Raw genomic sequence first — 112,222 nt, forward strand, 5'->3', positions numbered from 1 at the left:
CCACAACCCACACTGGATGTGGCCGAAGATGGCTTGGTAGAGTCGGGACGCGTCCCCGGTGGCATTTTCGGTTGTCACAAACGGAAAGTGTCCCCTACCGGGGACGCTTTCTCATACTTTGTGTCAGGCCGTCAGGTTCCGACCCTCATTTCCTTTACATCTCCATCTCGGAGTTTCAGATCCCTCCTCAGGACCCGCTGACAGAATGGGGCCTTTGGATATTGATGTCAAGACTTAATACATTAGAAATGAAGCTCTTGCCACTTGAAGGGGACAAAAATCAAATCTTGCAAGCAAGCTTGCATGCTTGCAAGCAAGCGAAGAAAGAAAACAACGAGGAGCTGATTTAAATCAGCTCCTTTTTCATTATATATCCCTCTCTATTCTTTGATAAGCTCTGTCACGACCAGGGGACAGAATTGGAATCAAGCCAGCTGCTCTCCGACCGGCCTGAGCAGCGGAAAGGCGGCAACCGTGTCCTGATCCAGATCACAGGCGGCTTCCAGCGCGGTCACGGTACGGTCCAGTTCGGCAATCAGGGCCAGCAGCCGAGGTTGCCCTGCCGCGCCAGGGGCCAGGCGGTAGGCGCGCACCAGCAGCCGGTAGTACTGCAGGGTCCCATGCTGGCCCTGGTTGAACCGGTCGAAGAAGGCGGCCCGTGTCTCGGCCGTGTCGCCCGCCGTGAGCACGTCGGTCAGGATGCTGCGGGCATTGTGCAGCTTGTCGGCGGCGCTGACGAGCAGGGCCGAGGCGTCCTTGACGTGTTCGCGGCTTACCAGCTTGTGGAGGTACTCTCCCTTGCGCTGCTCCCAGGGGGCTTTCCTGCCGTTCACCAGCGGCGTTTCCTCGGTGGCCCCCAACACCAGCCGGGCCACTTCGGTGTCGAATTCGCGGCGAATATGGTCTTCCAGCTCCTGACGCTTTTTAGCCCGCATCGTTTCCTCAGGCTCCAGGTTTTCCGGACCGTCTTCCAGGGCGTCATGCAGCAGGGCGGCGATGGCCTCATCCTCGGACGCGCCGAACTCCAACGCCACAGAGGCCACGCCCATCAGGTGGGAGATGTAGGGAATGCGCGTGCCCTTGCGGTACTGCCCGGTGTGCCACTTGTGGGCCAGGGTGAGCGCTTTGATAAACCGGTCGGTGAGGGGAAAGGCGGTTGCTGGAGTCTCCATGCCCCGATGTTATGTGGCCTGCCAGCGCCGACTTGCCTCATTTGTGCCTTGCGGCGGTTACTCCTCGAACAACCCGACCTGCCGCGCCCCCTGCGCCCGCTGAAGCTTCTGCTCCTCCAGCTTCTTCAAGGCGTCCTCGAAACTGCTGGCCTGCGGAATCCCGTCCTCTGGCGGACGGCCCCGTCCCCTGGGGGTAACGTCGGCCGCAACGCTGACTGGCTCTGAAACTGGCACGGTGTCCGTTTCCGGTTGCACCTTGCGGGGCCGTCCACGCCGCTTCGGTTCACTGCCGTCCGCCGCAGCTTTCGGAGTAGTCTCCGCGCTGCTGGCCCTAACTGCTTTCGGCTTCCGTCTGGCCCCCGTGCCTTCTGCGACTCGCGCCGCCCGGATGCGTTCCAGCAGCAAGAATCTCTCCGGGGCCGTGTCACGGACGGGCAGCCGTCTGAACTGGGGCATCTCCGGCAGTATGACGGCCGCGCGGGGACGACGTGACCGCAGGTGCGCCGTCCCCGCGCGGCATGTGAGCGTGCCTCCAGGCCCGTCCAGGGGCAGAATGCGGGCACTGTGCCCCCACTCACTCTGGATGATCTCTTCGCGGAGGCGAACTTCACGCCCAACGCCCCGCAGCGCGCCGCGATCCTGCACACCGACGGACCGCTCTTCCTCGTGGCCGGGCCAGGGTCGGGGAAGACCCGCGTGCTGCTGTGGCGCACCGTGAACCTGATGGTCTTCCACGGCGTTCAGCCGGAGGAGATCTTCCTGGCGACCTTCACCGAGAAGGCCGCCAAGCAGCTCCGGGACGGCCTACTCTCCCTGCTCGGCCTCGTCACGAACCGCACGGGGCAACCTTTCGATCTCTCCCAGATGTACATCGGGACCGTGCACTCCCTGTGCAACCGGTTGCTCACCGACCGGGCCTTTTCCCCGGGACGGCAGCGGTCACAGTCCCCGGTCGTGATGGACGCCCTGGAGCAGTACTTCCACCTGTACCGCAAGCGGTTCTGGCGGGACGCCCTGAGTCACCTCGGCATCGAGGACGACCTGGAAGTCGTGCAGGAACGCCTGAACCTCGTGTTCGGCAACCGGGGCGCGTCACGGCACAAGGCCGTCGTGGCCCTGCAGAGTCTCTTCAACCGCTTCAGTGAGGAGAACCTGGCCCCGGATGACCTCCTCACGCAGAACACCAACCCCGACCTAGACCTCCCCCTGAGGCTGTACGCGTACTACCTGTCCACGCTCGGGCAGTCCGTGGATCTCTCATTGCTGCAGCAGGCGGCTTATAAGGTCGTGGCGGCGAACCCGCAGGCGAGCAGCCTCTTCAAGTACGTCACGGTGGACGAGTACCAGGACACGAACGCGATTCAGGAGAAGCTGTACTTCGCGCTGGCCAGGTGCGGCAATATCTGCGTGGTGGGAGACGACGAGCAGGCGCTGTACCGCTTCCGGGGCGCGACCGTGGAGAACTTCGTACAGTTCCCGGACCGCTGCCAGCAGCACCTGAGCCGCACGCCGACCCGCATCGCCCTGAACACGAACTACCGGTCCAGGAAGGGCGTGGTGGACTTCTACACGGGCTACATGGACGGTGGGCACTGGGCGAGGCCGGGTGGCGGCGCGTACCGCATCGAAGGGAAAGGCATCCAGGCGCACAGCGCTGACGCCAGGCCCTCCGTGGCGGTGAGCAGCTCGGCGGGACCGGAGAGCGTCTGCATCGAAATCGCGGCGCTGATCCGGTCCCTGATCGACTCCGGCAAGGTGCAGGACGCCAACCAGATCGCGTGTCTCTTCCCGTCCGTGAAATCGTCCGCCGCGCAGCGCCTGACCAAGGCGCTCGCGGACGTGGACCTGAAGGTCTACTCCCCCCGGGCCGGGCGGTTCATCGAGACGGACGAGGCGACCCTGATGCTCGGTCTGATGATCCAGGTGCTGGGCCGCACGCCCCGCGAGATCGAATTCAACGGGGGGGACTACAAGCTCTACCACGACTGGCTCGACGCCGCTGAGAAGGAAGCCAGGGACGTCATCCGGGCCGACCCCCGCCTGGCCAGTTTCGTGCAGGACCGCAAGGCCGAGATCGCCGGGGTCCGCCGGGACTACCAGGCGTTCATGACCGTCCTGGAGAAGCAGGGCTGGGCGGCCATCAGCCCGTACGACCCGGCGAAGCACAAGCGGGCCCTAATGGACGCCCCCGGCCTGAGCAACCGGGCCAGGACCGGCATCGGGAACCAGCACTTCGACCGGGTGGCGCGTGAACGGCAGGCGGAAGGGAAACCGGTCACGCTGAGTTACGCCGTCAACCGGGCCACGTCGCTCGACTGGACGGTCCTCGATCTCTTCTACCGACTCACGGCCTTCCAGCCGTTCAAGGGCATGTTCGACCTCGCCGAGCAGGGCCGGGACGAGGGGCCGGTCACGACCCTCAGCCTGGTGTCGCAACTCGTCTCCCGCTTCATGGAGGAGACGCAGACGATCCTTACGGCGCACTCCTTCGAGAACGACCTGCTGCGCAACCAGTTCGTCGGGTCGTACCTCTTCGCGCTCTTCCGCCTCGGCGAAGGCGAGTACGAGGACGAGGAAGTGCCCTTCCCGAAGGGCCGCATTCCGTTCCTGACCGTCCACCAGAGCAAGGGCCTGGAATTCCCGGTGGTGGTGCTGGGCAGCGTCATGAAGAAGGACATGGGACCGCAGACGGTCGAGGTGCTCATCCGGCCCTTCCTGAGCGGCGACAACGAACCCCTGGAGAAGGTCAGTCAGTTCGACACCATGCGGATGTTCTACGTGGCCCTCAGCCGCGCGCAGAACCTCCTCGTCGTCGGGCACATCAAGGGCCGGGGGTACTCCACTCACGACTCGTTCAAAACGCTCCTGGACGGGAACGTCACCCGCATCCCCGATCTGGACCTCAGCACCGTGCCGGCCGCAGGGGCCGAGTCGGACGACACCATGCGCAGCTACTCGTACACGGCCGACTACCTGCGGTACCTCGAGTGCCCCAGGTCGTACATGATCTTCCGGAAGTACGACTTCGCGGATTCCCGCACCGGGGGCATGTTCTTCGGGAACCTCGTGCACCAGACGATCGAGGACCTGCACAACCGCGTGATCGCCCTGCGCGAAGGAGTGACCGCATGACACAGAGCATGGAGGACTTCATCACGGACGCGTTCGAGCAGAACTACGAACGCATCCGCCTCGAAACCGGCCGGGCCGTGACGCCCAACATCAAGGAAGCCGCCAGGGAACAGGTGCTGCTGTACTACCGGCGCATGCGGGACGTGGCAGACGGCGTCACCGACACCGAGGTGAAACTCACCCTCCCCGAACAGCGCACGCCGCAGCAGCGCAAGTTCACGCTCGAAGGCGTCGTCGACATCGTCCGCGAAGGCGACCGGACCACCATGTACGACGTCAAGACGCACCTGGACGCCGACGCTGCCGCCGGGCAACTCGATCAATACGTGCAGCAACTGAACCTCTACGCCCACATCTGGCAGGGCCTGCGTGGGGAAGCGCTGGACGAGACTGCTATCATCGCGACCCGTCCCACGCGGGAACTCCGCCAGGCGCTCCGCAGCGGGGACGACCGGGTGATCGACGCGGCCATTCTGAAGTGGCGACCTTGTCTGAACATTCCCCTGGACGAACACGCCGTTGAGGACACCGTCCAGCGGTTCGGCACTGTGGTGGACCGCATTGAGGAACGCCACTTCATGCCCCCGGCCGTGGAGAAACTGAAAGCCCCGATCCGCCCCGGTGCGCGGCAGCCCTTCGGGACGGCCGTGTGCGCCAACTGCGACGTGCGCTTTACCTGCGACAGTTACCGCCAGTTCCGGTTGCAGACCACACCGGGAATGAACCCGGAACGGGTGCTGCAGGACGCCATGAACGAGTACGCGGCCAGTAGCGAGCAGGGGCAGTGGGTGGATGCGAACATGGAAACCCTAAACCGCGACAGGCTGCCCGACGCTGAAGACATTGACCGGGGTGACGTATGAACGGACAGGCATTCAAAGATTTTCTCAATCAGCAAAAGCAGATTCGGACTGCTCACCGGTCCGCTATCGAGAAGTACATCCAGGCCATCACGAAGACCCTGTCGGACGAACAGAGCAAAAGCGGCGCGTACTACTCTTCCAGTTCTATAGACGTGATCCAGCCGCCAGAGCTGGACGAGGGGTACATCAGCTTTACGCTGAAAGTCCTGTCGAGCTCACTGCCGATGGGATTGAAGCTGACGTCAGAGGGCGTGTTCGTCCTGCGGTGCCTAGGCAAAGAGGTCGAGACGACCACGCCGCCCGACACCATTCAATTCATCTACCAGTGTCTCTGCGAGTTGGAATCAACAGCCACCGCACTCCAGAGAGGCTGGGCGGACGACCCTGCAGCCAACTCCTCGCAGCGAACTGAAACGCCCCCGTTGGCACAGCCTGCCCCTAACGCCGTCACGTAAGGAAAACTCCATGATTGAAGAATTGAAACGCCCAGATCGACTGGACGAGGACCGCATCGAGGCCATCAAAGCCCTGTTCCCTGAGGCCTTCCCTGATGGACGATTCAACCCGCAGGCCCTCAAAGAATTGCTTGAAGATCCGAACGAAGCGGTCGGGCAGGATGCAGACTTCTATGGGCTGAGCTGGCCTGGCAAGAAGCAGGCGCGCAAGCGAGCCGCATCTGCACCGACCGTAACGCTTGCCCCAAAACCCGGCGAGGGAGAAAACGAGCAGTCCACCAGAAATGTGATCATCGAAGGGGACAACCTGGAAGTGATGCAGGCGCTTCTTAGGGCATACGCGGGGAAGGTGAAACTGATTTACATCGATCCGCCCTATAACACTGGCAACGACTTCGTGTACCGCGACGATTTCAAGTCGTCTACGGAAGCGTACCTGGAGGAGACAGGGCAGCGTGACGTTGAGGGCTTACTCGTCAGCAATCCGCGCACCGGCGGACGCTTTCATGCCAACTGGCTCAACATGATTTATCCGCGTCTTAAGATGGCTCACTCGCTGCTTATGGACGATGGTTTAATTTTCATATCTATTGACGACAATGAGTTAAACAATCTTCGACTTGTCTGCGGTGAAGTATTTGGTGATGAAAATTTCATTGGCAATATTGTATGGCAAAAGAAGTATGCTCCTGCGAACGATACCGTGAATCTATCATATATGCACGAATATATTATGGTATATGCTAAGCAAAAAAAGTATAGCGACGCTGGAAGGCAGATCGCGTTGATTAGTAAGATGGCGCGTAGCGAAGCGCAAAATGCACTTTACAAAAATCCCGACGGAGATCCTCGAGGGGACTGGGCATCAGACAACTATACTTGTAATAAAACGGCCGAAGAGAGGCCGAACTTATTTTATCCCATCATACAACCTAAAACTGGTAAGGAGATTTGGCCGAGCAGATCAAGGGTCTGGGCATATTCACAGATTGAGCACCAAAAACATATTGAAGAGGGGAGGCTTTGGTGGGGAATAAATAAGGAAAACGAAACTCCACGGTATAAAAGATACCTTTCTGACGTAGGAGGAGTCGTTAGCGATACGTGGTGGTCTCATGACAAAGTCGGCCATAGCGATGAAGCAAAGAAGGAATTCAAAGCATTGTTCTCTGAGGCGACCGATGCCTTTGACACGCCAAAGCCCACGCGAATGATCAAGCGCATCGTAGAACTAGCAACTACTGGCGTTGATGGACATATCGTGCTGGATTTCTTTGCTGGCTCGGGTACGACTGGACAGGCTGTGATGGAAGTCAACGATGCAGACGATGGAGATAGACGCTTCATTCTAGTCCAAGCACCAGAAGCCAGCAAACCCGGCTCAGAAGCCATGAAGGCTGGGTTGTCCACTATTAGCAAAGTGACCGCCGAGCGTGTGCGTCGGGCTGCCAAAAAAATTAAAGCAGAGAGCAAGGCGGACCGGGGCTTCCGGGTCTACCAGACCACACCTTCAAATTTACGGAAGTACCGACCAATTACGGTTCAAAACGTTGCCGAGCTTGGCGGCCTGGACTTCAAGGGCTCGGGAGCTCTCGTGCCTGACTTCAACTCCCAGAACGTCATCACGGAGATGATGTTGCTGGAAGGTTTCCCGCTGGACAGCAGGATCGAGCAGGCGCCCGAGTTCAGCGACCAAGTGTATGTCGTGTCGCACCCGGAGCGCAGCCACCGCCTGCTGATTTCCCTGACGGCCGACAAGCTGCTCGATGAAACGGTCGAGCAGGCCAGCCAGTACCCGAAGGACACGTTCATCTGCCTGGAATCGAGCCTGACGGATCAGAGCAAGATCCGCCTGGCGGACGCCGTGGCAAAAGTGAAAACCCTGTAATGCCCTCACTCAACGGAATGAATATGCTGAACATCACGTCACGACGCGCGTCCCTGCTGGTCACCCTCGCCCTGTCCACCCTGGTCTCCTGCGCTCCGAAAGACTTCCGTCCTCAAGTTGCCCAGAAGGTCGTCATCAAGCAGGGGGGAGCCGTCACCCTGCAGGTGTCCGTCGAGCGTGACGAGGGTCTGAAAGGACCCGTGACCGTGTCCCTGCGGAACCTGCCGGAGGGCGTGACGGGTTCGACCACCACGCTGGCAGAGACGCAGACGAGTGGTCAGATTGCGCTGAAGGCCACCGCCAGCGCCCCGTTGAAGCAGGCCGCGAGCGCGGCTCCTGCCGCTGAGGGTGCCGCGACTGCGGTGGACGGCCAGCCTGCCGTGGTGTTCTCCGCGGACGGCAAGACCCACGAGCTGCCGCTGGCCTTCGCGGTGCAGGCGCTCTCCGGGTCGTCCGACAAGACGTTCGGGTCGGGTGGGGTCATGCAGATGAAGCTGGGCGTCTTCCTCAAGCGCGATCATGCCAACGCGCTGGCGGCCACGGCGGACGAGAAGATCCTCGTGGGGGGCCAGAAAGACGAACGGTTCGCGGTGTACCGCCTCAACCGAAATGGCACCGTCGATAAGGGCTTCGGGAAGGAAGGCCTTGCCGTGGGCACCGGCGCGAAGGGCACTGTCTACAAACTGCTGGTGCTGCCGGATGGCGGTGTCATCGCGGTCGGAAGTGACCAGTACGAATCGGCCGGGCTCGTGCTGGCGAAGTTCACGAAAGACGGGAAGCTCGACACGACGTTCGGGAAGGGGGGCGTGGTCAACTACGCCGTCAATGGTCTGGAGTACCACGGCCTGAGAGACGCGGCTGTGCAGTCTGACGGCAAGGTTGTGGCTGTCGGGAGCGCTGGAACAGAAATGGGCGGGTCTGGTGGCCTCACGAACGGGAAGTCACTTGTCGTGCGGTTCAATCCGGACGGCAGTGTGGACCGGACGTTCGGGAGCGGTGGGCGCATCGTCGGGGGGATCCAGGAATACGGATCTGCAAATGACGTCGAACTAGGAGACGCAGACACGCTTCTTGTCGTGGGAACGGCCTACACCCAGTACGGCGACTGGGAGACCAGAAATCCAAATATCTTCTACCTGGCCAGGTACCTGAGTGACGGGTCGCCAGATACCTCGTTCGGGAACAATGGGTTCGTGACCTTCTCCGCACGGGATGAGGACACGGACGTGTACGGCACGGGCGTCAGCCTCCTGCCCGACGGCAAGATGCTGACGATCGCCAACGTCACCAGGATGGATATGAACACGTTCGACTCCATGAACCAGATTCGCGTGGCCCAGTACCTCCCAGACGGCGCGCGGGACACTGAGTTCGGTGAAGAAGGTGCGGTGACGTACGACTTCGGTCACTCCGCTTACGGCATCGATCTCGCGGCCACCAAGGACGGCTTCGTCCTGACCGCTACAGTGCAACCTGAGAAGTCGGCAGAAAGTGCTCCATCCCTGGTGAAGCTCAGCAAGGCGGGCCTGGTGGACGAGTCGTTCAACTTCGACGGCCGGGTCGGCATCGGGACACTCGACGATCCGCTGAATCCAGTCGTCCTGAACAGCGGCCAGATCGTGGCGGGCACCAGCCTTAGCCCCTTTTTCCAGGATTACGACGACAACGACGACGCGGCCAAAGTGAACGTGGAACTCGTCAGGATCAACCCATGAGCGCCTGGATCACCGCTGGAGGCCACGGCAATGGCTTTTGAGTTCAAATTCAGTGCCGATCAGCCGCACCAGAAAGCGGCGCTGGACGGCGTGCTCGAACTGTTTGAGGGCTTCTCGGCCTCCCACACTGAAGGCACAATCCTCGATGAGGTCTTCCCGAACCTGCCGGACGCGGAGATGCTGGACGAGGAGTGGCTGGCCGAGAACCTGGGATTCGTTCAGGGGCAGCACAACACGCAGTACCCGGCGGCACCCGTCCCGATGCGGGGTCTGGAGATGGGAGCCGAGGCGGACGGCATGATGCTCGACGGGGTCAGCAACGATTCCCACCGGGCGCCGCACTTCACGGTGGAGATGGAGACCGGCACCGGGAAGACGTATGTGTATTTCCGGTCGATGCACGAGCTGTACCGCCGGCATGGGTTCCGGAAGTTCATCATTGTGGTGCCGAGCGTGGCGATCCTGGAAGGGGTCAAGAAATCCTTCGAGATCACCCGGAAGCATTTCGAGCAACTGTACGGCGTGACGAACTTCCGCCTGATCGAGTACGACGGGGCGAGGCTGGGGCAGCTGCGGAACTTCGCGCAGAGTCAGACGCCGGTGGTCATGGTGATGACCATGCAGAGCTTCAACACGGCCGGCCGCAACTTCTACAAGCCGACCGAGAAGCTCGCCGGGGCCCGCCTGCCCTACCAGTGGGTGCAGGAGACGCGCCCGGTGGTGATTCTGGACGAACCGCAGAACATGGGCAGCGATAAGGCCAAGGAGGCCATCCGGACCCTCAAGCCGCTGTTCGTGCTGCGCTACTCGGCCACGCACCGTCCGGGGGAGACGCCCAACACCGTCTACCGCCTCACGCCGCTGGAGGCGTTCCGGCAGGGACTCGTCAAGCAGATCGAGGTGGTGGGCATCAGTGACCTCTCCGGGCTGAACGTGCCGCAGTTCCGCATCGAGGAGATCACCCGCAACCCGATCACCGCGAAGGTCAAGACGGTGGTCATGCAGGACGGCGTGGGCAGTGAGCAGGTCGTCACCCTGAAATCCGGCGATGACCTCTTCAAGAAGACAAAGAACCCCGACCATCAGGGGTTCGTCGTAGAGAGCATCGGCGTGGCGAAAGACGACCTGCCGGGGTTCGTGCGGTTCGAGAACGGTGAGGAGTTCGGCACCGGGGACGAGGTGATCGGGTCCCGGACGGAGATCTGGCGAGCGCAGATCCGCGAGACCATCCAGACGCACTTCGAGCGGCAGCGACAGCTCCGAGGCAAGGGCGTCAAGGTGCTGTCGCTGTTCTTCATCGACCGGGTCGCGAACTACCAGGGGCAGCCCGGCACCATCCGCAAGCTGTTCGAGGAGGAGTACGCGAAACTCCAGCCGATGTACGCGGACGGGCCGGTGCTGGACGCCAGGGACGTTCACCGGGGGTACTTCGCCTCGAAGAGGGTCAAGGACCGGGAAGTGGTGAGTGACGAGCTGCAGAAGGCCGATAGTGACGAGGCGAAGGAGACCTTCAAACTCATCATGCGGGAGAAGGAGCGCCTGCTGTCGTTCGAGGAACCGGTCTCGTTCATCTTCGCGCACAGCGCCCTGAAAGAAGGCTGGGACAACCCGAACGTCTTCCAGATCTGCACGCTGAACCAGACGGTGAGCAGCACCAAGAAACGCCAGGAGATCGGGCGTGGCCTGCGCCTGTGCGTGGACCAGGACGGGAACCGCCCCGAGGGGTTCAACCTGAACATCCTGACGGTGATCGCCAACGAGAGTTACGAGTCGTACGTGGCGAACCTGCAGCAGAACTATGCGGATGACGGGGAGGGAGCGCCCCCGCCGCCGAAGAAACCGTCGCAGGCGGTCGCCAGGCGCCGGGACGAGCTGTTCCAGGGTGAGGCGTTTCAGGCGTTCTGGCAGAAGCTCTGCAAGCGGCTCGCGTACCGCATCGAGGTGGACACGGACGTGCTGGTGGACGAGGCCGTGGCCGCGCTGAAGACGGCAAAGTTCCCGCAACCGGTGATGACGGTCAGCCGGGGGCAGTTCATCGTCCGGCAGTACGAAGTGCGACTCGAGAAGGTGATCGGTGAGGCCGCTGTACTGCAGATTCACACCCGCGATTCCCGGGCCGAATCACAACCGTCACTAGGGTTGACGTCCGCGTCGACCTCGCAGCAGCAGGTGGTCCTCCACGAGAAGCAGGACCTCAGCACGAAGTTCCCGGTGGGCGACGCACGCCGTCAGCACTTCCGCAAGTGGAAATTGCAGCGCGTCTGGGAGCAGTACGGTGAGGCCCGCATCAAGTTCGACAACGAGGTGGAGGTCAGCCCGAGCGAACCGTACCGCTTCGAAGTGCAGGTGACGCTGCCCAGGGAGACAGTCACCGTGCAGGCCGAAGCGCACGCGCAGCCCATCCCGGACTTCATCGGCCGGGCCGCCGGGGAGACGGATCTCACGCGGGCGACGCTCATCCACATCTTCCAGAGTCTCCCGGACGACGTGAAGGAGAAACTGCTGATCAACCCGGAAGGCTGGACGAACGTCTTCGTCGCGACGCTCCAGGACGTGCTGGCCGACCACGTGGCACGCCGCGTGGAGTACTTCGGCGAGACGTCCGACATCGGCCCGGCCGAGGAGTTCTTTGGTGCGGAAGTGAAGCAGCCGCAGCGGGAACTGATCGAGGATCAGACCGGGAAGGCCCTGTACGACCGGGTGCAGATCGACTCGGACGTCGAGCGGACCTTCGTGGAGCAGTCCCTCCGGAGCGACGGGGATCACATCGCGGTGTACTTCAAGTTCCCCCCGAAGTTCAAACTGGGCCTGCCCCGCGTGATCGGGAACTACAACCCGGACTGGGGCGTCGTGCGGCTCGCGGGTGAGCACACCCGCGTGGAACTCGTCCGCGAAACGAAGGGATCGGAGAACGAGGCGACGCTGCGGTTCGAGAGCGAGAAACGGAAGATCCGGGCCGCGAGGCGGTACTTTGCGGCGCTGGGCATCGACTACCGGGTGGTGACCGGTGAGACAGGACGCTACTGGGACGCAGAAGGTACGCCGGCCGCTGGGGCTCCTGGTCTGTTCGGCGGTGTCGGTGGGTGAATGACCCCGCTGGCGGTCGAGTCCGCTGGTCGAAGTCGATATGGTTACGGTGGCGTCACCTCGAGGGCTTCTGCTTCAGGTGGTGACGCCCGGCCCCTTCCTGGCTTGGCATGTTCTAAACGGCGTAGGATATTTAGCGTGTCTAGCCCTCTAATTTTAAGTTGCTCCAATATTTCACTACATGATCAGCATTTGTTACGGTCATCTGGGACAATTGGGGAGCGTGCTCAGGAGGCCAGATGTGCGATGGCCAGCCGCGCACTTTCGTCGGCCATGTGGATAACATATCGGGATTTTGCAATGTCAGCAGATCACGCCATATGCACAGGCGCCGTAGGTGCATTGGAGAGGGCACATGAAGAGAGCGCCAAAGCCAAGGTGAAGCAAGCTCTGAGGATATGTGACTGCTTAATGCACTGACAAAGTTTGGATATAACTGTAGTCGGTTTAGGATGTCTGTTGGATTTAAATTTCCTGTGCGCATTAAGTCGGTGGACCCAAGTACCAATTGCGGCGTCAGTCGTTTTGGTTCTTGAAGTAGTGTCAAAAATATATTGGCCAGTGCGGGACGCAGCGTAGGTGCTGCTTGCACTGCCCAGAATAGGGTCGGCCCACCTTCCATCACCAGAAGTTTGAGCCAATCGCCTGGTTCAACCTTGACTGATCCAATCAACACCTGTGTAACTAGAATCGCTGCCCCTTGTTGATGTCCTTCATTGACAGCGGCCATTACTGCGGTAAGTGCCCCCATACCTTGTGTTTTGATGAGCTGAGTCAGATGTGTAGACAGTATGGGCGACATGCCTCGACCTTCCGTAGAGGGCTTCAGTAATAAATCGAATGCAGCACGCACAACATACCAGGGCACTGTCGGGTTTTGCGCAGATGTAGTCTCTACTATCGGATCAATGAGTTGCTCAACGACTTGTTGGGAACTTTGGTTGAGCGCCTCCAAAACAACCTCATGCACCTTCATTTGGAAAAACTCACGACTTCGTTCAATCCGTCGGGACGCGAAGGTTTGATGCAAATGCATTTCTAATCCTGCAGGATCTGGGCTCCATAGGCAAAATTCGACTCTGAATGGTGTGGGAACACCAGTGGTACGCAACGATTGAGCACGGCTAAAGGGATCTTGGCGGGTACGCCCAATTTTCAAAAGCCCCGGCATGCTGGCATTGCTCAGGACGTAAACGTAGCCACTCACGTTATTAGCCTGTGACGAGTAGGCCGCCTCGCGGCATTCCGCTTGAACTTAGAGTTGTGGATTGTAAGGATGGTCGTTCCCACCTTGGAGATGTAAAATCCTGTGCTCACCTTTCCGTCTCCCGCATATCATCTGCATTCATCTGTCACATCACTTTGACTCTTTGCTCGGTTGACTGCCAAGCATAGTCTGATTCAGTACCTATCTTCACCCAGCCCTGAACGGGGACGGGATGGAGGAAAGGTCATGAGTCATCCCCATGGGGATAAGGATGGGGTCATCCCCCGAACATCGCCGCGTCTCTGAATGCTCTCCTGGACGGCCTCAATCAAGGGGATGAGGAAAACTCCCTGGGGATGACCTCGGGGCTGTGCTCAAAGAGTTGGTGGCCATGAAGGGGGTCGTCTTCCCGGGGTTGTATCGCGCTCGGCGGGGCCACTTCTATGCGGATCTGCCGGTCTCAGGTTCTGGCTTTGAAGGGCTTTCCTCGGGTTGTTGATCACCCATTGGGGGTGCGCCTACGCATGGTCAACTTCGCTTGCCGGAGCACAGAGGGGCGGGCATCATGACCGCATGACACGCATGAGCCTCCGGGCCCGCGGACTGGCCCTGCTCGCCGCCCTCGCCGCAGGCAGCGTCCACGCCATTGACCGGGTCCCCGGCACGCAGACCTACTACTCCAGCCGCACCGACCCGATCACCGACGTGAACACCAGCTTCGTGATCATCTACGAGGTCAATGACTTGGCTGAGCAGACCTACCTCACCTTCCGTTGTGCCGACGATGGAAGGCCAGAGCTGTGGGCAGCCCTCAACTCCAAGAACGATCTGCTGAGCGAGCAGGACGCTGCCCTCGGCCTGATGCCCGCCGTCACCATGCGCTTGGGCAGCGACGCGCCCATCGTGCTGTCCAGCCGGGACTTGAGCAGCGTGGTGAACCAGAACGACGAGGTGAAGACCACTGCCTTGGCGATCAACTCTACGGCGGTGCGCCAGGTGGTCAACGGTCTGGTCAGCGGAAAACGACTCGTGGTCCGGGTCAATCGGTCCTCGGGCGGACAGGCGCTGACCTACACCTTCCCGGCGGGCGGCTTCGCGACTGCCTGGGGACAGGTGAACGGCTGCGCGATGGGTCCGGCGAGGACGTCCGCTTCAGCTCAGCCGCAGTCCAACGTGGTGCTCACGCCTCCGAGTGGAACGGCTGCCCCTAAGTTCACCCGCTGGTACTTCACGACCTGCCGTGACACCGGGATTGGGGCGGTGCGCACGGGTCTGGTCGCCGGCCGCGCCCACCTGTGTGACTTGGTGATCGAGACAGTGCCCAACGGAGCCCAGCCGGTGGGCGCGACCTTCCGTTATGAGCTGGAGTACCGCGAGGGAGGACGCACCGGGAAGCTGATGCTGGAGACGACCGACGTCTGGCCCTCGAGTGGGGGAGCGGTGATAGCCTTCCGGCAGAACGGCAACAACCTGATCTTCACGCTGCCGCTGAACGTGCGGGCGCGGGCCGATCGGGTCTACACCAGCATCAATGTCACGGCGAACGTGACCTTCAGCAACGGGAGCAGCAAGAAGGTGTACGAGCCGCTGCCGGTCAAGCCCGCCAATTGATGGGTGTGGGATATGGCTGGAGGTGGCGCAGGCAGCGTGAGGTTCTGTTGCTCGGCATGCTCAGCGTGACCCAGGCGCAGAGCGCACCGACCAGCGCTGTAGCGGACGCGATGGCGCGGTCCCTGAGCTCAGCCTTCGCCGCCTGTGGTGCGACGCCCGCCCTGAACGTGCCCCTCAGCCTCGCGGCGGCGGACCTGCTGAACGGCTATGAACTCGACGCGGCCCTCAAGAGGCAGAAGTTCCGGCCTCACGACTTCTCCTCGTTCAGCATGACGTACCACGGTGATGTGGCGTGGGTCAAAGCGCAGATCCGGGGACAGTGCGGCAAGATGGTGGGCTTCAAGGCCTTCGGGCTGGCGCTGGACGGCACACGCCTACAGGTGATCCTGGCCACCGAGGCGCGGGTGGACCTGAGCCAGTCGCAGCGCTGGATGACGGCCTTCCTGGATGCGACCAACCGGGCCCGCTTCCAGGGTCAGAAGTGCGGCGGGAAGTTGATGAACGCCGTGCCGCCCCTGAAATGGGACCCCCGGCTGGCCGGCGCCGCGGCGCGGCACGCCGGGGACATGGTGCAGCTGAACTTCCGGGGCCACGTGAACCCCACCGACAGCAGCACACCGCAGCGGCGGGCGGCGGCGCTGGGCTTTGTGGGGGCGGTGGGCGAGAACATCGCGTATGGGCCGATCACGGCGCAGGAGGCCGTGCAGGAGCTTCTGACCAGCCCAGGGCACTGCGAGAACCTGATGGACCCGGACTGGACATTGTTCGGTGGATCGGTGAACAACGGGAAGCCGGACACCCTGTTCTCGACGTACTGGGTGCAGGTCTTCGGGATGGAGCGGCGCTGAGCGGGAGACGAGCAAAGAAGAAGGCGACCCGGAGGTCGCCTTGATTTCTCGAAGATAGCGTGGAATGCAGAGGAGGTCAAGGTATGCATTTGAGCCCTGATTCCAACAGGAGTTTCGCAGCAGCGAACATGCTCTCTACTGATTCCCAGTACCCGCTGCCCAATGCCTGTGCGTAGTGGGAAGCGATGGAACACGCCTTCTGCCCGTGCCACACGGGGTTTTAAAGCCATGTTTTCAGTGTAGTAGCAGTGTAGTAGCAAGCCAAAACGGGTCATTCCTGCTTATTCCTGCTCACTCCTAACCGTTCATAGAATGCTGTCCCAGACGCATATAATGCTTAGGCGCTAGGCTCTCTCAGAGGTCCTTAGGAATTGTGATGCGTCCTTACAAGCGAGTGGTCGTAGGTTCAAATCCTATACCGCCCACCAAGAGAAATCCCCGCCAGGCGCGGGGTTTTTCATTTGGGTGTGGTCGGGAAATCTGACTGGGGCTGTTTAAAAGGGGAAAGGTGGGACGGATGATAGCGAGGAGAAGTCCAAGTCAGTCTCTCTACTCCCCAGAAGCCTTGCAAAAGGCCCCGGCAGCTTCACGCAGGCAAAACACCTAAACCGCTTGTGGGCCTAAATCTGATGGATATGTTGCCGACTGCCACAGCAAAAATATGGGCGTAACGGATAGGAAGATCTTGAAGGTGCGGCTTCCTCTGACCTTCCGGAGGATGGATATGAGACCTAACTTTCCCTGCTACTCTTAGTCTTTGTGCTGGGAATGAGGCGGGCCTTGACGTAGGCCGTGAAGATCAGGTGGCCCCGGCTCTGGATGTTCGAGTTCTCGATGACCACCGGCTGGGCGGTCTTGATGGTCACGGCGGGCCGGGCGGGGTCCAGGCTGCGCCAGTTGCCCCGGTACACGCTCCCGCGCGTGATGGTGATGGGGCCGCTGTACCGGAGGTCGGTCTGGGCCTGCGTGAGATTAAGGACCACGCTGCCGAAGACCGCCAGGAACGCCACAGGTCGCATGATCTAAGGTACACAACCGACCGCCCACATTTGTGGAACTGTGTGGGGTATGACCTGGGTCAGGAACCGGGCAGTGGTGTCAGGGCTCCGGGCATCTCGGGCGTGGTCGCAATCAGCCGCGAGTCCTGCAGGGCCGCGCTACGATGTACGGTGATGGCCTGGTAGTCCGGAGAGGTCACCATGCCGATAAATGCCCCGATGGAGGGGTAGCGGACGAGCAGCACCTCGTCCCACTCCTCACCCGCCGGAGCGATGAAGGCGCTTCTGGCCTGAGCCCGCCAGAGCGGGGTTCCTTCTGCGCGCCTGAGCATGGGAACGATCAGGCGGCTGTAGGTCGCGTAGGCGTCGCGCCCCGAGCCGCCCGCTTCCTCGTGACCCGGCGGATACGCGGCAGCCTCGCGGAATTTCAGCAGGTTGAGCATCACGACGGGCACATTCTGGGGGACCTCGGTGGCCAGACGCTTGAGGTCGTGGCCGCTGGGATCGACGGTTCGGGTCATGCCTCACCATGCCATACGGACCGGCGGGCCCGGAAGGGGTGGGCGACTGCACAGGAAACTTCACGCTGGCCGACAGGACGTGCTCAGCTTCAGCGCCCGGGGGACTCCAACTCGGCGGCGTTCACATCAATGGTCGGGTGCCGCTTCTGAAAGCGCACGCTCAGCACGCCGTTGGCCAGGCGGGCTTCTCCGGTCTGGGGCAGCACCTCGCGCGGAAAGGTCAGCGCCCGCCGGAAGGAGCCGCCAGGACGCTCGGCGCTCAACAACTGGTCCGGCGCGGCGCGCTGCCCGGCGATCCGCAGCGTCTGGCCTTCCTCCTGCATCTCCAGGCTGTCCGGGTCGATGCCCGGCACGTCCAGGTACAGGGTGAGATGGGTGTCACCGTCCGCCCAGTCAGCGGGGGGCATCCACGGTCCACTGCGCTCCAGGGACTCGACCTCCTCGCGCAGGGTCATCAGGTGTTGCAATCGGGCCAGCACCGGCTCGTTCATGCCCACCACGCTACCACCCCTAGAATCGGCGGTGTGATAAGGATTCTTCCTGACCGGCCAGCCGCGGAGTCGCGGTGACGACGGTCGCGATGCTCACCGCCCCGACCGCCGCCGGAAAATCGGCCCTCGCGCTGGAACTGGGCCGCGAGTTCGGTCTGGAGGTGGTCTCGGCAGACGCCTTCACGGTGTACCGGGGGCTGGACATCGGCACGGCCAAGCCAACCCCGCAAGACCGTGAGGCGGTGCTCCACCACCTGCTGGACGTGGCCGACGTGACCGAAGCCTACGACGTGGCCCGGTTCGTGCGTGAGGCTGAGGCGGCCATCCTGGACGTACTGGAGCGCGGACGGGTGCCGCTGGTGGTGGGCGGCACGACCTTTTACCTCGCGGCGCTGCTGCGCGGCCTGCCCCTTACCCCACCCGCCGATCCCGAGGTGCGCGCCGAGGTGGAGGCCGAATTAACAGCGCGCGGACTGGACGCCCTGCTCGCCGACATCGCCCGCACCGATCCGGCGGAGGCGGCCCGGATGGAGCGCAATCCGCGCCGGACCGTGCGCGCCACCGAGGTATACCGCCGCACCGGACGGTATCCCGGTTCCTTTGGGCACAGCCGGCCGCGCTTCCGGTATGCCGTGACCGCCTTCACGCGCCCCGGCCCCGAGCTGGAAGGCCGCATCACGGCGCGGGTGCGGGACATGTTCGCTGCGGGATGGCCCGAGGAGGCCGCGTGGCTTGCGGCGCGGGTGGACCCGCTGGCCCGTCCGCGCCCCACCGTCTGGCAGGCCCTGGGCTACCGCGAGGCGCTGGCGGTCCACCACGGCCAGCTGGCCCCCGAAGAGGCGACCGGGCAGGTCGCCGTGGCCTCCCGGCAATATGCCAAGCGGCAGCTCACCTCGGTCCGCAGTCAGCTGGGAGCCGCCCCGCTGACCGTGTCCGAGGCCCGGCAGCGGCTCACGGCCTTGCTCGGCGCACAGGGGGGGCCTTAGCCGAGCATTAAACATCTTGTGGGTCGCCGCACCTTTGAAGCGCGTTACAGTGGAACGGAGAAGACGTCAATCCAGCCCCATTGGGGGGCCTTTGTTCCTTCACTCTTTTCCATGGCTGCGCTGCACGGTCCACAGGGGGTAAGCATGAAACCACGTGTTCTAGGCATGATTCTCGCCGGAGGTCAGGGGTCGCGACTGGCCCCGCTGACCCAGAAACGGTCCAAACCGGCAGTCCCGTTCGGCAGCAAGTACCGCATCATCGACTTCGCCATCAACAATTTCATCAACAGTGGCGTCTTTTCCATCTACGTATTGACCCAGTACAAGGCCCAGAGCCTGACCGAGCACATCCAGCGCGGCTGGCGTTTCGGCACCTTCCTGAGCGATTACTTCATCACGCTGGTGCCCGCGCAGATGTACCGCATCGAGGAACTGGGGCCGGTGTGGTACCGCGGCACGGCGGACGCGGTGTACCAGAACATGCACCTCATCGACAACCACGACTGCGACTACGTGGCGATCTTTTCGGGCGACCACATCTACAAGATGAACGTCGAGCACATGATCCAGTCGCACATCGATACCCGCGCCGACATCACCATTGCGGCCTACCCCATGCCGCAGGCGCAGGCCCACCAGTTCGGCATCATGCACATCGACGAGAAGTGGCGCGTCACCGATTTTCTGGAGAAGCCCAAGGATCCGCCCAGCATCCCTGGTCAGCCGGGCACCAGCCTGACGAGCATGGGCAACTACATCTTCTCGCGCCGCGCCCTCGAGGAACTGCTGGTCACCAACATGACCGACGGCGAGGACGGCTTCGACTTCGGCGGAGACGTGATTCCGCGTGCGCTGGCCGACGGCTACAACGTCATGGCCTACGACTTCCACAAGAATCCCATTCCCGGACAGACCGGGGCCAACCTGTACTGGCGCGACGTGGGCACGCTGGACGCCTACTTCGAGGCGAACATGGATCTGGTGAGCATCAACCCGGAATTCGGGCTGTACAACGCCGAGTGGCCGCTGCGGACGAGCAGCGAGTTCTCGCCGCCTGCCAAGTTCGTCCACGAAAGCGACGGGCGCAAGGGGCAGGCCTTCAACTCGATCATGGCCGGGGGTGTGATCATCAGCGGCGGCACGGTCCGGGACAGCGTGCTCGGGCGCGGCGTACGCACTCACTCCTACTCGCTGGTGGAAAGCTGCGTGCTGTTCGACGAGGTGGAGGTGGGCCGCCACTCGCACCTGCGCCGCACCATCGTCGATAAGAACGTGGTGATTCCGCCGGGTACCAAGATCGGCCTGAACGTGGAGGAGGACCGGGCGCGCGGTTTTACCGTGACCGACAACGGTGTGGTCGTGGTGCCCAAGAGCTACACCTTCTGAAACCAACCCCACAACAGGGCGGGTGGGCCACTTCCATGGAGGTGGCCCACCCGCCTTGTACCGGACCTTACACCACGGCCGGTTCCACGTACTCGCCGTACACGGTCTTGAGGACGTCCATCTGCTCGCCCAGCGTGGCGTAGGCGTGGGCACACTCCAGAAAGGCGGGCATGGAGTTGGCCCCGGTGACGGCGGTCTCGCGCAGGTCGGCCAGCGCTTTTTCCACCCGCGCCGGATCCCGCTCGCGCCGGACCTGGGCCAGACGCGCTTCCTGCACCTTTTCCACCTGCGGGTCGATGAGCTGGATCGGCACTTCCACGGCGTCCTGCACAAAGTCGTTGACGCCCACGATGATGCGGTTTTTGGTCTCGACCTCGCGCTGGTAGCGGTAGGCGGCCTCGGCCATTTCCAGCTGGAAAAAGCCGTTGTCGATGCCCGCCTCCACGCCGCCCATCATGCGGATCTGCTCGATATAGCCCATGGCCGCCTGCTCGATGTCGTCGGTGAGTTTCTCGACGTAGTAGCTGCCGGCCAGAGGATCGACCACTCCGGCCACGCCGGTTTCATAGGCGATGATCTGCTGGGTGCGCAGCGCGATGGTGGCCGCTTCCTCGGTGGGCAGGGCCAGCGCCTCGTCGAAGGCGTCGGTGTGCAGGCTCTGGGTCCCGCCCAGCACGGCGGCGAGGGCCTGAATGGCCACGCGCGCGATGTTGTTCAGCGGCTGCTGTGCGGGCAGGCTGACCCCGGCGGTCTGCGAGTGGGTCCGCAGCATCCACGACTTGGGATTCTTCGCGCCGTACCGGTCGCGCATCTGCCGCGCCCAGATACGCCGGGCCGCGCGCAGCTTGGCGATTTCCTCAAAGAAGTCGTTGTGGATGTCCCAGAAAAAGCTGATGCGCGGCGCGAATTCATCGATGTCCAGCCCGCGCTCCAGCGCTTTTTCCACGTAGTGGAAGCCGTCGGCGAGCGTGAAGGCCAGTTCCTGCACGCCGGTCGCCCCCGCCTCGCGGATGTGGTAGCCGCTCACCGAGATGAAGTTCCAGCGGGGCACAACCTTCGGGCCCCACTCGAAGGTGTCGATCACCAGCTTCACCGAGGGGCTGGGCGGGTAGATGAACTCCTTTTGCGCGATGAATTCCTTGAGGATGTCGTTCTGGATGGTCCCGCCGATCTTGCCCAGGTCCTTGCCCTGTTTCTGCGCGTTGGCGATGTACATGGCCCAGATTGCGTTCGCGGGGCTGTTGATGGTCATGGAGGTGGTGACCTGTTCGGGGTCGATGCCCTGGAACAGAATTTCCATGTCGGCCAGGGAGCTGACCGCCACCCCGCACTTGCCCACCTCGCCCCTGGAAAAGTGGTGGTCCGAGTCGTAGCCCATCAGGGTGGGCAGGTCGAAGGCGGTCGACAGACCCGTCTGGCCGGCGCGCAGCAGGGCGTGGAAGCGCTGGTTGGTCTGCTCGGCGCTGCCGAAGCCCGCGAACATCCGCATGGTCCACAGCTTGCCGCGGTACACGCTGGGCTGCACGCCGCGCGTGTACGGAAACTCGCCGGGATAGCCCAGGTCGCGCTCGGCGTCCCAGTCTTTCAGATCGTCGGCGGTGTAGATCGGCTCGGGGTCCATGTCCGACAGGTTGGAGAAGTTGTACTTGCGCTCGGGAAATTTTTGCGTGGCGGGCTGGTAGACGCTGTGCATCCACTCGTTCTTGCTTTTCATGCGGGTCACCTCGGGCGGGGGAGGGGGCGGAAACTAACGCTCGTTAGGTTGCTCAACAGGGTAGCAGACCGCGCCTGCGCCGTGCGGTGGAGGCATCCCTGGGGGCGGGGGGCTTACCCTCGGGCCAGTGACACGGATGCTTCTGCCGACCGCCGCCGACCTCGCCCGCTTTTCCCTGACCGCCCAGCATCCGCTGACACGGGCGTGGTGTTCCGAACCGGAGCGGCTGGCGAATCTGGAAGAGGAACACGCCTTAGACCTGCAGCTCGCCACCGACCGGGAACTGGCGGGCCAGCGGGCCGAGTTCATTAACGTCGGCCCGCCCGCCGAGGCGTATCTGAACCGCTGGGTGGCGGTCACCCCCGATCTGAACGCCATGCTGAGCATCCGCTTCGAGGGAATGGACGTGAGCAAGCCGTTCGTAGATGTCAGCGTGGCCTCACGCCGGGTGTCGGTGGAGGACCTCGCCGCGCTGGCGGAGGCGGCCCGGCGTGGGTACGCCGCCTTCCGGCCGCCCCGTCTTCGGTTCTGGAGCGCCGGGACAACGCTCTCCGGACTGCGCCCGGACATGCGTGTCCTCGCCGCGCCGCTCTCCGAACTGAGTGGAGGAGCGGTGGGCCCGGCGCTGAGTCTGAGGCCCACCACCGATCTCTCGAACTACGTCGATGCCCGGGCCGCTTACGCCGCCGTGGACGCCGCCCACCCGGAGCATCCCGGTCAGGCCCGCCTGCTGTCCGAGGAAGATTTACAGGCCACCATCGACGCTGGAACCATGTTTGACGTGCTGTGGCACGGCGGGTGGAGCGGTTACGCAGGAACGCTGCCAGACACCCGGCTGGGGTTGCCCGCTCAGGTCGTTCAGGAACTGCTCTTCGCTCCGCACGCACGCGGCCACGGCCTCGGCCCCTCGCTGTCCACGTTGCTCGCCCGCCACCTGCCCGCCGACGGACGGGTGCTCAGTGGCACCATCCACGGTGAGAACCGGGGTGCGCTGACGGCGGCGCGGCGGGCCGGGCGGCAGGACGTGGGCGGATGGTGGTGGCTGGACCTGTGCTGACCCCGCTTCCCTACGGCAGCGTCAGCACCCGGACGTTGCCGTCACGGGCACTCAGGAAGTTCAGTTTCCTGCCGTCCGGGCTGACTCCCCAGTCGCCCTGACGGACCTGATCGCCCAGGTCGCCCAGGGTGTTCCAGCCGCTCAGGCTCACGGTGTACTGGCGCAGCACGTGGGGGCCGCCGTCCAGGTTCAGCGGAATCAGCAGAAAGCGGTCGGCGTCGCGCCAGCGGTAGGCCCCAAAGTCATTGATCTCGGTGGGTGACCCGCCCGCGGTGCCCTGCAGCCACAGGCCGTTGCGGGCGGCGCTGTCAAACGAGACGGTGTACAGCACCCGCTGGCCGTCCGGGCTGAGGCTGATGCTCCGGAATCCCAGCGCCGTGCGCAGGGTGGTTCTGGCCCCGCTGCGGATGTTGAGGGTGAACAGCTCGCGGTCCCGGTCACCGGGCTGCCGCTTGCCCGACAGCAGCAGGGTGTCGTCGTTTACCCAGCCGCTCACGCCGCCGCCGTAGAGGGTCGCAACCGCGCGCGGAGCGCCAAACACGTCGGCCACGAAGACCCGCGTGGCCCGGCGGTCGTAGTTGCCGGTGGTGTCGCTGCGGGTATACGCCAGCCGGGTCTCGGCGCCGTTCCAGGTCACGTCCGCGCCGTAGGTGGGCAGGGTGAACCGCCTGCCGTCGGCCAGCCGCTCCAGTACCGTCGTCTCGCCCGCACCGGGACGCACCGCCCAGCGCAGCCCCGGCGAGAAGAAGGCCACGCTGGAAAAGCGGCGCGTCACCTCGCCGCCCGTGGCCGCCACCGTGTAAAAGCCGGTGCTGGCGCGCGCAGGCGGGCCGTCCAGAAACAGCAGGGCCCGCGAGTCCGGGGTCCAGGTCGCGCCCGGACAGCAGGTGCCCGACAGCACAGCTCGCGAGGGCAGGGTGGCGGCCACGGCGCACGTTCCCAGCAACAGTGCCAGCGAGAACAGCCGCCTCACCTCGCTCCTCCTGCCGCCGGAGGCCAGGGACGCTGAAAGTCATTCAGCAGCGCCGCGCCGCGCCGGGCCTCCGGCTGGGCATCCGGCGTCTGCCACCTGCGCGGGGCGCTGAGGTCATACTCGTATCCACGCGAGAAACTGCCCGACAGCGCCAGCGAATCCCAGTCGGCAGCGATGTAGGGCAGCGGATTGAAAAAGCGCTGGTGGGCCCGGTCGCGCAACTCCAGATGCAGGTGCGGAGCGCTGATACAGGTGCCCTGAGAGTCGCCGCTGAGGCCAATGACCTGTCCCCGCGTGACCCGGGTGCCGGGCCGCAGCTCCGAACGCCGCAGCAGGTGCCCGTACAGGCTGCTGAGGTTGCCCGCATGGTCAATGACCACGTTGTGTGGCGGACTGCCGTGTGGGCCGTCCACCTCGGCCACCACACCGTCCCCGATGGCCCGCACCGGGGTGCCGCACGGCGCACTGAAGTCCAGCCCCGCATGGATGCCCTGCAGGTTGCCGTAGGTGCTGCGCCGCTGGCGGTAGGCCCCGGTGGTGTTGCCGTACCCCTGGCCGAGCAGCCAGGTGTCGGGACCGGGCGCACCAGCAAAGGGCAGTCCGAACTGACGGTCGGGCCTAGCAATGGCGCTGTCGGGCAGGGCTGGAGCGGAGTGGGCGGCGGCCAGCGAGGTCAGCGCCAGCATGGACGGCAGTGCCCAGCCCCACCACCGGGAACGGGGAACGCGGGAAGAGTGGACCATGTCCGATGCTGACGCAGATTCGCGGGGCGGTGCGTGCCGGCGGCTACGGTTTCCGTCCGGGTCTGTCCGGCACGGGCGACGTTTTGCTCTTCCACGGCAGGTCCTGCGGCCTGCGTGACCTGCCCCTGACCTGTTCGCCCCTCAACTCTGCTAGAATCTCCGTTTGGGTGTCCCGCCCACCTCTCGTGTGGCGGGCTTTTTGATGCACCACGTTGAAGATGACTGCTCATCCCCGCTTTTTCCGGAAATCCCGGCGGGCGTGGCCGGGCAGGGGAGAGAAGAGACATGGAATACCGCAACATCGCCATTATCGCGCACGTCGACCACGGCAAGACCACGCTGGTGGACGCCCTGCTGCGTCAGACCCTCAAGCTCGGACACGGTGAGGAAATCACCGAACGCGCCATGGACAGCAACGACCTGGAAAAGGAACGTGGCATCACCATTCTCGCCAAGAACACGGCGGTGGAATACAACGGCGTCAAGATCAACATCGTGGACACGCCCGGACACGCCGATTTCGGCGGCGAGGTCGAGCGCGTTCTGGGCATGGTCAACGGCTGTCTGGTGCTCGTGGACGCCGCCGAAGGCCCCATGCCCCAGACCCGTTTCGTGCTGCGCAAGGCCATTGAGCTGGGCCTCAAGCCCATCGTGGTCATCAACAAGATCGACCGCATTGACGCCCGCCCCGAGGAAGTCGTCAACCTGACCTTCGACCTGATGGCCGAACTGGGTGCCAACGACGATCAGCTCGACTTCCCGATCCTGTACGCGATTGCCCGCGAAGGCAAGGCGTTCAAGGATCTGAACAACCCCCAGGAAGACATGCACGAGCTGTTCGAGATGGTCCTCGAGCACATCCCCGCGCCTCCCACCGATCTGGAAGCCCCCTTCCAGATGCTCGTGACCAACCTCGACTACTCCGAGTACCTGGGCCGCATCGTGCTGGGCCGGGTGCAGCGCGGCACGGTCAAGAAGGGCGAATTTGTGCAGCTGATGCACAAGGACGGCACCATGACCAAGTCCCGCGTGGTGCAGCCGTTCACGCACCTGGGGCTGCGCCGCATCGAGGCCGATGCCGTCAGTGCGGGCGACATCGTGGCGCTGGCCGGAATCGAGGACGCGCAGATCGGGGAAACCGTGGCCGATCTGGCAGACCCCGAGGCCTTGCCCATCATCACCGTGGACGAGCCGACCGTCAGCATGACCTTCCAGCCGAACACCAGCCCGTTTGCGGGCAAGGACGGCAAGTACGTCACGTCGCGTCACCTGAACGACCGCCTCAAGCGCGAGGTCATGACCAACGTGTCGCTGAAGGTGGAAGAGGTTCGCCCTGACGAATTCATCGTCTCCGGGCGCGGCGAACTGCACCTGAGCATCCTGCTCGAAACCATGCGCCGCGAGGGCTACGAAGTGCAGGTCGGCAGCCCGCAGGTCATCATCCGCGAGATTGACGGCGTGAAGCATGAGCCGGTGGAACATCTGGTCATCGACGTGCCGGAGCATCACGCCAGCACCGTGATCGGTGTGCTGGGCGCCCGCAAGGGCCAGATGGTGAACATGGAGCCGCAGGGCAGCCGCAGCCGCGTGGAGTTCAAGATCCCTTCGCGCGCCCTGTTCGGGTTCCGCACGCAGTTCCTGTCCATGACCCAGGGCGAGGGCATCATGAGCCACGTCTTTGACGGCTACGCGCCGTGGGCAGGCGAGATCAAGACCCGTCAGAACGGCTCGCTCGTCAGCATGGAAGACGGTCCGGCATTCGCCTACTCGATCTGGAAGCTGCAGGACCGGGGTTCATTCTTCATTGATGCGGGCGCAGAAGTGTACGTCGGCATGATCGTGGGTGAAAATGCCCGCGAGCAGGACATGAACGTCAACGTCTGCAAGAACAAGAAGCTGACCAACGTGCGTTCCAGCGGTGCCGACGACGCCCTGACCCTGGTGCCGCCGCGCAAGATGAGCCTGGAAGACGCCCTGGAGTACATCGGCAGCGATGAACTCGTCGAGCTGACGCCGCACAACATCCGTCTGCGCAAGAAAGTCCTGAACCCCAGCCTGCGCAAGTAAGCTTCTCAGGCACAAAACTCCCCGGCTGGGTCCACTGGATCAGCCGGGGAGTTTTGTGCTGGTACGCAGTGGTACTGCGGGTGCGCCGGATGGCTGATTCCCCCTTTGGGAACCGGAGCGTTACGCTACAGGCATGGTCGAGCTTTATCTGCCGTGTGCTGCCCGCCGCCGTGTCAAGGATCCGCCTCTGGCCCGGGGGCGGCGCTGATGGTGATGGACTGGGTGGTGCATCCGCTGGCCGGTATGGGGCTGGCCTTCTTCGTCTCGGTGCTGTTCACGCGGCGCGGCCGCCAGTGGCAGGCGGTGGCGGTGGTGTCGGGCGCGCTGCTGCTGCTTGCCGTTCTGGGAGCCGGCTGGGTTGTTCATCCGGCGGCGGGCATGCTGCTGGGCTACTTTGGTGCCACGGCCTTCGGTCACTGGCAGCGGCGCTGGCGTGCGCTGCTCACCGCGCTGCTCGCCTCGTTCGTCTTCATGGCCGGGGGCGCGTCCTGGATGATCTTCCCGTTGGTGGTCATGGGTTTTCTGTGGCTGATGACGGCGTCCTTCTCGTTCATGCGCCCCGTCGCCCCCGACGCAGCCCCGGCAGGCCCACCGGAGGCTCCCGCCGCCCTGCCGCAACAGGCCGGGGGCTTTCCGTTTGGGGGTTGGGGCCGTCAGCGGGACATGGACCCGGTCGCTGTTTCCCGCGAGCCGGTTTCCCCCGCCAGGCCTGCGGCGACGCCCGCTGGCACCGATCCCTACATCACATGGCTGCGCGATGACCGGCTGCCGGGTGAGGCCCGCGCGCAGCTGGTGGCGCTGAACCTGCGGACCCGCGAAGCCCTGGGCCAACTGCGCGAGCTGGGACAGGAGGGAGGCGGGGTATCTGGCCCGCGCCATCCGCGACGAGTATGTGCCGACGGCGGTGGGTGCGTACCTCCGGCTGCCGCGCACCCGCGCCGACACGGTGCCCCTGGCCGACACGGTGCCCCTGGAGGGCGGCAAGACGGGCCGCGACCTGTTGCTCGAACAGCTGGAGCTGCTGCTGAACGCGGTGCAGGACATTCTGGACTCCGCTTTTCAGACCGGGGGCCGGGAACTGCTGACCCACCAGCGTTTTCTGGAGGACCGCTTTCAACAGGTGTCCGCCCGCAAAAAGCCCGGCGATCTCGATCTCTGAGGACCCCGCCCGCATTCCCGTCCGCACAGCGCCCGCTTCTGCTCTACTGACCGCATGTCCGCTCAAGTTCGCCCCGCCCTCCGCTCCGACATTCCCGCCATCTGGAATATATACAACACGGCAGTCCTGAACACCACCGCCTCCTACGACCTGGAGCCCGTTTCCCTGGACTCCCGCCTGACTTGGTTCGACCACAAGCAGCAGGCGGGCTGGCCGGTTCTGGTCGCCGAATTGCAGGGTGAGGTCTTCGGCTGGGCTCCTTCCGGGAGAAGGCGGGCTACGCGGGGACGGTAGAGCACAGCGTCTATGTGCGCGAAGACCGTCAGGGGCAGGGCCTGCTGCTCATGACGGCCCTGATTGACGAGGCGCGGCGTCGGGGCCTTCACACCATGGTGGGCGGCGTGGACGCCGAGAACGCGGGTAGCCTGACCTTCCACGAACGGTTGGGCTTCGTTCAGGTCGCCCGGTTCCGGGAGGTGGGGCGCAAGTTCGGGCGCTGGCTGGATCTGGTGTTCGTGCAGCTGCAGCTGTCTGAGGACGAGGACGAACTCAGTCGCCCGCGACCACGCTGCTAATCTTGTCGTCGGCGCGCGCCAGCTCGTCGTCGATGGCCGCCTCGAGCTTCTGGCGCACGGCGGCGTACGGCTCGCTCAGGCTGGCCCCGGCGGCGGAGACGTGGCCGCCCCCGCCCAGGGCCAGGGCCACCTTCTGGGCACTGACCTCGCCCCGCGAGCGCAGCGAGAGTTTGACCCGTTCTCCAAAATCCTTGATCATCACGGCCAGTTGCGAGCCTTCCGAGTCGCGCAGCAGTCCCACATAGGACTCGACGTCCTCCCAGGTGGCGCCGGTGCCGTGCAGCATGTCGTCGTTCACGCGCGCCAGCACGACCCGGCCCCCACGCAGGAATTCCATGGTGTTCAGGACCTCGCGCAACAGCAGGTAGTAGGCGCGCGGCTTCTGACCCAGCTGATCATTCAGCCAGCCCAGCTGGGCGCCGCGTTCCAGCAGGCGGGCGGCGCACTCAAAGGTCTCGGGCGTGACGCTGCTGAAACGGAAACTGCCGGTGTCGGTGTTCAGGCCCAGCATCAGGGGCGTGGCCATCTCTTTGGTCCACTCCACCCCCAGGGCGTCAATCACGTCGGCCACGATCATCGCTGCCGCGGGCCGGCTGGGATCGACCACCCCCGCCGAGGCGCGGCGCTGGTTGGTGCCGTGGTGATCGATGTTCACGACCACGCCGTCAAACTCGTGCAGTGGCGCACCCGCCACGCGGGCCGGGTCGTTGTTGTCCACATCCAGCACGGCGGCCAGAGCGTTCTCGGGCCACGTTTCCAGTGGCAGGCTGAGTTCCTGGGGGTCGGCCAGAAAACGCAGGTAACGCGGCACATTCATCGGAGCAATCACGGTCTTGCCCAGGCTGCGCAGCGCCCGCGTCAGCCCCAGGACACTCCCCAGAGCGTCACCATCCGGATTCTCATGGGCCAGAACCACGATGGGCCCCGCATGGTCACGCAACCGGGCGGCCACCGCGTGGACCTCCTGTTCATACCCGTGGCTGACCAGATTCGAAACATTCACCCTTCAACTATAGGGCCTGCCCGCTCATCTTCAGCATGAAGGAACAAATCCTCGGGTTCCCCGTGCCGGTTTCCGGACGCGGCGCGTGGGGCGTGACCGATGCATCTGAACAGCGCCTCCACGGCGGCGGGCAGGATGCGCCACAATCGCGCCATGAGTGATTCCGTTGTGGCCCGGCACGTCGCCTTCGACTGGGGAGGCGTCTTCACGGTCGGCACCTTCGATGGACGCAGCACCCAGAACGTCGCGGAACGCGGCGGCCTGCCGGTGGAGCGCATCCGGGACAGCTATTTTCGCCACGTCCGTCAGCTGGAAGTCGGGGCGTGGACACTGGAACAGTTCTGGGACGTGATGGTGCAGGAAACCGGCGTCACCCTGCCTTACCCCGAATTCGAGGCGCTGTACCTGGGCAGCATCCTGGACAATCCGGCCATGTATCACACACTCGCCGTCCTGCCGGGGCACGTGCGCGTGGGCCTGCTGAGCAACAACTACCCGGTGGTCAGCGACCATCTGCGCGCCGATTCCCGCTTTGCCCGCTTTGACGCGCTGGTCTTCAGCAATGAGCTGGGCCACAAGAAACCGGCCCCCGAGGCGTTCGCGGCGCTGGAGGCGGCCATGGGCGTCCCCGCGGCGCAGGTCGCCTTCGTCGACGACGTGCAGGAGAACATCGACGCTGCGCGGGCAGCCGGGTTCCACGGACTGCTGTATCATCACGAGCACCACGCCGCCTTCGAGCGTGAGCTGGCCGGGTGGCTCAGTCCAGGCCTGTCCGGCTGAGCGCGTTCCCTTCCGGGCGGCATTCACCTCGCGTGGATGCCGCCCTTTTCGCTGCGCCGCCGCCGGGTGGTGTACCTGACGGGGTGGTGTACCTCTGGATGCCACAGGTACACCACCGTTCTGGCGCTGCCGGCCACCGCACAATGCCCTTACCGCACCACCGGCCAGCAAAGGCCTCAGCCGCTCGACCCGCCTCCCCCACCGATAAGGAGAACCACCATGACTGCACCCCAACACAGCCCGCGCACCCCCGCCGAGATTCTGGAAAAGACCTGGCAGACCGAGGAACGCTGGCACGGCATCCAGCGCAACTACAGCGCTCAGGACGTGGTGAAACTGCGCGGCAGCCTGCCCATCGAGCACACCCTGGCCCGGCACGGCGCGAACAAGCTGTGGAAGCTGATGAAGGAAGAGCCCTTTGTGAACGCGCTGGGCGCGCTGACCGGCAACCAGGCCATGCAGCAGGTCAAGGCCGGACTCAAGGCCATCTACCTCTCGGGCTGGCAGGTTGCCGGGGACGCCAACAACGCCGGGCAGATGTACCCTGACCAGAGCCTGTACCCCGCCTCCAGCGTCCCGGACGTGGTCAAGCGCATCAACAACACCCTGCGGCGCGCCGACCAGATCCAGACGAGTGAAGGCAAGGACGACGTGGATTACTTCGCGCCCATTGTGGCCGATGCCGAGGCGGGATTTGGCGGTCCGCTGAACGCCTTCGAGCTGATGAAGGCCATGATCGAAGCCGGAGCGGCGGGCGTGCATTTTGAAGACCAGCTCGCCTCCGAGAAGAAGTGCGGTCACCTGGGCGGCAAGGTGCTCGTGCCCACCAGCCAGTTCATCCGCACCCTGAATGCTGCGCGTCTCGCCGCCGACGTTTCCGGTGTGCCTACCGTCCTGATCGCCCGCACCGACGCCGACGCCGCCAACCTGCTCACCAGCGACATCGACGAGAACGACCGCCCCTTCTGCACCGGCGAGCGCACCCCCGAGGGCTTCTTCTTCGTCAAACCCGGCATCGAGCAGGCCATCAGCCGCGCCCTGGCCTACGCGCCGTACGCCGACGTGATCTGGTGCGAGACCTCGGTTCCCAACCTCGAAGACGCCCGCCGCTTTGCCGAGGCCGTCCACGCCCGCTTTCCCGGCAAGCTGCTCGCGTACAACTGCAGCCCCAGCTTCAACTGGAAGAAGAACCTCGACGACGAGACCATCGCCAAATTCCAGGTCGAGCTGGGCAAGCTGGGCTACAAGTTCCAGTTCATCACGCTGGCGGGCTTCCACAGCCTCAACCACGCCATGTTCGAGCTGGCCTACGGCTACGCCCGCAACCAGATGACGAGCTTCGTGGAGCTGCAGGAAAAAGAATTTGCGGCCCAGGAGCGCGGCTTCACCGCCGTCAAGCATCAGCGTGAGGTCGGGACCGGCTACTTTGATCTGGTGTCCAACGCCGCCGCCGGGGGCCAAAGCAGCACCAACGCCCTGGCAGGCAGCACTGAAGCCCAGCAGTTCGGAAACAGGGAGCTGGCCGGCGCACACGACTGAGGCACAGTTTGGGAGTCGCCAAGAAGGGGAGGGCCGCGAGGTTCTTCCCTTCCGGGTTGGGGTCGTCACGCCTGTTTGGCGATGCATCCTGAGCGGACTGTTCCCTACACCGCCTCCTGAACAGAGGTAAAAAATAAAGGGGCGGAAGGCCGCCCCAGATTTCTGTTGGGTTCACACCACAACGCTGCTTACTCGGTTCCTACCTCATGCCCGTCGTCGCGTTGCTCCAGCCGGAAGCCGTGCGGCAGGAAGTCGCGCACCAGACCGCTGACCACCTCGCCGTGCTGGTTGACACAGACCACGCGGGCCTCGGGAGAAAATTCGTACAGCACCTGCCGGCACGCGCCGCACGGGCTGGCCGGGGGGGTGGCTTCCGAGTAGACCACGATGTCCGTGAACCCGCGCCCGCCCGCCGTCGCCATGGCCTGCACCGCCGACTGCTCGGCGCAGCGGCCCAGGCCGTAGCTGGCGTTCTCGACATTGGCGCCGAAATACACGCGCCCGTCCGGGGTCCGCAGGGCTGCCCCCACCCGGAACCGGCTGTAGGGAGCGTAGGCCTGCTTAAAGGCGGCCTGGGCTCCCTCGAGCAATTGCGGGTCGGGGGTAACGGAAACGGTCTGGAATTCACTCACTGCTGGCCTCCTCGGTCAGAATCAGGGTACCGGGCTCGTCGGCCCGCTCCACGCGGATGCGGCTGACCCGGCGCTCGTCGGCCTCCTCGACCGTGAACGCCCAGCCCTCCTTGACGAAGGTGTAACCGACCTCGGGAATGTCGCCGTAATGGTCGGTCATAAAGCCGCCCAGCGTGTCGAACTCTCCGTCGCCGTCTTCCAGATTGCTGCCCAGAATCTGCTCGACCTCGTGGACGATCATGCCGCCGTCGATGAGATAGACACCCTCGCCAACAACCTCGAACAGCGGCAGCTCTTCCTCGTCGGTCTCGTCGTAGATCTCACCGACGATTTCCTCGAGGGCGTCTTCCAGCGTGACCAGCCCCGCCGTGCCGCCGAACTCGTCGACGACCACGCTCAGGTGGGACTTCTTCTCGCGCATCTTGGTCAGCAGATCCTTGATCTTCATGCCCTCGGGAACGAAGAACACCTTGCGCATCACGTCGGCGACCGACACGCTGTCAAGCTCGTTGATGTGCCGCAGCACGTCGCCGCTGTGAACGATGCCCACGATGTTGTCGGCGGTGTCCTGGTAGACCGGCACACGCGAGTAGCCGTGCTCGGCATTCAGCTCCAGCATCCGGCGCAGGGGCGAGGCGCCGTCCACCACGATCATGTCCACCCGCGGAGTCATGATCTCGCGCACGGTGGTGTCCGACAGGTCGAAGACGTTGTAGACCAGCTCCTTCTCGCTGTCCTCCAGCACGCCCTCCTGGCTCGACGCACTCACGATCATGCGGATTTCTTCTTCTGAGTACGCGGTGTGGTGACCGGCGACGCCGCGCAGACCAAACAGACGCACCACACCGTTGCCCATGGCGTTCAGGCCCACGATGGCCCATTTGAAGACGCCGGTGAACAGCAGCAGCGGGCGCGTGACCAGCAGCGAAACCTGCTCGTTGCGCTGCAGGGCCCAGCTCTTGGGAGCCAGCTCGCCAAAGACGATGTGCAACACGGTGCTGATCGCAAAGGCGATGCCAAAGGCGATCGCCCGGACCTGGCCCTCGGTCAGCGCTGTGTCCGCGAAGAGGGGGGCGACCAGATGTTCGATGGCCGGTTCGGCCACAAAGCCGATGGCCAGACTCGCCATGGTGATGCCAAGCTGCGTGGCCGCGATGTACAGGTCGAGGTTGTGCAGCGCGCGCTGCGTGGCCTTGGCGGTGGCGTTGCCCTCGTCGGCCAGTTGATCGATGCGGGTGCGCCGCACGCTGACCAGCGCAAACTCCGCTGCCACGAAAAAGCCGTTCATCAGGACCAGCCCGAACAGGGCCAACAAGCCGAGAATGTCATTCATGAATGGGCGCGCTCCATAACCGCGCCCCGGTCATCCGCGTGGCACATGCTGCCCGCCCCCCCACATTGGGGAAGGTCGTCGGTGACCGGTGTGATTTCTGTCAGCCACAGCAAAAACGCCGCCCTGGGGCGGGTTTCACCGGGCACTGGGGAAGAGCCGGAACTGGGAGGCTCCATAGCAGCACAGAGTGTAACACGCCGGAGGCCTGCCGTGGCCGCCGGGCCCGTGGGCGCTGGCTCTGTCGGCCTGTCAGGCGCTACGCTGCCGGCAACCACATTTCCGGAGGTAGTGCCATGAACAGCCAGAACGAAGTTCCCGAGACCTTCCGCGCCCTGCGGGTGTTCAAGGACGCCGAGACCGTCCGTGCCGAGCTGCAGACCCTGCCGCTGTCCGAGTTGCCGGACGGCGACGTGCTGATCCGCGTGTCGCACTCCAGCCTGAACTACAAAGACGGCCTGGCGGTCTCGGGCCAGCCCGGCGTGCTGCGCCGCTACCCCATGACCCCCGGCATCGACCTGGCGGGCACGGTCCTCACGGACGACAGCGGCACGTATGACGCGGGCGACCGCGTGATCCTGACCGGCTGGGGCATCGGCGAGCGGCAGGACGGCGGGTACGCCGAACTGGCCCGCGCCCGGCCCGAGTGGCTGGTGCGCCAGCCCGGCGGCACCGACGCCACGTGGGCCATGAGCGTGGGCACGGCGGGCTTCACGGCCATGCTGGCGGTCATGGCCCTGGAGGAGTACGGCGTGGAGCCCGGCGCAGGCGAGGTGCTCGTGACCGGTGCGGCGGGCGGCGTGGGCAGCACGGCCATCGCCCTGCTGGCGGCGGCAGGCTTCACGGTGACCGCGAGCACCGGGCGCACCGAGGAGGAAACCTATCTGCGCGGGCTGGGCGCATCGAACATCATCTCACGCGACGAGCTGCCCGCCCTGACCCGTCCGATGGAAAAGGAACGCTGGGCCGGCGTGGTGGACACCGTGGGCGGCGCGACCCTGGCGGGCGCGTATGCCTCGACCCGCAGCCACGGCGCGCTGGCGGTGTGCGGTCTGGCGGGCGGCAGCGACCTGAACACCAGTGTCTTTCCGCTGATCCTGCGTGGTGTGGGGCTGCTCGGCATCGACAGCGTGACCTGTCCCCAGCCCCGGCGCGAGGCAGCCTGGGCGCGGCTGGCGCGTGATCTGCCGGCCTCCACGCTGGAGCAGGTCACCACCGTGCGCGGACTGTCTGAGGTGCCTGAGCTGGCCCCCCAGATTCTGGCCGGGCAGGTGCGCGGGCGCACCGTGGTCGACGTGCGGCGCTGACGGCGTTTTGAGCCGCTGAGCTGGCACAATACGCGGGTGCCCAGCGGACGTGTCCACAACCTCATCAACATTGCTGCCTACAGCGTTCTGGCGGCCGGGGCTCTGATCCTCAGCCGCCAGGACCTGCTCACCATCACCCCCGCCCAGGCCCTGAACTTCACGCTGGCCTTCGCGGCGGGCACCTTTCTGCTGTCGCCGGACCTGGACCTTGCCGAGGGCCGGGTGGACAGCAAGCGCCACTGGGGCATTCTGGGCGTGCTGTGGGTGCCCTACGGCCGGATGTTTCGCCACCGGGGCCTGTCCCACACCTGGGTGCTGGGGCCGCTGACCCGCCTGGCGTATCTCGCAGTGCTCATCACGCTGATTGTCGGGCTGCTGCGCACCGCCGTGCCCACGCTCACGCTGCCCGACATCCCGCAGCCCATCAGCCTGAAGTTCGCTGTGCCCATCATGCTGGGGTATTACCTCAGCCAGTGGCTACACCTGATCGCCGATGGAGTGCGGCCCGACCACGGCTTGCGGCACACCGCCCGCAAGCTGCGGCGCATGCCCGGCCGGCGCCGCCCGCGCGCCCGCAGCCGGAGCCACTGACCCGCCTCAGTCCCCGATTTCCAGCAGCGCCGGGTGGGCCAGCCCGGCCTGCGCCGCGGCCTTCCAGGCGCCCCGGCCATCCCCGCGCGCGACCCGCTCCATGAACTGCGCGTCGCGTGCCAGGGTGGTGAGCAGCCAGAAGTCGCCCCACACCTCCAGGTTCCACTCGGCGCGCATGGCCCGCGCCGCGGCCACCCACACCGGCTCGGACAGGTGTTCAAGCGGCGCGATGAAGTGCCACTCGCCGTCGGTCCCCGGCGTGCGTGCCACCTCGCGGCGGTACTCGGCGCGCTCGCGGCGGGTCATCTTCTCCCAGGTGCCCGCCTCGCAGTACACCGCCGGAAAGGCGCTGAAGGTGTCGCGGCAGCGGGTGGGGCGCGCCGCGTACTGCGTGCAGGCCCCGGTGGCGCGGTCCAGCAGCGGGCAAAAGCCCACCTCCTGCCGGTGCCGGCGCACGTACTCCTCGTCGTCGCGGGCAGTGCGGGCATTGTCCAGGGCCGCGCGGGCATGCTGCTCGACGGCCACCTCCTGCCCCGGGTCCAGGGCGCGGGCAGTGATCAGCGCCTCGGCCAGGGACACCCGGATGGGCATGTTGCAGCACTGGAAACAGCCCGCTCCGCAGAACACCCGGCCGCCACGCGCTTCATAGCTGCCCAGCCAGCGCCCGGCCTGCCGTTCGTAGCGGTCATAGGCCTGCTGGACGGGTGCGGTCACCGCGTCAGAGGCGGCGGGAAGGTGGAAGGCACCGGGGGGGGTCATCCTCCTTAGCCTAACGTGGGAAACAGCCGGCCATTGGGCGGGAGGCGGGGTTTGCTGGAGCGGGACGGGCAGAAGGAACAGACGGTGCATCACCCCATACCGCCACCGGGAAGCGCAACTGGTTATACTGCGCCCAACGTGTTTCGACGCCCCCGACCCCAGCAGGCCCCGCCCGCCGCCACCCCGCGTACCAGCGAGGGCGGCGTTGCGGACAGCGGCCCCGATGCCACCCGCATCCTGAGCGATCTGCTGTCCCGGCCCACCCACACGGGTGTGCTGGAAAGCGCGCTGGCCCACGCCGCCACCCTGCTGGGCGGTGATGTGCGCGGCTACGCCGTTGTCCGGCGCGGCCAGGACTGTGTGACGGCGGTGCTGGGCTACCCGCGGGCCCTGGTTGGCACGGCGCTGTCCGGTCCCTGGGCGAGCATGCGGGCGCGGGTGCTCACCGACGGCGCCCACGAGCTGTACGAACTCAATCCGCCCGAGATCCACACGCTGCTCAACACCTGCGGCATGCGTGACGTGAAGCTCTCGCTGGTGGTGCCGCTCAGCGACCGTGGGCGCAACCTGGGAGCGCTGGTGCTTGACCGCACTGGGCCAGGGGGCATTGATCCCGGCGCCCAGGAAGCCGTGAACCGCTGGGCCGCCGCCGTCGCGCCGCTGCTGGGGGTGCTGGACAGCCGCGAGGACTGGAAGCAGACTGCCCGTCAGATCACCGGCGCGGTGGCCGAGGCCGTCGAGAGCCGTGACTTCGATGCCCTGGGCCACGCCGCGGCGGTGGCAGAGGCAAGCGTGAAGCTGGGCCGCGCCGTGGGCCTGGCTGAGCGCGAGCTGGAGGAACTGTGGTACGCCGCCACGCTGCACGACATCGGCAAGATCCACGGCGAGAGCGGTCATGCCCTGGTCGGGTCCAATTTCCTGCACGGCATTCCCCACCTTTCGGAGGCGCAGAAGGCCATTCGCCACCACCACGAGCGCTGGGACGGCCAGGGCGAGCCGGGCCGGCTGGAGGGCGAGGACATTCCGCTGTACGCACGGATTGTGGCGGTTGCCAACGCCTATGTGCGGTTGGGTGACTTTGAGCGTCTGCGTACCCAGGCGGGCAAGGGCCTCGACGCCCGGCTGGTCGGCCTGATGGAGAAGGTCATGCTGGAGGCGCCCACGCAGTGAGCGGCCGGGGCCGCGCAGGCGTCGCCTCCCCGCCGGGGCCGGGGCGACGGCCTTGACCCTGCGTTCCAGCCCTGCGGGCGAGGCCACGCCGCACCGCTTTCCGGAACTGGAAGCCCGCTACGGCCCGCTGAGTCCTATGGACTCGGGCATGCAGAGCCGCGTGTACGCCACGCCCGACGGCGCGGCAGTCGTCAAGGTCTACCGCAACCACAAGGGCCAGCACCGCACCGAGGCGCAGAACATGCGCCGGGCAGGAATGGGCGAATGGGTGCTGGACGCCACCGAGGCCGACGGCATCGAGGCCCTGATCCTGCGCCGCTTTCCCGGGCACCCGCTGCGCGCCGCCGACGTGCCGCGCGCCCTGCCCCAGCTGCGCCGCATCGTGGCTGCCCTGCACGCCGAGCGCCGCGGGCACGTCAATCTGGACCGGGTGGCCGAGCGGTTGCGGCGGTTTCGCAGCGCGCTGGCCCCGTATCCGCTCGACGACCTGTTCGACGCGGTGGAGCTGCCCCTGGCCGGGGGGGCGCTGACCCAGCCGGCCGCTTTCTGTCACCTGGACATGTGGCACGACAACATCCTGATCGCCGACCCCACCGGCGCGGCGCCGGGTCCGCATGCCGGTACCGACGTCCTGCTGATCGACTGGACCAAGGCCGACTGGGACGACCCGCTGCGCGACCTGGCGTTGCTCAAGACCGGCACGCTGGACCTGCTGCCCGCGGCCCAGAGCCTGGACGCCGCCCTGAGTTTTCTGCCCGACCGCGACCCGGCCACCCTGACCCGCTACCGGGCCTACCTGGCCCTGACCACCCTGCACGACCTGTACTGGTTCCTGATGAACGAGCCGTATGAGTTCGACGGCCAGAAGGACCACAAGCTGGCCCGGGCCCGGCATGTGCTGGCCCAGCTGCCCGCCTGACCGGAGCCGGGACGGTATGGTGGGCGCCATGGTTACTGTGGTTACCCACCCATTGGTTCAGCACAAACTGTCTGTGATGCGCGACGTGCGCACCGGCGTCAAGGAATTCCGCGAGCTGGCGGCCGAGGTCAGCGTGCTGCTTGCCTACGAGGCCATGCGCGATCTGGAACTGGCCCCGCAGACGCTCGACACACCCATCCAGAGCGGCGAGTTCCCCATGCTCAGCGGCAAGAAGCTCGCGCTCGTCGCGATTCTGCGCGCCGGGCTGGTCATGACCGACGCCATCGTGGGGCTGGTCCCGGCGGCCAAGGTGGGGCATCTGGGCATGTACCGTGACCCCAACACCCTCAAGCCGGTCGATTACTACAACAAGCTGCCTGCCGACATCGCCGAGCGCCGGGTGTTCCTGACCGACCCGATGCTGGCGACCGGCGGCAGTGCGAGCGCCGCCATCCAGAGCCTCAAGGACGCCGGGGCGCAGTCCATCAAGCTGATGTGCATTCTCGCGGCCCCGGAGGGCATCGCCGTGATCGAGCGCGACCACCCGGAGGTGGAGATCGTCACGGCCGCCATCGACCCACGCCTGGACAGCCACGGGTACATCGTTCCAGGCCTGGGCGACGCAGGCGACCGCATCTACGGCACCAAGTGAAGCCGCTGCGACTTTCGGACGAAAATCTGCACGCCCTCAGCCTTTAGAATCACGTCAGTTTATGGAGTCTTTATCAACGCTCGCGGCGCAACTGGGCATCGCCAACTTGTTTGGCCGGGGCTTTGTCAGTGTCATCATCACCTTCCTGACCGCCTGGCTGTTTACCTGGCTGTTCATTCCCCGGCTGCGTGAATTCGCCGTGCAGGTGGGCTGGGCCGATCAGCCCAACGAGCGGCGGCTGAACAAGGAGCCGCTGCCCAATGCCGGGGGGCTGGCTATCTTTGCGGGCTTTCTGATCAGCGTGGTCGTGGCCTGGACGCTGCGGCCCATCGTCGTGGAAATCGTCAACATTCAGGTGCTCACCATTCTGCTGGGTGCGTCGCTGCTCGTGCTGGTAGGCTTTATCGACGATCAGTTCGGCCTCTCGCCGCTCTCAAGGTTGCTGGTGCAGGTGCTGGCCGCCGCGCTGCTCATCGTCAATGGCCTGAAGATCGACTTCAATGCCATTCCCTTTTTGCCCATCATCCCCGACATCATCAACGGGCCGCTGAGCATCTTTCTCACCGTGCTGTGGATCGTGGGTCTGACCAACGCGGTCAACCTGATGGACGGCGTGGACGGCGTGGTGGGGGGGGTGGGCTTTGTGGTGAGCACAGTGCTGCTGGCAACCGCCGCGCAGTTCACCGACCGCGCCGCCGCCGTGGTGCTGCTCGCGGGCCTCTCGGGGGCGGCGCTGGGGTACCTGCGGCACAACTTCAACCCCAGCCGCATCATCATGGGCGACGCCGGAGCTTATCTGTTCGGCTACACGCTGGCGGCCGTCAGCCTGCTGGGCACCCTCAAGTTCAGCGCCGGGGCCAGCCTGCTTGTGCCGCTGGTCGTGCTGGCGCTGCCGGTGCTGGACACCACCCAGGTCGTCATCGGGCGGCTGGCCCGCGGTATCCGCAATCCGCTGGGTCACCCCGACAAGACCCACATTCACCACCGGGTGCTGGCCCGCACCTCCAGCGCGCGCCGGACTGCCGTGATCCTGTGGGGAGTGGCGCTGATCTGCGGCATGGCGGGCATGGCCTTTCAGGGCGTGCGCTGGCCGGTGATCGTCGCCACGGGCCTGCTGATCGTGCTGTGCCTGTGGTTCGTGGCCTACCGCCGCATGCGCGCCCAGGACCGCGAGGTCCGGCCCCAGGAGAACCCCTAATTCATGACCCCTGTCAACAAACGCATTGTCCTGGCCTTTGGTACCCGCCCGGAGGCGACCAAGATGGCCCCGGTCTACGCCGCCCTGGCCGCGCAGCCCGGCCTTACCCCGCTGATTCTTTCCACCGGGCAGCAGCGCGAGATGCTTGACGGCGCGCTGAACGTCTTCGGCCTGACGCCCGACCGCGACCTGAACGTGATGACCGACCGCCAGACCTTGGCCGACCTCACGGGGCGCATCGTGCCGCAGGCTGGGCGCGTGCTGCGCGAGATGCAAGCGGATCTGGTGCTTGTTCACGGCGACACCTCCACCTCGTTCTGCGTGGCGCTGTCGGCCTTCTATGAAGGCATTCCGGTGGGGCACGTCGAGGCGGGGCTGCGCAGCGGAGACCTGGGCGAACCGTTTCCCGAGGAGGCCAACCGCCGCCTGACCGGGGTACTCTCCGTCCTGGATTTCGCGCCGACCGCCGAGAGCCGCGCGAACCTGCGGCGCGAGGGCAAGCCGGAGGGGGGCCTGTTCGTGACCGGCCAGACCGCCGTGGACGCCGTGCGCGAGGTTGCTGGGCGCGTGCCGCTGCGACCCGAGTGGCGCGCGCGGGTGGAGCGCGGCCAGCCGCTGGTGACCGTTACCATGCACCGCCGCGAGAACCAGCCCATGATGCGCGAGATGGCCGGGGCGCTCGCGCGGGTGGCGGGCGCGCATCCGGAGCACCACTTCATCTATCCGGTGCACCTCTCGCCCGCCGTGCAGGAAGCGGTGCGCCCCGTGCTGGAGGGCGTGCCCAATTTTGAGCTGACCACGCCGCTGGACTACTCCGAGATGGCTCCGCTGATGGCTGCCTCGGTTCTGCTCGCCACCGACAGCGGAGGACTGCAGGAAGAGGGTGCGGCCTTGGGCGTACCGGTGGCCGTGCTGCGCAACGTCACCGAGCGGCCCGAGGGGCTGGCCGCCGGCGTCCTCAAGCTGGCAGGCAACGATCCCGTGCAGCTGGAAGGCGTCCTGAACGGTCTGCTGGACGACCCCGCCACCCTGGCGGCCATGGCTCAGGCCCCCAACCCCTACGGTGACGGCCACGCGGCGCGGCGCATCGCGCAGGCGGTGGCGTGGCACTTTGGCCTAGCCGAACGGCCCGAGCACTGGGGTGACTGAGCTGCCTGCGGGCCTTCCCATTTCTGCTGTTCCTGCGCTGGCCGTCGTCCTCAATCCGCGGGCGGGCGGGGGGTTGGCCCTGCGGGCGTGGCCGCGCCTGGAAGCCGAACTCGTGCGGCGCGGGTGGTCCTTTCAGGTTATCCGTGAGGACAGCGGCGCCGCGGCCCTGGCCCGGGTGCAGGCGCTGCCCTCCGGCATGGCGGTGGTGGCGGTGGGCGGCGACGGCACCGTGGGGGCGCTGCTGCCCGCGCTGCTGTCTCGCCCGGACACGCCGGGCCGTCCGCTGGCCATCGTGCCGCTGGGCACCGGCAACGATTTTGCCGGAATGCTGCGGCTGCGCCCCGGTGACTTCAGGGGTGCGCTGGACCGGCTGTCGTACCAGCCGCGCGAGGTGGACGCGCTGAAGGTCACGGTGCTGGAAGGGGAGGGGCAGGGCCGCACCACCGTGTTGCTCAACGGCCTGGGGCTGGGCTTCGACGCCGCCGTGACCGCCAACATGACCCGCGCCCCCGCCCGCGTGCAGGGCTTTGCGCGCTATGCCTGGGCAGCGGTCGCCACCATCCGCGAGCTGAAGGTCTCCGGCGTGCAGATCACGCTGGACGGCCAGGAGTTCTACCGTGGCCCCAGCCCCATCGTTGCCGTGATGAACGGTACCCGATATGGCGGCGGCTTTCGCATCAGCCCGCAGTCCGATCCGCGGGATGGTCGGCTGAACGTGGTCGCAGGCGGCCCCATGACCCGCCTGCACCTGATGGAGCTGATGCTGCGCGTACTGTGCGGTGCCCATCTGGGCCGCCCCCAGGTCCACCATGCCCAGGGCCAGGAGGTCACGCTGCGCTGGGACCGGCCCACACCGCTTCATCTGGACGGCGATCTGCACGGACAGGTGAGCGCCCTGCGCGTCCACGTATTGCCGGGAGCGATTCTACTGCTCAACGCCTGAAAATTTAGAATATATACAAAAAAACAAAAGAACAAGCGAAGAAAGAAAAATCAAGAAGCCATGAGGAAACCGTGGCGGCATCCTGTTCTGAAGATGCCGCCACGGTCTATGTCTATGTTGAAAAAAGCCCAGCAGATCTAATAGGCCGCCACCTGCCCGTCGGTCCGCGACTCGCTGCCGCCGGTCAGCACCCCACGCTCGTCGCGCCAGATCGCCTGACCACGCCCGAAAGCATTGTGGTTGAGGTTGACCCGCACGTCGTGGCCCAGATCCTGCAGGGCGCGTGCCAGCGGCCCGCCCAGTTCATGTTCGACCTCAATCACCTTGCCGCCGGTCCACTGCCAGCGCGGAGCGTCTAGGGCCTGCTGCGGATTCATGCCGTAGCGCACGGTGTTCAGCACGACCTGCAGGTGGCCCTGCGGCTGCATAAAGCCGCCCATCACGCCGAAGGGACCGACCGGTGTGCCGTCGGCGCGGGTGAGGAACCCGGGAATGATGGTGTGGTACGGGCGTTTGCGCGGAGCAATGGCGTTGGGATGGCCCTCTTCCAGATTGAAGTTGTGGCCCCGGTTCTGCAGGGCGATGCCCGTGCCCGGCACCACTACGCCGCTGCCAAAACCCATGTAGTTGCTCTGAATCAGGCTGACCATCTGCCCGTCGGCGTCGGCAGCGGCCAGATAGACCGTGCCGTGGCCGTTCGGGTCGCCCGCCTGGGGATCCAGGGCGCGTTCCCCGATCAGACCACGCCGGGCGGTGAAATAGGATTCGCTGAGCAGGGCAGAGACCGGCACTTCACTATGCTGGGGGTCGGCCACGTAGCGGTGGGCGTCCACAAAGCCCAGCTTCATGGCCTCGATCTGCAGGTGCAGGCCCTGCACGTCGTCCCGGTGGTCAGGCAGCGACAGGCCGTCCACAATACCCAGCGCGATCAGGGCAGCGATGCCCTGGCCGTTGGGCGGAATCTCCCACAGCCGGTGGTCCTGATACCCGGCGCTGATGGGGGTGACCCACTCGCTGCGGTGTTCGGCGAGGTCATCCAGGCGCAGCAGGCCGCCGGTTTCCCGCGCAAAGGTGTCGATCTGCCGGGCCAGTCCGCCGTCATAGAAGTCGGCGGCGTGGCTGTCGGCAATGTGCTCCAGGGTGCGGGCATGCCCCTCCGAGGCCCACAGCTCACCGATCTGTGCCCCGAAGCCGGCCGGCGCAAAGGTGTCCAGCCACGCCGCATACTCGGGGCCCTGGCGGGAGCGGTGGGCCGTGATGCCACGCTGCCAGTTGGCCGCCAGCACCGGCGACAGCGGATAGCCGTGCCGGGCGTAGTGGATGGCTGGGGCGAGCACCTGCCCAAACGGCAGACGCCCGAAGCGTTCGTGCAGGTCGGCCCAGCCGCGCGGAGCCCCCGGCACCGTGACCGGCTTCCACCCGAAGGCCGGCAGCGCGCCGTCCACCAGGGCGTCCCGCCCCAGCAGCGCGGGAGAGCGGCCCGAGGCGTTCAGGCCATGCAGTTCGCCGTCTGCCCACACCAGCGCAAACAGGTCCCCGCCGATGCCATTGCTCGTCGGTTCCAGCACCGTGAGGGCGGCGGCGGTGGCAATGGCCGCGTCGACCGCATTGCCGCCCTCGCGCAGAACGAACACGCCGGCCTGCGCAGCAAGTGGCTGGCTGGTGGCAACCATGCCGCGGCGGGCGATGATCGGGTAACGGTAGGAAGAATAGGTGGTCATGGGTGCGTCCTCAGGGGCGCATGCGCGTCAGCATGCGGGGAAAGGGGATGGCCTCACGGATGTGGTCCAGGCCGCAGATCCAGGCGATCACGCGCTCCAGGCCCATGCCATAGCCGGCATGCGGCGTGCTGCCAAAGCGGCGCAGATCCAGGTACCAGTCGAAGGCCTCCAGCGGCAGCCCCTGCTCTTCAATGCGCGACTTGAGCAGGGCGTAATCATGGATGCGCTCGCTGCCGCCAATGATCTCGCCGTAGCCCTCGGGCGCGATCACGTCGTCGCACAGGGCCAGGCGGGGGTCTTCGGGGTCGGGCTGCATGTAGAACGCCTTGATGGCCGCCGGGTACTTCTCTACCATCACCGGGCGGTCGAAGTGATGTCCCAGAATGGTTTCGTGGGGAGCCCCCAGGTCGTCGCCCCACTCGACCGGCTGAACGTCCTGTTGCACGTTCTCCGGCAGGTCTCCGGATTCGATGTGGCTGCGGATGATCTCCAGCGCCTGGGTATAGGTCACGCGCGGGTAGTTGCCCTCGGCGGCCCCCGCGAGCTTCGCCGTGTCGCGGCCCAGCAGCTCAAGTTCCTGCACGCATTCCTCCAGCACCCGGCGCACGGTAAAGCTGAGCATGCGCTCCTGCAGATCCAGGTTCTGGGTGTGGTTGCTCGGGACCACCTCCGGCTCGATCATCCAGAATTCCAGCAGGTGGCGGCGGGTCTTGCTCTTCTCGGCCCGGAAGGTGGGCCCTGAGGTGTAGACCTTGCCGAACGCGAAGGCCCCGGCCTCGGCGTGCAGCTGTCCGGTCTGCGACAGGTAGGCCTTGTCCTCGCCGAACAGATCGATCTCGAACAGCTCGGTGGTGCCCTCGGCGGCGTTGGGGGTGAAGAAAGGAGCGTCAAACCGGACAAAGCCCTCGCCGTGGAAGAAGTCCGTGATGGCCCGCTGCACGCTGTCGCGCACCCGCATCACGGCCCACGGACGGCGGTGGCGCAGCCACAGATGCCGGTGGTCCATCAGAAACTCGATGCCGTGTTCCTTGGGGGTGATGGGGTACTCGCCGCCCTGCTCAGACACGGGGGAGAGGCCGCGCACGCTGAGCTCCACTCCACCCGGCGCCCGCTCATCGGCCCGCACCTCGCCGGTGATGGTCAGCGCCTCTTCCTGGGTCAGGCGTTTGGCCGCCTCGAAGACGGCCTCCTCCACGTCGCCCTTGAACACGGTGGCCTGCACAAAGCCGCTGCCGTCGCGCAGCTTGAGAAACTGGATCTTGCCCTTGCCGCTCTTGTCGGTGAGCCACGCGTGCAGCGTGACCGTCTGTCCAACGTGATGTTTGAGGTCCTGAATGCTGGAAATGAAAGCCATGGCCCGGATTATGACAGGCTCCAGCGCTGTCCCGGGCCCGTGCAGGTGTGCGGAAACCGTGCCGTGAACGGGGACAGGCGCGGGCACCACCACCATTGCCCGCGCCTGTCCCCCGGTTCCGGGGCCACCCGCCTACTGCAGCGCGTCCACCATGCCCAGGACGTCCGGCACCTTCAGGCTGGCGCCGCCCACCAGCGCGCCGTTCACGTTGGGCTGCGCGCAGATGGAGGCGATGTTGTCGGGCTTGACGCTCCCGCCGTACAGGATACGGATGTGTTGCGCCTCGCTGCCGTAGCGCTCCCTGAGCGCCGTCCGGATGGCGGCGGCGAGTTCCTCCGCATCATCGGCGGTGGCCGTCTTCCCGGTGCCGATGGCCCACACCGGCTCGTAGGCCACGACCACCTCGGGTCCCACGCCGTCCAGGCTGCCCGACAGCTGCGCGAGCGTGTGGGGCACCTGCTCGCCCTTCTCGCGCACGTCCAGGCCCTCGCCCACGCACACGATGGGCATCAGGCCGTTGGCCTGGGCCTGCCGGGCCTTGGCCGCCACGTCCGCGTCGGTCTCCCCGTGGTACTCGCGCCGCTCGCTGTGGCCGACCACCACATAACGCGCGCCGACATCCACCAGCATGGCCGCGCTGATCTCGCCGGTATACGCGCCGGCCTCATGCGCCGAGACGTCCTGAGCGCCCACGGTCACGCCGGGCGGCAGGTGCGCGGCCAGTGCCGGCAGCGCAACCGCCGGAGCCATCACCGCCAGTTCCGGCTTGTCGGCGGCGAGTTTCTCGGAGAGTTCTTCCGCCCACGCCCGCGCCTCGGCAGGAGTCTTGTTCATCTTCCAGTTCAGGGCCAGCAGGTTCTGCACGCTCATGCCATCGCCTCCACACCGGGCAGTTGCTGCCCCTCAAGCAGTTCCAGGCTCGCGCCGCCACCCGTCGAGATGTGCGACACCCGGTCGGCCTGTCCACTCTTGTTGATGGCGCTGACCGAATCGCCGCCGCCGATCACGGTGTATGCGCCTTGCAGGCCAGCTACCGCCGCCGCGACCGCGTTGGTGCCGCCCGCAAATTTCTCGAACTCGAACACGCCCAGTGGGCCGTTCCAGAACACGGTCTGCGCGCCCTGAAGGGCCTGGGTATACGCCTGCACGGTGTCGGGGCCGGCGTCCAGGCCCTGCCAGCCGTCCGGAATCCCGTCGCTGGGCACCACCTGGGTATTCGCGTCCGCGCTGAAGGCGTCGGCGGCGATCACGTCGCTGGGCAGCATGATCTTGTCGCCGTATTCGTTCAGCAGCCGTCCGGCGAGTTCCTGCTGATCGTCCTCATGGATGCTGTCGCCGATCTGACCTCCCCGCGCCTTGATGAAGGTGTAGGCCATACCGCCGCCGATGAGCAGCCGGTCCACCCGGGGCAGCAGGTTCTCGATCACCTTGATCTTGTCGCTCACCTTGGCCCCGCCGATGATGACCACATAGGGCCGCGCCGGATCGTGCAGCAGCCGCGAGAGCGCGTCCACCTCGGTCTGCAGCAGCTGGCCCGCCGCGTGCGGCAGCTCGCCGGCCACCCCGCTCACCGAGGAATGTGCGCGGTGAGCGCTGCCAAAGGCGTCGAGCACGAAGGCGTCGCCCAGCCGCGCCAGCTTCCGGTTCAGCGCCGGGTCGTTCTTTTCCTCGCCCGCCTCGAAGCGCACGTTCTCCAGCAGGGCGACCTCACCCGGCTGCAGGGCCTGGACCCGCTGCAGCGTCTCATCGCTGGACGGCAGGCTGCCGATGAACTGCACGCTCTTTCCGAGCACGCGCGACAGCACCTCCGCCACCGGCTTCAGGCTGTATTTGTCCTCCGGTCCACTTTTGGGCCGTCCAAAGTGGCTCATCAGCACCACGGCGGCCCCACCGTCGAGCAGCTTCTGAATGGTCGGCAGGCTGGCGGTCACCCGCGTGTCGTCCTGCACGGCGCCGTCCCTGACCGGTACGTTGTAATCCACGCGCACGAGCACGCGCTTGCCCTTCACGTCGAGTTGATCGAGGGTTTGCATCTTCACTCCTTATGATCCACAAAGCATCCAAAAAGAAGATGGCAGAAGGCCCAGACCTTCTACCATCTGCCGATCAACGTTTAAACGCCTTTTTCCTGCACCAGTTCGACGAGGTCGGCAATGCGGTTGCTGTAGCCCCACTCGTTGTCGTACCACGAGAAGAACTTGACCAGGCTGCCCATCGCCATGGTCAGGCCGCCGTCGATGATCGCGCTGTGCGGATCGCCCACGATGTCCTGCAGCACGATGGGATCCTCGGTGTACGCCAGGATGCCCTTGTGGCTGCCCTCTGCGGCGCTCCTGAACACCGTGTTGACCTCGTCCACGGTCACGTCGCGGCCCAGGACCACGGTCACGTCACTGATGGAGCCGACCGGCGTGGGCACGCGCAGCGAGGTGCCGTCGAATTTGCCCTTGAGCTTGGGGTACACCTGTGAGACGGCCTTGGCCGCGCCGGTGGAGGTGGGAATGATGTTCACGGCGGCGGCGCGTGCGCGGCGCAGGTCGCTGTGCGGCAGGTCCAGCACGCGCTGGTCGTTGGTGTAGCTGTGGACGGTGGTCATGATGGCCTTCTCGATGCCGAAGGCCTCGTCCAGCAGCTTCATGGGCACGCCCAGGCTATTGGTGGTGCAGCTCGCGTTGCTGATGATGTGGTGGTTCTTGGGATCGTAGTCCTGCTCGTTGACGCCCAGCACGATGGAAAAGTCCTCGTTCTTGGCCGGCGCGGTGATCAGCACCTTCTTCGCGCCGCCCGTGAGGTGCTTGCTCGCGCCCTCGCGGTCGGTGAAGATGCCGGTTGACTCGATCACGATGTCCGCGCCGAGTTCGCTCCACTTGATGGCGGCAGGGTCCCGCTCGGCCAGCGCCTGAATCTTCTGGCCGTTGACCGTCAGGCTGTTCTCGTCGTACTCCACCGTGCCGTCAAAGCGTCCGGCGGTGGAGTCGTACTTGAGCAGCGTGGCCAGCGTCTTGTTGTCCGTCAGGTCGTTGATGGCCACGACGTCCACGCCGCGCTGCACCAGAATCCGAAACACCAGGCGGCCAATGCGGCCGAATCCGTTGATGCCCACCTTCATCTTGCTTCCCGTCATGCTGCCTCCAGTCTTGAGGGCCGCCCACTGCTGCGGGCGGCTCACCTCGCATGTCCCAGTCTAACCGCTTGGTTCCGCCGGACCTTCGTGTCCTGTACACACCAAAGGAACGGTGAACCGGGTTCATTTTTTGCGGGCGCCGTTCAGGATGGCTGGCCGCTGGGTTCCAGCCGCTCCAGATAGGCGGTGCCGCCCTCCACCGGGGCGCTGAAGCCGGCCGCTTCTCCGAACACCAGCGTCTCGGCAAGCGTCTCGGACATCAGGTACTCCTGCCACGCCTCGGCGGCGTCGCGGGCGTCGCCTTCAAGCTGCAGGTGCAGGGTGATGCGGTCCTGAACCTCGTAGCCCGCCTTCTTGCGTCCGTCCTGAATGCCGCGCACCAGATCGCGGGCCAGGCCCTCCAGCGTCAGCTCCCGCGTCAGCGTGGTGTCAAAGGCGACCAGATAGCCGGCCTCCTCCTGCGCGGCGTAGCCCTCGGGCGACTGCGCGTCCACGAGCACCTCATCCGGCCCCAGCTCAAAGCGCTCGCCGGTGGGGGCAATCACCTCGAACTGCTTGCCGTCGCGCACGCTGCGGGCCACCTCGGAGGCGTCCGCCGCACTCAGGGCCGCACGCACCTGCGGCACGGCCTTGCCGAACTTCTTGCCCAGCACGGGCAGGTTGGGGCGCAGGGTGTAGCGCACCAGCTCGGCGTACTGGTCGAGCAGCTCTACCTCCTTGACGTTGAGTTCCTCGCTGATCTGCCCAGCGAAGCGGCCCAGTGCCGCCGTCATCTCCGGCGTCCGGGCGCGCAGCATCACGCGCGGCAGCGGCTGGCGCTGGCGCATGCCGCTCTGGGCCCGCACCGCCCGCCCCAGGCTGACCACCCGCAGCACGGCGTCCATCTCGCCCACCAGCGACGGCGCCGAGAGCGATTCGTCCACGACGGGCCAGCTCGACAGGTGCACGCTTTCGGGGGCGCGGTCGTCCACGCTGCGCACCAGATTCTGGTACAGCGTCTCGGCCAGGAACGGCGTGAAGGGCGCCGTGAGCTGCGTTGCCGTGACCAGCGCATAGTGCAGGGTCGCGTAGGCGCTGAGGTCCACCTGACCGTCCCCACTCCAGAAGCGCCGGCGGTTGCGCCGCACGTACCAGTTGCTCAGGTCCTCGGTCACGAAGTCCTGCAGCGCCCGGCTCGAACCGGTGGGATCGTAGTCCTCCAGCCGCTCGGTCACGGTGGCAATCAGCGCCTGCACCTTGGCGACCAGCCAGCGGTCCACCTCGGGGCGCTCGGCGACCGGCGGCGCGGCCCGCAGGTCCGGCTGGTCCAGATTGGCGTACAGCACGAAGAAGCTGTAGGTGTTCCACAGCGTCAGGAAGTAGCTGCGGAAGGCCTCGCCCACCAGATTCATGCCGAAGCGCCGCGACAGCTCCGGCGGAGCCGACACGTACATGTACCACCGCGCGGCGTCTGCCCCGAACTGCGCGAACACCTCCCACGGATCGACGATGTTGCCCTTGCTCTTGGACATCTTGTAGCCCTTCTCGTCCAGGATGTGCCCCGAGCAGATCACCGACTTGTACGCCACGCTGTCGAAGACCATGGTGCCGATCTGGTGCAGGCTGTTGAACCACCCGCGGGTCTGGTCAATGGCCTCGGCGATGAAGTCGGCGGGGAAGCCGCCGTGTTCAAACTTCTCCCTGTTCTCAAACGGGTAGTGGTGCTGCGCGAAGGGCATCGAGCCGCTGTCGTACCACACGTCCATCACGTACGGCACGCGCCGGAACTCCTTGCCGTTCACGGTAAAGGTAATGTCATCCACGAAGGGGCGGTGGGGATCGAACTCTGGCCCGGTCAGTTCGGGCCGCCCGCTGAGTTCGGCGAGCTCCGCGTAGGAGCCGATCACCCGGTACTCGCCGTCGTCGGCCTCCCACACCGGCAGCGGCGTGCCCCAGTAGCGGTTGCGCGAGAGGTTCCAGTCGATCAGGTTCTCCAGCCAGCCGCCGTAGCGCCCGTTCCGGATGTGCGGCGGGTGCCAGTCGATGGTCTGGTTGAGTTCAATCAGCCGGTCCTTGAGGCTGGTGTTGTTCAGGTACCAGCTCTCGGTGGCGTAGTACATCAGCGGCGTACCGCATCTCCAGCAGTGCGGATAGCTGTGCATGAAGTTCTTATCGCGCCACATCACGCCGCGCGCCTTGAGGTCGCGGATGATGTCCTGATTGGCGTCCCGGAAGAACACGCCCTTCCACGGCCCGAAGCGGTGTTTGCCGCCCTCGTCCACCCCCACGATGACCGGGAAGCCGTAGTTCCTGGCCAGGCGCATGTCGTCCTCGCCGAAGGCCGGAGCCGTGTGGACGATGCCGGTGCCGTCGCTGTCGGAGACGTAGGTGTCCAGGCCGCTCATCCACACCGGCGCGCCCTCGCCCTCGGCGGCATAGGCCTCGGTATAGGGAGGTGCGTAGCCCACGCGGTCGAGTTCCGTGCCCCGGAACGCCTTCACGACCTCGGCCTCCTCACCCAGGACCTCGGCCAGCAGCGAGCGGGCGAGAATCAGCACCTTGCCGTTCTTGTCCTTCGCGGCCACGTACTCGAAGTCCGGATGAATGGCCACCCCCACGTTGTAGGGCAGCGTCCACGGCGTGGTCGTCCACACCAGAAAGGCCGCGCCCGGCTCCAGCCCCAGGCGTTCGGGCTCGTTCAGGTCGAAGGTCACATAGATGCTGGGATCCTGAATGTCCTTGTACCCCTCGCTGACCTCGGCATTGGACAGCGTGGTGCCGTCTTTCGGGCAGTACGGCGCGACCCGGAAGCCCTTGTACAGCAGCCCCTTCTTTTCCAGCTGCGCCACACTCCACCACACCGACTCGATGTAGTCCTTGTGCAGCGTCATGTAGGCGTCGTCCAGGTCCACCCAGTAGCCCATGCGCTCGGTAAAGCGGCGCCACTCGGCCTCGTACACGAACACGCTCTGACGGCACTCGGCGTTGAACTTGTCGATGCCGTAGGCCTCCACCTCGCGTTTGGAATTCAGACCCAGCCGCCGCTCCACGCCGATCTCCACCGGCAGTCCGTGGGTGTCCCAGCCCGCCTTGCGCGGAACGTGGTAGCCCTGCATGGTCTTGAAGCGCGGAAACAGGTCCTTGAAGCTGCGCGCCTGCACGTGGTGGATGCCCGGCTGTCCGTTGGCGGTGGGCGGTCCCTCATAGAACGTGAAAACCGGGCGGTCCGCCGTGGCCTCCAGGCTGCGCTCGAAGATGCGTTTCTCGTTCCACCACTGCAGGGTGGTTTCTTCCAGCGCGGGGAACTTGGGATTGGGGTCGACGGGTTGAAAGGGGGGCATGGAACACCTCGGGGGGAGTGGCGGGGGAAAGGGCGGACCACAAAAGAAGACGGCACGCCTCAGCTTCAGTGCTGGGACGCGCCGCCCAAAGGACGTGTGCGTGGTACCACCCAACTTCGCCGCCAACCTGCGCCGGCCTCGTTGCAGCCCTCTGTCGGGGGGCGTCCGGACGGGTCTAGTCGGCCCTGGGGGGCCTTTCTTCCGTCGGCGCGGGAGGTGATTTTCGGCCCAGCGGCACACCGGTCGGGCTCTCACCGTCCCCGACTCGCTCGTGGCAGCCGTGCTGGTCCTACTGTCCTCTCGTTCGCCTGCGTGTGCTGGTCTCACCCCGTCTTCAGGGGTGTCCTTCACTGTATGGCGGCGGGCCGCGCCGGGTCAATCCGCCGCCGGTCCCTGCGTCGACTGCGTCATGGTGTTTGTGGGGGACGGGCGCGTACAATGTTGGGTCAGGAGCTGCAACTATGGAATTCTTTATCGATACGACCATCACCAATGAGGTGCGCGAGGTCCCTGCCTGGGGTGGGCGGGCGGGCTTGGGCGTCCATCCCAGCCTGATCGGGCTCAGCGATGTGGTAAGGGAACCCGCCGGGCAGACCGGGCAGGGCGGCGCGCAATGACCGATTCCCTGCGTCCCACACTGCCGTTTCAGGAACTGCAGCAGAAGATTCTGCCCGAGCTGCACCTGATCGCTGCCGGCTACGGCATTGACAATTACCGCAAGCTGAAAAAAGACGCCCTGGCCCTGGCGATCCTGGAGCATCAGGCCGACGCCGAGGGCCAGAGCCTGGCGCGCGGCTACCTGGAAATCGGGGCCGACGGCTACGGCTTCTTGCAGTCGGACCTGCTTGACCCCAACAGCCGCACCGTTCTGGTCACGGCGGGCCTGATCAAGGCCCACCACCTGCGCACCGGCGATGAGGTGATCGGACGCGCCCGCCGCCCTCGTGAAAACGAGCGCTTTGGCGCGCTGGTGCAGGTGGAGGCGGTCAACGGTCTGGACCCCGAGGCGGCCCGGCGCCGCCCGCGCTTCGACGACCTGACCCCCACCTTTCCCGAGGCCCAGCTGGTGCTGGAAGACCCCGCGACCGAGGGCGGCCTGAGCCTGCGGGTCGTGGACCTGCTCGTGCCCATCGGGCGTGGACAGCGGGCGCTGATCGTGGCTCCCCCCAAGGCCGGCAAGACGACCCTCCTGAAGCAGATCGCCAACTCCATCGTCAAGAACTACCCCGACGTCACGGTGATGGTGCTGCTCGTCGACGAGCGCCCCGAGGAGGTCACCGACTTCCGCGAGAGCGTGCAGGGCGCGCAGGTGGTCGCCTCGACCTTCGACGAGCCGCCGCAGCACCACGTCCGGGTGGCCGAGTTCGTCCACGAGCGCGCGCGGCGCATCGTGGAGGACGGTGGACACGTGGTGATCTTGCTCGACAGCATCACCCGCCTGGCCCGCGCGAACAACTTGGTCACGCCGCCCACCGGGCGCACGCTCTCGGGCGGTCTGGACAGCAACGCGCTGCACTGGCCCAAGCGTTTTCTGGGTGCGGCCCGCAACATCCGTGAAGGCGGCTCGCTCACCATCCTGGCCACTGCCCTGGTGGAGACCGGCTCGCGCATGGACGATGTGATCTTCGAGGAGTTCAAGGGCACCGGCAACGCCGAACTCGTGCTCTCGCGCCGCCTGGAAGAGCGCCGCATCTTCCCGGCGCTGGACATCCTCAAGTCCGGCACCCGCCGCGAGGAACTGCTGCTGCAGCCCGCCGTCCTGAAAAAGATGTGGCTGCTGCGCAAGGTCATCAGCGACATGGACCCCGCCGACGCGATGGAGATGCTGCTGACGCGCATGGGCAAGACCCGCAACAACGTCGAATTCCTGCAGGGGCTGGCCGGCGGCTGAGCCGCCCGCATCCCCTCACCTTTTCCCTGGAGTTTTTCCCTTGGCCTTTCTGTTTTTTCGTGGCCGCCGGTGGGTTCCGCTGGCCGCCGCCCTGATCGGTGCTGCTGTGGCCCAGACGCCGCCGCTGCCCCTGCCCGCTCCGCTGGACCTGCTGACCCCCACCGCCGACGTGGTGCTGCGTCCCGATCCCGGCGGCCAGTCCCTGCGCATCGTCACCGACGGCCAGACCACCGAAAGGGCGGTGGCCCGGCGCTACGGCGTGGGCACCGGCGCGGTGCGGACCATCGCCTCGGATGCGGGCGTGCGGGTCCGCGAGGTCCGGCTGGCCGAGGCCGCCGTGGCCCGCGCGCCCGCCCGCCCCGCCTCGGTGGTCACCTACCGGGTACGCTCCGGCGATACGCTCGCAGGGGTGGCGGCCCGGCATGACCTGACGGTGCTCGACGTGCTCAGCGCGAACCTGGGCCGCACCAGTCTCGACCGCCTGCGCCCGGGCGAGACGCTCAACCTGCCCACCCGCGAGCGGGGGCTGCTGCTCACCATCAAGCCCGGCCAGTCGGCGCTGTCGCTGATCGCCGGATACGGCGCGGACCTGGTGGCCACCGCCCGCGCCAACGACGTGCTGCCCACGGCGCTGCGGGTGGGCGATCAGCTGCTGCTGCCCGGCGTGAAGGCCGAGGGCCTGCGTGAGCGGCTGCTCGCCGCGCGCGAGGCCGAGCGCAAGGCGAAGCTGGCCCGCGAGCGCCAGCAGCAGTACGAGCAGTACCTGAGCTGGAAGGCCGACCGCGAGCGCCAGGCGCTGCAGGAGAAGTACGCACGGCAGGAAAAATACGAGGCGTACCTGGCGTGGAAATCTAGCCCCGAGCGTCAACGTCAGATGGCGGCCTATGAGCGACAGGCGCAGTACGAGGCGGCCCAGGCCGCCGCGCAGGCCCGCGCCCGCAACAGTGCCCAAGCCGCCGCGGTGGTGGGGGCCAGTGTGGGAAGCACGGTGGCGGGTACGGGCGGACGGCTGGCGTGGCCGCTGCGCAGCTACCGCCTGACCAGCCGCTACGGAGAGCGCGACATCGCCTTTCACCAGCAGGTCTTTCACGGAGGCATTGATCTGGCCGCGCCCTACGGCACTCCCGTGTACGCGGCGACCGCCGGCACGGTGGCCTCCAGCGGCTACGGCGCTTTCGGCCTGAACGTCTGGACCACCAGCGGCGACAGCACCGCCATCTACGGCCACCTGAGCCGCACGGCGGTGGTGAGCGGCCAGCACGTCACGCCCGGACAGGTGCTGGGCTACGTGGGCTGCACCGGCGTGTGCACCGGCCCCCACCTGCACTTCGAACTGCGCCTGGGCGGTCAGACGGTCGACCCGCTGTCGCTGCTGCCATGAGCGGCCTGCGCCTGCTGGTCGTGGAGGACGAGCTGCAGATTCTGGAGCTGCTCGACCTGACCCTGACCCTGCGGGGGTACGTCGTCCACGGTGCCTCCAGCGGGCCGCAGGCGCTGGAACTGTGCTGTCAGGGCACATCGCCCGTGACCGCCGACGTGATTGTCATGGACGTGCTGATGACTCCCTGGGACGGCTTCGAGACGGTCCGGCGCCTGCACGGCCACTACGGCGCGGCCCTGCCCCCGGTGGTGTTTCTCTCTGGGCTGCATCCGCCGGACGCCTTCCCGGACCTGGGCGGCGATCTGGTACAGGAATACCTGATGAAGCCGTTTCGCCCCGCGCAGCTCGCCGAAGCCATCGAGCGGGTCTGGGCCCGGCGCCCCAGCTGACCCCATCAACCCGTGTCATCTGGCCCTGGCGCAGGGGTCAGATATGTCCTAGGGTGACGGCATGAGTGAAAACACCGGAACCCCCCAGCTCAAGCAGGGCTTCGCCGAGATGTTCAAGGGCGGCGTGATCATGGACGTCGTGACGGCCGATCAGGCCCGCATCGCCGAGGCCGCCGGCGCGACCGCTGTGATGGCGCTGGAGCGCGTCCCCGCCGACATCCGTGTGGACGGCGGCGTGGCGCGCATGAGCGATCCCAAGATGATCAAGGAGATCATCGCGGCCGTGACCATCCCGGTGATGGCCAAGGTGCGCATCGGCCACATCGTGGAGGCGCAGATCCTGCAGGCACTGGGCGTGGACTTCATCGACGAGTCCGAGGTCCTGACCCCCGCCGATGAGCAGTTCCATATTCTCAAGTCCGACTTTCAGGTGCCCTTCGTCTGCGGGGCCAAGAACCTGGGCGAGGCGCTGCGCCGCGTCGGCGAGGGTGCGAGCATGATTCGCACCAAGGGCGAGGCCGGCACCGGCAACGTGGTGGAGGCCGTGCGCCACGCCCGCACCGTGCTGGGCGACATCCGCACCATTCAGGCGCGCCCCGCCGAGGAACTGATGACCGCCGCGCGCGACCTGCAGGCTCCCTATGAGCTGGTCAAGTATGTGCACGAGCACGGCAAGCTGCCGGTCGTGAATTTCGCCGCCGGAGGTGTCGCCACGCCCGCCGACGCTGCGCTGATGATGGTCCTGGGCCTGGACGGTGTGTTCGTGGGCAGCGGCATCTTCAAGTCCGACAACCCCGAGCGCCGCGCGCAGGCCATCGTGAAGGCCGTGACCCACTACCAGAACCCGGACGTGCTCGCCGCGATCAGCGAGGACCTGGGCGCGCCCATGACGGGCATCAACATCGACGAGCTGATTCCCGCCGAGCGCCTCGCCTCGCGTGGCTGGTAAGGCGTCCACACGAATTGGCGTCCTGGCCCTTCAGGGCGCCTTCCGCGAGCACCGTCAGCTGCTCGCGGCGTTGGGGGCCGAGGTCCGTGAAGTGCGTCTGCCCGGCGACCTCGCCGGCTTGGACGGCGTGATCCTGCCGGGAGGGGAGAGCACGACCATGGCCCGCCTGCTCACGGAATACGCCCTGTGGGAACCGTTGCGTGCGTTTCATGCGGCGGGCGGGGCGCTGTGGGGAACCTGCGCCGGGGCGATCCTGCTTGCCCACTCGGTGCTGGGTGCGCCGCCGCAGTTCGGAGGCCGCCAGGACAGCCTGGGGCTGCTGGACGTCACCGTTCAGCGCAACGCCTTTGGACGACAGATCAACTCGTTCACCGACGCCCTGCCGGTTCGCGGACTGGACACGCCCTTTCCCGCCGTGTTCATTCGTGCCCCCGCCTTCGTGAAGGTTGGGGTGGGATGCACGGTCCTCGCCACTGCCCGGGATCAGGCCGTGATGGTCCGTCAGGACCGGGTGCTCGCCACCGCCTTTCACCCGGAGCTGACCGGCGACACCCGCCTGCACGCCTACTTTCTGGAAGACGTGGTGCAGAACAAGGTAGTCAATAAATAATTCACGAGCAGGAAAAATTGTGAATGTATTCACAAGTAGATCAGGCTTTCCTCAAGCTGGACGCACGGTATGGTAACCGGCGTGTCCAGCGGTGTCTTTCAGCGTGCAGGGGTCCGGCTGCATCACCGGGTGTGGGGTGAGGGACCGCCCGTGGTGCTTGTGCATGGCCTGAGCGGTTCGGGGCGCTGGTGGCGCCGCAATGTGCCGGCCCTGCAGCGGCGCCACACGGTGTACGTCCTGGACCTGTCGGGGTACGGCGCGGCGCGGCGTCAGCGGGCGCTGGGGGTTCGTGAGGCCGCCGCCCTGATCAGCGACTGGCTGGAGGACACCGACCTGCGCGGGGTCAGCTTGGTGGGCCACTCCATGGGCGGGCACATCTGCGTGCATGTGGCGGCCCGCTGCCCGGACCGGCTGGACAATCTGGTGCTGGTGTGCGCGAGCGGCCTGCTGAGCACGAGCGCCTACCGGGTGGCGCTGCAGCTGCCCCGCGCCCTGATCACCGGGCGCAAGCGCTTTGTGCCGCGCATCCTGACCGACGCGCTGCGGGCGGGCCCCCTTAACCTGTGGCGCAATGCCCGTGACCTGCTGCGCGACAGCGTGCAGGATCTGCTGCCCCTGATCCGGGCCCGCACGCTGGTGATCTGGGGCGAGCGCGACGCGCTGGTGCCGGTGGAACTGGGTGCCGTGCTTGCCCACTCAATTCCAGGCGCCCGGTTCGAGGTCATTCCGCGCGCCGGCCACGTGGTGATGGTGGACGCCCCCGCCGCCTTCAATGCCGCACTGCTCGCATTCCTAGAGGCCGTCCCGGCCGACGGCGAGGTGCTGACATGAAGACGGACCGGGCCCAGTACACGCCGGTTTATGGCCTGCGCACCCACGCACGGGTATACGGCCACGGCGGGCCGCTGGTGATTGTTCCGGGTCTGGGGTGTGCGTCGTGGATGTATGTCCGGCTTGCCCGCGAACTTGCGAAAGGGCGCACGGTCTACGCCTACGATCCGCCGGGCCACGGCCACAGCGAGGGCCGCCCCGAGTGGCCGGTGTGCCTGGAAGACCTCACCGACCACCTTGCCGCGTGGCTGGACGCGACCGGGCTGCGCGGCAGCGCACTGCTCGGCCATTCGATCGGGGGAGAGGTGATCTTTGATCTGGCGGCCCGGTATCCGCAGCACGCGGGGCCCCTGATCGCATGCTCGCCCACCGGCATTCCCGAGAACCCCAGCGTTCTTGCCCAGCTGTTGCGGCTGTCGCTGGACCTGCCGCGTGAGCGTCTGGGGCTGTTGTGGCCGGGGATGCGTGCCTACACCCGCTGCGGCACCCTTCGGATGCTGCGCCTGGCGCAGGACCAGGAAGACCACAACACCGGGCCGCTGTTGCCAGCGGTGAAACAGCCCACGCTGCTTCTCAGCGGTCAGGCCGACCCGGTGATCCGCCGCTGGACGGTTCAGGCCCTGCACACGGCCATTCCTAACGCCACCATCCGCGAGATCGTGGGCGGGACCCACGCCCTGATGGACACCTTTCCCAGAACGGTGGCGCGGTTTACCGTGGACTTTCTGGACGACCTGGAAAAATAAACCGAAATTTCACGAGCAAGTTTTATCGTGAATCATTTCACGATAAAAGCACAAGAAAAGCAAGAAAAGAGGGAGAAGATCTCCCTCCCATCTCAATCTCCCAGCAATTCCAGACCCACCTCGGCGAGCTGTGCCGGAGTCACCGGGGAAGGGGCCTGAGCCATCAGGTCCACACCCCGGTTGTTCTTGGGAAAAGCAATCACCTCGCGGATGCTCGCCGCACCCGAGAGCACCATCACCAGGCGGTCAAAGCCCCAGGCAATCCCTCCGTGGGGCGGCGTGCCGGCTTCCAGGGCATTCAGGAAGAAGCCGAACTGCCGGTGGGCCTCCTCGGGGGTAAAGCCGATGGCCGCGAACATCTTTTCCTGAACGGCCGGGTCATGGATCCGGACACTGCCTCCACCGATCTCGAAACCGTTGAGCACCAGATCGTAGGCCTGCGCGCGAATCTCGCCCTGGCGCTCGGTGCCGAACAGGGCCACATCCTCCGGATGCGGGGCGGTGAAGGGATGGTGCATGTAGGTCCAGCGGCCCGCGTCCTCGTCATATTCCAGCTGCGGAAAGTCGGTGACCCAGCTGACGTGGAAGGCCGGGCCGTCCGCTGCGAGGTCGAACAGGTCGCGCAGCGCCAGACGTACGGCGCCCAGCGCAGCCGTGGCCGCCTTCCACCCGCCCGCCGCGAACAGCAGCGTGCCGCCCTCGGCCACTCCGGTGCGCTCCAGCAGCGCGGCCGTCTGGTCCCCCAGGAATTTGCTGATGCCCCCGCTCAGGCCCTCGCCGCTGCGCTTGGCCCAGGCCAGTCCCCGGGCCCCGTTCTGCTTGGCAATCCGCTCGAGCTCGTCGATCTGCTTGCGGGTCAGCTCGGGCGCAGCGATAACCTTAACGGTCTCGGCCCCGGCAAACGCGGCGAAGGCCCCGCCCGCGAACAGGTCCCCGACCTCGGCGAACGACAGGCCAAAGCGCAGGTCCGGCTTGTCCGAGCCGTAGCGGTCCACCGCATCCCGGTAGCTCAGGCGCGCAAAGGGGAGGGCCAGCTTCACGCCCAGGGTTTCCTGGAACACGTGCGCGAGCAGCCGCTCCTGCAACTCCAGCACGTCCTCCTGATCCACGAAGGACAGCTCCATGTCCAGCTGGGTGAAGTCCGGCTGACGGTCGGCGCGCAGGTCCTCGTCGCGGAAGCAGCGCGCGAGCTGGTAGTAGCGGTCCAGACCCGCGATCATCAGCAGCTGCTTGAACAGCTGCGGGCTCTGCGGCAGGGCGTAGACCTCGCCGGGATTCAGGCGGCTGGGCACCAGGAAGTCACGTGCGCCCTCAGGGGTGGATTTGGTGAGCATGGGCGTTTCCACCTGCACAAAGCCCTCGCCGTCCAGAAAGGCCGTGACGGCCGCGACCGCCTTGCTGCGCAGCATCAGCCGGCGCTGCATCTCGGGTCGGCGCAGGTCCAGGTAGCGGTACTTCAGCCGGATGTCCTCGGCCACCTCTGCGCCCTTTTCCAGCTCGAAAGGCGGCGTCTTGGCAGTGTTCAGCACGGCGACGCGCGAGGCGATCACCTCGTAGTCGGCTGCGCCGCCCTTGCGCTGGCCTTCGGGGCGCAGCTGGTAGGTGCCCTCAATCTCGGCCACGTATTCGGCGCGCAGGCGGTCGGCCTCGGCGAAGGCGGGAGAATCCGGCTCCACCTGCACCTGCACCAGACCGCTGCGGTCGCGCAGTTCCAGGAAGATCAACCCGCCCAGGTCGCGGCGGCGGTTCACCCAGCCCTGCAACACGACCGTTTGCGAGGCGTGGGTGGGGGACAGCTGGCCGATCATGGCGGTGCGTTTCATGCGTTCTCCTGGTCAGGGGTGGGGGTCGCGTCCGGCTGGGCCGCGAGCAGGGCGTTCAGGTCGGCCACGCGCACGGTGGTCTGGGTGCCGGTGTGCAGGTTCTTGACGCTGAGGGTGCCGTCCGCGACCTCCTCAGAGCCGATCAGGGCAACCAGCCGGGCGTTCCGGCGCTCGGCGTCCCGGAAGGCGGCAGCCGGTTTCAGGGCGCGGTAGGCGAACTCGGCGCGGGCCACGGCGCGGGCCTGCATTGCCACGGTCGCGGCATGCGCCACATGTTCCTCGTCGAGGGCGGCCACGTACAGCAGCGGCCCCTCGTTGGCAGGCACGGTATGGCCCTCGGCCTCCAGCGCGAGCAGCAGCCGCTCGACCCCGAAAGCCCAGCCGATGCCGGGCACGGCGGGGCCGCCCAGCACCTCGGCCAGTCCGTCGTAGCGGCCACCGCCGCCCAGCGCCGACTTGGCGCCCACTCCCTCATGGTGCAGTTCCCACGCGGTGCGCCGGTAGTAATCCAGGCCCCGCACGATGCTGGGATCGAGGTCATACTCCACGTTCCACGCCTTCAGGTGGTTCTGCACGGCCGTGAAGTGGGCGCGGGCCTCGTCGCCCAGGAACTCCAGCATGGGCCGCACACCGAGTTCGGCCATCAAGACCTGGTCCCCTTCGCTCTTGCTGTCCAGAATGCGCATTGGATTGCGCTCCAGGCGGTCCCTGGAGTCATCCGAGAGGCGGTCTATATGCGGCGTGAAGGTCTGGCGCAGGTAGGCGTTGTAGGCCTCGCGGTCCTCGGGATCGCCGATGCTGCCGAGCTTGACGCGCACGCCGCGCAGCCCCAGCGCCTGCACGACCTCGACCATCAGCGCGATGGCCTCGGCGTCCACCAGCGGATCGGTGCTGCCGATGGCCTCGTAGTCCACCTGATGAAACTGGCGCAGGCGCCCGCGCTGCTGACGCTCGGCACGGAACATCGGTCCGGTCAGCCACAGCTTCAGCGGCGTGGGCAGCTGCTTGAGGCCGTTTTGCAGGTAGGCGCGCACGATGCCGGCGGTGCCCTCGGGCCGCAGGATGTACCCACCGTGGTCCCCGAAGTAGTACACCGTGAACATCTCCTTGCGCACGATGTCGGTGCTGCCGCCCACCCCGCGCTGAACCAGCTCGGCCTCCTCGAACAGCGGGGTATCGAGACGCATGGCCCCGGCCCGCTCCAGCACGCGCCGGGCCGTATCGATCAGCCGCGCGTGCGCCTGGGCGCTGACATCGAGCGTGAGTTTGGGACTGCCGTCCGGCAGCAGGTCTTCGGTGCCCTTGGGGCGCTTGATCGCCATAACTGGGGAAGTGTAGCGCCCCGGTTCCCTTAAAGGGGCGGGGCGCGGCCAGAAATGCCCGGCCCGCAGCAGGGGAGAGGCCGCTCTTCCGGAATGCGGAAGGCGGCCTGTATGGATTCCAGGGTCCGGGTCCTGGATGCGGTGTGCGGCGGGTGAGACAGCTCCGACTTACTGGCGCACGCTGTACGGCAGTCCCGTGGACTGCTTGCCACCGACCTCCACGAACAGCCAGCTGCCCCCGACCGGTGCGTCGGCCGGCACAGTAAGCACGATGGTGGAGTCGGTCCAAGACTGAATGGCTGCGGGCGGAATCAGGTAGCCGCCCTTGCCGCTGTCATCGGCCCCCAGGCGCACGCGGCCGGTGGCGGGTCCGCCCAGATAGCGCCCCTGGATGGTGAGGGTTCCTCCGCGTTGCACCGACTCTGAAGCCTTGATCAGCAGCGGAGTGACGGTGACGAATTGATCCATGCCCGTCTGACGTGGGGCACACGACGCAAACATGCCCACCATAAGTGAAGAAGCAACCAAGAAACGCAGCATAGCAACAGCCTCCGTCCGGGCAGTCTAATGACCGGTGATATGACCGGTCAAACGTCCACCCCCGTCCCCCCCCCAGCAGCCAAGGCTGAGCCGCGTGGGGAGAGTGCGAACCCGCTCACCGGACAACGGATCCTGGTCGTTTTCAATCCCAAGAGCGGTCAGGGAGACAGTGGCCTGCCCGACTTCCTGAGTCTGCTGGGAGACGCCGGTGCCGAGGTCGTGGAGCGCGAACTCAGCAAGGACACCCCCATCGAGGAACTGGTCCGGGACGCGCAGACCTTCCACACCGTGGTTGCAGCGGGCGGCGACGGTACGGTCAGCGCCCTGGCCTACGCGATCCGCGGTAGTGATGTTCCGCTGCTCGCCTTTCCGGCCGGCACCGCCAATCTGATCGCGCAGAACCTGGACCTGCCGACCGAACCCGAGGAACTGGCCGGCCTGCTGGTCGCCGGGCACAGCATCCACCTGGACCTGGGCGAGGTGGAGGTCGAGGGCCGCAAGCGCGGCTTTGCCATGCTTGCTGGGGCCGGAGCGGACGCCGCGATGATTCGCGACAGTGAGGACCTCAAGGACCGCTTCGGGGTGATGGCCTATGTCATGAGCGCCATGAAGCAGCTCAATCCTAAGAAGACGGTGTTTTCTCTGGTGATCGACGGCCAACCGCGCGAGTTCGAGGGCATCGGTGTGATGGTCGCCAATTTCGGCATGGCCAACCACCGCATGCCCATCACCGCCCACATTGATCCCGGAGACGGCAAATTCACGGTGGTGCTGATCAAAGCGGGCAACATTCTGCGCCTGATCCCCAACCTGATTGATTCGTTGCGTGCCAAGCTGAATCTGGGCGATCCGCTGTTCAGTGACAACCTCGAAATCCTGTCGGCGTGCGAGATCAGCGTGGACGCCGCCGACCCCTTTCCGCTGCAGTACGACGGCGAGCTGATGGTGGAGACCACCCCGTTTCAGGCGCGCATTCTGCCGGGCGCGGTGCGCTTCGTCACCCTCGCCAGCGATGAGGAAGTCCAGACCTGAAAAACCGCGTGCAGGACGGCGTGAATTCGGCGGGTCCACAGGAAGGTCAGGAAGGGGCCGGCAAGACGTCTTGAGGGGCAAAAGGACCTGGGGAAGGCGCTACCGGAAGGCCTCCACTGCCGCCTCAAGATCGTCCTCGGGCAGTTCGACATAGCGGCGGGTCGTGTCCACCTGCTCGTGCCCCAGGAAACCGGCCACACGGGTGAAATCCTTGACGGCAGCATACAGCTGTGTGCCCGCATATTTTCGGCCGGCGTGAAAGCCTCGGAACTCGTGTTCAAGACCGCACCGCAGGGCCAGCTGCTGCAGGCGGCCATACGCGGTGGAATACGCCTGGAAGGGCAGCACCCGGCCCGAGGGCGCTGTCCCGGCCCCGGCGCGCTGGGCCAGCAGGGCTTCGCGCAGGCGGGCGCTCAGCGGCACCAGCCGGGCCTTGTCCCCCTTGCCGTGGGCCACGAGCAGCCGTTTTCTGGTTAAGTCCACATGGGACCATTCCACTGCCAGCGCCTCCGCAATACGCAGCCCGGCGTGCGTGAGCAGCAGCAGCAGCAGCTGTTCATCTGGATTTGCCTCGGCCAGCAGGGCCTGCACAAAATCGGCACGGTACGGTGGATTCTTGACCACGCCCTTCGTTCGGTCCCTGGGCCGTTTGACATCCGCGAACGGGTCGGCGTCGGTCGCCCCGGCCCAGCGCAGCGCCCGGTACAGCGCTCCGGCCGCCGCCACCCGCGCCTGAACGGTGGCCGGTTTGAGTCCGGAGGCCATCAGCGCGGCCACATACAGCGAAGGCTCCCGCCGGCCCGGATGAAGCAGGTTCCAGGCGTGCGAGGCGGCGTGTTCCAGCAGCACCTCCACACCCTTGCGGTAGGCGCGCAGGGTGTGGGGACTGAGGCGCACGCCCGCGTGGGTCTCGCTGCTGAGGTAGGCGAGCGTCAGGGCCCACAGGTCCGCTGCATGTTTGTCGCGGGCGGCAGTGACGGCCCGTATTCGCAGCGCTTCGTCGCTCAGGCCGGCAAGGGCCCGGGCCTGGGCCAGGCGGTCGGCGGTATACGGCAGCAGGTCGGCGGACATGGAATCCGATGATAACATGCCTTATCAACGGACGGCAGATCTGCAGGCCTGGAGTGGGCCGATCACGCGGATGGCGGGGTGTTTATACGGACCACCGCGTTCCACTGGCCGCTGGCAAAAAAACCATCCTGAACACTCTGGCGCTGTGAGAGGTGCACCCGGGCAAAACGAAACCGTTCAGACAATGGGCATCTTGCGTGGCTTCAGGGTATTGCGGCCCCGCTCAGCGCCGCCGGTCCAGTCGAATCGCGTAGCCCACCATCAACAGCGCGAGCAGCAGCGCAGGCCAGTCGCCCACACGGGTGTACACCGTCGTCCCGGTGAGCAGCTTGGGACGCACACTCAACGCCTGGGTCTGTTCGCCGCTTTCCAGGATGTTCACGGGGCGACCCAGATCGTCCACCGAGCCGGCGATGCCCCGGTTCACGCTGCGGACCAGCCAGCGGCGGTTCTCAATGGCGCGGACCCGGCCCATCATGAAATGCTGGCGCACGCCCCAGCCGTTGTACCAACCGTCGTTGCTGGGATTGACGAGCACCTGTGCGCCCTGGGCGGTCAGGGTGCGGGCCACCCACGGAAACACGCTGTCGTAGCAGATGTACGTACCGTACTGAACGCCGTTCAGGGTCAGAGGGGTCAGGGACTCCGCGGGCGCGAAGACCTGCAGCGGGAAGCCGATCATCTGCTCGATGGGGGCGTACAACGCTGGGGCCTGGGCGTACAGCGGGAAGAATTCTCCGAACGGCACCAGTTTCGCCTTGACGTTGAAGCTGGTGACCTGCCCCACGGCATCAACTGCGGCTGCGCCGTTGAGGTTGGGAGCCTGTGGAAGGCGCGAGACGCCCAGGCCGGTGATGCCGGGTCCGGGAAAGGTGGGCAGACGCTGGGGCACGCCGGAGCGGACGCTGAGGGCGGTTTCGCTCCAGATCAGCACCTCCTCCGGTGTCCGCTGAAGCGAAACCGCCTGCTGGGTCGCCAGCTGCTCCTCCGGGGTGATGTCGCGGGTGGCCCGACCGAACGAATCGAAACTGGTCCGCAGCGTCAGCATCGGCTGCACAGGGCCATCGCCGGGCACGCGGGTCACGCCGTACAGCAGCGCGGCGGCCCACGCCACGGCGGCGAGCAGCAGCGGGCGGCCTCTTCCCCACCGGTTCCGGCCCAGGGCGAAGGAAGCCAGCGCAGCCGCACTCAGCGCGACGAGCACGCTGCCCAGCAGCACCCCACCCAGATCGGCAATCTGAATGGCGGGGGTGGGCAGCAGGCCGTAGCCCAGGGTGGGCCAGGGAAAGGCCAGCGGTCCCAGAAAGCGGGTCCATTCCAGCACCACCCAGCCGCCCGCCAGGGCCCAGACCCGCGCGGCGGGTGACCGGACCCCGCGGGCCAGGGGGTAGGCCATCAGTGCCAGAAAAGCGCCCTCCAGCGCGAACAGAGCGAAGGCCAGCGCGCCCGCCGGCGGAACCCCGAACAGCTTGCCCAGAAAGGCCGTCAGCCACCACAGATGCACGGCGAAATACCCGGTTCCCGACCAGAACAGCCGCGCCGCCACCCCGCCCGCCCGCGGAGCGAGCGCTGCGTAGGCGAGCACGCCCGCCAGCGGCAGGGCAGCCAGTGCGCTCCACGGCAGCGGAGGGCTGCAGGCGGCCAGGAGCAGGCCCAGCGCGGCGGCAACAAGGGGGACGGGCACAGGGCGGGTAGGGCGGGTCAGACGGGCGGGCACGCCGGTCATGATAGGGGGCAGGGATGAGGGAGTCGGCGCAGGCGGGCACGTCGGTTCCCCCACTGCAGGTGGGGCCAGAACCGGGGGCGGGTGCGCTACGATGGAGGCACCTTGCGACTGGCTTTCATCAGCGACCTTCACGGCAACATTCACGCCCTCACGGCGGTCAAACGTTTTCTTACGGAAAACATCGTCAACGGCGTGATCGTGGTGGGTGATTTGGTGGGCTACGGCGCGTCTCCGGGACCGGTGATCGATTTCGTCAAGCGTGAGGGCTGGGTCACGGCGCTGGGGTCCAGCGACATGCGGGTGGCCATTGACCTGGGGCTGCGCTCGGGGCGGCAGGGCGTGGCCGATCAGGTATTGACCTGGACCAAGCGCGTGCTCAGTCCCGATCAGCTGGATTACCTGCGCCGCCTGCCCCCCGGAGGCCGCGTGACCACCCCGGTGGGCCGGGTGCGGTACTTTCACGGCAGCCCGCACGACCCCGAGACCCGCATTGACCTGATGGCCCCCGAGCGCGAGCTCGAGGCGCTGGCCGAGACGCTGGCCGCCCGCGTGATCGTGGTGGCCGGTTCACACGTGCCCTTCACGCGGGTGGTCGGTGAGACCACCTTCGTGGACCCGGGCAGTGTGGGCCTGAGCCTCAACCACGAGCCGGGGGCTGACGTGGCCATCGTGGACTGCATCGGCCGCAAGCCCAAGGTGTCGCTGCACAAGGTGCCCTATGACTACGCGTCGAGTGCCTTTGACATCATGGCCTGGAATCTGCCCCCGGTGATCGCCGACGTGATCCGCACCGGCCGCATGGGCTGACGGTCCGCCTGGGGCGGAGGCCTGAGGTTCCGTTCAGACGGGCACGCCCGCCAGCGCTTCATCAAAGCGCGCCGCCACGCCTCGCTCGCCCAGCAGGTCCTCCAGGGCCGTCATGAGGGCCCGGTACGGTGCGGGGCGCGCGGCCTCGCCCATCAGGCCCAGGCGCCAGATCAGGCCCGCGGTGGGACCCAGCCCACCGGTCACGCTGATCTCGCGCCGCCGCAGGGCTGCGCGGATGCCCGCGTCGTCAAAGCCCTCTGGCAAACGCAGGGCGAGCACAGTCGGCAGCCGTTCGGCCTCCCGCTGAACGTACGGAGAAAAGCCCAGCGGGGCCAGCGCGGTCTGAATCGCCGCGCCCATCTCGCGCACGCGGCGTTGCCGGACCGTCATGCCCTCGTCCAGGGCCGCCCGCAGCGCCGCGTGAAAGGCAAAATGCAGGTTTACCGGCACGGTGTGGTGGTAGGCCCGCCGTGACCAGTAGTCGCGCAGGCCCTCGAAGTCGCAGTACCACAGCGGGGTGGGCGTACGCCGGGCGGCAAAACGGGCGAGTGCGCGCTCGCTGATCGCCACCGGTGCCACGCCGGGCGGGGCCGAGAGGCACTTCTGCGCGCCGGTGTACGCGTAATCCACGCCCCAGCCCTGCATGTCGAAGGGCTGCATCCCGGCGGTGGTCACGGCGTCCACGGTGAGCAGCGTGTCGGTGCCGCGCAGCAGCTGAGCGATCTCGGGCACCGGGTTCAGCACGCCTGTACTCGTCTCTCCGTGAACCACCGCGACCATCTGTACGCCGCTCAGCTGCGCGGCCACGTCCTCCACGCGGACGGCCTGTCCGTGGGGAGCGGTGACCACGCGCACCCGCGCGCCGTAGCGTTCAGCCATCTCCGCCATGCGCGCGCCGAAGCTGCCGTTGACGCACACCAGCACCTCGTCGCCGGATTCCACCAGATTGGCGAAGCCCGCCTCCATGCCCAGGCTGCCGGTGCCCGACAGCAGCGCGGTGAAGGTGTCCGGGGCCGTGCCGTACATGGTGCGCAGATCCGCCTGAATCTCATCGTTGATGGCGAAGACCTCGGGGTCCATGTGCCCCAGCATGGGCCGCAGCAGGGCCGCCACGGCGCGCGGATGCAGCGGGGTGGGGCCGGGGGTCAGCAGCACATGCTCGGTGGGCGCGGAATCGGACATGCCTCCCAGCGTAGCGACTTTCGGGCCCTACCGCAATCATGTTGCGGAAGTCTGGATATACAATCTGTTTACCGCCATAAGATTGCCAAGATATCCTCTAGAAAGGTTACAAATTGCGTATTACGGGGTCCAGGACCCCATTTGGTCTCGCGTCACTTCTCATGTTCCGGAAATCACTAGGATTCGGGGCATGATCTCCTCTGCCCCGTCTGCGCCGCTGCGCGCTGTGCTGTTTGACCGCGACGACACCATCGCCTACACCGACCCCAGCGTGTACGGGGAGGCGGCGCGCTGGGCGGCCCGGCGTTTTGGCCTGGACACGGACGCGGTGCAGCGGGCCCTGACCCGCCAGTGGCACGAGCGGGCCTTCACGTGGTGGGATCTGCGCACGCCCCAGGACGAGGCCCACTTCTGGAACTCCTACGGAGAGGAGCTGATGGACCGGCTGGGCCTGTGCCGTGAACATGCCGCCGAGTTTCTGGGAACCTATCCCTACGAGCGCTACATGAAGCCGGTGCCCCAGGCGCGGGAGGTGCTCGGCACCCTGCGCGCACGCGGCCTGAAGATCGGCGTGCTGAGCAACACCCTGCCCAGCATCGACCGCACGCTGCAGGCGCTGGGACTCGCGGACCTGGTGGACGTGGCGGTGGCGACCTGCGCGCTGGGCATTCACAAACCCGAGGCCGGGGCCTACCTGCACGCGGCGCGCGAACTGGGCGTGCGGCCCGACGAGGTGCTGTTCGTGGACGACCGGGCCGAGAATGTGGACGCGGCCCGCGCGCTGGGCATGCCGGCTGCCCTGATTGACCTGCGCAGCGAGCAGCCCGGCGCGCTGCACCGCCTGAGCGACGTGCTGGGCGTGGTGGAGGCGTGGGGGGCCAGCGCGTGAGCGGCGTCCCGGTGATCGACGGACATCTGGACCTGGCCTACAACGCGCTCAACGGGCGCGACCTGACGCTGACGCTGGACGTTCTGCAGTCGGGTGACCCGGTGGCGGGGCAGACCGCCACGGTCACCTTCAGTGAGCTGCGCGCAGCGGGAACGCGGGTGTGCCTGGGCACGCTGTTCGCCCTTCCCCATTCTGCCGACGCGCCGGGAGGCTACTGCGACCACGCGCAGGCACGGGCCCAGGCGCTTGCCCAGCTGGAAACCTACCAGCGGTGGGAGGACGGCGGACACCTGCGGCGGCTGCGCTTGGGAAAGGAGGTGGCGGCCCACCTCGCGGGCACGGATCCGGCGCTGGGGGTGGTGCTGCTGATGGAGGGGGCCGACCCGGTCCGGGACGCGGACGATCTGCCGTTCTGGATAGACGCCGGGGTGAGGATGATCGGCCCGGCGTGGGGGCGCACGCGGTATGCCGGAGGCACGGACGCGCCGGGGCCGCTGACGGCGGCCGGGCGCGATCTGGTGGCGGCCATGTGTGACCTCGGCGTGACGCTGGACGCCTCGCACCTGGACGACGCGGCGTTCTGGGACGCAGCGGAACTCGGGCCACGCATGGTGGCCTCGCACGCCAATGCGCGCGCGCGGGTGCCGGGCAACCGCCACCTCAGTGACGAGATGGCGCGCGCTGTGGTCGCGACGGGCGGCGTGATCGGGCTGGTCTTTCTGGACACCTTTATCCGGCCGGGCGTCCACGCGGGGGCCAAGGAGGTGGCGCTCGCAGATCTGGCAGACCACGCGCGGCACTACGCGAAGCTGGTGGGCTGGGACCATGTGGCGCTGGGCAGCGATATGGACGGCGGCTTTGGCGCGGAGCGGACGCCGGTGGGCATCGAACGCTACCGCGACCTGCCGCGCTTTCTGGAAGAGCTGCCCGCCGAACACCGGGCGGCGGTGTCGGGCGGCAACTGGGCGCGCTGGCTGACCGCACACCTCTGACCCCGGTTTCTCTCGCCCCGGGTCCGCTACCGTGTGGCACATGACCCTTGCGTCCACCCTGCCCGATGCACGAATTCACGCCTATGATCCCGAGCTTCAGCTGGCCGAAGATGCCCTGCGTGGGGTGGTCGGCGACGCCACCTGGACTTACCCGACCCCGCAGCCGGTGGTGGCGGCCGCACGGCTGAGCCTGCGCGCCGGACCCCAACCAGAGGCCGCACAGGTCACGGAGGCGCTGCCCGGCGAGGCACTGGAGCGGCTGTGGGGCAGCGGAGCCGGGTGGGTGCGGGTCCGGACCCTCCACGACAGCTACCTGGGCTGGGCGCGAGAGGAGGGCCTGGTCCCGCCGCCTGAGGGTGAAGCGCTCACGGTCACCGCTCTGCGTGCCCACGCCTTCGCCGGGCCCAAGGTCAGCCGGTCCCTTGTGGCAGAGCTGTGCCTGGGGGCCCGGGTGGTCCGCGTGCCCGGTGAAGTGGTGGTGGAGGGCGGGCGGCGCTGGGTGCCGGTGGCCCTGCCCGGCGGCGCGGCGGCGTGGGTGCAGGAGGTCACGCTCTCGCCCATTCCAGAACCCGACGTGGCGGCGCTGGCGCTGCGCTTTCTGGAAGCGCCGTACGTGTGGGGTGGGCGCAGCGCGTGGGGGCTGGACTGCTCGGGGCTGACCCAGCTGGTGTTCCGGGCGTTCGGACGCCCGCTGCCACGCGACGCCGACCAGCAGCAGGCGGCGCTGGAATCCGTGGACGCTCCGCAGCGCGGTGACCTCGCCTTCTTTCCCGGTCATGTGGGGCTGATGCTCGATGACCGGCGCCTGGTACACGCCAATGCCACCCACATGCGCGTGACGGTGGAAACGCTGGGCGAGGGTGTTTACGGCCGGCAACTGGCGGCGGGCTGCACCGGCTTCGGGCGGTGGACGGCATGAACCTGAGCTGGGAAACGCTGGAACTGCACACCGCCCAGCCCTTTGGCATCGCGCGCTGGACCCACAGCAGTTATCCGCGGACCTTCGTGACGCTGGAAGACCGTGGCTTCGTGGGACGCGGTGAGGCGGCTCCCAACGCCTTTTACGGAGAGACGCGCGGCACGGTCGAGGCGGTGTTGCCGCTGCTCGCCGGGGCACTGGAAGACCCGTGGGACTGGGATGGGCTGAACGCCCGGCTCTCGGCACGCATGCCCCAGGGCCACCCCAGCGCCCGCTGCGCGCTGGAGATGGCGGCGCTGGAATGGTGCGCGCAGGCGGCGGGGGTGCCGGTGTGGCGGCTGCTGGGCCTCTCACCCACCGCGCTGCCCCACAGCAGTTACACGGTCAGCCTCGCCGAACTGCCCGAGATGCGGCGCCAGGCGCGCGAGGCTGTGGCGGCGGGGCACACGGTCCTCAAGGTCAAGCTGGGCACCCCATACGACGAGCAGATCGTAACGGCGCTGCGTGAGGAGGCGCCGTCCGCAGCGCTGCGGGTGGATGCCAACGCCGCGTGGTCGCGCTCCCAGGCCCGGCGCATGCTGGACGTGCTGGATGACGCCCGCGTGGAACTGCTGGAACAGCCGCTGGCGGCGGCGGACCTTGATGGACACGCCGGCCTGCGCGCGGTCTCGCGGGTGCCGGTGGTCGCCGACGAGAGCCTGCACCACGTCCGCGACGTCGTGGAACTGGCCCGGGCCTTCGACGGCGTGAACCTCAAGCTCGCCAAGCTGGGCGGCCCCCTGCAGGCGCTCGCCGCGCTGCGGCTGGCCCGTGCCCACGGCCTGAGCGTCATGATGGGCTGCATGATCGAGAGCAGCCTGGGCATTGCGGCGGCCGCACACCTCGCGGGCCTGTGCGACTGGGCCGACCTGGATGGAGCGCTGTTGCTCGCCGACGATCCGTTTGCGGGACTGAACTGGACGGCGGGCGAACTGCAGCGTCCCACCGCGCCGGGCTGGGGCGTGACCCGCACGTGAGCGTGCGGGTCGCCATCGTGGGCTGCGGCAACCGCGGCGGGGACGTGTACGCCCGGCATCTGGCAGAGCAGGGCGCGGCCGTTACCCATCTCGTGGAGCCGAATGTGGCCCGGCGGAACGAGGTCGCCGCGCGGTTCGGCCTCGGGACAGAGGCCTGTTTTGATCACTGGGACGATTTTTTCGCGCTGGGGCGGGTCGCCGACGCGGTGGTGATCGCCACGCCGGATGACGGCCACGTCGCTCCGTGCGTGGCGGCACTGGCACTGGACTACGACGTGTTGCTGGAAAAGCCGGTGTGCCTGGACGAGGCCGGCCTGGACGCGCTGCTCGCCGCCGAGACTGCCTCGGTGGGGCGGGTCACGGTCTGTCACGTGCTGCGTGCTACCTCCTTTTTCCGGGAGATCCGGCGGGTACTGGAGACCGGCGCGTTGGGGACCCTGATCGGCATTCAGCACGCCGAGAACGTGGCGCACTGGCACTACGCGCACTCCTTCGTGCGCGGCAACTGGCGGGCCTCCCCCCCGGCGGCCCCGTTTCTGCTTGCCAAGGCATGTCACGATCTGGATCTGCTGCGCTGGTTCGCGGGCGCTCCTCCCCGCCGGGTCCACAGCGCCGGAGGGCTGCACCACTTTCGCCCCGAGCACGCGCCGCCGGGGGCCACCGACCGCTGCGTGACCTGCCCGGTGGTGGGCTGTCCCTCGGACGCCCGGCAGATCTACGCCCGCTTCGCGCCCGACGAGTGGCCCAGCAGCGTGCTGACGGGCGGGGGCCAAAGCGTGCAACACGCGCTGGAAACCGGCCCGTATGGCGAGTGCGTCTATCTGGGCCACAACAACGTGGCCGACCATCAGGCCGTGACCGTTGAATTTGAAAATGGTGTGACCGCGCAGCTCACGGTAAGCGCTTTCACCCACAACAACACCCGCACCCTCAAGCTGCTGGGCAGCCACGGTGAGCTGCGCGGTCATATGGAGACTGGCGAACTGGAACTGCATGATTTTAGAACGATGGAGGTGCAGCGCTGGAGCGCGGCCTCTTCTGGCCGCCACGGAGGCGGGGACGCCGGACTGGTGGGCGCGTGGCTGACCGCCCTGCTTAGGCAGGGGCCGGTGCCGACATCGCTGGCGGAGTCCCTCGATTCGCACCGGATGGCGTTTGCGGCGGAGCGGGCGCGACTTGGGAACTAGTAAGTGAAATGATTCACGATAAAACTTGCTCGTGAAACTTAGTGCTCATTTAGGCGCGCGGCGCTCCAGCCGTCTGCGGTCCGGGTCAGCTCGGTCAGTGCGGCGTTGGCGTGTGTGAAGGTGCCGGCCCGCCAAGTTTCTACCGGCGGAGCACGCAGCAGACGAATCAAAACCGCGATCAGAGCGCCCCCGTGCGACACGACCACCGGCGTACCGGAGCCGGCGAGTACAGGGGCCAGCGCCGCCGTGAAGCGGTCGGCCACCGCCTCCAGACTCTCGCCCCCGGGAAAGGCCACGCTGCCGCCCGGACGCAGCAGCTCCTGCGCATGCGTCCGGAGATCGGCGTAGGGCCGGCCCCGCCACGCGCCAGGGTCGATTTCCTGCAGACCGTCCAACACGGTCACCGGCACGCCCAGGGCCTCGGCGAGTGGGGCGGCCGTCTGCTGGGCCCGGCAGTAACTGCTGGCATACACGCGCGGAGCATCGGGGTTCAGCGCCAGCACGCGGCGGGCCAGGGCGTGGGCCTGGGCATGGCCCTCGTCGGTCAGCGGGTCGTTGCGGCTGTCCGCACCGCGCAGAATGCCCGCAACGTTCCCGGTGGTCTGGCCGTGGCGGGCCAGAAGCAGGCGCCCGGGAGTCATGCCCGGCTTCCCGTCCGGGTGCGGTGGTCGCCGCACGCGGTCGGCATGGTGGGCCGTCCGGCCCACCATGCAAAGTGGCTCAGGGTCAGAGGCGGGGTGGCGGGCGCAGGCACACGGGGCAGTCTAGCGGTCCCCGCGGCCTTGAGACGGCCGTCTGGCACACCGTGTTCCCCCCTGCGATCACGGTACGTGTTCACCGTCTCCCCTATCCTGTGGGACGTGCATTTCGATGACCTGCCCGTGCTGCCGACCACGCCCGGCGTGTACCTCTTTCGCCGGGGGGGCGTGCCGATCTACATCGGCAAGGCCAACAACCTCCGCTCGCGGGTGGGACAGCACTTCAAGGCCGGGGGCAAGAGCGGCAAGTTCACGGCGCTGGCCGAGTCGCTGGAGTTCATCACCGCCCGCAACGAGGTCGAGGCGCTGGTGCTGGAAGCCAACCTGATCAAGCAGCACCGCCCCCACTACAACGTTACCCTCAAGGACGACAAGCACTACCCCTTTCTCAAGCTGACCAACGAGGCCTTTCCGATGCTGGTGGTCACGCGGCGGGTGCTCAAGGACGGCGGGCAGTACTACGGACCGTACCCGGATTCCTCGGCGGTGCGGCGGGTCAAGCACCTGATCGACACCATGTTTCCGCTGCGCAAGAACAGCGGCCTGCCCATGCAGAAAAAGCCGCGCCCGTGCCTGAACTATCACATGGGCCGTTGCCTGGGGCCGTGCGTGGACGCCGCCGACCCGGCCGAATACGCCCGCGTGGTCGAGGACGTCAAGGCGCTGCTGGAGGGCCGCGCCGCGCCGGTGATCGCGCGGCTCAAGGACGACATGGCCGCCGCCGCGCGCGGACAGGACTTCGAGCAGGCCGCCCGCTTGCGCGACCGGGTGCAGGCGGTGCAGAAGCTGTTCGGCACCGAGCAGCACGCCTTTGTCAGTGACGAGACCGACCTGGACTTTCTGGGGGTGGCGCAGGCCGGGGAATACGCCATGGTGCAGCTGTTCCGCATGCGCGGCGGGCGGGTGGTGGGCCGCGACAAGCGCTTTCTCACGAACGCGGCAGAGGGCTCGCCCGGCGAGATCGTGGGGGCCTTTGTGCAGGACTATTACACCCAGGCCACCCACGTGCCGCCGCTGATCCTGCTGCCGGCCGAGTTCGAGGACGCGCCGCTGTGGAGCGAATTCCTCAGCGAGAAGGCCGGGCGCAAGACCGCCATGCGCACACCCAAGCGCGGCGACAAGGTGGATCTGGTCGAGATGGCGCGGCGCAACGCCCAGAACGGGCTGGATTCCGAGATGGCGCTGCTCGAGCGCCGCGGCGACCATCCCGGCCTGGACGCCCTGCGCGAGGTTCTCGCCCTGCCCGACCGCCCGTGGCGCATCGAGGGCTACGACAACTCCAACCTGTTTGGAACGAACATCGTCTCGGGCATGGTGGTCTTCGAGGGCGGACGCTCGCGGCGTGGAGAACACCGCCGGTTCAAGGTCAAGGGACTGGACCACCCCGACGATTACACCTCGATGAAGCAGACGGTGTACCGGCGCTTTACTGGTAGCCTGGCGGACAAGCTGCCGCTGCCCGACCTGATCGTGATCGATGGCGGACGCGGACAGGTCAACGCCGCACTGGACGCGCTGCGCGAGGCCGATCTGCACGTGCCGGTGGTCGGCCTCGCCAAACGTGAGGAGCGCATCATCCTGCCCGGCCGGTACGGAGCGCAGTGGTGGCTGGAAACCGGCAGCGAGGTGGGCGTGGAGCGCGAACTGCTGCTCGCGCGCACCCACCCGGCGCTGCGCATGCTGATCGCCGTGCGCGACGAGGTGCACCAGTATGCCATCACCTACCACCGCAAGCTGCGCGGGCAGGACATGCTGCGCAGCGTCTTCGACGACCTGCCGGGCATCGGTCAGAAACGCCGGGACGCGCTGCTCGAGCAGTTCTCCAGCCTGGAAGACCTCGCGGCCGCCAGCGTCGAGCAGATCGCCGCGGTGCCGGGCATGAATGCGCGGGCGGCCCGCAGCGTCAAGGAGTTCCTGATCGAGAGAACCGGGTCCAGCGCGGCGCCGGGTCAGGCCGGGCTTGAGGAGACCCCCACGGTCCCTTGAGTCAACCTTGCAACTGTGGGGCATATCGGCCCGGTCTGCGGCGGGGGCTGGAACACTCCGGGGCATGACCCCTGAACCCGTGAAGAACCAGTACGAGATGCGCGACCCCCTCAGCCAGTATCCGCGCCCCCCGTTTCCCCGCCAGCCTCAGCCCGCGCCGGGCCTGGCGAGCGCCATGGACCCCACCCCCGACCACGGCGAGGACAGCTACGTGGGCTTCGGCCGTCTCAAGGGCCGCCGGGCGCTGATCACCGGGGCCGACTCGGGCATCGGGCGTGCGGTGGCCATCGCCTTTGCCCGTGAGGGCGCCGACGTGGCGCTGAACTACCTCCAGGTCGAGGACTCCGACGCCGAGGAGGTCGTGAAACTGATCGAGGCCGCCGGACGCAAGGCCGTGGTGATTCCGGGCGACCTCAAGGACGAGGCGTTCTGCCGTGCGCTGGTGCAGCAGGCCGTGGATGGTCTGGGCGGACTGGACATCCTGGTGAACAACGCGGGCAAGCAGACGGCGGTGGAGGCCCTCGCCGACCTGAGCACCGAGCAGTTTGACGCCACCATGAAAACCAACGTGTACGCGCTGTTCTGGGTCACCAAGGCGGCGCTGCCTCACCTGCCGCCCGGCGCGAGCATCATCAACACCACCTCGATTCAGGCGAGCGAGCCTTCCAAGAATCTGGTGGACTACGCCATGACCAAGGCCGCCATTGCCAACTTTACCGGCAGCCTGGCCAAGCAGGTGGCCGAGAAGGGCATCCGCGTGAACGCTGTGGCTCCCGGTCCGTACTGGACGGCGCTGCAGCCCAGCGGTGGCCAGCCCCAGGAAAGTGTGACCAAGTTCGGCGAGCAGGTGCCGCTGGGGCGCCCCGGCCAGCCGGCCGAGATCGCGCCGCTGTACGTGCTGCTCGCCTCGCAGGAGGGCAGTTACATGACCGGCAACGTGTACGCCAGCACCGGGGGCAGCCTGTACTGACCTGATCCGTGGTGGGACCGGGAACCGCGCGGCTTTCTCAGGCTGTGCGCTCCGGCCACCGTGGGCGCGTCCACCAGCCCACCGGCAGGCGGAGCCGTGCGAGGGCCAGCCCGGCTCCGGCGAAGGCCACGCTGCCCAGCACATCCAGCGTGTGGTGCGCCCCGATGGCGAGGCGGCCGAGCATCACGGTTCCCAGGCCGGCGGCAAAGGCGGGCCACCCGCGCCGGCTCAGCCACGCCGCCCAGCCGGTGAGCAGGGCCGCGATCAGGGTGTGGTCGCTGGGAAATCCGTTGTCCGCCGCGACGTGGGCCAGCGGGGCGTAGTGCTCGGCCAGGTAGGGGCGTGGATCGGCTACGAGGTGGCCGAACACTGCGCTCAGCGCGGTGGCGAACAGCAGCGAGAAGATCATGCGGGCGAGCAACCCGTAGGTGACCTGCGTCCAGCGCCGCCACAGCAGCCCCACCAGCCCCAGGACCAGCACGAACAGCAGCGCATTGGCGCAGAAGACAGCGGCAGTTCCTAGCACTGGATGGGCCAGGGCGGCCGCGTGCAGGGCGCGTTGCAGGGAATCGGTCATCGGATCCCAGTCTGCGCCCGTCTTCCGTGGCCCTCGCCCGCCAAAAGAAGGAGGCCGCCCGCTTCAAGTGTAGAAGCGGGCGGCGGTGAGGAGCGCGGAGACGACTCACGCGAGATGCAGCCGCACGAGCAGATCGTGGATGCTGGGGCGGGGCCGGGCCTCACGGTCGGATGGAGCCTGGACCCGGTGGATCTGCTGGACCCGGGCCGCTTCCTGCCGCAGGGCTTCGGCGCGTTCCTGACCAAACTGGAGCGAGAGGGCGTTCGGGTTCATGGGAACCTCGGGCAACCGGCCTGCCGCGCTGGCATCCTTGCGCCGGTTGTTCTGCTCCTATGGTGCGCCGCCGCAGGGCCACGCGGCATCCGGCGGGTGGCGCATCGGCGGCTGCGCCAGGTGGCCTATGTCCCGCAGGCAAGCGTTAAGCATCCGGCAAGAACAGACCGGGCGCTGCGGGCGTGTAATGACAGTCATGCTTGCCCACCTGCGCCGGGAGATCGTGCCGTTTCTCAAGGCTCACTGGCGTTCCCTGGCGCTGCTGCTGCTGGGCGTGCTTGTGCCGCTGATCATCGCCGCCAGCCTGACCGAGGATGTCTTCCGCGACGGCGGCTACGCCTGGGACGCCGCCATCCTGGCGTGGTACCGCATGCACCGCACCCTGGCGCTGACGGCGCTGGCCAGCGGGCTCGCGGTGGTGGGCGGCGTGCGGGTGCTGCCTTTTCTCGCGCTGGGAATCGCCCTGCTGCTCGCCCGGGCGGGGGCGCGGATTCATGCGTGGTACCTCGTTTTTGCGCTCACGGGGGCCACCGTGCTGAACGTGCTCGCCAAGGTGATCTTCCAGCGCCCCCGCCCCGATGAACTGGGCGCGGTGCTGATCGAGCCGGGATTCAGTTTTCCCAGCGGTCATGCCATGGCCAATGCCGCCTTTGGTCTCGCACTGGGCCTGGTGTTCTGGCGTTCGCGGGCCGGCTGGCCGGTGGCCGTGCTCGGTGTGCTGTGGGGAGTGCTGCTTGCCGCCAGCCGCAACTATCTGGGCGTGCACTACCCCACCGATGTGATCGTGGGCTTCCTGAGCGCTGCGGCCTGGGTCTACGGCCTGTACATGCTGATGGCCCGGCGCTGGCCGGAACTGCGCCGCTCACCGGGCGGCCGCGACGACACGATGAAGGGTGGAAAGAAGGAGCGGGTGGGCTGAGGGGAGAGAAGTCTCTTCTGCAACGTCTCTGTGTGCTTATTGTCTTGTGATTATATTCACGATAACTTCTGTTCGTGAATTTTTTGTCTGATTGCTTGGATGAAGAAATGAAAGGGCCGCCTCCATATGCACGGGCGGCCCTTCCGTTCCCTGGGTTGAAGCTGTCAGTCGGCTGCTTCGACCGACTGGCCCAGACTGAACGCGGCGTGGACCGCGCGCGTGGCGTCATCCACCTGACTGCCCTCGATGGCCACAGAGACGTTCAGCTCGCTGCTGCCCTGCGAGATCATCAGGATGTTCACGTCGTGCGCGGCCAGCGCCGTGAACATGCGGGCCGAGACCCCCTTCTGGCCCCGCATGCCGCTGCCGACGATGGCAAGCACCGCCACTCCCGATTGCTGGTCCACCTTGAGCTCCCGGCTGACCCCGGCGCGCAGGGCCGAGAGGGTACGCTCGGCGTCGCCGCTCTGAACGGCCAGCGAGACGTTGCTCATGGAACTGCTCTGCGAGACCATCAGCAGGGTGATGTTCTCACGGGCAATCGCGTCGAACACGCTGGCGATGACCTCGGGAATGCCAAGCACGCCTGCCCCACTGATGTTGATGATGGACACCCCGCGGATGGCGGTCACGGCCTTGACCGGCTGCCCGGCCTCATCGTGGGCCTCGGCCTGCACCAGCGTGCCGGGGAAATCGGGGTCGGCCGCGCTCTTGACGCGTAGGGGAATGCCGCTGTCCTGGAGGGGTGTAACGGCCAGCGGGTGCAGCACCTTGGCCCCGAAGTAGGCCAGCTCCATGACCTCGCCGTAACTCAGGATCTCGATGTTGCGTGCGTCCTTGACCACGCGGGGATCGGCGCTCATCACTCCGTCCACGTCCTTCCAGGCCCACACCTCGTTTGCGCCCAGGGCCTTGCCGATGATGGTGGCCGAGAAATCGGTGCCGCCACGCCCCAGCGTGGTGATCGCGCCGCGCTCGGTCTCGCCCATGAAGCCCGAGACGACCGGGGTGACGCCCGCCGCGAGCAGCCCGCTCAGGCGGTCCTTGACCCGCTCGTAGGTGGTGGGCAGCGGCTTGGCATTGCCGAAATGCTGGTCGGTGAGGATGCCCGCCTCACCGCCGGTAAGGTGGTGGGCACGCAGGCCCTGCCCCTCCAGCGCCAGCGCCATCAGCGGGGCCGAGAGCCGCTCGCCAAAAGCCACGATCAGGTCGCGGCTGCGCGGCGTCAGCTCACGCAGCAGGTACACGCCGTAGACCGCCTGGCGCAGCGTCTCGTGCATCTCGCGAATCTCGCGTACGGCGGAGCTGTCGGGGGCCGCGCCCAATTCCTGGGCCGCCCCAAAGTGGCGGGTCCGCAGCGCAGCGATCTCGTCGTTGGCGGCGGCAATGTCCCCGCCCTCGGCGGCGTCCGCCAGGGTCAGCAGGCTGTTGGTCACGCCCGCCATGGCCGAGACCACCACCACCACCCGCACGCCGAGCGTGATGCTGCGGCCTGCCAGCGAGGCGCTGTGGCGGATGGCGCGGGCATCTTGCATGTTGGTCCCGCCGAATTTCATGACCAGGAGGGTGTCGCTCATGCGGCCAGTATGAAGCCGCAGACCGCAGGAGGCTGGGAGGCGTCTGGGCAGCAGACGCTTTCGCCCGTTCCTCAATGCAGCGTATGTTCCCTGGCCGCTACGTGGGTGGGCGGTGGCTGCACCGACAGGGCGGCGGTGACACCCAGCACCAGCGTCAGCATCAGCACCTCGGCTCCCAGGTGGAGCCGGATGCCCTGGTCCCGTGCAAACCAGCAGCGTTAGCGCCACCAGACCCAGCTTGAGCAGCAGCGTGCGCCCGTACGGGGAGGCCAGCAGTGCCTGGACACTTCTCACATGGGTAGACGACATGAACACGCCCGACACGGCCGGACTTACCCGCTTCACGGGAAGACAGCAGCTGAACATCACACCCGCCCGGGCAGGACGGCACCGTCTACCGCCGATGCCGCGCAGGCCAGTGTGTGTTCCTCAGAGCAGCTAAAAGGGCCGGGCCAGAAACCCGTAGGTGCCGGGGCCCACGTGGGCCCCGATTACCGGGCCCATCAACTGGACGCGGCCCTGCCGGACGTTCAGGCCGCTGCGGGTCACCGCCTGACGCATGGCGCTCAGGCGTCCGCTGTCGCGGCCCGCGTGCACGATGGAGACCGAGACGGCCTCGCGGCCAAACTTCTGGCACAGCTGATCGAGCATGTCCTCGGCGGCCTGGTTGGCCCGGATGCGGCGCACGGCCTTGAGTTCACCGTGGTCGAACTGCAGGATGGGACGCACCCCCAGCATGTTGCCCACCAGCGCCTGCGCCCGACCGATGCGTCCGCCACGGCGCAGGTATTCCAGCGAGGCCACGCTGAATTCTGCCTGCATCTGCCCGCGCATGGCCTCGACCGCCTGCCGGGCAGCTTCTCCGTCGCCGCCCGCCTGCAGCACGTCGCGCACCGCCAGCGCCGCCTCGGCCAGCGGCGTGGAGGCCAGCTCGCTGTCAATTACGGTAATGCGCCCGGTCTCGCCCAGGCTCTCGGCGGCCTGACGCGCATTGTTCACCGTTTCGGACAGCTTGCCCGAGAGGTGAATGCTGACCACACCCTCATAGGTGGCGAGCAGCTGCCGGTAGCGCTCGGCGAAGGCGGCGGCGGCCACCGGCGCCGTGGTGGCTGTGCCGCCCGCGCGCATGTGGTCATATACGGCGTCCGGATCGATCTCCTGCCAGTCCAGCAGACGGCGCTCCTGCAACTGCACGGTCAGGGGGATGACGTGCAGACCCAGCTTGAGGGCCTGTTCCGGGGGCAGATCGCAGGTCGAATCGGTCAGGACGGCGTACACAGCACGCATTCTCAGCGAAGGCTCACGCAGCTGTCTGTGCTGTTTTCTGCGCCCGCCCCACCGTTGGGGGGACCTGTCGGGCGGTGCCGCTTACCGTGATTTGTGCGCCATGACGGTCTGCAAGGCCCGCGGCCTCTATACTCCGCAGTCGTGAAGGACAGCAGCCAGGAAAACGCGCCCATGAAAATTGCAGTGCTGTGTCATGCCAGCGCGGGCGGATCGGGCGTGGTCGCCACCGAACTGGGCCTGAAGGTGGCGCGCGCCGGTCATGAGGTTCATTTTGTCGGGTCGGCCCAGCCCTTCCGGCTCTCCGGGCAGGGCGGCATGCGCGGCCCCTATTTTCATCAGGTCAGCAGCTTTGCCTACGCACTGTTCGAGCAGCCGTATCCCGAGCTGGCGGCCGCGAACACCCTGACCGAGGTGATGCTGGAATACGGCGTGGAACTCGCACACGCCCACTACGCCATTCCCCACGCCACGGCCGCCATTCATGCGCGCGCCATCGCGGGCCGGGGCCGGGTGATGACCACCCTGCACGGCACCGACGTGACGCTGGTGGGCGCCGAACCCACCTTCCGCCACACCACCCGCCACGCCATCGAGCGCAGCGACCACGTGACGGCCGTATCGGCCTTTCTGGCTGAACAGACGCATCAAGTCTTCGGCACCGACCGCGAGATCCAGGTGATCCACAATTTCGTGGACAGTGACCGGTTTGTGCGCATCACCGACCCCGAGGTGCGTGCGCGCTTTGCCCACCCGGACGAGGCGCTGCTGGTTCACGTCAGCAACTTCCGGCCGGTCAAGCGGGTCGAGGACGTGGTGCAGGTGTTCGCCCGCGTCGCCAGCGAGATCCCCGCCCGCCTGCTGATGATCGGCGACGGCCCGGACCGCTCGCGCGCCTTCGAGCTCGCGGGTCAGCTGGGAGTCATCGGCCGGACCCACTTCCTGGGATCGTTTCCGGACGTGGAGACCATCCTGGGCATCAGCGACCTGTTCCTGCTGCCCAGCAGCAACGAGAGCTTCGGGTTGGCCGCCCTGGAGGCCATGAGCTGTGAGGCGCCGGTGGTGGCCGCCCGCGCCGGGGGCATTCCCGAGGTGGTCGAGGACGGCGTGACCGGGCTGCTGTCGGCGGTCGGGGACGTCGACGCCATGGCCGACTCGGCGCTGCGCATTCTGCGCGACCGGGAGCTGTACCTCGCGATGGGTGCGGCCGCGCGGCACACGGCGGTGACCCGCTTTCATCCCGGCCTGATTGTTCCACAGTACCTCGCCGCCTACCGGCGAACCCTCAGCGGCCCATCCTGACGTTCACCGCCCTGTCCTCAGTGAAGGGCTGGACCCGCACAGTCCGGCCCACGTCCACCACAAACGCGTTCCAGCCTTTCTTGAGCTCGGCGCGGTAGCCTTTGCTCGCCGTGACGGTCACGTCCCCGCTGACCCAGGTGATGAAGAGCGCGGAGTTCCCGAGCATGGGCGTTACTTCGCGCAGCCCCTCGCCCTCATCGCGGTGGCCGTTGCCGTTGGCGTCCGGATAGATAAAGAGCCTGAGTTCAGCGACCTGCGCGGCGGCGCTGACCTGAACCGGATCGATCACGCCCGGCCACGACACGTTCTGCGGCGAGAGCGGGGCCTGGGCGCGCGCCGCCGGGGCACTTTCAGGCACCTCCAGCCGGAATTGACCGGCGGTGATCGGGGCGCTGACCACCTCCTGCACGGTCTGTCCGAAGGGAGTCACGGCGAACGCGCCGATGCGGCTGCCTCCCGCATTGCCCTCCACCGTGCCCGAGACGGTCAGGGCGGCGGCCGGGGACACGGTGGCCCCCAGCAGCAGCGCGAGAAATCGGGTCTTCATGCCTTCAGTCTACGCCCGGGCCTGATGCGGACATGATCGCAGGTGGGGCCGGGCCGTGCGGCCCTGGGGACGGCAACACGCAGGGAACAGAAAAAGGCCGTCAGCAGTTGCTGACGGCCTTCTCAGAAAAACGGTGAACCTTACTGGCCCAGGGCCGCTTTCACCAGATCGATGATCTCGGGCATGGTGTCGGCGACCGGCACGTTCGCGGCCTTGAAGGCGGCGAGCTTGCTCTCGGGGGTCCCGACGTTGCCCATGATGATGGCGCCCGCGTGGCCCATGCGCTTGCCGGCGGGGGCGCTGCGGCCGCTGATGAACGCCACCACGGGCTTTTTCATGTTCGCGGCGATGTACTCGGCGGCGGCTTCTTCGTCGGCACCACCGATCTCGCCGATCACGACGACCGCGTCGGTATCGGGGTCGGCCTCAAAGAGGGGCAGCACGTCGGCAAAGGTGGTGCCGATGACCGGGTCGCCGCCGATGCCCACGGTGGTGGAGGTACCCATGCCCGCGTCGTTCAGCAGCTTGGCAGCTTCGTACGTCAGCGTGCCCGAGCGGCTGATCAGGCCGATGCGGCCGGGGTTGGTGTAGATCTTGTTGGGCATGATGCCCACCTTGGCTTCCCCGTTGGTGACCAGGCCGGGGCAGTTGCCGCCGATCAGGCGAATGCCCTCGCCGCCGGCCGCGCGGTTCTCGGCGTCCAGCGCCTTGACTTCCTGCACGGCCTTCATCATGTCCACGGTGGGCACGCCCTCGGTGATCAGGATGATCAGGGGAACGCCGGCGTGGGCGGCTTCCAGCACGGCGTCGGCGGCGCCGGCAGGCGGCACGAAGATGATCGAGACGTTGGCCCCGGTCGCCTTCTTGGCCTCGGCCACCGAGTTGAACACCGGCCAGCCCTCGAAATCGGTGCCGCCCTTGCCGGGCGTGACGCCCGCGACGACCTGGGTGCCGAATTCCTTCATGGCGCGGCTGTGGCTTGCGCCCTCGCGGCCGGTCATGCCCTGCACGATGACCTTGCTGTCCTTGTTGACGAGAATACCCATTACTTGTTCGCCTCCTTGGCGGCTTCGGCGGCGGCGTCGAACATGTTAGGGAACATCTGGATCAGCGGGCTGTTGACCTCGGCGAGCAGCGCCTTGGCCTCCTCTTCCGCCGTGCCCGCGATGCGCATGCGCACCGGCTTGGTCAGGATGCCCTCGTTCAGTGCCTGGATGACGCCCTTGGCAACCTCATCGGCGCGGGTGATGCCGCCGAAGATATTGATGAAGATGGCCTTGACATCGGTGTCCTTGCTGACGAGCTTGACCGCGTTGTACACGATCTCGGCCTTGGCGCCGCCCCCGATGTCCAGGAAGTTGGCGGGCTTGGCCCCGGCGCGGTTCACCACGTCCAGCGAGGTCATCACGATGCCGGCGCCGTTGCCCAGCACGCCCACATTGCCGTCGTCGAGCTTGACGTAGGCGAAGCCGTACTTGCTCGCCTCGATCTCCAGGGGATGCTCGGCTTCCAGTTCGCGCCAGTCGGCGAGGTCCTGGTGGCGGTACATGGCGTTGTCGTCGATCTCGAACTTGGTGTCCAGGGCGATGGGCGTGCCCGACTCGTCCACGAACAGGGGGTTGATCTCGACGAGCACGGCGTCGCGCTCCAGGGCGGCGCGGCTGAGCTTGACCATCATGTCGGCGATCTTGTTCAGGTTGCCCTTGAAGCCGGCCTTGATGGCGACCTCACGGGCCTCGTAGGGACGCAGGCCGGTGACGGGGTCGACGCGGTGGTGGATGATTTTCTCGGGGGTGGCGGCGGCCACTTCCTCGATTTCCATGCCGCCCTCGGCCGAGGCCATCAGGGTGAAGCTCTGGACGTTGCGGTCCACGATCATGCCGATGTAGTACTCGACGCCGGCATCGATGTCGACGGCCTTGGTGACGAGCACCTTGTTGACAGTCAGGCCCTTGATGTCCATGCCCAGGATCTTCTCGCCGTTCTCGAAGGCCTTGTCCTCGGTGGGGCTGAATTTCACGCCGCCGGCCTTGCCGCGCCCGCCCACGTGCACCTGGGCCTTGACGACCACCGGCTGGCCGTAATCACGCGCGATCTGACGCACTTCGTCGGGGGTGCGGGCGACCTTGCCCTCCTGCACGTTGACGCCAAACTGGCGCAAGATCTCCTTGCCCTGATATTCGTGAAGTTTCACGTTGGTCCCTCCTTGGGGGTGGGGTGGCCTTGAGCGGCCTGATATTGCTTTGTCCCGATAGAGGAGTATAAGCGTCCCAGCGATTTCCGCGCCGCGTTGTCTCCGGGATGGAGACAGGGGCGGCGAACGGCACGGTCCGGAGCGGGGCGGGCATGTTAGCGTCGTCGTCATGAACCGACTGGAACAGGTCAGAGACGCCCTGAAGGGGGCGGGGGTGGACGCGCTGTGGGTGAGCCATCCGGCCAACGTACGGACCCTTACGGGCTTCACGTCGCCGGCAGACGGCAAGGTGCTCGTCACGGCGGACGCCGCCACGCTGTACACCGACGCCCGCTACACGGTCCAGGCCCAGCAGGAATCGGCCATTCCACAATTCATTGCGCGCCCCCCGGAAACGTACCGCCACGCCGCCGCCGCCGTGGCGGGGGGCCGGGTGGGCTTCGAGGCCGACCATCTGACGGTGGCCGGCCTCGAAGAGCTGCGCACGCACTGGCCCGAGGCCGAACTGGTGGCCCTGAGCGGCGTGGTGCAGGAACTCCGGCAGATCAAGTCTGCAGGGGAGTTGGAAGCCATCCGCGCGGCGCAGACCCTGGCCGACCGGGTCTTTGCCGAGGTGCGCCCAATGATCCGGGCCGGGGTCCGCGAACTGGACGTAGCCCTGGAGATCGAAAACCGGCTGCGTCAGGCAGGAGCCACCGCTGCCTTCGACGTGATCGTGGCGAGCGGGCCGCGCGGCGCGATGCCGCATGGCGTCGCCTCGGAGCGGGTAATTGAAGCCGGCGAGCTGGTGACCGTGGACATGGGCGCGCGCCTGAACGGATACAACAGCGACATGACCCGCACGGTGGCGGTCGGAGAACCGTCCGGGGAAATGCGCCGGGTCTACCGCGCGGTGCTGGAGGCCGAACAGGCCGCCGTCGCCGCCGTGAAACCCGGGATGCGGGCCGCCGAGCTGGACGCGATTGCCCGCGACATTCTGGCCGGCCACGGGCTGGGCGAGGCTTTTGCTCACTCGCTGGGCCACGGAGTCGGGCTGGAGGTTCACGAAGGACCGGGGCTGCGCGGCACCAGCGAGGACGTGCTGGCGGCGGGCATGGTGATCACGATCGAACCGGGCGCGTACCTGCCGGACGTGGGGGGGGTGCGCATTGAGGACCTGCTGCTCGTGACCGAGACCGGACATGAGGTCCTGAGCCACGCGCCCAAGGAGGACGTTTGAAGGCGCGGGCGCTGGCCCTGGCCGCGCTGCTGCTGGGCAGCTCGGCGTGGGCAGCGGGCACCTACCGGGTCCGGGCGGGCGACTCGCTGTGGACGGTGGCCCGCGCCCACGGCACGACCGTGACGGCCCTGCAGCGGGCCAACCCCAGCGTGCGGGCCCGGGCCCTGCGCGTCGGGCAGCGGCTGCACTTGCCGGGACGCACATCGGCGGCGCGGGGAGCGACCTCCGCTGCGCTGCAACGCGGCCACGCCGTGTACTACGGCGGGCGTCCGAACCGGCACACCCGCATGACCGCCGCGCACCGCACGCTGCCGCTGGGCAGCTGGGTGCGGGTGACGCAGGTGGGCAGCGGCCGCAGCGTGGACGTGCTGATCAATGACCGCGGGCCCTTCGGCCATCCGGCGCGTGTGATTGACCTGTCGCGCTCCGCCGCCGCCTCGCTGGGCATGCTGAGCCGGGGCATCGTGCCGGTCACGGTCCGGGTGCTGTCCACCCCCTGAGTGGCCCTGCCGACTGGATGGGGGCGGTCTTCCCACATTCTGTCCCCGGACGCCGGGTGACTGCGCGGGCGCTCCCAGGCCGGGGATGTTAGAATCGTTCGGGTTTCAACCACACGGTTCAAATTTGCAGTTGAGCTTCACCCCGAGGAGGATGGTTTTAATGACGATGGAAACGGCACTGCTGACCCTGGACACGCTGGCGAAGTACCTCAAGGAAAAAGAGGTCCAGCTCGATATGGAAGAGAACAACGGCCAGCGCTTTATCCGCATGGGCTGGCGTTTTGAGATGGGCGACGCCGCCGTGCTGGTCAGCGTCAACGACGGTCCGAACAACACCTCGCGTCTGGAAGTCACCTGCGTGACCCAGAAGCAGTACGGGGATCGCCGCGACGAAGTGGTCAACATGCTCAACGACCGCAACCGCGAGCGCGCCTTTGCCCGCAGCATCGACGCCGACGGCAACGTCTGGCTGGAGTATGTGGGCTTCTACCCCACCCTGGCCGAAATGCCCCAGGAAACCTTCGACACGCTGTTCGGCGGCGTGCTGATGCACTTCCAGGACGATTACGCGACCCTGGAAGGCTTTGTACCCGGCCCGCAGCTGCAGCAGCCTCAGGCCTGAGGATACCGGTGTAGCAAGAGGGGGCCGTGCCAGGTGCACGGCCCCTCTGCTGTACTCAGGGGGCGGAGACCCGCCGCCCCCACCGTGATGTCCGTCAGGAACGCTGCGCCCGCAGCTCCTCCAGCCGCGCCACGTAGCCTTCAAGCGTGCGGAAGGTGGCCTGCACTGGCTCGGGCGAGAGCATATCTACGCCGGCTTCCCGCAGGGCCTCAATGGGGTCAAGGCTGCCGCCGGATTTCAGGAAGCGCAGGTAACGTTCACGCGCGGCGTCGGGCTCCTCGCCAAACTGTTCAAGCAGCTGGTGCGCGGCGCTGATGCCGGTGGCGTACTGGTAGGCGTAGAAATTGGCGTACAGGTGGGTGGAGAACTGAGCCCACAGAATGCCGCTGCGCTCACGGTCCATGGTCACGCCGTCTCCGTATCCCTGCTGCAGCAGGTCGGCGGTCAGCGCAATCAGGTCCGGGGCGCTGAGGGTGCCCCCCGCTTCCACGCGGCGGTAGCATTCCAGCTCAAAGGCGGCGAGCGTCGGCATGATGAAGAAGTAGCGGTGGAAGTTGGAAAGCGCCTCCTCGATCACGGCGACCTCGAACTCGGTATCCCCCGTCTCGCGGGCACGGCGCAGCAGGTGCTGGCGGACCATCGCCTGATTGAAGTTGCTCGCGACCTCGGCGTGGAACAGGGTGTAACGCGGCACGCTGTAGGGGTGCTCGCGCTGGGAAAGCAGCGAGTGCATGGAGTGCCCGATCTCGTGGGCCAGGGTGCTGTAGCTGCTCAGGGTGCCGTTCCAGGTCATGAAGATGTAGGGCTTGACGCGTCCTCCACCGTTGCTGTAGGCGCCCTGGCGTTTGCCGTCGTTCTCGGCGTAGTCGACCCAGCGTTCGGTGGTCAGTCCGGGAAGCATGTCTTGTATATATTCTGGACCCAGAGGGGCCATGCCCTCGGCAATCCAGTCCACGGCCTGACGGTAGGTCACGGGTCGGGGCGGGACCAGCGCGGCCTTGACATCGAACTCGCGCAGCTCGGGCAGACCCAGCCAGTCCCGGCGCACGCGCCAGTAGCGGTGCCACACCGGGGTATGGGCGCGGTAGGTGTCGAGCAGCGTGGTCACCACCTCGGTGGGAATGCGGTCCGGGGACAGCGAGGCCGTGATGGCGTCCGGGTAACGGCGGGCGCGGGCCAGAAAGACATTCTGGCGCACGTTGGTGGCGTACATGGCGGCCTGGGAATGACGCACGGCGAGGTGGGCATCGGCGTAGTTCTCCCAGGCCCCGCGGCGGACCTCGCGGTCGGGGGCCGAGGTCAGGCGGTCCACGTTGCCCTGGGTCACCGGCTCTCCCCCGGCGGTACCGAAGCGCAGGTCCATGTTCGCGAGGGCCGGGTGAATGCCGCGCTCGGAGGCGAAGGGGGCCTGCAGCGCTCCGAGCAGTTCCTCGACCTCGCCGCTGCGAACGTGCGCCCTCTCCCGCAGGATGCGCTCCAGCCGCACCCGCTGATCGGTGAAGTCGGGCCGGGACAGCCAGCCCTCCACCGCGGCGGCCCGGTCAAGAACTTCGGGGCGAAAGAAGGCCGTCACGCTGCCGTACCGGGCTCCCAGGGCGCTCGCGCGGTCGCGGCGGGCGGCAGCCACGGCGTCGCGCCCGTCCACGCTGGCGGTCATGCCCGCGTAGGACATGAAGCGGGCCAGCTGCAGTTCCACGCGGTCCGCGGCGGCGAGGTAGGCGAGCAGTCCCTCCGGGCTTCCAAGCTGTCCCGCATGGGCAGCCAGGGCGTCAATGCGGGCGGGCAGCGCTCCGGCCTCGGCCTCCCAGGCGTCGGGGGTGGCGTACAGGGCCTCGAGATCCCAGGTCTGTTCTCGGGGCACGTCGGCACGGGCAGGAAGGCTTCCAGCTTGGATTGTGGTCATGGTCTGGAGGCTAGCATCTGCTCACGTTCTCGCCCGGTATGGCGGGACTACAGTGGTCCGGATGAATGGACGGACCCCCCTGTGACGACCACCGCAACGACCCTCCCGGCGCCGGGCCTCGGGGCCATGCTGCGCTTGCCCCACGCCGTTGGACTGGCCCTGAGCGTGTTTATCCTGGGCTTCGGCCTGTCGCTGGCCGTGCCGTACATGGCGCTGTACGCCGTGAACCGCGCGGGCATGACCCCGCTGCAGCTGGGCACCTTCCTGACCGTGAGCGCCATCAGCGCTGTGGGGGTCGCCACGCTGCTCGCGCGTTGGTCCGACCGCCTGCCGAACCGCAAACCCATCGTGCTCGCCACGCTGGCGGCGGGGGCGGCGGCCTACGCCCTGATCAGCGTCACGCCCCATTTTTCTGGACTGCTGGCCATTGGGGCGCTGCTGCTGTCGCTGGGGGCCGCCGCTTTTCCGCAGGTGTTCTCCTTTGCCCGCGCCAGCCTGCAGGATGTGCCGGCTGACCTGGCCGACCGCGCCATGACGGTGCTGAGGTCGGTGTTCAGCCTGTCGTGGGTGGTCGGCCCCGGCCTGGGAGCCGCGATCCTCGTGGGCGCCGATTACCACGCCGTGTTCCTGAGTGCCAGCCTGTGCTTTGCGCTCGCGGCACTGCCACTGCTCCGCGTGCCGGGCCGCCGTCCCCAGCCCAACACGGGCACCACCCCCGTGGCGGACCGTCCCCGCCCGGGCAACCGCTCCGCCATTGCCTGGGGAGCGCTCGCCTTCGTGCTGTACGGCATGAGCATGCAGATGGGCATGGCGATGTTTCCGCTGTTCATCACCAAGACCCTGGGCGGCAGCGGCAGCGAGGTCGGCTTTCTGGTGGGGCTGTGCGCCCTGCTGGAAATTCCCGTCATGCTCGCCCTGGTCACGCTGCGCCGCCTGCCCGGCGTTCCCGTCCTGATCGCGGCGGGCATGGGGCTGTTCGTGGCCCATTTTGCCCTGATCGTCGTGGCCGACAGCCTGCCCCTGCTCGTGGCCGCCCAGGTGATCCGCGCCGTCGTGCTGGCGATTCTGGCCGGGCTGGGTATGACCTACTTCCAGACCCTGATGCCGGGGCGCTTCAGCGCAGCCACCACCATGTTCGCCAACACGTCCAGCGTGGGCGGCATGCTCAGCGGCATCACGTCGGGTGCGGTCGCCCAGACCTTCGGCTACCGCAGCGTGTTCGTGGTGTGTGCGGCCCTGACCCTGACGGCCTTCGTGGTCATGACCGCCAACAACCGCCGTCAGGCCCTGGCCCCGGCGGCCTGAGGAGTTCCGCACAGCACCGGGGGCGGAGAAGGGGAAACAGACCGTGTCTTGCTTGCCCGCCCCCGGCCCCGGCCCGGAGACGTTACTTCTGACAGCCGTCGGCGATGGTGGCGACGAGCGCGGCCACGTCCTGGCCGTGGTTGATGGCATTGATAAAGGCGCTGCCCACCACCACGCCGTCGGCCACGGCGGCCACCTGATGGGCGGTACCGGCATCCTTCACGCCGAAGCCCACCGCGACCGGCACCCGCGCGTGTTCACGGGCCAGGGCGAGCATCGCCGGCACCTCGTTCAGGGCCGTTGCCTCCCGTGCGCCGGTCACGCCGGTCACACTGACCGCGTACAGGAAGCCGGTGCAGGCCTCCGCCACCAGCTTCACGCGTGCGGGGGTGCTGGTCGGGGCGATCAGGAAGGTCACGGCCAGGCCGTGCTCGGCGGCCAGATCCGCAATTTCCAGGTCCTGATCCGGGGGCAGGTCCGGAAGAATCAGGCCGTCCACGCCCGCCTCCTGGGCCAGCCGCATGAACTCGCGCGGGCCGACGGCATAGATCGGATTGACGTAGGTCATGACCACGATGGGCGTGTCGTGGCGCGTCCGCAGTTCCCGGACCGCCTCCAGCGTGCGCCGGGTGCTCGTGCCGCCCTCCAGCGCCTGCTCGGAGGCCCGCTGAATGGTGGGGCCGTCGCCCAGCGGATCGCTGTACGGCAGGCCGACTTCCAGAATGTCGGCGCGCTCGAGCAGGGTATCGGCCAGGGCGGGAAAGGCCGCTGCCGAGGGAAACCCCGCCGTCATGAAGGGGATAAAGGCGGCGCGGCCCTGTGCCTGCGCGGCCTCAAAGGCGGCGTGGATGCGCGCCACGCCCCGGGACTGGGTGGCGGTCATGCCCGCACCTCCTGACGCTCGGAGGGTGGAGCCGCGTCTTCCGCCTTCTGCAGCAGCCGCATCACCTCGGCCACGTCCTTGTCGCCGCGCCCGGACAGGTTCACCACGATGATCTGATCGGGCGACAGGGTCGGGGCGAGCTGAACGGCGTGATAGATGGCGTGCGCGCTTTCCAGGGCCGGGATGATCCCCTCCAGACGGGTGAGCAGCTGCAGGCCTTCCATCGCCTGCGCGTCGGTGACGGGCACGTACTCGGCCACCCCGGTGTCGCTGTACAGGCAGTGTTCCGGTCCGATGCCGGGGTAATCCAGGCCCGCGCTGATGCTGTGGGGTGGGGTGATCTGACCCTCGTGGTCGTGCAGCAGGTACATCATCGCGCCGTGCAGCACGCCGGTGCGGCCCCCGGCGACCGAGGCGGCGTGGCGTCCGGTTTCCACCCCCTCTCCGGCGGCCTCGGTGCCGATCAGGCGTGGGCGCTGCTCCTCGGGCAGGTAGGCGTAGGGAGCAAAGATGCCGATGGCGTTGCTGCCGCCTCCCACGCACGCGACGATGACGTCGGGACTGACGCGGCCCTCCTGGGCCTGCAACTGCACCTTGACCTCCTCGCCGATCACCGACTGGAAGTCGCGGACCATCGCCGGATACGGGTGGGGTCCCACGACGCTGCCCAGGATGTAGAAGGTGTCGCGCACATTCGTCACCCAGTCGCGGATGGCCTCGTTGGTGGCGTCCTTGAGGGTGCTCGTGCCGCTGGTTACGGGCCGGACCTCCGCGCCGAGCAGCTTCATGCGAAACACGTTCAGCTCCTGACGGCGGATGTCCTCGACACCCATGTACACCACACAGTCCATGCCCAGCAACGCGGCGGCCGTGGCCGAGGCGACGCCGTGCTGCCCGGCCCCGGTCTCGGCAATCACCCGGCGTTTGCCCATGCGTTTGGCAAGCAGGGCCTGCGCCAGACAGTTGTTGATCTTGTGCGCGCCGGTGTAGTTCTGGTCCTCGCGCTTGAGGTAGATTTTCGCGCCGCCCGCGTGCTCGGTGAGGCGAGAGGCGAGATACAGGCCGCTGGGGCGACCCACGAATTCCTTGAGCAGGCGGTCAAGTTCCTCCAGAAACTCTGGATCGGCCTTGGCGGCGCGGTAGGCGGTTTCCAGCTCGTCCAGGGCCGGGATCAGCGTTTCTGGGACATAGCGTCCTCCGAAACGTCCGAATCTCCCGCGCGCGTCCGGCTGCGGATACTCGGGAAGGGTCAGGGTCATGGCCCCAGCGTAAAAGTTTGGACCCGAACCAATTGTAGGAAACTTAGACAAGTTGTCTAAGTTTAGCTGAGGTCTGGTGTAGGCCGGCGGCTCCAGACCTCCTGCCAGAACGGAATCAGCTCGGAGCCCGTCACCTCCTCGGGCACCAGCCAGCCCAGGCCGCGCGCCAGTTCAGAGAGAACGCGTTCTGGAGATTCACCCGATTCGCGCAGCGTCATGATCGGCGGCGCACCGCCCCGCTTGGCCAGACGCTCGCCCCGGAAGTCGGTCATCAGCGGCACGTGCAGGTAACGGGGAGTGACATACCCCAGCGCTCGCTGCAGAGCGACCTGCCGGGGCGTGGCCGTCCACAGGTCTGCGCCGCGCAGCACGTCGGTCACGCCGCTGTGTGCGTCGTCCACGACCACCGCGAGGTGGTACGCGAACACGCCGTCGTTGCGCTGCAACACAAGGTCCCCCACCTCGGACGGCAGGTCCTGGCACAGAATGGCCCCGGTCCAGGCGTCCGGGACACACACCGTCTCGGCGGGCACCTGCCAGCGCCGTGCAGCGGGGCGCGGATCACCAGGAGCGGAAGCGCTGCGGCAGGTGCCCGGGTACACGGGTTCACTGCCATGCGGAGCCCCGGCACTGTCCTGGATGGCGGCGGCGATCTCGCGGCGGGTGCAGGTGCAGGGGTAGGTGGTGAGGGTGTTCAGGGCGTGTGCGTAGAATTCCAGACGCTCTGATTGTATATATTCCTCATCCCAGTCCAGGCCCAGCCAGTCCAGATCCCGCCGGGTCGCGTCATAGGCCCAGGCCCGCACGCGGCCGGTGTCGAGGTCCTCAAAGCGCAGCAGATGCCGCCCGCCGTGGGTGCGGGTGTGCAGCCACGCGAGCAGGGCGGTGCGGGCATTGCCCAGGTGCATTCCCCCGGTGGGGCTGGGCGCGAAGCGTCCCACCATGCGGCGGCTCTTGGTGCTCACGGTGCCGAGGCTAGCGTGTGCTCGGCGGACACGGCCAGCGCGGCACGCTCAGGCGCGGTCACGCAGCCAGGCGAGCAGCAGGTCCTCGACCAGTTCACTGACGCTTTCGGCGGGATCGCCGTCGCCCTTGACCTCACGCCACACCGCCCGCACGGTTTCCTTGCGGACATAGATCGCCTCCACCCGCTCCTCGGTCTCGCCCTTGCGCCGACCGTCGGGTTCCGGGGTGGCCTTGCGAAGTTTGGCCTGCTTGCGGCCTCCCTTCTTTCCGTCCAGATACGCAAAGCGTGCCATCAGTCCCGCACCCTCACAGCAGTTCCCGCGAGAGGGTCAGGATGTCGTTCCAAGCGGTCTCGGCGCGGGCGTCGCGCACGTTGCAGGCGAGCACGCCCAGCTCGGCCGCCTTCTGATACGCGGCGTAGTGGCGGACCAGGGTGTTGCACACGGTCAGGCCCTCGTCGCGCAGGTTCTCGCGAGCCTCCTCTCCGGCGCGGCCCACCGGGGGCACCCGGGTCAGGACCACGCGCGCCTTGCGCCCTGCCTCGCCGTCGCCGCCCAGAAAGTCCAGCAGTTCCCGGGTGGCCTCCAGCTCCAGCGCGCCCGGCCCGCACGGCACCAGAATCACGTCGGCCCGCGTGGCGAGGCGGCGCAGCTCCTTGCGCTTCGGGCGGCCCTCGGTATCGATCAGAACAACGTCGGCGTCGGCCAGCTTCTTCGGCCGCACGTCGTCCGGCGCCAGCACCGGGAAGGCCAGCTCCACCCCGGCGCCGGGGGGCGATCGCCGCGCCCAGCGCAAGCTGCTGCCCACCCGTCCGTCCTCATCGACCAGCACGGCATGCAGGCCGCGCTGGTGAAAGGCCCCGGTCAGGTGAACGGCCAGCGTGCTCTTGCCCACGCCTCCCTTTTCCGATGTGATGGCGATGACGCGGGGCATGACGGGAGCGTACCAGACGCAGCCGAGCGGCGTGTCAGGCCCGCACAGGTCGGCACCAGGGCGGCACCAGGGCGGGCAAAATAGGAGACATGACCGAAGACCGCCTGAACACCCTGATGGACTCCGAGGCGTACTGGACGGCCCTGGCGATGAAGGAACAGGGCAGCCGTTTCTACCGCGCTCTAGGCGAGGCGCTGGACGCCGCCGACATTCCCAACCGCCGCCGGATCTACCAGACCTGGCCCGACGCCCTGTGGGACTTCTACCTGCGCGGCCTGCGCTTGGAGGCCGGGGAAGTGTCGCCGTCGGTGGGGGGATCATCGGGCTGAAAGGTCAGAGCGGCGGCCGCGGCACGGGTCAGGGTGCCGATGGTCTGAAGCACGCTGGAGGGACGCTGCCGGCGCACACGCTGATGCTGGCGGGCCTTGCGGGCCCGGTCCCGCGCGCCGGGGCCCCCGTCCGGCTGACCGATGACGCCGAGAGAAGCGGCGCGGAGGACGGCGAGAAGAGTGCTCAGGACCGTGCGCATGGGCGATGTTCCTTACGGGACGCGGGCGCGGAAGGTTCCCGGCACTAGACTTGGCGGCATGACCGTTACTCCCACCCTGCTGGCCGTGTTCGCCCATCCCGACGACGAGGCGTTTTCCGTCGGCGGCACCCTGACCCACTACGCCCGCCGGGGCGTGCGGGTGCAGCTCGCCTGCGCGACCCGCGGCGAGGCGGGCAAGATCACCGTGCCGGGCATGACCGTGGACGACCTGGGCCAGCAGCGCGAGCAGGAACTGCGTGAGGCCTGCCGCGCCCTGGAGATCCCCGAGCCGGTCTTTCTGGACTTTCACGACTCGGGCCGCTACGAGCGCACCCGCACGAACGATCCGCAGGCGCTGATGAACGTGAACCCGCTGGACGTGGAGGTCGGGCTGCGCGCCCTGATCGCCGAGGTGCAGCCGCAGGTGATGGTGACCTTCGATCCGCACGGCGGCTACGGCCACATCGACCACCTGCAGATTCACCGGGCGGCGGTGGCGGCCTTCTTCAGCACCGGCGTGCTGCCCTACGGCGGCCCGCAGCGGCTGTATTACACCGCCCTGAACGTGGAAGCGGCCCGGGGCCTGTCGCGCATGGGTGAGAATCTGGACCCCGAAGTGTACGGCGTCTCGGACAGCACCGTGGCGGTGCAGATGGACGTCAGCCCGTACCGCGAGAACAAGAAGGCCGCGCTCGCCGCCCACGGCACCCAGATGGGCACCCAGAGCCGCCTGGGCCAGATGTCACAAGAAGAGCGCGAGGAAATGGAGCGGCGCATGCTGAGCCACGAGGCCTTCAGCATCGGGGGCACGCGCACGCCGCTGGTCAACTGGCCGCTGCGTGGCCTGTTCGACGGCGTGCCGGGCTGCGAGGGCGTCGACGGCTGAGCCCCTGGACAACAGGCACTCAGCGGTGGCCCAGACGCTGCGCGGCCTCGGCTGCGGCGTCGGGGCCCCACAGCGCGGCCGCGACATGCAGAGCGGCGTGCAGGGCGGGCAGCCCACCGGGAGCGGTACACAGCCCGGCGTCGGTCACGGTCTCGCCGGCCCGCACGTCCTTCACGCCGTGACCCCACAGGGTATCGGCGAGGTCGGCGGGGCCGCCCACCTCACGCCCGCGCAGCGTCCCCGCCTCGCCGAGCAGCAACAGGCCGCTGCCGCTCGCGCCGGTGGGCAGGGTGACGTGCGCCGCCAGAAACGACCGGAGCAGAGGGTCCCGGGCGGCCTTCTGTGCGCCGGGGCCGCCAGGGATCAGGACAGCAGCCGGCTCGGGCAGGGCGGCGTACAGCACGTGTGGCGTGCTCACCAGACCGCCGGCCGTGACGATGCTGACACGCGAGCGGCTGACGGTTCGCACCGTGTCGGGACCGCCACACAGGCGGCATACCGTGACCATGATGCCCAGTTCCAGTTCGCTGACGCCCGCGTAGACGGGAACGGCGACCAGCGGACCCGGAACGGGCAACCCATCGGTGCCCGGCAGACTCATTCGCTGTCGAGGCGCCGCAGACGGTACTCCCGCCGCGCCATGGGCGGGGCCACCACGCCCTCTTCGATCAGGGTCTGTGCGGCGGCCTCGGGCAGGCGCTCGACGCGCAGCAGGTAGGAGCGCAGGCTGTGCGGGCCGTCGAACCGGTGGGGATGCGGGTCCCCCTCGACCAGCAGATCGAGCCAGCGGATCATAGCTCGCGCAGGTCCTCCCACAGCTGCCAGCCCACACCCTCAGGGGTGCCGTCCAGCAGAGGCCCCAGCGCCTGCGAGGCGGCGCTGGCGTCCTCGTGCAGGGCGGCGTTGTCGGGACGCTCCTCGTACACCCGCAGGACCGTGAACTGGTAGAAGGTCTGCGAGGCGGTGGGGTCGCCATTCTCGAAAAAGGCGAACGGCGGATTGACCGTGTCCCACAGCACGTGGGCACTTTCCTGCTCGGCCAAGCCAGGCGGCGAGGGCAGGTCGAGTTCACGGGGCAGATAGTGTTCCAGGTCAATGTCGGCGTCCTGAGCATGCCAGACATAGCCCTGCAGCAGACGGATGGCGGCGCGGCCTCCGGCCTGCGGTTCGGTGGTCCTCACGCCGCACAGCATACCTGCTCGGCGCGGCGGGGCAAGCCGGACCTTCAGGTGGACTCCGGCTGTTCGAGCAACCACAGCGCGTCGGCAGGCCGCCACCCGGCCAGGGATCCGGCGTGCCGGGGATGCAGGGCGCGCAGCACACCCCAGGCACCCGGGATATTCTGGGTTTCCAGCGCCCGCCCCACCGCCCGCCAGACCCCCGCGCGGAAGGGAGTCAGGGCCGGGTCTGCCAGCGCTTCGCGCAGCCAGTGGACGGTGGCCACCGCTGAGTCGGGAGCGGCGTCGGTCAGGGTGGCGCTGGCCTCCAGCGTCAGCAACTGCGCCTGCAGGCCGGGATCGGGCGGCCCGCCGCGCAGCGGAGCCACGCGGCGCAGCAAGGCGTGGGCGCGGTTGAGGTCAGCCAGGGCCAGGTCCGGCTGCCGGGCACGCAGCCGGACCTCGGCGCGCATGGCCCGGGCCTGGGCTTCCTCGTAGGGATGGGCCGCCATCTCCACGGCGCGGGCCACATCTTCCCCGGCTCGTCCAGGGTCCGGCTCGGCCAGGGCACGGCTGAGGTACATGTCGAACAGCAGAATCTTTTCGCGGTCGCTGGCGGGCGGCGCACTCGCCGTCAGCGCGTCCAGGCGGTCGCGGGCGTGGCGCAGATCCGGGTGGTCGTGGTCCGGACCGCTCAGGGGCTGCAGGTAGGCATTGCCCAGTCCGCGCGTCAGGTAGCTCAGGGCCACGCGGTACTCGGTGCGCCGCTGACGGTAGTGCGTCTCGGCCGGTCGCGCTGATCCCCGTTCCAGCAGCGCCAGTGCGTGGGCCGCGGCCGCCAGGGCCTCGTTGGGGCGGCCCAGGGCGAGCAGAATCGGCACGCCCTCGGAGAGCAGCCGTGCGCGCGGTACTCCGTCGGCGTGGCGGCGCGGATCGTGCGGCATCACGGCCAGGGCGCGCTCCAGCAGAGTATGGCCCTCGGCGGGCTGCCCCAGGCGGCGCAGGGCCGTGGCGCTGCGGGCCAGCACCCGCGCCACCTCCTCAGGGGCGCCGCCCGCCGCCTCCAGGCGGACCACCGCGTCGCGCAGGGCCTCCAGGGCGGCGGCGGGCTGGCCCAGCCGCAGCCGCAGATCGCCCTCCTGGTAGCGGGCGCGGGCCGAGAGCAGCGGGCTGGAGGCGGGCACCGACGCCAGCGCCCGCATGGCTTCTTCCCAGCGGCCTGCGTCCTTGGCAATCAGGCCGCGCCACAGCGGGGTGCGCGGACCGCCGGCGTCGGCGCGCGGATCGGCGGCGGCGCGGGTGGCCGCGTCGAGGTCGCCGGCCCAGCGGGCAAGCGCGGCCTCCACGAGCAGCGCGTCGGCCTGAGCGGTCACAGCCCAGAGGTCATGACCGCCCATCGCCGAGACGTCCGGATGATCCAGCTGGGTGCGGGCGGCCGACATATTCCCGGCCTCCAGACTGCTCTCGGCCAGCTTGACGCGGCCCCAGGCGCGCACCTGCGGGCGGGGGGATTCCAGCAGCGTGAACAGGGCGTCGCGCAGACGCGGCTCGTGGTACTCGCCCCGGCCGGCATGGTGGGTGATCACCGCGCGGGCCAGCTGCTCCCGGCTGTCCCCATCGGCTCCCTGACGGATCACCGGCCACAGCGGAGGCAGCCAGCGCGCGTCGTCGGGGTGGGCGCGGATCTGCGCCGCGAGCGCCTCCCAGTCGTTCAGGGCCGCCATCGCGGAAAGCCGGAAGGGCCTCAGCCCTGGCACCGACGTTCCGGCCACCCGGCGCAGGGCCTCGGCGCGGGCCGGCGCGGCCACGCCCGGCCACGCGGCGCGCAGGGCGGGGGTGGGCGTCCAGCCCAACGCGTCCGACCCGGCGAGCAGGGCGCGGGCATGCGGAGGCAAACGCCGTAGTTCACTCCCCAGGGCCGCGTGCAGCAGCTCCGGGGGCCACGGAGCGCCAGGGGCATGAACGCCGCTGGCATTCAGGGCCGCCGCCGCGCCCGCCAGCTCAGCAATGTGGGGATCGGCAAGCAGGTCGCCCGCTCCCTGCGCCGCCTCGCCCCCGCTCAGGCGCACCAGCAGCGACAGGCGGTCCAGGTGACGGCCAGTCTCGGCCACCAGCCGCTCGGCCTCGGGGTGGGTCACGCCCAGCCGCGCCATCAGGTAGGTGCGGGCCTCGGCGGGTGTGGGCGGGTGCAAAGCGATGACCTCGGGCGGGCGCGGCCCCAGCGCCGCGAGGTCCGGCGCGGATACCTGCTCCAGCGCGAGCAGCACCGCCACCCCAGGTGCCGCCGCCCGCAGCAGATATTCGGCTGCCCAGCGCGCCGGGGAGATGGCCGAGCCATCGCTCAGGCGCGGCGGTCCTCCCCCGAACTCCAAGTCATCGGTCACCCGCACGAGCAGCGTGCCGGTACCGGGCAGCTGACGGCGCACTGCCTCGGCCTGCGCCGCCGCCAGCTGGGCATAGGAGGTGCCCGGGGTGGCGGGCAGCTCCAGCGTCCCGCCCACCTCGCCGGACAGGAACAGGCGGGTCACCGGCTGCCCGTCTCCGGCCAGCGCCTGGGCCACGCTGTCGAGCAGCACGGTCTTGCCGGCCCCCGCACGGCCCGTCACGATCAGCCGGGGTGCGCGCCCCGCACGGACTCCGGCCAGAAACTGCTTGTAGGCCCGTTTCTTGCTGCGGCCCAGCAGTTCCAGCTCGGTCGGCAGGGGGGGGGTGGGGGGATGGTCCCCCGGCGCGGCCTGCGCCCATGGCCGCCCCGCCTCGGCGGCCAGGGCCGCCAGAATGGCCGCCAGAGCGGCCCGGTCCGCCGCCGTGCCGATGTCGCGGTAGATGATGTTGCGCACGGCCGTGGGCCGGGCTCCACGCGCCTGCATCTCGGCCTCCAGCCAGCGCAGGCTGCCGCGCACCGGCCCACTGCCTCCCGGCGCCGGGGGCAGGTGCGCGCGCAGGTCGGCCAGCGCCGCCTTCCAGTCCATGGCCCTGAGGCTAGCACCCCGCCGCACCCTTGGACCCGGTGCAGGAAAGAGCGGGAGTGCCGTGTCTGACGTCGGCATCAGACATGGAGCGGGCGGCTGTGTATACTCGGCGCAGCTCACAACACCCAATCCCTTTTTTCTGGAGACTCAATGCGTACATCTGTCATGATCCTTGCCCTGACCACCACCCTCGCCGCCACCGCCCATGCCCAGAGCCAGGCCGCTGCCCAGGCCCTGTACGACCAGGGCAAGTGGCAGGAAGCCGCCACCGTCGCCGCGGCCCTGAACACCAGCGCGGGCCTGGCGCTTGCGGCCGAGGCCACCACCGCCGGGGCCAGCCTCGTGGCCGACAGCCAGAAAAAGGCGCTGTTCCAGAAGGCGCAGGACTACGCCAACGCCGCCATCTCCAAGGACAAGAACAACGCCGAGGCCTACTTTGAGCTGGCGCGTGCCCAGGGCCGCCTGGCCCAGTTCGTGGGCATCCTGCAGAGCCTGGGCCTGGCCGGGGACATGAAGAAGAATCTGGACCAGGCGGTTGCCCTGAACTCCAAGCTCGCCGGCGCCTACGTGGCCCTGGGCCTGTGGCATGCCAACCTGGACGCCAAGGGCTTTATCGCCCGGCGCGCCACCGGAGCCGACCGCAACCAGATTGCTCCCAACTTCGAGAAGGCCCTTGCGCTGGAGCCGAACACGGCCATTCACCGCATCGAGTACGCCAACGCCCTGATTCTGCTGGGCAAGAAGACCGATGCCGCCGCGCAGCTGCAGCGTGCCGTAACCCTGCCTGCCGAGACGTTCTGGGAAAAGCGCGACCAGGAAACGGCCAAGAAGACGCTGGCCGGCCTGAAGTAAGGCAGCCTGACCCGGCGGCCCCGCCTCCCAGACCAGGGAGGCGGGGCCGCCGGTCATTGACGGCTGGGCCTCGTTGGTGGGATGGGGGGCGACACCCCCCCTCCTCCCCCACCCCTGCTAGATTGACCGCATGATCGTCTACAGCGAGGTGAGCGCCTTTACGCAGACGCCGGGGCAGGGCAACCGTGCGGGCGTGGTGCTGGACGCCGCCGCGCTCTCGGAAGCCGAGATGCGCGAGCTCGCGGCCTTTGTGGGGGCCCCCGAGACCGTCTTCGTGACCCGCATGGGCGGCGGGCGGGTGCGGGTGCGCTATTTCACGCCCACCCAGGAAGTGGAGTTCTGCGGCCACGCCACGCTGGCCCTGGGATTGATGCTGGCGCAGGCCGGGCACTGGCACGGCGAGACGCTGGAACTCGAAACCCTGGCCGGCCGCGTGCCGCTGCGGCTGGTGTCCGAGGCGGGCGTGCCCAGCCAGATCTGGATGCGTCAGCAACGCCCGCAGACGCGCCCGCTGCCGCTGAGCCTGCGCGCCGAACTCGCCGAGGCGCTGGGCATCGATTCGCGCACCATCCACCGGGGGCTGCCTCTGGCGGCGGCGAGTACGGGGCTATGGAGCGCGTTTGTGCCCCTGCTCGACCCCCTGATCCTGGACGCCCTGGAACCCGATTTCGCGCACGTCGAGGCACTGTGCGGAGCGCTGGAGGTGGGCAGCGTCTACGCCTACGCCCCCATGGGCGTCAACCGCTTTGCCGCGCGCGATTTCGCCCCGGGGCTGGGCATCCCCGAGGACCCGGTGACCGGCAGTGCCGGCGGCGCCCTGATGGCGCTGCTTGCCCAGGAAGGCCGCCTGCCCGTGCGTGCGGGGCGGGCCTGCGGCGTGATTTACCAGGGCCACGCCCTGGGAACCCCCGGCGAAGTGGAGGTAGAGGTCGAGATGCTGGGCAACAGCGTGGTGGCCGTTCACGTGGGCGGCTGCGCGGCCCTGGAACGCGAGGGCACTTGGACCCGGCAGCCCGAACCCGGCCGGTAACGGCGCTCAGGCCTGTGAATCAGGCCGCGCGCCGATGCGGGAGCCGAGGTCGCGCCGCCACTGTGCGCCGGGAAACTCCACCCGGTCACTCAGCGCGTAGGCCCGCGTCAGGGCAGCGTTCAGGGTGGGGGCCACGGCGGTGACGGCCAGCACCCGCCCGCCGTGGCTGAGCAGTTCGCCGCCCTGCTCGCGCGTTCCGGCGTGGTAGATCACCTCGCCCCCGGCAGGCTCCGGCAGGCGCAGAGGAATGCCGCGCTGTGGGTCGCCGGGGTAGCCGGGCGCGGCCAGAATCACCACCGCGCTGGCTTCGTTGCTAAAACGCACGTCCTGCGGGTTCAGCCCACCCCGGGCGGCGTCCAGAGCATGCTGGGCCAGGTCGCTTCGCAGCAGGGGCAGCACCGCCTCGGCCTCGGGGTCACCGAAACGGGCATTGAATTCCACCACCCGGGGGCCTTCGGGCGTGAGCATCAGGCCGGCATACAGCACCCCCTGAAAGGGCATTCCCTCCGCACGCATCCCGGCCAGGGTGGGGGCGATGATGCGTTCGCGGATAAAGGTGAGATCACGGTCACTCAGCGGAAACGGACAGATCACGCCCATACCGCCGGTCATGGGACCGGTGTCGCCCTCGTGGATGGTCTTGTGGTCCTGGCTCGGCGGGGTCAGGGCAAAGCGCTCGCCGTCGGTGAGGGCGAGCACCGTGACCTCCTGACCGGTCATGAAGTCCTCAATGACCGCCTGGGCACCCGGCACGCTGAAGATGTCGCGCAGGGCAGCCTGTGCCTCGGCCGCGCTGCCGGCGATGGTCACGCCCTTGCCCGCCCGCAGGCCCGCGTCCTTGACCACCACCGGCGGGGTCAGACGTGCGGTGTGGGCCAGGGCGGCATCCAGCGTGTCAAAGGTGGCGTGCTGGGCGGTGGGGATGCCGTGGCGTCCCATGAACGCCTTGCTCCATCCCTTGTCTCCTTCCAGGCGGCTGGCGGCGCGGGTGGGGCCAAAGGCGGGAACGCCGCGCCGCGTGCAGGCGTCCACCACGCCGCCGGCCAGATACGCCTCCGGGCCGACGATCACCACGTCCACACCCTCGCGCACGGCGAGATCCGCCAGCGCCTCGGCGTCCTGGGCACTGTCCAGCACGCGGGCCTGCGCGGCGATACCGGGGTTGCCGGGGGTACACAGCACCTCATGGCCGGCGCGCGTGCAGGCGTGGACGATGGCGTGCTCGCGCCCGCCACCGCCGATGACCAGAACCCTCATCGCGTGCCGCTCCGGACCGCTTTTTTCTGCCAGTAACGCATCAGCCCCTGCACACTCATCCATGGGGGGCACGCGAACTCGTAGCGGGCGGGCAGGTCGGCACTCTCGGCGCTCAGCTCGGCCAGCAACACCCGGGTGTACGCCGCCGAGATCGCCTCAAAGTCCTGGCCCAGTTCCAGACCAAAGCGGATGCGTTCGGCGTCCACCTCCATCTTCTGAAGCAGGCCGTCCCAGTGGGCCTCCGTGTTGGCGTAGCTGCCGAAATGCGCCAGATGCAACGTCTGGGCCTCCCGTCCACGCAGGGTGGCCACGCTCGTTTTCCAGACCTCCAGATCAATGTCTGGCGGCGGGGTCGGAGCACGCGGGGTCTGGGCCGCGTCCAGCCGCACGCCCCCCACATCCCCCACGAACAGGTCCGGCCCGATGTGGTACGCGAGATGGTGCACCGCGTGACCGGGGGTGTACAGCGCGTCTATCTGCGTGTGGCCGAGTTGCAGGGATTCGCCCCCGCTCAGGACGGTCATGCGGTCCTCGGGAATCGGCAGCATCTCGCCCCACAGCCGGTCCATCGCGTCGCCGTAGATCTGGGTGGCGCTGGCGACCAGCCGTTCGGGGCTCGCCAGATGCCGGGCTCCGCGCTCATGCACGTAAACCCGCGCCTGCGGCACCCGCTTCAGGATGGTCCCGGCGGCCCCGGCATGGTCGAAATGGATGTGCGTGAGCAGCAGGTGACGCACGTCGTCCAGGGTGGCGCCCAGCACCTCCAGACCGGCGCTCAGGGCGGGCAGGGTGCTTGTCGGACCGGTATCCACCACGGCCAGCCCGTCCCCGGTATCCAGCAGGTAGGCGGCGATCACGCCCGGGGTGTCCTGGAAGTGCAGGTCCACCGTCTGGACTCCACGCAGCGCGGCGGTCACGCGGACCCCGAGAGGCGGGCCACGGCGAGCACAGCAGCGGCGGCGAACTGCACGAAGGCCACGATTCGCAGCGCCCCCGCGTTCGGGGCGGCCTTGAGCGGCCCCAGGCTGAGCATCAGGATGAAGGTCGCGCTGAGCAGGATGAACCCGCAAAAAAGCCAGAGAGCCATGACCAGCAGAATACCGGCAAGCGGCGGGGAAAGGTCAGGCGCGGGGAGCGGTGAGCGCGATCACGCTGTCCCAGCTGTCGGGCTGCCGGGGGTCGTCCAGCGCGGCGCGGTTGCGTCCCTCATGGCCGCATTTCGCGCAGCGGTGCAGCACCATCCAGCCCTTCTTGCCGCTGAGTTCGGCGCCCACCGGAACCATCACGCCGTGGCAGGTGCTCGCGCGGTCGCCGGGCAGAACGTCCACGTGCAGGCTGTGCAGGCATTCGGGGCAGTGGTTGCGGACGCTGCCGTTGCTCAGCGGAAGCACCTGCGCGCCGCAGTGCTGGCAGGCAAAGGCGTTGTTGGTGCCCTGCACCGTGAACCGGCGGCCTCCGGAAGCGGTCATGGCCTGCGCCTCAGCTGTTGCCCGCGCATTTCCCAGCGCGAGTCCAGAAAGGCCCGGATGGCGGCGGTGCCCACCAGGGCCGTGCCGAGCAGCAGGTACACCAGCCCCGCCCCGCTCACCACCCAGCCCTGCCAGTTCACTGAGCCCACGAGCAGGCCCACCACGAAGACCACCAGACCGGCCACCATGCACATGCCCACGGTCAGCCGCCATGCCCACACGCTGCCGCGCCACACACTCCACAGCAGCGCGGCGGTGGCGGCGGCGTACAGCAGGTTGCGTCCCAGGTCGGCGGTCTGGCCCTGCACCAGACCCGCCACAAAGGGCGTGACCGTCACCATGAACAGACCCACGAGCACCACCAGCGTCGGGAGGCGTCCGGACTCGGCCAGCCGGGGATCAAAGGGAGAGGCAGCGGGGGACGGCATACGTTCTGTATTTCAGCACGGCGCAGGCGGGACAATTGGGAGGCGCGGCGGAGTGGGAACGTTCCGGAGCCCCAGCTTCAGGGCCGCAGCCACGCCGGAAGTTCGAGGGGCCGGCCACGCGCCCACTCGAATTCGAAGGTCTGGCGGCCCGCCCGCAGCGCGCCCGGGTCGCTGGTCGCCAGGGTGAATTCATTCAGGCCCGAGTTGCCAAACGAGGAGAAGTGCAGGTTGTGGCTGCCCACCGTCAGCATGGCGCCGTCCACCAGCGCGGCCTTGGTGTGCATGCCGCCCGCCGTGCCCGACCAGCGCACCTGCAGGCGGTCCTGCAGGCCCAGCGGCTGGAGGTGGGCGCGGATGCCGGCAAGCAGCGCCAGCGGCTCGGCACGCAGCAACGGGTCGTAGTCGAGGACGAGGCGCACCGTGACGCCGCGTTCAATCGCCCCGACGATGGCCCGCCACACCGGCAGCGCCTGCTGCGGGTACGGGCAGCCGCCCGGAGCAAGCAGGCTCAGGCTGCAGCTCAGGGTGCCGCTCACCTGCGCCTGCATCAGGTCGATGCTGGAGTGGGCGGCAGCAAACAACGCGGGCAGGGCGGTGTCCTGATCCGTGTAACCGTTGCGGGTGTACAGGCCGTAGGCGCGCGAGGTCCCCGCCGGAGCCGGCGCGCCGGCCGGCGGCAACGGGACGCCGCGGGTCGCCCAGTTCAGGTCGTGGGTCCCCTGGTTCAGATCACAGTCGCGGCGCAGGGTGGCCGCTGCGGTGCCGGTCCGGCAGGACAGCTGCCGGCTCAACCCCCACGAGTCGCGGAAGGCCGCCGCAGCTTGGCGGGCCACCGGACCGCGCAGCGTCAGGGCCAGGTCGGTCAGGTCCAGGCCGCCCGGAGTCGAGGCGGGCACATGGAACCAGCTGATGTTGAACCCCCCCGCCGTGACCTGCTCGCCGTCAATCACGAGCAGTTTCAGGTGGCTGTGGGGCAGCGCATAGGTGTAGTTGGCGAGTTCCAGATGAAAGCCGGGGACCGGATCGTCGCTCAGCGGAATGCCCGCCTGAAGCAGATGCCGGGCCGCGCTGTACACGCTGCTCGTGGGGTCAAGCAGGCTGTCGAGCCGAACGCTGTTGCCGAACATCAGCCGCACGGTGAGGCCCTGCGCAAAGCGCTCCGGATGCGCGGCGACTTCACGGCGCAGGTCGGCGATGGCGTGCGCCAGCAGGGCGCCGGGGGCCTCCTGGCCGTCATCCCACAGCATGTTCGCCAGCAGCACCTCGCGCCGGGCCGCACGAATCTCGCGGGCCACCGTGGCAAAGCCGCCCATAGGATCGGGGCGCTGTCCGCTGCCACCCGAATCGTCGTTGGGAAAATGCAGCAGCCCCCTGAAGGCGTTGCCGCAGCTCAGCGCGGCGCCCTGTCCCCGCAGGTGGTCGTACAGCACGCGGTCGAGGGGTGCGGCCGGTTCCGGGCAGGGCGGCGCCGCCGGAGCCATCGTTCCCGGCATTCCCGCGCCCAATCCAACCGCGCCCAGTCCACCCGTGCCTAATCCAACCGTGCTCAGGCCGTTCAGGGCGGCCAGGTCAGGTCGCGCCAGGCTGCCGCGCACCATGCGCAGCGGACTGACATAGAACGCTTGGTCGCCGCCGGCGGTATGGGCCGGGTTGCCGGACGCCGACCACAGCGGCAGCGTGAGCGGAAGCAGAAGAAAAAAGCGCCTGAGCATCCTCGTGCGCGGGAACAGGCCCATAAAGACCCAGGGTAACCGTCGCGCACGCCCGGAACCTCACGGCCACCCTGAACGAACCTTTACAGCCGGGGACTGCTACCCTGCGGGCATGAGCGCCGCCTTCCCCGACTGCACGGTCCTGAGCGTGAACGTGGGCCGGCCCACCGCTGTGGCCACCGGCCCCCGCAGCATTGTCAGCGGCATTGCCAAGGACGCGGTGCCCGGGCGGGTGCGGATAACGGAAGCCGGCCTGGACGGCGACCACGTGATGAACCGCAAGCACCACGGCGGCCCCGATCAGGCGGTCTACGTGTACACCCTGGAGGACTACCGCTTCTGGACCGAGCAGCTGGAACGGGCACTGCCTCCCGGTCTTTTTGGCGAGAACCTGCTGGTGGGCGGGCTGGAATCCGCGCTTCTGCGCGTCGGGGACCGGCTGGAAACGCGCGGTCCCGGCGACGAGGCCGGTGTGCTGCTGGAGGTCACGGCCCCGCGCATTCCCTGCGCCACGCTGGCTGCCCACGTGGGGGAGCCAGATTTCGTGAAGCGCTTTGCCCGGGCAGTGCGCCCGGGGGCCTACACCCGCGTCCTGCGGGGCGGCGAGGTCGGTGCGAGCGACGCGGTACGGGTGATTCCCGGTTCGGCGGACGCACCCACCCTGGGCGAGCTGTTCGAGCTGTGGTACAGCAAAGCCCCGGACCCTGAGCGGCTCCGCCACCACCTGCGTTTTCCGTTGGCCGAGCGGCTGCGGGCCAGCGTGGAGGAACAATTGGCCGGGACCCAGGCCCAGCAACACGGGCAGTAAGCCGACAACAGGAGCAGCAAGCAGGGGCCGGGGGCGTTACCGCCGCTCCGGCCCCTGCGCCTGTCAAGCTCAGGCGTTGAGCTTGTCGGCGTAGTGCTGGCGCAACTTGGCCACCTTGGGCGCAATGACCGCCACGCAGTACGGCTGGCGCGAGTTGTCGGCGTAGTAATTCTGGTGGTAGTCCTCGGCCACATGGAACTCGGTGGCCGGCTCGATGGTGGTGACGATGGGCTTGCCGAACACCCCCTGCGCGTCCAGATCGGCCATCACCTCACGGACCTCGCGCTCCTGCTGCGGGGTGGTGGGAAACACGGCGCTGCGGTACTGGGTGCCCACGTCCGCCCCCTGACGGTTCAGGGAGGTGGGGTCGTGGGTGGCGAAGAACAGACCGAGCAGGTCGCGGTAACTCACCTGCCCGGGGTCGAAGGTCACGCGCACAGCCTCGGCGTGGCCGGTCGTGCCGCTGCACACGCTGCGGTAATCGGGGTGGGGGGTGTGGCCGCCGATATAGCCGCTCTCCACCTTCTGCACGCCGCGCACGTTCTGCATCACGGCCTCGGTACACCAGAAGCAGCCGCCGGCCAGAATGGCCTGCTGGGGGCCGGCCGCCTCGGGAGCCGGGATCTCGCTGGTGGGTGTCTTGGTCGGGTTCGTCATGGCCGCATTCTCGCGTGCCGGTGCCCAGGACACGGCGCAGCAGGGCACGGTTGACGGTTTAGGGAACGTTTAGCCCCCAAACCACAGCCGCGCCGCCACCAGCAGCACGATGCCGCCGTACATCCACTTCACGAAGGCGCTGCCGCGCAGCATGGCCATGCGCGCGCCCAGGGTGGCGCCCAGAGCGTTGGCAACACCCATGGGCAGACCCAGCCACCACACCATCTGCCCGCCGATCAGAAAGAACAGCAGGGCCCCCAGATTGGTCGCAAAGTTGATGGTGCGGGCGTTGCCGCTGGCCCCCACCAGATTGAAGCCCACCAGTGCGAACAGGAACATCAGGAAGGTGCCGGTGCCGGGTCCCAGGAAGCCGTCATAGACGCCGATCACGAATGCGCCCGGCAGCGCCAGCGCCAGCGTCCGGTTCGTCAGGCCGGGATAGCGGTCCTCCAGGCCAAAGCGCTTGTTGACCAGAACCAGCACGCCGACGCCCAGAATCACCACCCCGATCAGGGTGCGGAAGGCATCCGGATCGACGAAATGCACCAGGTACGCTCCCAACGCGCTGCCCAGCAGGGCCAGCGGCACCAGCCGGACGATCAGGGCGCGGTTGACATGCCCTTTGCGCCAGTACTGCACGGTGGCGCTGCCCGAACCGAAGATGGCGAGCAGCTTGTTGGTGGCAACCACCTGCGGCGGCGTGAGCCCCATGAAGAACAGGGTGGGCAGGGTGATGGTGCCGCCGCCGCCGGCCACCGCGTCGATGAATCCGGCCAGAAAGGCGAGAGGCAGACCATACAGCAGGACTTCGGGACCGGGCACGGTTCTGGACTGTAGCAGGCCCGGACGGCGCGGCGTTCGGCATGCGGGGCCGGGACGCGCCGGTACCCGTCTGCCGCCTGGGGAAAGAATCGGCGGCACCGGACAGGGGTCCGGTCTGAACCACCTGCCGGTATGCCCAAAAGCCGCGTGCTAGCCTCCCGGTCATGCCTGAGCCGGTCCTGCCCGACCCCCCCGTGACCCCCGCCCCGCTGTTCGAGACGGCGGTGGTGGCGGGGGTGGGCTTGATCGGCGGCAGCGTGGCAATGGGCCTACGTCAGCGCTTTCTGGCCCGGCGCGTGATCGGGCTGGACGCGAGCATGGACGTGCTGCGCGAAGCTGAGGCGCTGGGACTGGTGGACGAGGTGCGCCCCGGCCCCGGCGAATGGCTGCGCGAGGCCGATCTGGTGGTCCTCGCCGCCCCCATGCGCGCCCTGATTCCGCTGGCCCGTGAGCTCGCACCGTACCTGAATCCGGCGGCGCTGGTGACCGACGTGGGCAGCGTCAAGGGCGGAATTTCTGCCGAGATGGAGCGGCTGGGCGTGCGCGGCTTCGTGGCCGGACACCCGATGGCGGGCAGCGAGCGCGGCGGCGTGACCCACGCCAACGCGGCGCTGCTGGAAAACGCGGTATGGGTGCTCACACCCACCGACCACACCCCCCTGACGGCCCTGAGCCGCGCACGCACGCTGGTCGAACACCTGGGGGCCGCCCCGGTGGTCATGCCCCCTGACGCGCACGACGCGCTGGTGGCGACGGTCAGCCACCTGCCGTATCTGGCCAGCCTGGCGCTGACGCACATGGTTGCGCGCGACGAACGCCTGAGCCTGCTCGCCGCCGGGGGCTTCCGCGACCTGACCCGGGTCGCCAGCGGTGATCCACGCATGAGCCGCGACATGGTCGTCGAAAACCGGACGGCCCTGAAAGAAGCCCTGGCCCGCTTCCGCCGGCAGCTGGAGCGCCTGGAAGCCGATCTGGACGAACCCGAGGAGCTGCTGGCCGCCGCCCACGAGGGCAAGCGTACCCGCGACAGCCTGCCGGTGGTCAAGCGCAGCTTGCTGCCGCAGAAGCACGATCTGGTGGTCGCTGTGCCGGACAGGCCCAACCAGATCGGGGCCGTGACCCAGGCGCTGGGCGCGGCGGGCGTGAACATCAAGGACATCGAGGTGCTCGCCATCCGCGAGGAGGGCGGGGCGCTGCGCCTGGGCCTGGAATCCACCGAGGCGGTGGCGCACGCCGCCCAGATTCTGCGCGCCGAGGGCTTCGAGGTCCGCGGGCGGGCCTGAGGGCCCCGGCACCTCCACACCACCATGACCCAAAGCGACTCCCCCTCCCCACCGCACCACCCTCAGCGCCCGCCGGACGCCGCCGATCCGGCCACCCTGGCCCCGCCCTCCGAGGTGCGGGCGGCTCCGCACCGCCTGACCGCCATCGACGTGTTCCGCGGAATGACCATCCTGGAAGTGGTGGCGCACCACACCTCCGGGCTGGCCCTGCGCTACGCGGTGCCCGATACCGTGAGCTACGGTCTGCTGGAATGGATGAACCGCACGCTGCACTTCGCCGTGCCCGCCTTCGTGTTTCTTTCGGCGGTGGTGCTCACCCGCAGCCTGCTGAAAAATTTCCAGCCGGGCCGCTACTTCTGGCGTCGGCTGACGCGCGGGGCATGGCCGTACGTGCTGTGGACCGGACTGTACATGGCCTGGTACGTATGGACCGGACAAAGACCCCCCGAGACGCTGACCGACCCCGAAAAGTGGCTGTTCTACCTGCAGTATGGCAAGGGCAGCTACCACCTGTATTTCCTGCTCGTGGCGCTGGAAGTGTACGTGGTGATTCCCCTGCTGCTGCCCCTGGCCCGGCGCAGGCCGCCCATCGCGCTGGCGCTGGTCATCGGCGCGGCGCTGCAGGCCGGCGTGTATCAGCTCAACCGCGAGGTGCTGCATCTGCCCTTTCCCGCCAGCACCGTGCTGTGGTATCTGCTGCCGGTCACGGTGGGGATGGCGGTGGGCGCACGCCTGGACGAGTTCCCAGCGTGGTGGCGCCGGCACCGTCCGGTGATCGTCTCGCTGGCGGCGCTCGCCTACGCCCTGTACCTGCCGCAGGCGCTGGCCTACGTGCGCGGCGAGGCCCTGACGCCGATGGTGTACTCGGGCCTGAGCTGGGCCTACACCACACTGATGGCCGTGACGCTGCTGGGCGTGGCCTACAGCCTGCAACGCTTCGC

106 protein-coding genes and 1 pseudogene (1 of these 107 cut by a window edge) are annotated in these 112,222 nt (G+C 67.5%); 55 read left to right on the plus strand and 52 right to left on the minus strand.

What is annotated here, in order from left to right; all coding sequences use genetic code 11:
* Nucleotides 1-425: 425 nt before the first annotated feature.
* Together IEY21_RS06865 and IEY21_RS06870 are read right to left on the minus strand one after the other, a co-directional pair.
* A complete protein-coding gene (locus IEY21_RS06865) occupies nucleotides 426-1,172 on the minus strand; it encodes an HD domain-containing protein (RefSeq protein WP_188902749.1) in 747 nt (248 codons plus the stop codon).
* A gap of 57 nt (nucleotides 1,173-1,229) precedes the next feature.
* Nucleotides 1,230-1,406 (minus strand): hypothetical protein, encoded by a 177-nt coding sequence (locus IEY21_RS06870; protein ID WP_188902751.1) that lies wholly within the window; start codon nucleotides 1,404-1,406, stop codon nucleotides 1,230-1,232.
* Nucleotides 1,407-1,736: 330 nt separating this feature from the next.
* On the opposite strand from IEY21_RS06870, the gene IEY21_RS06875 reads away from it, so the two are divergent.
* Genes IEY21_RS06875 through IEY21_RS06900 form a run of 6 tightly spaced genes read left to right on the plus strand, consistent with a single transcriptional unit; the run spans nucleotide 1,737 to nucleotide 12,312 of the window.
* Entirely contained in the window at nucleotides 1,737-4,304 is a 2,568-nt protein-coding gene (locus tag IEY21_RS06875; protein ID WP_188902753.1) for a UvrD-helicase domain-containing protein, read from the plus strand.
* On the plus strand, nucleotides 4,301-5,167 hold the full coding sequence (locus tag IEY21_RS06880; RefSeq protein ID WP_188902755.1) for a PD-(D/E)XK nuclease family protein: 867 nt from the start codon (nucleotides 4,301-4,303) through the stop codon (nucleotides 5,165-5,167). Before IEY21_RS06875 ends, IEY21_RS06880 begins: the two co-directional genes overlap by 4 nt.
* On the plus strand, nucleotides 5,164-5,622 hold the full coding sequence (locus tag IEY21_RS06885) for a hypothetical protein (protein ID WP_188902757.1): 459 nt from the start codon (nucleotides 5,164-5,166) through the stop codon (nucleotides 5,620-5,622). Before IEY21_RS06880 ends, IEY21_RS06885 begins: the two co-directional genes overlap by 4 nt.
* Before the next feature lie 10 nt (nucleotides 5,623-5,632).
* Nucleotides 5,633-7,510, plus strand: coding sequence for a site-specific DNA-methyltransferase (locus tag IEY21_RS06890; protein ID WP_188902759.1), 1,878 nt, complete (start codon nucleotides 5,633-5,635; stop codon nucleotides 7,508-7,510).
* Nucleotides 7,511-7,533: 23 nt separating this feature from the next.
* Nucleotides 7,534-9,225: an NHL repeat-containing protein gene (locus IEY21_RS06895; RefSeq protein WP_188902761.1), complete on the plus strand. Its 1,692-nt coding sequence runs from the start codon at nucleotides 7,534-7,536 to the stop codon at nucleotides 9,223-9,225.
* 30 nt (nucleotides 9,226-9,255) lie between these two features.
* The gene (locus IEY21_RS06900; protein ID WP_188902763.1) at nucleotides 9,256-12,312 is read left to right on the plus strand and encodes a restriction endonuclease; all 3,057 of its coding nucleotides are present in this window, start codon (nucleotides 9,256-9,258) and stop codon (nucleotides 12,310-12,312) included.
* A 970-nt stretch (nucleotides 12,313-13,282) separates the two neighbouring features.
* Here IEY21_RS06900 and IEY21_RS17105 read toward each other — a convergent pair.
* Nucleotides 13,283-13,519 (minus strand): annotated as a pseudogene (locus IEY21_RS17105) (GIY-YIG nuclease family protein); the annotation flags it as partial.
* Between the two features lie 573 nt (nucleotides 13,520-14,092).
* On the opposite strand from IEY21_RS17105, the gene IEY21_RS06910 reads away from it, so the two are divergent.
* Nucleotides 14,093-15,130, plus strand: a complete 1,038-nt coding sequence (locus IEY21_RS06910) for a hypothetical protein (protein WP_188902767.1) — start codon at nucleotides 14,093-14,095, stop codon at nucleotides 15,128-15,130.
* A 56-nt stretch (nucleotides 15,131-15,186) separates the two neighbouring features.
* Entirely contained in the window at nucleotides 15,187-15,978 is a 792-nt protein-coding gene (locus IEY21_RS06915; RefSeq protein ID WP_188902930.1) for a CAP domain-containing protein, read from the plus strand.
* A gap of 731 nt (nucleotides 15,979-16,709) precedes the next feature.
* Here the strand turns inward: IEY21_RS06915 and IEY21_RS06920 are convergent.
* The 3 genes from IEY21_RS06920 to IEY21_RS06930 all read right to left on the minus strand — a co-directional run bounded on the left by IEY21_RS06920 (nucleotide 16,710) and on the right by IEY21_RS06930 (nucleotide 17,988).
* Entirely contained in the window at nucleotides 16,710-16,997 is a 288-nt protein-coding gene (locus IEY21_RS06920) for a hypothetical protein (protein WP_188902769.1), read from the minus strand.
* Between the two features lie 59 nt (nucleotides 16,998-17,056).
* Complete coding sequence (locus IEY21_RS06925; protein ID WP_188902771.1) at nucleotides 17,057-17,497, minus strand: DUF1330 domain-containing protein; 441 nt, start codon at nucleotides 17,495-17,497, stop codon at nucleotides 17,057-17,059.
* An 89-nt stretch (nucleotides 17,498-17,586) separates the two neighbouring features.
* Nucleotides 17,587-17,988, minus strand: coding sequence for an Hsp20/alpha crystallin family protein (locus tag IEY21_RS06930; protein WP_188902773.1), 402 nt, complete (start codon nucleotides 17,986-17,988; stop codon nucleotides 17,587-17,589).
* A gap of 74 nt (nucleotides 17,989-18,062) precedes the next feature.
* Here IEY21_RS06930 and miaA point away from each other — a divergent pair, with 74 nt between their 5' ends.
* Together miaA and glgC are read left to right on the plus strand one after the other, a co-directional pair.
* Complete coding sequence (miaA, locus tag IEY21_RS06935) at nucleotides 18,063-18,974, plus strand: tRNA (adenosine(37)-N6)-dimethylallyltransferase MiaA (protein WP_229752941.1); 912 nt, start codon at nucleotides 18,063-18,065, stop codon at nucleotides 18,972-18,974.
* Nucleotides 18,975-19,118: 144 nt separating this feature from the next.
* On the plus strand, nucleotides 19,119-20,360 hold the full coding sequence (gene glgC, locus IEY21_RS06940) for a glucose-1-phosphate adenylyltransferase (protein WP_188902775.1): 1,242 nt from the start codon (nucleotides 19,119-19,121) through the stop codon (nucleotides 20,358-20,360).
* Between the two features lie 67 nt (nucleotides 20,361-20,427).
* On the opposite strand, the gene IEY21_RS06945 is transcribed toward glgC, so the two are convergent.
* Nucleotides 20,428-22,074: a methylmalonyl-CoA mutase family protein gene (locus IEY21_RS06945; protein ID WP_188902777.1), complete on the minus strand. Its 1,647-nt coding sequence runs from the start codon at nucleotides 22,072-22,074 to the stop codon at nucleotides 20,428-20,430.
* A gap of 127 nt (nucleotides 22,075-22,201) precedes the next feature.
* Here IEY21_RS06945 and IEY21_RS06950 point away from each other — a divergent pair, with 127 nt between their 5' ends.
* Nucleotides 22,202-23,131 (plus strand): hypothetical protein, encoded by a 930-nt coding sequence (locus IEY21_RS06950; protein ID WP_229752942.1) that lies wholly within the window; start codon nucleotides 22,202-22,204, stop codon nucleotides 23,129-23,131.
* Nucleotides 23,132-23,141: 10 nt separating this feature from the next.
* On the opposite strand, the gene IEY21_RS06955 is transcribed toward IEY21_RS06950, so the two are convergent.
* Entirely contained in the window at nucleotides 23,142-24,104 is a 963-nt protein-coding gene (locus IEY21_RS06955; RefSeq protein ID WP_188902779.1) for a TolB family protein, read from the minus strand.
* On the minus strand, nucleotides 24,101-24,790 hold the full coding sequence (locus IEY21_RS06960) for a M23 family metallopeptidase (protein ID WP_188902781.1): 690 nt from the start codon (nucleotides 24,788-24,790) through the stop codon (nucleotides 24,101-24,103). Before IEY21_RS06960 ends, IEY21_RS06955 begins: the two co-directional genes overlap by 4 nt.
* 342 nt (nucleotides 24,791-25,132) lie before the next feature.
* Between IEY21_RS06960 and typA the strand changes: the two genes are divergently transcribed.
* Nucleotides 25,133-26,914, plus strand: coding sequence for a translational GTPase TypA (gene typA, locus IEY21_RS06965; protein WP_188902783.1), 1,782 nt, complete (start codon nucleotides 25,133-25,135; stop codon nucleotides 26,912-26,914).
* 413 nt (nucleotides 26,915-27,327) lie between these two features.
* Here the strand turns inward: typA and IEY21_RS16815 are convergent, their stop codons facing one another.
* The gene (locus tag IEY21_RS16815) at nucleotides 27,328-27,468 is read right to left on the minus strand and encodes a hypothetical protein (protein WP_229752943.1); all 141 of its coding nucleotides are present in this window, start codon (nucleotides 27,466-27,468) and stop codon (nucleotides 27,328-27,330) included.
* Between the two features lie 350 nt (nucleotides 27,469-27,818).
* On the opposite strand from IEY21_RS16815, the gene IEY21_RS16820 reads away from it, so the two are divergent.
* Genes IEY21_RS16820 through IEY21_RS17095 form a run of 3 tightly spaced genes read left to right on the plus strand, consistent with a single transcriptional unit; the run spans nucleotide 27,819 to nucleotide 28,648 of the window.
* A complete protein-coding gene (locus IEY21_RS16820; protein WP_229752944.1) occupies nucleotides 27,819-28,073 on the plus strand; it encodes a hypothetical protein in 255 nt (84 codons plus the stop codon).
* Nucleotides 28,074-28,127: 54 nt separating this feature from the next.
* Complete coding sequence (locus IEY21_RS17090; RefSeq protein ID WP_308424827.1) at nucleotides 28,128-28,367, plus strand: GNAT family N-acetyltransferase; 240 nt, start codon at nucleotides 28,128-28,130, stop codon at nucleotides 28,365-28,367.
* A gap of 14 nt (nucleotides 28,368-28,381) precedes the next feature.
* The gene (locus IEY21_RS17095; protein ID WP_308424828.1) at nucleotides 28,382-28,648 is read left to right on the plus strand and encodes a GNAT family N-acetyltransferase; all 267 of its coding nucleotides are present in this window, start codon (nucleotides 28,382-28,384) and stop codon (nucleotides 28,646-28,648) included.
* Here IEY21_RS17095 and IEY21_RS06980 read toward each other — a convergent pair.
* Entirely contained in the window at nucleotides 28,623-29,651 is a 1,029-nt protein-coding gene (locus tag IEY21_RS06980) for a DHH family phosphoesterase (protein ID WP_188902785.1), read from the minus strand. The genes IEY21_RS17095 and IEY21_RS06980 overlap by 26 nt on opposite strands.
* Nucleotides 29,652-29,804: 153 nt before the next feature.
* Here IEY21_RS06980 and IEY21_RS06985 point away from each other — a divergent pair, with 153 nt between their 5' ends.
* On the plus strand, nucleotides 29,805-30,431 hold the full coding sequence (locus IEY21_RS06985; protein ID WP_188902787.1) for an HAD family hydrolase: 627 nt from the start codon (nucleotides 29,805-29,807) through the stop codon (nucleotides 30,429-30,431).
* A 219-nt stretch (nucleotides 30,432-30,650) separates the two neighbouring features.
* The gene (gene aceA, locus IEY21_RS06990; RefSeq protein ID WP_188902789.1) at nucleotides 30,651-31,970 is read left to right on the plus strand and encodes an isocitrate lyase; all 1,320 of its coding nucleotides are present in this window, start codon (nucleotides 30,651-30,653) and stop codon (nucleotides 31,968-31,970) included.
* A 188-nt stretch (nucleotides 31,971-32,158) separates the two neighbouring features.
* On the opposite strand, the gene cdd is transcribed toward aceA, so the two are convergent.
* Complete coding sequence (cdd, locus tag IEY21_RS06995) at nucleotides 32,159-32,602, minus strand: cytidine deaminase (RefSeq protein ID WP_188902791.1); 444 nt, start codon at nucleotides 32,600-32,602, stop codon at nucleotides 32,159-32,161.
* The gene (locus IEY21_RS07000; RefSeq protein ID WP_188902793.1) at nucleotides 32,595-33,935 is read right to left on the minus strand and encodes a hemolysin family protein; all 1,341 of its coding nucleotides are present in this window, start codon (nucleotides 33,933-33,935) and stop codon (nucleotides 32,595-32,597) included. The genes cdd and IEY21_RS07000 overlap by 8 nt, the downstream gene beginning before the upstream one ends.
* A 293-nt stretch (nucleotides 33,936-34,228) precedes the next feature.
* On the opposite strand from IEY21_RS07000, the gene IEY21_RS07005 reads away from it, so the two are divergent.
* Together IEY21_RS07005 and IEY21_RS07010 are read left to right on the plus strand one after the other, a co-directional pair.
* Nucleotides 34,229-35,239 (plus strand): MDR family oxidoreductase, encoded by a 1,011-nt coding sequence (locus IEY21_RS07005; RefSeq protein WP_188902795.1) that lies wholly within the window; start codon nucleotides 34,229-34,231, stop codon nucleotides 35,237-35,239.
* Nucleotides 35,240-35,275: 36 nt separating this feature from the next.
* A complete protein-coding gene (locus IEY21_RS07010; RefSeq protein ID WP_188902797.1) occupies nucleotides 35,276-35,830 on the plus strand; it encodes a metal-binding protein in 555 nt (184 codons plus the stop codon).
* Nucleotides 35,831-35,836: 6 nt separating this feature from the next.
* Here the strand turns inward: IEY21_RS07010 and IEY21_RS07015 are convergent, their stop codons facing one another.
* Nucleotides 35,837-36,589, minus strand: a complete 753-nt coding sequence (locus IEY21_RS07015) for a YkgJ family cysteine cluster protein (RefSeq protein WP_188902799.1) — start codon at nucleotides 36,587-36,589, stop codon at nucleotides 35,837-35,839.
* A gap of 138 nt (nucleotides 36,590-36,727) precedes the next feature.
* Here IEY21_RS07015 and IEY21_RS07020 point away from each other — a divergent pair, with 138 nt between their 5' ends.
* The 6 genes from IEY21_RS07020 to IEY21_RS07045 all read left to right on the plus strand — a co-directional run bounded on the left by IEY21_RS07020 (nucleotide 36,728) and on the right by IEY21_RS07045 (nucleotide 42,620).
* A complete protein-coding gene (locus IEY21_RS07020) occupies nucleotides 36,728-37,759 on the plus strand; it encodes an HD-GYP domain-containing protein (RefSeq protein WP_373290490.1) in 1,032 nt (343 codons plus the stop codon).
* Nucleotides 37,760-37,811: 52 nt separating this feature from the next.
* On the plus strand, nucleotides 37,812-38,678 hold the full coding sequence (locus IEY21_RS07025) for a phosphotransferase (protein WP_229752945.1): 867 nt from the start codon (nucleotides 37,812-37,814) through the stop codon (nucleotides 38,676-38,678).
* A gap of 28 nt (nucleotides 38,679-38,706) precedes the next feature.
* Nucleotides 38,707-39,330 carry a uracil phosphoribosyltransferase gene (upp, locus tag IEY21_RS07030; protein WP_188902801.1) on the plus strand — a complete coding sequence of 208 codons (624 nt, stop codon included), beginning with the start codon at nucleotides 38,707-38,709 and terminating at the stop codon, nucleotides 39,328-39,330.
* A 61-nt stretch (nucleotides 39,331-39,391) separates the two neighbouring features.
* Nucleotides 39,392-40,528 carry an MraY family glycosyltransferase gene (locus tag IEY21_RS07035; RefSeq protein ID WP_188902803.1) on the plus strand — a complete coding sequence of 379 codons (1,137 nt, stop codon included), beginning with the start codon at nucleotides 39,392-39,394 and terminating at the stop codon, nucleotides 40,526-40,528.
* Nucleotides 40,529-40,531: 3 nt separating this feature from the next.
* Nucleotides 40,532-41,677, plus strand: coding sequence for a non-hydrolyzing UDP-N-acetylglucosamine 2-epimerase (wecB, locus tag IEY21_RS07040; RefSeq protein ID WP_188902805.1), 1,146 nt, complete (start codon nucleotides 40,532-40,534; stop codon nucleotides 41,675-41,677).
* A complete protein-coding gene (locus tag IEY21_RS07045; protein WP_229752946.1) occupies nucleotides 41,670-42,620 on the plus strand; it encodes a diacylglycerol/lipid kinase family protein in 951 nt (316 codons plus the stop codon). The genes wecB and IEY21_RS07045 overlap by 8 nt, the downstream gene beginning before the upstream one ends.
* A 137-nt stretch (nucleotides 42,621-42,757) precedes the next feature.
* Here IEY21_RS07045 and IEY21_RS07050 read toward each other — a convergent pair whose 3' ends face one another.
* The 6 genes from IEY21_RS07050 to ileS form a co-directional block, all read right to left on the minus strand.
* Complete coding sequence (locus IEY21_RS07050; protein ID WP_229752947.1) at nucleotides 42,758-44,341, minus strand: gamma-glutamyltransferase family protein; 1,584 nt, start codon at nucleotides 44,339-44,341, stop codon at nucleotides 42,758-42,760.
* Nucleotides 44,342-44,351: 10 nt separating this feature from the next.
* Complete coding sequence (asnS, locus tag IEY21_RS07055; protein ID WP_188902807.1) at nucleotides 44,352-45,695, minus strand: asparagine--tRNA ligase; 1,344 nt, start codon at nucleotides 45,693-45,695, stop codon at nucleotides 44,352-44,354.
* A gap of 132 nt (nucleotides 45,696-45,827) precedes the next feature.
* A complete protein-coding gene (gene tpiA / locus IEY21_RS07060) occupies nucleotides 45,828-46,565 on the minus strand; it encodes a triose-phosphate isomerase (RefSeq protein ID WP_229752948.1) in 738 nt (245 codons plus the stop codon).
* Entirely contained in the window at nucleotides 46,562-47,728 is a 1,167-nt protein-coding gene (locus IEY21_RS07065) for a phosphoglycerate kinase (RefSeq protein ID WP_188902809.1), read from the minus strand. Before IEY21_RS07065 ends, tpiA begins: the two co-directional genes overlap by 4 nt.
* An 80-nt stretch (nucleotides 47,729-47,808) precedes the next feature.
* Nucleotides 47,809-48,804 carry a type I glyceraldehyde-3-phosphate dehydrogenase gene (gene gap / locus IEY21_RS07070; RefSeq protein WP_188902945.1) on the minus strand — a complete coding sequence of 332 codons (996 nt, stop codon included), beginning with the start codon at nucleotides 48,802-48,804 and terminating at the stop codon, nucleotides 47,809-47,811.
* A gap of 158 nt (nucleotides 48,805-48,962) precedes the next feature.
* On the minus strand, nucleotides 48,963-52,139 hold the full coding sequence (gene ileS, locus IEY21_RS07075; RefSeq protein ID WP_188902811.1) for an isoleucine--tRNA ligase: 3,177 nt from the start codon (nucleotides 52,137-52,139) through the stop codon (nucleotides 48,963-48,965).
* Between the two features lie 461 nt (nucleotides 52,140-52,600).
* On the opposite strand from ileS, the gene IEY21_RS07080 reads away from it, so the two are divergent.
* From IEY21_RS07080 to IEY21_RS07115, 8 genes are all read left to right on the plus strand, one after another.
* Nucleotides 52,601-52,756, plus strand: coding sequence for a hypothetical protein (locus tag IEY21_RS07080; RefSeq protein ID WP_188902813.1), 156 nt, complete (start codon nucleotides 52,601-52,603; stop codon nucleotides 52,754-52,756).
* Nucleotides 52,753-54,030 carry a transcription termination factor Rho gene (gene rho, locus IEY21_RS07085; RefSeq protein WP_188902815.1) on the plus strand — a complete coding sequence of 426 codons (1,278 nt, stop codon included), beginning with the start codon at nucleotides 52,753-52,755 and terminating at the stop codon, nucleotides 54,028-54,030. The genes IEY21_RS07080 and rho overlap by 4 nt, the downstream gene beginning before the upstream one ends.
* A gap of 40 nt (nucleotides 54,031-54,070) precedes the next feature.
* Nucleotides 54,071-55,411: a M23 family metallopeptidase gene (locus IEY21_RS07090; RefSeq protein ID WP_188902817.1), complete on the plus strand. Its 1,341-nt coding sequence runs from the start codon at nucleotides 54,071-54,073 to the stop codon at nucleotides 55,409-55,411.
* Nucleotides 55,408-55,800: a response regulator gene (locus IEY21_RS07095; RefSeq protein ID WP_188902819.1), complete on the plus strand. Its 393-nt coding sequence runs from the start codon at nucleotides 55,408-55,410 to the stop codon at nucleotides 55,798-55,800. Before IEY21_RS07090 ends, IEY21_RS07095 begins: the two co-directional genes overlap by 4 nt.
* 61 nt (nucleotides 55,801-55,861) lie before the next feature.
* On the plus strand, nucleotides 55,862-56,749 hold the full coding sequence (pdxS, locus tag IEY21_RS07100) for a pyridoxal 5'-phosphate synthase lyase subunit PdxS (protein WP_188902821.1): 888 nt from the start codon (nucleotides 55,862-55,864) through the stop codon (nucleotides 56,747-56,749).
* Nucleotides 56,739-57,359 carry a pyridoxal 5'-phosphate synthase glutaminase subunit PdxT gene (pdxT, locus tag IEY21_RS07105; protein WP_188902823.1) on the plus strand — a complete coding sequence of 207 codons (621 nt, stop codon included), beginning with the start codon at nucleotides 56,739-56,741 and terminating at the stop codon, nucleotides 57,357-57,359. The genes pdxS and pdxT overlap by 11 nt, the downstream gene beginning before the upstream one ends.
* A gap of 69 nt (nucleotides 57,360-57,428) precedes the next feature.
* Entirely contained in the window at nucleotides 57,429-58,190 is a 762-nt protein-coding gene (locus IEY21_RS07110; protein ID WP_188902825.1) for an alpha/beta fold hydrolase, read from the plus strand.
* A complete protein-coding gene (locus IEY21_RS07115; protein WP_188902827.1) occupies nucleotides 58,187-58,936 on the plus strand; it encodes an alpha/beta fold hydrolase in 750 nt (249 codons plus the stop codon). The genes IEY21_RS07110 and IEY21_RS07115 overlap by 4 nt, the downstream gene beginning before the upstream one ends.
* Before the next feature lie 92 nt (nucleotides 58,937-59,028).
* Here the strand turns inward: IEY21_RS07115 and aspS are convergent, their stop codons facing one another.
* The 3 genes from aspS to IEY21_RS07130 form a co-directional block, all read right to left on the minus strand.
* A complete protein-coding gene (aspS, locus tag IEY21_RS07120) occupies nucleotides 59,029-60,759 on the minus strand; it encodes an aspartate--tRNA ligase (protein ID WP_188902829.1) in 1,731 nt (576 codons plus the stop codon).
* Nucleotides 60,756-62,081 (minus strand): histidine--tRNA ligase, encoded by a 1,326-nt coding sequence (gene hisS / locus IEY21_RS07125; protein ID WP_188902831.1) that lies wholly within the window; start codon nucleotides 62,079-62,081, stop codon nucleotides 60,756-60,758. The genes aspS and hisS overlap by 4 nt, the downstream gene beginning before the upstream one ends.
* A gap of 168 nt (nucleotides 62,082-62,249) precedes the next feature.
* A complete protein-coding gene (locus IEY21_RS07130) occupies nucleotides 62,250-62,621 on the minus strand; it encodes an IPT/TIG domain-containing protein (RefSeq protein ID WP_188902833.1) in 372 nt (123 codons plus the stop codon).
* A 39-nt stretch (nucleotides 62,622-62,660) separates the two neighbouring features.
* On the opposite strand from IEY21_RS07130, the gene IEY21_RS07135 reads away from it, so the two are divergent.
* Nucleotides 62,661-63,653 (plus strand): diacylglycerol/lipid kinase family protein, encoded by a 993-nt coding sequence (locus tag IEY21_RS07135; RefSeq protein WP_229752950.1) that lies wholly within the window; start codon nucleotides 62,661-62,663, stop codon nucleotides 63,651-63,653.
* A gap of 99 nt (nucleotides 63,654-63,752) precedes the next feature.
* On the opposite strand, the gene IEY21_RS07140 is transcribed toward IEY21_RS07135, so the two are convergent.
* On the minus strand, nucleotides 63,753-64,724 hold the full coding sequence (locus IEY21_RS07140) for a tyrosine-type recombinase/integrase (protein WP_188902837.1): 972 nt from the start codon (nucleotides 64,722-64,724) through the stop codon (nucleotides 63,753-63,755).
* 223 nt (nucleotides 64,725-64,947) lie between these two features.
* The gene (gene lnt, locus IEY21_RS07145) at nucleotides 64,948-66,450 is read right to left on the minus strand and encodes an apolipoprotein N-acyltransferase (RefSeq protein WP_188902839.1); all 1,503 of its coding nucleotides are present in this window, start codon (nucleotides 66,448-66,450) and stop codon (nucleotides 64,948-64,950) included.
* A gap of 102 nt (nucleotides 66,451-66,552) precedes the next feature.
* On the opposite strand from lnt, the gene IEY21_RS07150 reads away from it, so the two are divergent.
* On the plus strand, nucleotides 66,553-67,257 hold the full coding sequence (locus IEY21_RS07150; protein WP_188902841.1) for a metallophosphoesterase family protein: 705 nt from the start codon (nucleotides 66,553-66,555) through the stop codon (nucleotides 67,255-67,257).
* Between the two features lie 33 nt (nucleotides 67,258-67,290).
* On the opposite strand, the gene IEY21_RS07155 is transcribed toward IEY21_RS07150, so the two are convergent.
* On the minus strand, nucleotides 67,291-68,439 hold the full coding sequence (locus IEY21_RS07155; protein WP_188902843.1) for an alanine--glyoxylate aminotransferase family protein: 1,149 nt from the start codon (nucleotides 68,437-68,439) through the stop codon (nucleotides 67,291-67,293).
* A 190-nt stretch (nucleotides 68,440-68,629) separates the two neighbouring features.
* On the opposite strand from IEY21_RS07155, the gene IEY21_RS07160 reads away from it, so the two are divergent.
* Genes IEY21_RS07160 through IEY21_RS07180 form a run of 5 tightly spaced genes read left to right on the plus strand, consistent with a single transcriptional unit; the run spans nucleotide 68,630 to nucleotide 73,442 of the window.
* Nucleotides 68,630-69,328 carry an HAD family hydrolase gene (locus IEY21_RS07160; protein WP_188902845.1) on the plus strand — a complete coding sequence of 233 codons (699 nt, stop codon included), beginning with the start codon at nucleotides 68,630-68,632 and terminating at the stop codon, nucleotides 69,326-69,328.
* Nucleotides 69,325-70,320 (plus strand): dipeptidase, encoded by a 996-nt coding sequence (locus IEY21_RS07165; protein ID WP_188902847.1) that lies wholly within the window; start codon nucleotides 69,325-69,327, stop codon nucleotides 70,318-70,320. Before IEY21_RS07160 ends, IEY21_RS07165 begins: the two co-directional genes overlap by 4 nt.
* A gap of 40 nt (nucleotides 70,321-70,360) precedes the next feature.
* Nucleotides 70,361-71,239, plus strand: a complete 879-nt coding sequence (locus IEY21_RS07170) for a C40 family peptidase (protein ID WP_188902849.1) — start codon at nucleotides 70,361-70,363, stop codon at nucleotides 71,237-71,239.
* Nucleotides 71,236-72,255 (plus strand): dipeptide epimerase, encoded by a 1,020-nt coding sequence (locus IEY21_RS07175; protein ID WP_229752952.1) that lies wholly within the window; start codon nucleotides 71,236-71,238, stop codon nucleotides 72,253-72,255. The genes IEY21_RS07170 and IEY21_RS07175 overlap by 4 nt, the downstream gene beginning before the upstream one ends.
* Complete coding sequence (locus tag IEY21_RS07180) at nucleotides 72,252-73,442, plus strand: Gfo/Idh/MocA family protein (RefSeq protein WP_188902854.1); 1,191 nt, start codon at nucleotides 72,252-72,254, stop codon at nucleotides 73,440-73,442. The genes IEY21_RS07175 and IEY21_RS07180 overlap by 4 nt, the downstream gene beginning before the upstream one ends.
* 38 nt (nucleotides 73,443-73,480) lie before the next feature.
* Here IEY21_RS07180 and IEY21_RS07185 read toward each other — a convergent pair whose 3' ends face one another.
* The gene (locus IEY21_RS07185) at nucleotides 73,481-74,083 is read right to left on the minus strand and encodes a histidine phosphatase family protein (protein ID WP_188902856.1); all 603 of its coding nucleotides are present in this window, start codon (nucleotides 74,081-74,083) and stop codon (nucleotides 73,481-73,483) included.
* 219 nt (nucleotides 74,084-74,302) lie between these two features.
* Between IEY21_RS07185 and uvrC the strand changes: the two genes are divergently transcribed.
* Nucleotides 74,303-76,186, plus strand: a complete 1,884-nt coding sequence (uvrC, locus tag IEY21_RS07190) for an excinuclease ABC subunit UvrC (protein ID WP_188902858.1) — start codon at nucleotides 74,303-74,305, stop codon at nucleotides 76,184-76,186.
* A 64-nt stretch (nucleotides 76,187-76,250) separates the two neighbouring features.
* Complete coding sequence (locus tag IEY21_RS07195; RefSeq protein WP_188902860.1) at nucleotides 76,251-77,156, plus strand: SDR family oxidoreductase; 906 nt, start codon at nucleotides 76,251-76,253, stop codon at nucleotides 77,154-77,156.
* 37 nt (nucleotides 77,157-77,193) lie between these two features.
* Here the strand turns inward: IEY21_RS07195 and IEY21_RS07200 are convergent, their stop codons facing one another.
* Nucleotides 77,194-77,733: a phosphatase PAP2 family protein gene (locus tag IEY21_RS07200; RefSeq protein WP_188902862.1), complete on the minus strand. Its 540-nt coding sequence runs from the start codon at nucleotides 77,731-77,733 to the stop codon at nucleotides 77,194-77,196.
* A 105-nt stretch (nucleotides 77,734-77,838) separates the two neighbouring features.
* The gene (locus IEY21_RS07205) at nucleotides 77,839-78,006 is read right to left on the minus strand and encodes a hypothetical protein (protein WP_188902864.1); all 168 of its coding nucleotides are present in this window, start codon (nucleotides 78,004-78,006) and stop codon (nucleotides 77,839-77,841) included.
* 196 nt (nucleotides 78,007-78,202) lie between these two features.
* Between IEY21_RS07205 and IEY21_RS07210 the strand changes: the two genes are divergently transcribed.
* On the plus strand, nucleotides 78,203-78,925 hold the full coding sequence (locus IEY21_RS07210; RefSeq protein ID WP_229752953.1) for a phosphatase PAP2 family protein: 723 nt from the start codon (nucleotides 78,203-78,205) through the stop codon (nucleotides 78,923-78,925).
* Between the two features lie 164 nt (nucleotides 78,926-79,089).
* On the opposite strand, the gene IEY21_RS07215 is transcribed toward IEY21_RS07210, so the two are convergent.
* Nucleotides 79,090-80,502 (minus strand): aspartate kinase, encoded by a 1,413-nt coding sequence (locus IEY21_RS07215; RefSeq protein WP_188902867.1) that lies wholly within the window; start codon nucleotides 80,500-80,502, stop codon nucleotides 79,090-79,092.
* A gap of 438 nt (nucleotides 80,503-80,940) precedes the next feature.
* Entirely contained in the window at nucleotides 80,941-81,789 is an 849-nt protein-coding gene (locus tag IEY21_RS07220) for a DegV family protein (RefSeq protein WP_229752954.1), read from the minus strand.
* A 171-nt stretch (nucleotides 81,790-81,960) separates the two neighbouring features.
* On the opposite strand from IEY21_RS07220, the gene bshA reads away from it, so the two are divergent.
* A complete protein-coding gene (gene bshA / locus IEY21_RS07225) occupies nucleotides 81,961-83,088 on the plus strand; it encodes an N-acetyl-alpha-D-glucosaminyl L-malate synthase BshA (protein WP_188902948.1) in 1,128 nt (375 codons plus the stop codon).
* Here the strand turns inward: bshA and IEY21_RS07230 are convergent.
* From IEY21_RS07230 to sucC, 3 genes are all read right to left on the minus strand, one after another.
* Entirely contained in the window at nucleotides 83,072-83,635 is a 564-nt protein-coding gene (locus IEY21_RS07230; protein ID WP_188902869.1) for a hypothetical protein, read from the minus strand. The two genes, bshA and IEY21_RS07230, sit on opposite strands and share 17 nt — an antisense overlap.
* 140 nt (nucleotides 83,636-83,775) lie before the next feature.
* Entirely contained in the window at nucleotides 83,776-84,681 is a 906-nt protein-coding gene (gene sucD, locus IEY21_RS07235; protein WP_188902872.1) for a succinate--CoA ligase subunit alpha, read from the minus strand.
* Nucleotides 84,681-85,829, minus strand: coding sequence for an ADP-forming succinate--CoA ligase subunit beta (gene sucC / locus IEY21_RS07240; RefSeq protein ID WP_188902874.1), 1,149 nt, complete (start codon nucleotides 85,827-85,829; stop codon nucleotides 84,681-84,683). The genes sucD and sucC overlap by 1 nt, the downstream gene beginning before the upstream one ends.
* 169 nt (nucleotides 85,830-85,998) lie before the next feature.
* Between sucC and IEY21_RS07245 the strand changes: the two genes are divergently transcribed.
* The 3 genes from IEY21_RS07245 (at nucleotide 85,999) to IEY21_RS07255 (ending at nucleotide 88,170) form a co-directional block, all read left to right on the plus strand.
* Nucleotides 85,999-87,048, plus strand: a complete 1,050-nt coding sequence (locus tag IEY21_RS07245) for a M24 family metallopeptidase (protein ID WP_188902877.1) — start codon at nucleotides 85,999-86,001, stop codon at nucleotides 87,046-87,048.
* Complete coding sequence (locus IEY21_RS07250; protein ID WP_188902879.1) at nucleotides 87,045-87,548, plus strand: RlpA-like double-psi beta-barrel domain-containing protein; 504 nt, start codon at nucleotides 87,045-87,047, stop codon at nucleotides 87,546-87,548. Before IEY21_RS07245 ends, IEY21_RS07250 begins: the two co-directional genes overlap by 4 nt.
* 160 nt (nucleotides 87,549-87,708) lie before the next feature.
* Complete coding sequence (locus IEY21_RS07255; protein ID WP_188902881.1) at nucleotides 87,709-88,170, plus strand: YbjN domain-containing protein; 462 nt, start codon at nucleotides 87,709-87,711, stop codon at nucleotides 88,168-88,170.
* Nucleotides 88,171-88,264: 94 nt separating this feature from the next.
* Here the strand turns inward: IEY21_RS07255 and pepF are convergent, their stop codons facing one another.
* Nucleotides 88,265-90,073, minus strand: a complete 1,809-nt coding sequence (gene pepF, locus IEY21_RS07260; RefSeq protein WP_188902883.1) for an oligoendopeptidase F — start codon at nucleotides 90,071-90,073, stop codon at nucleotides 88,265-88,267.
* Between the two features lie 81 nt (nucleotides 90,074-90,154).
* Here pepF and IEY21_RS07265 point away from each other — a divergent pair, with 81 nt between their 5' ends.
* Entirely contained in the window at nucleotides 90,155-91,378 is a 1,224-nt protein-coding gene (locus tag IEY21_RS07265; protein ID WP_229752955.1) for a sugar efflux transporter, read from the plus strand.
* Nucleotides 91,379-91,460: 82 nt separating this feature from the next.
* Here IEY21_RS07265 and trpA read toward each other — a convergent pair whose 3' ends face one another.
* The 5 genes from trpA to IEY21_RS07290 form a co-directional block, all read right to left on the minus strand.
* Nucleotides 91,461-92,261, minus strand: a complete 801-nt coding sequence (gene trpA / locus IEY21_RS07270; RefSeq protein ID WP_188902885.1) for a tryptophan synthase subunit alpha — start codon at nucleotides 92,259-92,261, stop codon at nucleotides 91,461-91,463.
* Nucleotides 92,258-93,520 carry a tryptophan synthase subunit beta gene (gene trpB / locus IEY21_RS07275; RefSeq protein ID WP_188902887.1) on the minus strand — a complete coding sequence of 421 codons (1,263 nt, stop codon included), beginning with the start codon at nucleotides 93,518-93,520 and terminating at the stop codon, nucleotides 92,258-92,260. The genes trpA and trpB overlap by 4 nt, the downstream gene beginning before the upstream one ends.
* Nucleotides 93,521-93,582: 62 nt before the next feature.
* Nucleotides 93,583-94,464 carry a tRNA glutamyl-Q(34) synthetase GluQRS gene (gluQRS, locus tag IEY21_RS07280; protein ID WP_188902952.1) on the minus strand — a complete coding sequence of 294 codons (882 nt, stop codon included), beginning with the start codon at nucleotides 94,462-94,464 and terminating at the stop codon, nucleotides 93,583-93,585.
* A 69-nt stretch (nucleotides 94,465-94,533) separates the two neighbouring features.
* A complete protein-coding gene (locus tag IEY21_RS07285) occupies nucleotides 94,534-94,779 on the minus strand; it encodes a hypothetical protein (RefSeq protein ID WP_188902889.1) in 246 nt (81 codons plus the stop codon).
* A 13-nt stretch (nucleotides 94,780-94,792) separates the two neighbouring features.
* A complete protein-coding gene (locus IEY21_RS07290; RefSeq protein ID WP_188902891.1) occupies nucleotides 94,793-95,419 on the minus strand; it encodes a nucleotide-binding protein in 627 nt (208 codons plus the stop codon).
* Nucleotides 95,420-95,508: 89 nt separating this feature from the next.
* Between IEY21_RS07290 and IEY21_RS07295 the strand changes: the two genes are divergently transcribed.
* Both IEY21_RS07295 and IEY21_RS07300 read left to right on the plus strand, forming a co-directional pair.
* Complete coding sequence (locus tag IEY21_RS07295) at nucleotides 95,509-95,748, plus strand: hypothetical protein (protein ID WP_188902892.1); 240 nt, start codon at nucleotides 95,509-95,511, stop codon at nucleotides 95,746-95,748.
* 258 nt (nucleotides 95,749-96,006) lie between these two features.
* On the plus strand, nucleotides 96,007-96,834 hold the full coding sequence (locus tag IEY21_RS07300; protein WP_188902894.1) for a PIG-L deacetylase family protein: 828 nt from the start codon (nucleotides 96,007-96,009) through the stop codon (nucleotides 96,832-96,834).
* 19 nt (nucleotides 96,835-96,853) lie between these two features.
* Here the strand turns inward: IEY21_RS07300 and IEY21_RS07305 are convergent, their stop codons facing one another.
* From IEY21_RS07305 to IEY21_RS07320, 4 genes are read right to left on the minus strand one after another with little or no spacing between them, the layout of a single operon-like run.
* On the minus strand, nucleotides 96,854-97,435 hold the full coding sequence (locus IEY21_RS07305; RefSeq protein ID WP_188902896.1) for a DJ-1/PfpI family protein: 582 nt from the start codon (nucleotides 97,433-97,435) through the stop codon (nucleotides 96,854-96,856).
* Complete coding sequence (locus IEY21_RS07310) at nucleotides 97,432-97,629, minus strand: hypothetical protein (RefSeq protein ID WP_188902898.1); 198 nt, start codon at nucleotides 97,627-97,629, stop codon at nucleotides 97,432-97,434. The genes IEY21_RS07305 and IEY21_RS07310 overlap by 4 nt, the downstream gene beginning before the upstream one ends.
* A complete protein-coding gene (locus tag IEY21_RS07315) occupies nucleotides 97,626-98,027 on the minus strand; it encodes a DUF3208 domain-containing protein (RefSeq protein ID WP_188902900.1) in 402 nt (133 codons plus the stop codon). The genes IEY21_RS07310 and IEY21_RS07315 overlap by 4 nt, the downstream gene beginning before the upstream one ends.
* A gap of 32 nt (nucleotides 98,028-98,059) precedes the next feature.
* Nucleotides 98,060-100,963, minus strand: a complete 2,904-nt coding sequence (locus IEY21_RS07320; protein WP_188902903.1) for a hypothetical protein — start codon at nucleotides 100,961-100,963, stop codon at nucleotides 98,060-98,062.
* A gap of 150 nt (nucleotides 100,964-101,113) precedes the next feature.
* Between IEY21_RS07320 and IEY21_RS07325 the strand changes: the two genes are divergently transcribed.
* Nucleotides 101,114-101,815, plus strand: a complete 702-nt coding sequence (locus IEY21_RS07325) for a tetratricopeptide repeat protein (RefSeq protein WP_188902905.1) — start codon at nucleotides 101,114-101,116, stop codon at nucleotides 101,813-101,815.
* 130 nt (nucleotides 101,816-101,945) lie between these two features.
* Nucleotides 101,946-102,845: a PhzF family phenazine biosynthesis isomerase gene (locus IEY21_RS07330; protein WP_188902907.1), complete on the plus strand. Its 900-nt coding sequence runs from the start codon at nucleotides 101,946-101,948 to the stop codon at nucleotides 102,843-102,845.
* A gap of 6 nt (nucleotides 102,846-102,851) precedes the next feature.
* Here the strand turns inward: IEY21_RS07330 and purD are convergent, their stop codons facing one another.
* The 6 genes from purD to IEY21_RS07360 all read right to left on the minus strand — a co-directional run bounded on the left by purD (nucleotide 102,852) and on the right by IEY21_RS07360 (nucleotide 107,735).
* Nucleotides 102,852-104,102, minus strand: coding sequence for a phosphoribosylamine--glycine ligase (gene purD / locus IEY21_RS07335; protein WP_188902909.1), 1,251 nt, complete (start codon nucleotides 104,100-104,102; stop codon nucleotides 102,852-102,854).
* Nucleotides 104,099-105,019 carry an MBL fold metallo-hydrolase gene (locus IEY21_RS07340; RefSeq protein WP_373290491.1) on the minus strand — a complete coding sequence of 307 codons (921 nt, stop codon included), beginning with the start codon at nucleotides 105,017-105,019 and terminating at the stop codon, nucleotides 104,099-104,101. Before IEY21_RS07340 ends, purD begins: the two co-directional genes overlap by 4 nt.
* Nucleotides 105,016-105,189, minus strand: coding sequence for a hypothetical protein (locus IEY21_RS07345; protein WP_188902911.1), 174 nt, complete (start codon nucleotides 105,187-105,189; stop codon nucleotides 105,016-105,018). The genes IEY21_RS07340 and IEY21_RS07345 overlap by 4 nt, the downstream gene beginning before the upstream one ends.
* Before the next feature lie 34 nt (nucleotides 105,190-105,223).
* Nucleotides 105,224-105,571, minus strand: coding sequence for an RNHCP domain-containing protein (locus tag IEY21_RS07350; protein ID WP_188902913.1), 348 nt, complete (start codon nucleotides 105,569-105,571; stop codon nucleotides 105,224-105,226).
* The gene (locus tag IEY21_RS07355) at nucleotides 105,568-105,999 is read right to left on the minus strand and encodes a hypothetical protein (RefSeq protein ID WP_188902915.1); all 432 of its coding nucleotides are present in this window, start codon (nucleotides 105,997-105,999) and stop codon (nucleotides 105,568-105,570) included. Before IEY21_RS07355 ends, IEY21_RS07350 begins: the two co-directional genes overlap by 4 nt.
* 77 nt (nucleotides 106,000-106,076) lie before the next feature.
* Nucleotides 106,077-107,735 carry a phospholipase D-like domain-containing protein gene (locus IEY21_RS07360; RefSeq protein ID WP_229752956.1) on the minus strand — a complete coding sequence of 553 codons (1,659 nt, stop codon included), beginning with the start codon at nucleotides 107,733-107,735 and terminating at the stop codon, nucleotides 106,077-106,079.
* 88 nt (nucleotides 107,736-107,823) lie between these two features.
* On the opposite strand from IEY21_RS07360, the gene IEY21_RS07365 reads away from it, so the two are divergent.
* Nucleotides 107,824-108,519, plus strand: coding sequence for an MOSC domain-containing protein (locus tag IEY21_RS07365; protein WP_188902916.1), 696 nt, complete (start codon nucleotides 107,824-107,826; stop codon nucleotides 108,517-108,519).
* A gap of 69 nt (nucleotides 108,520-108,588) precedes the next feature.
* Here the strand turns inward: IEY21_RS07365 and msrA are convergent, their stop codons facing one another.
* Entirely contained in the window at nucleotides 108,589-109,176 is a 588-nt protein-coding gene (gene msrA, locus IEY21_RS07370) for a peptide-methionine (S)-S-oxide reductase MsrA (RefSeq protein ID WP_188902918.1), read from the minus strand.
* A gap of 69 nt (nucleotides 109,177-109,245) precedes the next feature.
* Nucleotides 109,246-109,998 carry a TSUP family transporter gene (locus tag IEY21_RS07375; RefSeq protein ID WP_188902920.1) on the minus strand — a complete coding sequence of 251 codons (753 nt, stop codon included), beginning with the start codon at nucleotides 109,996-109,998 and terminating at the stop codon, nucleotides 109,246-109,248.
* A 164-nt stretch (nucleotides 109,999-110,162) separates the two neighbouring features.
* Here IEY21_RS07375 and IEY21_RS07380 point away from each other — a divergent pair, with 164 nt between their 5' ends.
* Both IEY21_RS07380 and IEY21_RS07385 read left to right on the plus strand, forming a co-directional pair.
* Nucleotides 110,163-111,281 (plus strand): prephenate dehydrogenase, encoded by a 1,119-nt coding sequence (locus IEY21_RS07380; RefSeq protein WP_188902922.1) that lies wholly within the window; start codon nucleotides 110,163-110,165, stop codon nucleotides 111,279-111,281.
* A 24-nt stretch (nucleotides 111,282-111,305) separates the two neighbouring features.
* On the plus strand, nucleotides 111,306-112,222 hold the 5' portion of the coding sequence (locus tag IEY21_RS07385) for an acyltransferase (RefSeq protein ID WP_188902924.1). It continues 229 nt past the right edge of the window; only the first 917 of its 1,146 coding nucleotides appear in the window; it begins with the start codon at nucleotides 111,306-111,308; its stop codon lies beyond the right edge, outside the window.

It is taken from the genome of Deinococcus aerophilus (assembly GCF_014647075.1).
Classification (GTDB): domain Bacteria; phylum Deinococcota; class Deinococci; order Deinococcales; family Deinococcaceae; genus Deinococcus; species Deinococcus aerophilus.

Coding starts and splice junctions, on each gene's coding strand:
- IEY21_RS06865 (WP_188902749.1), bottom strand. CDS start 1,172: ATGGAGACTCCAGCAACCGCCTTTCCCCTCACCGACCGGTTTATCAAA.
- IEY21_RS06880 (WP_188902755.1), top strand. CDS start 4,301: ATGACACAGAGCATGGAGGACTTCATCACGGACGCGTTCGAGCAGAAC.
- IEY21_RS06885 (WP_188902757.1), top strand. CDS start 5,164: ATGAACGGACAGGCATTCAAAGATTTTCTCAATCAGCAAAAGCAGATT.
- IEY21_RS06890 (WP_188902759.1), top strand. CDS start 5,633: ATGATTGAAGAATTGAAACGCCCAGATCGACTGGACGAGGACCGCATC.
- IEY21_RS06895 (WP_188902761.1), top strand. CDS start 7,534: ATGCTGAACATCACGTCACGACGCGCGTCCCTGCTGGTCACCCTCGCC.
- IEY21_RS06900 (WP_188902763.1), top strand. CDS start 9,256: ATGGCTTTTGAGTTCAAATTCAGTGCCGATCAGCCGCACCAGAAAGCG.
- IEY21_RS06910 (WP_188902767.1), top strand. CDS start 14,093: ATGACACGCATGAGCCTCCGGGCCCGCGGACTGGCCCTGCTCGCCGCC.
- IEY21_RS06915 (WP_188902930.1), top strand. CDS start 15,187: ATGCTCAGCGTGACCCAGGCGCAGAGCGCACCGACCAGCGCTGTAGCG.
- IEY21_RS06920 (WP_188902769.1), bottom strand. CDS start 16,997: ATGCGACCTGTGGCGTTCCTGGCGGTCTTCGGCAGCGTGGTCCTTAAT.
- IEY21_RS06925 (WP_188902771.1), bottom strand. CDS start 17,497: ATGACCCGAACCGTCGATCCCAGCGGCCACGACCTCAAGCGTCTGGCC.
- IEY21_RS06930 (WP_188902773.1), bottom strand. CDS start 17,988: ATGAACGAGCCGGTGCTGGCCCGATTGCAACACCTGATGACCCTGCGC.
- glgC (WP_188902775.1), top strand. CDS start 19,119: ATGAAACCACGTGTTCTAGGCATGATTCTCGCCGGAGGTCAGGGGTCG.
- IEY21_RS06945 (WP_188902777.1), bottom strand. CDS start 22,074: ATGAAAAGCAAGAACGAGTGGATGCACAGCGTCTACCAGCCCGCCACG.
- IEY21_RS06960 (WP_188902781.1), bottom strand. CDS start 24,790: ATGCTGGCGCTGACCTCGCTGGCCGCCGCCCACTCCGCTCCAGCCCTG.
- typA (WP_188902783.1), top strand. CDS start 25,133: ATGGAATACCGCAACATCGCCATTATCGCGCACGTCGACCACGGCAAG.
- IEY21_RS16815 (WP_229752943.1), bottom strand. CDS start 27,468: ATGAACGAGAAGGACGCCGTCATCAGCCACAGAAAACCCATGACCACC.
- IEY21_RS17090 (WP_308424827.1), top strand. CDS start 28,128: ATGTCCGCTCAAGTTCGCCCCGCCCTCCGCTCCGACATTCCCGCCATC.
- IEY21_RS06985 (WP_188902787.1), top strand. CDS start 29,805: ATGAGTGATTCCGTTGTGGCCCGGCACGTCGCCTTCGACTGGGGAGGC.
- aceA (WP_188902789.1), top strand. CDS start 30,651: ATGACTGCACCCCAACACAGCCCGCGCACCCCCGCCGAGATTCTGGAA.
- IEY21_RS07000 (WP_188902793.1), bottom strand. CDS start 33,935: ATGAATGACATTCTCGGCTTGTTGGCCCTGTTCGGGCTGGTCCTGATG.
- IEY21_RS07005 (WP_188902795.1), top strand. CDS start 34,229: ATGAACAGCCAGAACGAAGTTCCCGAGACCTTCCGCGCCCTGCGGGTG.
- IEY21_RS07015 (WP_188902799.1), bottom strand. CDS start 36,589: ATGACCCCCCCCGGTGCCTTCCACCTTCCCGCCGCCTCTGACGCGGTG.
- upp (WP_188902801.1), top strand. CDS start 38,707: ATGGTTACTGTGGTTACCCACCCATTGGTTCAGCACAAACTGTCTGTG.
- IEY21_RS07035 (WP_188902803.1), top strand. CDS start 39,392: ATGGAGTCTTTATCAACGCTCGCGGCGCAACTGGGCATCGCCAACTTG.
- wecB (WP_188902805.1), top strand. CDS start 40,532: ATGACCCCTGTCAACAAACGCATTGTCCTGGCCTTTGGTACCCGCCCG.
- IEY21_RS07050 (WP_229752947.1), bottom strand. CDS start 44,341: ATGACCACCTATTCTTCCTACCGTTACCCGATCATCGCCCGCCGCGGC.
- asnS (WP_188902807.1), bottom strand. CDS start 45,695: ATGGCTTTCATTTCCAGCATTCAGGACCTCAAACATCACGTTGGACAG.
- tpiA (WP_229752948.1), bottom strand. CDS start 46,565: ATGAGCGTGCAGAACCTGCTGGCCCTGAACTGGAAGATGAACAAGACT.
- IEY21_RS07065 (WP_188902809.1), bottom strand. CDS start 47,728: ATGCAAACCCTCGATCAACTCGACGTGAAGGGCAAGCGCGTGCTCGTG.
- gap (WP_188902945.1), bottom strand. CDS start 48,804: ATGAAGGTGGGCATCAACGGATTCGGCCGCATTGGCCGCCTGGTGTTT.
- ileS (WP_188902811.1), bottom strand. CDS start 52,139: ATGCCCCCCTTTCAACCCGTCGACCCCAATCCCAAGTTCCCCGCGCTG.
- IEY21_RS07080 (WP_188902813.1), top strand. CDS start 52,601: ATGGAATTCTTTATCGATACGACCATCACCAATGAGGTGCGCGAGGTC.
- rho (WP_188902815.1), top strand. CDS start 52,753: ATGACCGATTCCCTGCGTCCCACACTGCCGTTTCAGGAACTGCAGCAG.
- IEY21_RS07095 (WP_188902819.1), top strand. CDS start 55,408: ATGAGCGGCCTGCGCCTGCTGGTCGTGGAGGACGAGCTGCAGATTCTG.
- pdxS (WP_188902821.1), top strand. CDS start 55,862: ATGAGTGAAAACACCGGAACCCCCCAGCTCAAGCAGGGCTTCGCCGAG.
- IEY21_RS07110 (WP_188902825.1), top strand. CDS start 57,429: ATGGTAACCGGCGTGTCCAGCGGTGTCTTTCAGCGTGCAGGGGTCCGG.
- IEY21_RS07115 (WP_188902827.1), top strand. CDS start 58,187: ATGAAGACGGACCGGGCCCAGTACACGCCGGTTTATGGCCTGCGCACC.
- aspS (WP_188902829.1), bottom strand. CDS start 60,759: ATGAAACGCACCGCCATGATCGGCCAGCTGTCCCCCACCCACGCCTCG.
- hisS (WP_188902831.1), bottom strand. CDS start 62,081: ATGGCGATCAAGCGCCCCAAGGGCACCGAAGACCTGCTGCCGGACGGC.
- IEY21_RS07130 (WP_188902833.1), bottom strand. CDS start 62,621: ATGCTGCGTTTCTTGGTTGCTTCTTCACTTATGGTGGGCATGTTTGCG.
- IEY21_RS07135 (WP_229752950.1), top strand. CDS start 62,661: ATGACCGGTCAAACGTCCACCCCCGTCCCCCCCCCAGCAGCCAAGGCT.
- IEY21_RS07140 (WP_188902837.1), bottom strand. CDS start 64,724: ATGTCCGCCGACCTGCTGCCGTATACCGCCGACCGCCTGGCCCAGGCC.
- lnt (WP_188902839.1), bottom strand. CDS start 66,450: ATGACCGGCGTGCCCGCCCGTCTGACCCGCCCTACCCGCCCTGTGCCC.
- IEY21_RS07155 (WP_188902843.1), bottom strand. CDS start 68,439: ATGTCCGATTCCGCGCCCACCGAGCATGTGCTGCTGACCCCCGGCCCC.
- IEY21_RS07160 (WP_188902845.1), top strand. CDS start 68,630: ATGATCTCCTCTGCCCCGTCTGCGCCGCTGCGCGCTGTGCTGTTTGAC.
- IEY21_RS07170 (WP_188902849.1), top strand. CDS start 70,361: ATGACCCTTGCGTCCACCCTGCCCGATGCACGAATTCACGCCTATGAT.
- IEY21_RS07175 (WP_229752952.1), top strand. CDS start 71,236: ATGAACCTGAGCTGGGAAACGCTGGAACTGCACACCGCCCAGCCCTTT.
- IEY21_RS07185 (WP_188902856.1), bottom strand. CDS start 74,083: ATGACTCCCGGGCGCCTGCTTCTGGCCCGCCACGGCCAGACCACCGGG.
- IEY21_RS07195 (WP_188902860.1), top strand. CDS start 76,251: ATGACCCCTGAACCCGTGAAGAACCAGTACGAGATGCGCGACCCCCTC.
- IEY21_RS07200 (WP_188902862.1), bottom strand. CDS start 77,733: ATGACCGATTCCCTGCAACGCGCCCTGCACGCGGCCGCCCTGGCCCAT.
- IEY21_RS07205 (WP_188902864.1), bottom strand. CDS start 78,006: ATGAACCCGAACGCCCTCTCGCTCCAGTTTGGTCAGGAACGCGCCGAA.
- IEY21_RS07210 (WP_229752953.1), top strand. CDS start 78,203: ATGCTTGCCCACCTGCGCCGGGAGATCGTGCCGTTTCTCAAGGCTCAC.
- IEY21_RS07215 (WP_188902867.1), bottom strand. CDS start 80,502: ATGAGCGACACCCTCCTGGTCATGAAATTCGGCGGGACCAACATGCAA.
- IEY21_RS07220 (WP_229752954.1), bottom strand. CDS start 81,789: ATGCGTGCTGTGTACGCCGTCCTGACCGATTCGACCTGCGATCTGCCC.
- bshA (WP_188902948.1), top strand. CDS start 81,961: ATGAAAATTGCAGTGCTGTGTCATGCCAGCGCGGGCGGATCGGGCGTG.
- IEY21_RS07230 (WP_188902869.1), bottom strand. CDS start 83,635: ATGAAGACCCGATTTCTCGCGCTGCTGCTGGGGGCCACCGTGTCCCCG.
- sucD (WP_188902872.1), bottom strand. CDS start 84,681: ATGGGTATTCTCGTCAACAAGGACAGCAAGGTCATCGTGCAGGGCATG.
- IEY21_RS07245 (WP_188902877.1), top strand. CDS start 85,999: ATGAACCGACTGGAACAGGTCAGAGACGCCCTGAAGGGGGCGGGGGTG.
- IEY21_RS07255 (WP_188902881.1), top strand. CDS start 87,709: ATGACGATGGAAACGGCACTGCTGACCCTGGACACGCTGGCGAAGTAC.
- pepF (WP_188902883.1), bottom strand. CDS start 90,073: ATGACCACAATCCAAGCTGGAAGCCTTCCTGCCCGTGCCGACGTGCCC.
- trpA (WP_188902885.1), bottom strand. CDS start 92,261: ATGACCGCCACCCAGTCCCGGGGCGTGGCGCGCATCCACGCCGCCTTT.
- trpB (WP_188902887.1), bottom strand. CDS start 93,520: ATGACCCTGACCCTTCCCGAGTATCCGCAGCCGGACGCGCGCGGGAGA.
- gluQRS (WP_188902952.1), bottom strand. CDS start 94,464: ATGGTGGGACGCTTCGCGCCCAGCCCCACCGGGGGAATGCACCTGGGC.
- IEY21_RS07285 (WP_188902889.1), bottom strand. CDS start 94,779: ATGGCACGCTTTGCGTATCTGGACGGAAAGAAGGGAGGCCGCAAGCAG.
- IEY21_RS07290 (WP_188902891.1), bottom strand. CDS start 95,419: ATGCCCCGCGTCATCGCCATCACATCGGAAAAGGGAGGCGTGGGCAAG.
- IEY21_RS07295 (WP_188902892.1), top strand. CDS start 95,509: ATGACCGAAGACCGCCTGAACACCCTGATGGACTCCGAGGCGTACTGG.
- IEY21_RS07300 (WP_188902894.1), top strand. CDS start 96,007: ATGACCGTTACTCCCACCCTGCTGGCCGTGTTCGCCCATCCCGACGAC.
- IEY21_RS07305 (WP_188902896.1), bottom strand. CDS start 97,435: ATGAGTCTGCCGGGCACCGATGGGTTGCCCGTTCCGGGTCCGCTGGTC.
- IEY21_RS07310 (WP_188902898.1), bottom strand. CDS start 97,629: ATGATCCGCTGGCTCGATCTGCTGGTCGAGGGGGACCCGCATCCCCAC.
- IEY21_RS07315 (WP_188902900.1), bottom strand. CDS start 98,027: ATGCTGTGCGGCGTGAGGACCACCGAACCGCAGGCCGGAGGCCGCGCC.
- IEY21_RS07320 (WP_188902903.1), bottom strand. CDS start 100,963: ATGGACTGGAAGGCGGCGCTGGCCGACCTGCGCGCGCACCTGCCCCCG.
- IEY21_RS07325 (WP_188902905.1), top strand. CDS start 101,114: ATGCGTACATCTGTCATGATCCTTGCCCTGACCACCACCCTCGCCGCC.
- IEY21_RS07330 (WP_188902907.1), top strand. CDS start 101,946: ATGATCGTCTACAGCGAGGTGAGCGCCTTTACGCAGACGCCGGGGCAG.
- purD (WP_188902909.1), bottom strand. CDS start 104,102: ATGAGGGTTCTGGTCATCGGCGGTGGCGGGCGCGAGCACGCCATCGTC.
- IEY21_RS07345 (WP_188902911.1), bottom strand. CDS start 105,189: ATGGCTCTCTGGCTTTTTTGCGGGTTCATCCTGCTCAGCGCGACCTTC.
- IEY21_RS07350 (WP_188902913.1), bottom strand. CDS start 105,571: ATGACCGCTTCCGGAGGCCGCCGGTTCACGGTGCAGGGCACCAACAAC.
- IEY21_RS07355 (WP_188902915.1), bottom strand. CDS start 105,999: ATGCCGTCCCCCGCTGCCTCTCCCTTTGATCCCCGGCTGGCCGAGTCC.
- IEY21_RS07360 (WP_229752956.1), bottom strand. CDS start 107,735: ATGGGCCTGTTCCCGCGCACGAGGATGCTCAGGCGCTTTTTTCTTCTG.
- IEY21_RS07365 (WP_188902916.1), top strand. CDS start 107,824: ATGAGCGCCGCCTTCCCCGACTGCACGGTCCTGAGCGTGAACGTGGGC.
- msrA (WP_188902918.1), bottom strand. CDS start 109,176: ATGACGAACCCGACCAAGACACCCACCAGCGAGATCCCGGCTCCCGAG.
- IEY21_RS07380 (WP_188902922.1), top strand. CDS start 110,163: ATGCCTGAGCCGGTCCTGCCCGACCCCCCCGTGACCCCCGCCCCGCTG.